97 protein-coding genes and 2 pseudogenes (2 of these 99 only partly in view) are annotated in these 115,343 nt (G+C 51.5%); 54 read left to right on the forward strand and 45 right to left on the reverse strand.

Translation table 11 applies throughout. From position 1 onward, the window contains the following. Together CJA_RS03835 and CJA_RS03840 are read right to left on the reverse strand one after the other, a co-directional pair. Positions 1-28, reverse strand: the beginning of a protein-coding gene (locus CJA_RS03835) for a PepSY domain-containing protein (RefSeq protein WP_148208796.1). Its footprint begins 263 nt before the window's first position; 28 of the gene's 291 nt are visible here — the first part of the coding sequence; its start codon is at positions 26-28; its stop codon lies beyond the left edge, outside the window. A 199-nt stretch (positions 29-227) separates the two neighbouring features. Further along, positions 228-812, reverse strand: a complete 585-nt coding sequence (locus CJA_RS03840; RefSeq protein ID WP_012486445.1) for a glycine zipper 2TM domain-containing protein — start codon at positions 810-812, stop codon at positions 228-230. Between the two features lie 270 nt (positions 813-1,082). Here CJA_RS03840 and CJA_RS03845 point away from each other — a divergent pair, with 270 nt between their 5' ends. From CJA_RS03845 to CJA_RS03885, 9 genes are all read left to right on the forward strand, one after another. Next, on the forward strand, positions 1,083-2,354 hold the full coding sequence (locus tag CJA_RS03845; RefSeq protein ID WP_012486446.1) for a glutamate-5-semialdehyde dehydrogenase: 1,272 nt from the start codon (positions 1,083-1,085) through the stop codon (positions 2,352-2,354). 18 nt (positions 2,355-2,372) lie between these two features. Continuing rightward, positions 2,373-3,008, forward strand: a complete 636-nt coding sequence (gene nadD / locus CJA_RS03850) for a nicotinate-nucleotide adenylyltransferase (protein ID WP_012486447.1) — start codon at positions 2,373-2,375, stop codon at positions 3,006-3,008. 63 nt (positions 3,009-3,071) lie between these two features. Further along, on the forward strand, positions 3,072-3,404 hold the full coding sequence (rsfS, locus tag CJA_RS03855) for a ribosome silencing factor (RefSeq protein ID WP_041551031.1): 333 nt from the start codon (positions 3,072-3,074) through the stop codon (positions 3,402-3,404). Positions 3,405-3,542: 138 nt separating this feature from the next. Beyond that, a complete protein-coding gene (rlmH, locus tag CJA_RS03860; RefSeq protein WP_041551033.1) occupies positions 3,543-4,010 on the forward strand; it encodes a 23S rRNA (pseudouridine(1915)-N(3))-methyltransferase RlmH in 468 nt (155 codons plus the stop codon). 35 nt (positions 4,011-4,045) lie between these two features. Next, positions 4,046-6,049 carry a penicillin-binding protein 2 gene (gene mrdA / locus CJA_RS03865; RefSeq protein WP_012486450.1) on the forward strand — a complete coding sequence of 668 codons (2,004 nt, stop codon included), beginning with the start codon at positions 4,046-4,048 and terminating at the stop codon, positions 6,047-6,049. Next, positions 6,046-7,200, forward strand: a complete 1,155-nt coding sequence (gene rodA / locus CJA_RS03870; protein ID WP_012486451.1) for a rod shape-determining protein RodA — start codon at positions 6,046-6,048, stop codon at positions 7,198-7,200. The genes mrdA and rodA overlap by 4 nt, the downstream gene beginning before the upstream one ends. Before the next feature lie 22 nt (positions 7,201-7,222). Beyond that, on the forward strand, positions 7,223-8,221 hold the full coding sequence (gene mltB, locus CJA_RS03875; protein ID WP_012486452.1) for a lytic murein transglycosylase B: 999 nt from the start codon (positions 7,223-7,225) through the stop codon (positions 8,219-8,221). A gap of 37 nt (positions 8,222-8,258) precedes the next feature. Next, the gene (locus CJA_RS19840; RefSeq protein ID WP_012486453.1) at positions 8,259-9,140 is read left to right on the forward strand and encodes a septal ring lytic transglycosylase RlpA family protein; all 882 of its coding nucleotides are present in this window, start codon (positions 8,259-8,261) and stop codon (positions 9,138-9,140) included. A gap of 103 nt (positions 9,141-9,243) precedes the next feature. Then, a complete protein-coding gene (locus CJA_RS03885) occupies positions 9,244-10,461 on the forward strand; it encodes a D-alanyl-D-alanine carboxypeptidase family protein (protein WP_012486454.1) in 1,218 nt (405 codons plus the stop codon). Between the two features lie 68 nt (positions 10,462-10,529). Here the strand turns inward: CJA_RS03885 and CJA_RS03890 are convergent, their stop codons facing one another. Beyond that, entirely contained in the window at positions 10,530-11,045 is a 516-nt protein-coding gene (locus tag CJA_RS03890; RefSeq protein ID WP_041551035.1) for a TlpA family protein disulfide reductase, read from the reverse strand. Positions 11,046-11,207: 162 nt separating this feature from the next. On the opposite strand from CJA_RS03890, the gene CJA_RS03895 reads away from it, so the two are divergent. The 9 genes from CJA_RS03895 (at position 11,208) to CJA_RS03935 (ending at position 25,762) form a co-directional block, all read left to right on the forward strand. Next, positions 11,208-11,480, forward strand: a complete 273-nt coding sequence (locus CJA_RS03895) for a YbeD family protein (RefSeq protein ID WP_012486456.1) — start codon at positions 11,208-11,210, stop codon at positions 11,478-11,480. Then, the gene (gene lipB, locus CJA_RS03900) at positions 11,481-12,128 is read left to right on the forward strand and encodes a lipoyl(octanoyl) transferase LipB (RefSeq protein WP_012486457.1); all 648 of its coding nucleotides are present in this window, start codon (positions 11,481-11,483) and stop codon (positions 12,126-12,128) included. A 60-nt stretch (positions 12,129-12,188) separates the two neighbouring features. Continuing rightward, positions 12,189-13,223 carry a lipoyl synthase gene (lipA, locus tag CJA_RS03905; protein WP_012486458.1) on the forward strand — a complete coding sequence of 345 codons (1,035 nt, stop codon included), beginning with the start codon at positions 12,189-12,191 and terminating at the stop codon, positions 13,221-13,223. Between the two features lie 141 nt (positions 13,224-13,364). Further along, positions 13,365-13,877, forward strand: coding sequence for a GNAT family N-acetyltransferase (locus tag CJA_RS03910; RefSeq protein ID WP_012486459.1), 513 nt, complete (start codon positions 13,365-13,367; stop codon positions 13,875-13,877). Positions 13,878-14,262: 385 nt separating this feature from the next. After that, positions 14,263-17,688: a LamG-like jellyroll fold domain-containing protein gene (locus CJA_RS03915; RefSeq protein ID WP_012486460.1), complete on the forward strand. Its 3,426-nt coding sequence runs from the start codon at positions 14,263-14,265 to the stop codon at positions 17,686-17,688. A 132-nt stretch (positions 17,689-17,820) separates the two neighbouring features. After that, entirely contained in the window at positions 17,821-20,646 is a 2,826-nt protein-coding gene (locus CJA_RS03920; protein WP_012486461.1) for a TonB-dependent receptor, read from the forward strand. A 503-nt stretch (positions 20,647-21,149) separates the two neighbouring features. Beyond that, positions 21,150-22,688 carry a methyl-accepting chemotaxis protein gene (locus CJA_RS03925; RefSeq protein WP_041551037.1) on the forward strand — a complete coding sequence of 513 codons (1,539 nt, stop codon included), beginning with the start codon at positions 21,150-21,152 and terminating at the stop codon, positions 22,686-22,688. A gap of 18 nt (positions 22,689-22,706) precedes the next feature. Continuing rightward, positions 22,707-23,000, forward strand: a complete 294-nt coding sequence (locus CJA_RS03930) for a hypothetical protein (RefSeq protein ID WP_012486463.1) — start codon at positions 22,707-22,709, stop codon at positions 22,998-23,000. Between the two features lie 359 nt (positions 23,001-23,359). After that, complete coding sequence (locus CJA_RS03935; protein ID WP_148208798.1) at positions 23,360-25,762, forward strand: glycoside hydrolase family 127 protein; 2,403 nt, start codon at positions 23,360-23,362, stop codon at positions 25,760-25,762. Positions 25,763-25,865: 103 nt separating this feature from the next. On the opposite strand, the gene CJA_RS03940 is transcribed toward CJA_RS03935, so the two are convergent. Beyond that, positions 25,866-26,123, reverse strand: coding sequence for a hypothetical protein (locus CJA_RS03940; RefSeq protein ID WP_012486465.1), 258 nt, complete (start codon positions 26,121-26,123; stop codon positions 25,866-25,868). A gap of 105 nt (positions 26,124-26,228) precedes the next feature. Continuing rightward, complete coding sequence (locus tag CJA_RS03945) at positions 26,229-27,272, reverse strand: arabinan endo-1,5-alpha-L-arabinosidase (RefSeq protein ID WP_012486466.1); 1,044 nt, start codon at positions 27,270-27,272, stop codon at positions 26,229-26,231. 209 nt (positions 27,273-27,481) lie between these two features. On the opposite strand from CJA_RS03945, the gene CJA_RS03950 reads away from it, so the two are divergent. Together CJA_RS03950 and CJA_RS03955 are read left to right on the forward strand one after the other, a co-directional pair. Continuing rightward, entirely contained in the window at positions 27,482-28,555 is a 1,074-nt protein-coding gene (locus CJA_RS03950) for a glycoside hydrolase family 43 protein (RefSeq protein WP_012486467.1), read from the forward strand. Next, positions 28,552-29,616: an aldose epimerase family protein gene (locus tag CJA_RS03955; RefSeq protein ID WP_012486468.1), complete on the forward strand. Its 1,065-nt coding sequence runs from the start codon at positions 28,552-28,554 to the stop codon at positions 29,614-29,616. Before CJA_RS03950 ends, CJA_RS03955 begins: the two co-directional genes overlap by 4 nt. A 111-nt stretch (positions 29,617-29,727) precedes the next feature. Here CJA_RS03955 and CJA_RS03960 read toward each other — a convergent pair whose 3' ends face one another. The 14 genes from CJA_RS03960 to CJA_RS04025 form a co-directional block, all read right to left on the reverse strand. Further along, positions 29,728-30,183, reverse strand: coding sequence for a cysteine peptidase family C39 domain-containing protein (locus CJA_RS03960; protein ID WP_012486469.1), 456 nt, complete (start codon positions 30,181-30,183; stop codon positions 29,728-29,730). Positions 30,184-30,249: 66 nt separating this feature from the next. Beyond that, positions 30,250-30,648, reverse strand: a complete 399-nt coding sequence (locus CJA_RS03965) for a hypothetical protein (protein ID WP_041551041.1) — start codon at positions 30,646-30,648, stop codon at positions 30,250-30,252. A gap of 133 nt (positions 30,649-30,781) precedes the next feature. Further along, entirely contained in the window at positions 30,782-31,177 is a 396-nt protein-coding gene (locus CJA_RS03970; RefSeq protein ID WP_041551043.1) for a hypothetical protein, read from the reverse strand. Positions 31,178-31,235: 58 nt separating this feature from the next. Beyond that, positions 31,236-31,736 carry a hypothetical protein gene (locus tag CJA_RS03975; RefSeq protein WP_041551045.1) on the reverse strand — a complete coding sequence of 167 codons (501 nt, stop codon included), beginning with the start codon at positions 31,734-31,736 and terminating at the stop codon, positions 31,236-31,238. Between the two features lie 87 nt (positions 31,737-31,823). After that, positions 31,824-32,204: a hypothetical protein gene (locus CJA_RS03980; protein ID WP_049765396.1), complete on the reverse strand. Its 381-nt coding sequence runs from the start codon at positions 32,202-32,204 to the stop codon at positions 31,824-31,826. 140 nt (positions 32,205-32,344) lie between these two features. Continuing rightward, on the reverse strand, positions 32,345-32,602 hold the full coding sequence (locus CJA_RS03985) for a SymE family type I addiction module toxin (protein WP_012486470.1): 258 nt from the start codon (positions 32,600-32,602) through the stop codon (positions 32,345-32,347). A gap of 236 nt (positions 32,603-32,838) precedes the next feature. Further along, positions 32,839-33,549, reverse strand: coding sequence for a hypothetical protein (locus CJA_RS03990; protein ID WP_041551047.1), 711 nt, complete (start codon positions 33,547-33,549; stop codon positions 32,839-32,841). A 105-nt stretch (positions 33,550-33,654) separates the two neighbouring features. Beyond that, on the reverse strand, positions 33,655-34,485 hold the full coding sequence (locus CJA_RS03995; protein WP_012486471.1) for a hypothetical protein: 831 nt from the start codon (positions 34,483-34,485) through the stop codon (positions 33,655-33,657). Positions 34,486-34,763: 278 nt separating this feature from the next. Beyond that, complete coding sequence (locus CJA_RS04000) at positions 34,764-35,195, reverse strand: hypothetical protein (protein WP_041551049.1); 432 nt, start codon at positions 35,193-35,195, stop codon at positions 34,764-34,766. A gap of 117 nt (positions 35,196-35,312) precedes the next feature. Next, entirely contained in the window at positions 35,313-35,645 is a 333-nt protein-coding gene (locus CJA_RS04005) for a hypothetical protein (RefSeq protein WP_012486473.1), read from the reverse strand. Positions 35,646-35,791: 146 nt separating this feature from the next. Then, complete coding sequence (locus tag CJA_RS04010) at positions 35,792-36,340, reverse strand: hypothetical protein (protein WP_041551051.1); 549 nt, start codon at positions 36,338-36,340, stop codon at positions 35,792-35,794. Between the two features lie 142 nt (positions 36,341-36,482). Continuing rightward, positions 36,483-37,061: a hypothetical protein gene (locus tag CJA_RS04015; RefSeq protein WP_041551053.1), complete on the reverse strand. Its 579-nt coding sequence runs from the start codon at positions 37,059-37,061 to the stop codon at positions 36,483-36,485. A gap of 116 nt (positions 37,062-37,177) precedes the next feature. Next, on the reverse strand, positions 37,178-38,071 hold the full coding sequence (locus CJA_RS04020; RefSeq protein WP_041551055.1) for a hypothetical protein: 894 nt from the start codon (positions 38,069-38,071) through the stop codon (positions 37,178-37,180). A 154-nt stretch (positions 38,072-38,225) separates the two neighbouring features. Continuing rightward, positions 38,226-39,029, reverse strand: coding sequence for a hypothetical protein (locus CJA_RS04025; protein WP_012486476.1), 804 nt, complete (start codon positions 39,027-39,029; stop codon positions 38,226-38,228). Between the two features lie 429 nt (positions 39,030-39,458). Between CJA_RS04025 and CJA_RS04030 the strand changes: the two genes are divergently transcribed. The 6 genes from CJA_RS04030 (at position 39,459) to CJA_RS04055 (ending at position 47,774) form a co-directional block, all read left to right on the forward strand. Further along, positions 39,459-40,823, forward strand: a complete 1,365-nt coding sequence (locus CJA_RS04030; protein ID WP_012486477.1) for a family 43 glycosylhydrolase — start codon at positions 39,459-39,461, stop codon at positions 40,821-40,823. Positions 40,824-40,927: 104 nt separating this feature from the next. Further along, positions 40,928-42,868 (forward strand): glycoside hydrolase family 97 protein, encoded by a 1,941-nt coding sequence (locus CJA_RS04035; RefSeq protein WP_012486478.1) that lies wholly within the window; start codon positions 40,928-40,930, stop codon positions 42,866-42,868. Between the two features lie 62 nt (positions 42,869-42,930). After that, entirely contained in the window at positions 42,931-44,853 is a 1,923-nt protein-coding gene (locus CJA_RS04040; RefSeq protein ID WP_012486479.1) for a family 43 glycosylhydrolase, read from the forward strand. Positions 44,854-45,016: 163 nt separating this feature from the next. Continuing rightward, entirely contained in the window at positions 45,017-46,924 is a 1,908-nt protein-coding gene (locus tag CJA_RS04045) for an RICIN domain-containing protein (protein ID WP_148208799.1), read from the forward strand. 146 nt (positions 46,925-47,070) lie between these two features. Beyond that, positions 47,071-47,373, forward strand: a complete 303-nt coding sequence (locus CJA_RS04050; RefSeq protein ID WP_041551057.1) for a type II toxin-antitoxin system HigB family toxin — start codon at positions 47,071-47,073, stop codon at positions 47,371-47,373. A gap of 17 nt (positions 47,374-47,390) precedes the next feature. Beyond that, the gene (locus CJA_RS04055) at positions 47,391-47,774 is read left to right on the forward strand and encodes a helix-turn-helix domain-containing protein (protein ID WP_012486482.1); all 384 of its coding nucleotides are present in this window, start codon (positions 47,391-47,393) and stop codon (positions 47,772-47,774) included. Positions 47,775-47,980: 206 nt separating this feature from the next. Here the strand turns inward: CJA_RS04055 and CJA_RS04060 are convergent. The 8 genes and pseudogenes from CJA_RS04060 to CJA_RS18545 all read right to left on the reverse strand — a co-directional run bounded on the left by CJA_RS04060 (position 47,981) and on the right by CJA_RS18545 (position 58,081). Further along, positions 47,981-49,089 (reverse strand): IS3 family transposase gene (locus CJA_RS04060; RefSeq protein WP_085953150.1). Its coding sequence is split into 2 segments (ribosomal slippage): positions 47,981-48,837 and positions 48,837-49,089, totalling 1,110 coding nucleotides; the frame shifts between segments, so codons are not numbered across the junction. Between the two features lie 512 nt (positions 49,090-49,601). Next, positions 49,602-50,243 carry a hypothetical protein gene (locus CJA_RS04075; protein WP_012486485.1) on the reverse strand — a complete coding sequence of 214 codons (642 nt, stop codon included), beginning with the start codon at positions 50,241-50,243 and terminating at the stop codon, positions 49,602-49,604. After that, positions 50,243-50,533, reverse strand: a pseudogene (locus CJA_RS18970) (hypothetical protein); the annotation flags it as partial. The pseudogene CJA_RS18970 and the gene CJA_RS04075, both read right to left, overlap by 1 nt. 986 nt (positions 50,534-51,519) lie before the next feature. Next, positions 51,520-52,503 carry an RHS repeat-associated core domain-containing protein gene (locus CJA_RS04085; RefSeq protein WP_083766825.1) on the reverse strand — a complete coding sequence of 328 codons (984 nt, stop codon included), beginning with the start codon at positions 52,501-52,503 and terminating at the stop codon, positions 51,520-51,522. A 24-nt stretch (positions 52,504-52,527) separates the two neighbouring features. Beyond that, positions 52,528-53,169 (reverse strand): hypothetical protein, encoded by a 642-nt coding sequence (locus CJA_RS04090; protein WP_041551063.1) that lies wholly within the window; start codon positions 53,167-53,169, stop codon positions 52,528-52,530. Beyond that, complete coding sequence (locus CJA_RS04095; RefSeq protein WP_012486489.1) at positions 53,169-55,727, reverse strand: RHS repeat-associated core domain-containing protein; 2,559 nt, start codon at positions 55,725-55,727, stop codon at positions 53,169-53,171. Before CJA_RS04095 ends, CJA_RS04090 begins: the two co-directional genes overlap by 1 nt. 13 nt (positions 55,728-55,740) lie before the next feature. Next, on the reverse strand, positions 55,741-57,549 hold the full coding sequence (locus CJA_RS04100; RefSeq protein ID WP_012486490.1) for a hypothetical protein: 1,809 nt from the start codon (positions 57,547-57,549) through the stop codon (positions 55,741-55,743). A 58-nt stretch (positions 57,550-57,607) separates the two neighbouring features. Beyond that, on the reverse strand, positions 57,608-58,081 hold the full coding sequence (locus tag CJA_RS18545; protein ID WP_012486491.1) for an Ig-like domain-containing protein: 474 nt from the start codon (positions 58,079-58,081) through the stop codon (positions 57,608-57,610). A 393-nt stretch (positions 58,082-58,474) separates the two neighbouring features. Here CJA_RS18545 and CJA_RS18975 point away from each other — a divergent pair, with 393 nt between their 5' ends. Continuing rightward, a complete protein-coding gene (locus tag CJA_RS18975; protein ID WP_012486492.1) occupies positions 58,475-60,391 on the forward strand; it encodes a glucuronyl esterase domain-containing protein in 1,917 nt (638 codons plus the stop codon). Positions 60,392-60,644: 253 nt separating this feature from the next. Beyond that, a complete protein-coding gene (locus tag CJA_RS04110; RefSeq protein ID WP_012486493.1) occupies positions 60,645-62,078 on the forward strand; it encodes a glucuronyl esterase domain-containing protein in 1,434 nt (477 codons plus the stop codon). Positions 62,079-62,137: 59 nt separating this feature from the next. Here the strand turns inward: CJA_RS04110 and CJA_RS04115 are convergent, their stop codons facing one another. From CJA_RS04115 to CJA_RS04155, 9 genes are all read right to left on the reverse strand, one after another. After that, on the reverse strand, positions 62,138-62,848 hold the full coding sequence (locus tag CJA_RS04115; RefSeq protein WP_012486494.1) for a FadR/GntR family transcriptional regulator: 711 nt from the start codon (positions 62,846-62,848) through the stop codon (positions 62,138-62,140). Between the two features lie 181 nt (positions 62,849-63,029). Next, the gene (locus CJA_RS04120; protein WP_012486495.1) at positions 63,030-65,852 is read right to left on the reverse strand and encodes a sensor domain-containing protein; all 2,823 of its coding nucleotides are present in this window, start codon (positions 65,850-65,852) and stop codon (positions 63,030-63,032) included. 308 nt (positions 65,853-66,160) lie between these two features. Continuing rightward, positions 66,161-67,501 (reverse strand): NAD(P)/FAD-dependent oxidoreductase, encoded by a 1,341-nt coding sequence (locus tag CJA_RS04125; RefSeq protein WP_012486496.1) that lies wholly within the window; start codon positions 67,499-67,501, stop codon positions 66,161-66,163. 63 nt (positions 67,502-67,564) lie between these two features. Beyond that, complete coding sequence (locus tag CJA_RS04130; protein ID WP_012486497.1) at positions 67,565-69,058, reverse strand: tetratricopeptide repeat protein; 1,494 nt, start codon at positions 69,056-69,058, stop codon at positions 67,565-67,567. Between the two features lie 26 nt (positions 69,059-69,084). Continuing rightward, positions 69,085-71,322, reverse strand: a complete 2,238-nt coding sequence (locus CJA_RS04135) for a DUF3857 domain-containing protein (protein WP_012486498.1) — start codon at positions 71,320-71,322, stop codon at positions 69,085-69,087. A gap of 61 nt (positions 71,323-71,383) precedes the next feature. Then, positions 71,384-72,373 carry a Gfo/Idh/MocA family protein gene (locus CJA_RS04140; RefSeq protein ID WP_012486499.1) on the reverse strand — a complete coding sequence of 330 codons (990 nt, stop codon included), beginning with the start codon at positions 72,371-72,373 and terminating at the stop codon, positions 71,384-71,386. Between the two features lie 99 nt (positions 72,374-72,472). Beyond that, the gene (locus tag CJA_RS04145; RefSeq protein WP_012486500.1) at positions 72,473-73,135 is read right to left on the reverse strand and encodes an SDR family oxidoreductase; all 663 of its coding nucleotides are present in this window, start codon (positions 73,133-73,135) and stop codon (positions 72,473-72,475) included. 170 nt (positions 73,136-73,305) lie between these two features. After that, the gene (locus CJA_RS04150; protein WP_012486501.1) at positions 73,306-74,421 is read right to left on the reverse strand and encodes an AraC family transcriptional regulator; all 1,116 of its coding nucleotides are present in this window, start codon (positions 74,419-74,421) and stop codon (positions 73,306-73,308) included. Between the two features lie 13 nt (positions 74,422-74,434). Beyond that, positions 74,435-75,400, reverse strand: coding sequence for a diguanylate cyclase domain-containing protein (locus CJA_RS04155; protein WP_202944177.1), 966 nt, complete (start codon positions 75,398-75,400; stop codon positions 74,435-74,437). A gap of 482 nt (positions 75,401-75,882) precedes the next feature. Between CJA_RS04155 and CJA_RS04160 the strand changes: the two genes are divergently transcribed. The 3 genes from CJA_RS04160 (at position 75,883) to CJA_RS04170 (ending at position 82,687) form a co-directional block, all read left to right on the forward strand. Next, the gene (locus tag CJA_RS04160) at positions 75,883-78,615 is read left to right on the forward strand and encodes a TonB-dependent receptor (protein ID WP_041551067.1); all 2,733 of its coding nucleotides are present in this window, start codon (positions 75,883-75,885) and stop codon (positions 78,613-78,615) included. 32 nt (positions 78,616-78,647) lie between these two features. Further along, entirely contained in the window at positions 78,648-80,591 is a 1,944-nt protein-coding gene (locus tag CJA_RS04165; RefSeq protein WP_158304049.1) for a phytase, read from the forward strand. Between the two features lie 119 nt (positions 80,592-80,710). Continuing rightward, entirely contained in the window at positions 80,711-82,687 is a 1,977-nt protein-coding gene (locus tag CJA_RS04170) for a PhoX family protein (RefSeq protein WP_012486505.1), read from the forward strand. A 48-nt stretch (positions 82,688-82,735) separates the two neighbouring features. Here CJA_RS04170 and CJA_RS04175 read toward each other — a convergent pair whose 3' ends face one another. Together CJA_RS04175 and CJA_RS04180 are read right to left on the reverse strand one after the other, a co-directional pair. Continuing rightward, complete coding sequence (locus CJA_RS04175) at positions 82,736-83,029, reverse strand: hypothetical protein (RefSeq protein ID WP_012486506.1); 294 nt, start codon at positions 83,027-83,029, stop codon at positions 82,736-82,738. An 88-nt stretch (positions 83,030-83,117) separates the two neighbouring features. Continuing rightward, entirely contained in the window at positions 83,118-83,708 is a 591-nt protein-coding gene (locus tag CJA_RS04180; protein ID WP_012486507.1) for a gluconokinase, read from the reverse strand. 204 nt (positions 83,709-83,912) lie between these two features. Here CJA_RS04180 and CJA_RS04185 point away from each other — a divergent pair, with 204 nt between their 5' ends. From CJA_RS04185 to CJA_RS04195, 3 genes are all read left to right on the forward strand, one after another. Next, the gene (locus CJA_RS04185) at positions 83,913-84,950 is read left to right on the forward strand and encodes a LacI family DNA-binding transcriptional regulator (protein WP_012486508.1); all 1,038 of its coding nucleotides are present in this window, start codon (positions 83,913-83,915) and stop codon (positions 84,948-84,950) included. Between the two features lie 27 nt (positions 84,951-84,977). Then, positions 84,978-86,627 carry an MFS transporter gene (locus CJA_RS04190; RefSeq protein ID WP_012486509.1) on the forward strand — a complete coding sequence of 550 codons (1,650 nt, stop codon included), beginning with the start codon at positions 84,978-84,980 and terminating at the stop codon, positions 86,625-86,627. A 140-nt stretch (positions 86,628-86,767) separates the two neighbouring features. Then, positions 86,768-89,140: a GH36-type glycosyl hydrolase domain-containing protein gene (locus tag CJA_RS04195; RefSeq protein ID WP_012486510.1), complete on the forward strand. Its 2,373-nt coding sequence runs from the start codon at positions 86,768-86,770 to the stop codon at positions 89,138-89,140. A 71-nt stretch (positions 89,141-89,211) separates the two neighbouring features. Here the strand turns inward: CJA_RS04195 and CJA_RS04200 are convergent, their stop codons facing one another. The 3 genes and pseudogenes from CJA_RS04200 to rpsT all read right to left on the reverse strand — a co-directional run bounded on the left by CJA_RS04200 (position 89,212) and on the right by rpsT (position 90,888). Further along, on the reverse strand, positions 89,212-89,553 hold the full coding sequence (locus CJA_RS04200) for a TFIIB-type zinc ribbon-containing protein (RefSeq protein WP_012486511.1): 342 nt from the start codon (positions 89,551-89,553) through the stop codon (positions 89,212-89,214). Between the two features lie 453 nt (positions 89,554-90,006). Continuing rightward, a pseudogene (gene maoP, locus CJA_RS19965) lies at positions 90,007-90,261 on the reverse strand (DUF413 domain-containing protein); the annotation flags it as partial. Between the two features lie 360 nt (positions 90,262-90,621). Beyond that, entirely contained in the window at positions 90,622-90,888 is a 267-nt protein-coding gene (gene rpsT / locus CJA_RS04210) for a 30S ribosomal protein S20 (RefSeq protein WP_012486513.1), read from the reverse strand. A gap of 273 nt (positions 90,889-91,161) precedes the next feature. On the opposite strand from rpsT, the gene CJA_RS18550 reads away from it, so the two are divergent. Then, the gene (locus tag CJA_RS18550; RefSeq protein WP_012486515.1) at positions 91,162-93,264 is read left to right on the forward strand and encodes a serine/threonine-protein kinase; all 2,103 of its coding nucleotides are present in this window, start codon (positions 91,162-91,164) and stop codon (positions 93,262-93,264) included. Positions 93,265-93,303: 39 nt separating this feature from the next. Next, entirely contained in the window at positions 93,304-93,984 is a 681-nt protein-coding gene (locus tag CJA_RS04220; protein ID WP_012486516.1) for a hypothetical protein, read from the forward strand. Between the two features lie 85 nt (positions 93,985-94,069). Here the strand turns inward: CJA_RS04220 and murU are convergent, their stop codons facing one another. Together murU and CJA_RS04230 are read right to left on the reverse strand one after the other, a co-directional pair. Beyond that, positions 94,070-94,774, reverse strand: a complete 705-nt coding sequence (murU, locus tag CJA_RS04225) for an N-acetylmuramate alpha-1-phosphate uridylyltransferase MurU (RefSeq protein WP_012486517.1) — start codon at positions 94,772-94,774, stop codon at positions 94,070-94,072. Further along, complete coding sequence (locus CJA_RS04230; RefSeq protein ID WP_012486518.1) at positions 94,771-95,835, reverse strand: aminoglycoside phosphotransferase family protein; 1,065 nt, start codon at positions 95,833-95,835, stop codon at positions 94,771-94,773. Before CJA_RS04230 ends, murU begins: the two co-directional genes overlap by 4 nt. Before the next feature lie 176 nt (positions 95,836-96,011). Between CJA_RS04230 and CJA_RS04235 the strand changes: the two genes are divergently transcribed. The 6 genes from CJA_RS04235 (at position 96,012) to CJA_RS04260 (ending at position 103,066) form a co-directional block, all read left to right on the forward strand. Continuing rightward, positions 96,012-98,591 (forward strand): LPS-assembly protein LptD, encoded by a 2,580-nt coding sequence (locus tag CJA_RS04235; protein ID WP_012486519.1) that lies wholly within the window; start codon positions 96,012-96,014, stop codon positions 98,589-98,591. Between the two features lie 25 nt (positions 98,592-98,616). Beyond that, entirely contained in the window at positions 98,617-99,918 is a 1,302-nt protein-coding gene (locus tag CJA_RS04240; RefSeq protein ID WP_049765399.1) for a peptidylprolyl isomerase, read from the forward strand. A gap of 87 nt (positions 99,919-100,005) precedes the next feature. Beyond that, positions 100,006-101,010 carry a 4-hydroxythreonine-4-phosphate dehydrogenase PdxA gene (gene pdxA, locus CJA_RS04245; protein ID WP_012486521.1) on the forward strand — a complete coding sequence of 335 codons (1,005 nt, stop codon included), beginning with the start codon at positions 100,006-100,008 and terminating at the stop codon, positions 101,008-101,010. Positions 101,011-101,028: 18 nt separating this feature from the next. Continuing rightward, the gene (gene rsmA / locus CJA_RS04250) at positions 101,029-101,874 is read left to right on the forward strand and encodes a 16S rRNA (adenine(1518)-N(6)/adenine(1519)-N(6))-dimethyltransferase RsmA (protein WP_041551069.1); all 846 of its coding nucleotides are present in this window, start codon (positions 101,029-101,031) and stop codon (positions 101,872-101,874) included. Continuing rightward, entirely contained in the window at positions 101,871-102,245 is a 375-nt protein-coding gene (gene apaG / locus CJA_RS04255) for a Co2+/Mg2+ efflux protein ApaG (protein WP_012486523.1), read from the forward strand. The genes rsmA and apaG overlap by 4 nt, the downstream gene beginning before the upstream one ends. An 8-nt stretch (positions 102,246-102,253) precedes the next feature. Then, positions 102,254-103,066, forward strand: a complete 813-nt coding sequence (locus tag CJA_RS04260; protein ID WP_012486524.1) for a symmetrical bis(5'-nucleosyl)-tetraphosphatase — start codon at positions 102,254-102,256, stop codon at positions 103,064-103,066. 5 nt (positions 103,067-103,071) lie between these two features. On the opposite strand, the gene CJA_RS04265 is transcribed toward CJA_RS04260, so the two are convergent. Next, positions 103,072-104,004: a DUF4114 domain-containing protein gene (locus CJA_RS04265; RefSeq protein ID WP_049765400.1), complete on the reverse strand. Its 933-nt coding sequence runs from the start codon at positions 104,002-104,004 to the stop codon at positions 103,072-103,074. A 649-nt stretch (positions 104,005-104,653) separates the two neighbouring features. On the opposite strand from CJA_RS04265, the gene coxB reads away from it, so the two are divergent. The 4 genes from coxB to CJA_RS04285 are packed head-to-tail and all read left to right on the forward strand — an operon-like array spanning position 104,654 to position 108,848. Further along, on the forward strand, positions 104,654-105,799 hold the full coding sequence (coxB, locus tag CJA_RS04270; protein WP_012486526.1) for a cytochrome c oxidase subunit II: 1,146 nt from the start codon (positions 104,654-104,656) through the stop codon (positions 105,797-105,799). Between the two features lie 41 nt (positions 105,800-105,840). Next, positions 105,841-107,397: a cytochrome c oxidase subunit I gene (gene ctaD, locus CJA_RS04275; protein ID WP_392397695.1), complete on the forward strand. Its 1,557-nt coding sequence runs from the start codon at positions 105,841-105,843 to the stop codon at positions 107,395-107,397. A gap of 19 nt (positions 107,398-107,416) precedes the next feature. Then, complete coding sequence (locus CJA_RS04280) at positions 107,417-107,944, forward strand: cytochrome c oxidase assembly protein (RefSeq protein ID WP_012486528.1); 528 nt, start codon at positions 107,417-107,419, stop codon at positions 107,942-107,944. 22 nt (positions 107,945-107,966) lie between these two features. Beyond that, positions 107,967-108,848: a cytochrome c oxidase subunit 3 gene (locus tag CJA_RS04285; RefSeq protein ID WP_012486529.1), complete on the forward strand. Its 882-nt coding sequence runs from the start codon at positions 107,967-107,969 to the stop codon at positions 108,846-108,848. Between the two features lie 7 nt (positions 108,849-108,855). Here the strand turns inward: CJA_RS04285 and CJA_RS04290 are convergent, their stop codons facing one another. Further along, the gene (locus tag CJA_RS04290; protein WP_041551071.1) at positions 108,856-109,065 is read right to left on the reverse strand and encodes a DUF2909 domain-containing protein; all 210 of its coding nucleotides are present in this window, start codon (positions 109,063-109,065) and stop codon (positions 108,856-108,858) included. A gap of 25 nt (positions 109,066-109,090) precedes the next feature. Here CJA_RS04290 and CJA_RS04295 point away from each other — a divergent pair, with 25 nt between their 5' ends. The 8 genes from CJA_RS04295 to CJA_RS04330 all read left to right on the forward strand — a co-directional run. Then, positions 109,091-109,852 (forward strand): SURF1 family protein, encoded by a 762-nt coding sequence (locus CJA_RS04295; protein WP_012486531.1) that lies wholly within the window; start codon positions 109,091-109,093, stop codon positions 109,850-109,852. Between the two features lie 85 nt (positions 109,853-109,937). Further along, positions 109,938-110,507 carry a hypothetical protein gene (locus CJA_RS04300; RefSeq protein ID WP_012486532.1) on the forward strand — a complete coding sequence of 190 codons (570 nt, stop codon included), beginning with the start codon at positions 109,938-109,940 and terminating at the stop codon, positions 110,505-110,507. Between the two features lie 2 nt (positions 110,508-110,509). Further along, entirely contained in the window at positions 110,510-111,577 is a 1,068-nt protein-coding gene (locus tag CJA_RS04305; protein ID WP_012486533.1) for a COX15/CtaA family protein, read from the forward strand. Further along, positions 111,567-112,517: a heme o synthase gene (gene cyoE, locus CJA_RS04310; RefSeq protein ID WP_012486534.1), complete on the forward strand. Its 951-nt coding sequence runs from the start codon at positions 111,567-111,569 to the stop codon at positions 112,515-112,517. Before CJA_RS04305 ends, cyoE begins: the two co-directional genes overlap by 11 nt. Beyond that, positions 112,480-112,983, forward strand: coding sequence for a copper chaperone PCu(A)C (locus tag CJA_RS04315; RefSeq protein WP_012486535.1), 504 nt, complete (start codon positions 112,480-112,482; stop codon positions 112,981-112,983). The genes cyoE and CJA_RS04315 overlap by 38 nt, the downstream gene beginning before the upstream one ends. Positions 112,984-113,117: 134 nt before the next feature. Beyond that, on the forward strand, positions 113,118-113,654 hold the full coding sequence (locus tag CJA_RS04320; RefSeq protein WP_238526820.1) for an SCO family protein: 537 nt from the start codon (positions 113,118-113,120) through the stop codon (positions 113,652-113,654). Between the two features lie 237 nt (positions 113,655-113,891). Beyond that, positions 113,892-114,491, forward strand: coding sequence for a Yip1 family protein (locus tag CJA_RS04325; protein ID WP_012486537.1), 600 nt, complete (start codon positions 113,892-113,894; stop codon positions 114,489-114,491). A 160-nt stretch (positions 114,492-114,651) separates the two neighbouring features. Beyond that, on the forward strand, positions 114,652-115,343 hold the 5' portion of the coding sequence (locus CJA_RS04330) for a putative porin (protein WP_041551075.1). It continues 61 nt past the right edge of the window; 692 of the gene's 753 nt are visible here — the first part of the coding sequence; it begins with the start codon at positions 114,652-114,654; its stop codon lies off the right edge, out of view.

Genomic DNA, 115,343 nt, shown 5'->3' on the forward strand with positions numbered 1-115,343 from the left:
CACCCTCCAGGAAATCATCGGCACTCACTGCACAGGCTCCAACAGCGAGCAGGAGATAGATGGCAACTGACCTGGACAGAGAGTGTAAACAGCAGAGTTTCATGGGCGTGTCATTCGCGGTGTTCATGGGTACAACAGCAACTTGCTGGCGCTCCACATCCGGTGTGGGTCACAAAGACGATAACTATCGCCCCTGAACTCCTAAAGGTCAACGCCAACGGACTTTTCTAGCGGCCGTAGGATACATCGACACGAATCCGGTCGCCGGGATGTTGGGTTGTCTCGGTGTAATAAATGCGGCCATTGTGGCTGTAGCTCACATCGTAGCCCACCAGCCGACGTTCATATTCGGTGCGGTAACGGGTTTGGCAGACTTCGCGATCTTCATAGCGGGTGACCGTGCGGCCGCCACCGGAAGCACTGTTGCCAATCGCTGCACCTATAACGCCGCCGGCAGCGGCTGCATGGCCACTGCTGTGGCCCAATTCATAGCCAATCGCGGCGCCAATCAGACCGCCGACAACTGTGCCGCCGAAGGAGTCGCCGCCGCGCCGCTCGCGGTAGGCGACGGTTTCAACACGGCAGGTGTCGACCGGGACTTCCACGGCGACCGTGCGGTAAATCGGGCGAGCGGCAACTACCGGGGCATAGGCGATGGGCCGCTCATAAACCACGACGCGCTCGCGATAGTGATGCGAGTGTTTTTGCTTGTGGTATCCCCGGTCATGATCGGCCAGGGCCACCCTGGAAAAGGCAGTGCCAAGGCTGGCAAGCGCAATAATCAGCAGGGATGTGCGTATACCTTTGTTCATGGAAGAGCCCTCGGTCTGGTTGGCTTTGATGGTATCGTCAGGGGGATAACCTGATGGCTAACAGACTAGGCGCAGGTAACTGAACTCATACTGAAAAAGCCGGGTGCAGGCCGCACAGTTTTGCGTGTGAAATAAAGCGCGCAAATCACCCCAAATGCATCCATAACTCAGGCTATAATTGCGCCTATTTTTTCTCTGCTGATCCGGAGTGCTTTTTTGAGGTCGGCAAGGTTATTGATTGACAGCTTTTCAAGTGGAGCAGTTGTTGCTATGACGGATATGAAAGTGGACAGCGTAAAAGACTATATGGCGCACATCGGTATCAAGGCACGTGCAGCATCGCGCCTGATTGCCGCTGCTCCCACTGCCACTAAAAACAATGCACTCCTGGCGATCGCCCAGGAATTGGATAAGTCACGTATTACCCTGGTGGCGGAGAACCAGAAAGACCTGGCGGCAGGTAAAGCCAATGGCCTGGACTCCGCCATGCTGGATCGCCTGACCCTGAAACCTGCCACTATCGATGCCATGATCGAAGGCCTGCGCCAGGTGGCGGCATTGCCGGATCCCTGCGGTGAAATCACCGATATGAGCTATCGCCCCACGGGTATCCAGGTGGGCAAGATGCGTGTGCCCCTTGGTGTCGTGGGTATCATCTATGAATCCCGTCCCAATGTGACTATTGATGCCGCCAGCCTGTGCCTGAAATCGGGCAATGCCGCAATCTTGCGCGGTGGCAGTGAAGCGATTCACTCCAACCGAGCCATTGCCCATTGCCTGCAGGCCGGCCTAAAGGCGGTGGGTTTGCCGCGCGAGGTGGTACAGGTGATTGAAACAACTGATCGCGCGGCGGTAGGTGAGCTGATTACCATGCCCCAGTATGTGGATGTGATTGTTCCCCGCGGTGGCAAGGGGTTGATCGAGCGCATCAGCAGCGAGGCCAAGGTGCCGGTTATCAAGCACCTGGACGGCATTTGCCATGTGTATATCGACGCAACGGCTGACCTCGAAAAGGCCCTTGTGATCGCCATCAATGCCAAAACCCATCGCTATGGTGTGTGCAATGCAATGGAAACCCTGTTGGTACAGGAGCAGGTAGCACCTGCCATACTGCCGCGCCTGGCGGCGGCCTATGCCGAGAAGGAGGTGGAATTGCGCGGCTGCGCTAAAACCTGTGCCCTGATCGATGCCAAGCCGGCTACGGAAGAAGATTGGTCTACCGAGTACCTGGCGCCGATCCTGTCGATCAAGCTGGTGGCCGGCCTGGATGAGGCTATTGAGCACATCAATCGCTACAGCTCCCAGCACACAGATGCCATAGTGACCGAGAACTACACCCTTGCCCGCCGCTTTATTACCGAGGTGGATTCCAGTTCGGTAATGGTCAATGCCTCTACCCGTTTCGCCGATGGTTTTGAGTATGGCCTGGGGGCGGAGATTGGTATTTCCACGGACAAGATCCATGCGCGTGGCCCGGTAGGCCTGGAGGGGCTTACCTCCCAGAAATGGGTGGTCTTTGGCGATGGCCATGTGCGCAAGTAAGCCGGGCGCCTGCGGCTGATGCGTCCGACCCTGGGATTGTTTGGCGGCACCTTTGACCCGATCCACATCGGTCACTTGCGCCTGGCCCTGGAGTTGAAGCAGCAGCTGCAATTGGATGGCATGCGCCTGATGCCCTGCCATCTACCGGCCCATCGCGACCAGCCCGGAGCCAGCAGTACCCAGCGTGCGACCATGTTGCAGCTGGCGCTGGCAGCCTGTCCCGAGTTAAGCATCGACCTGCGCGAAGTGGCGCGCGCGCGCGCGTCTTACACCGTCGATAGCCTGAGTGAATTGCGCGCTGAGCTGGGCGCCGAAACCAGTCTGGTGTTTTGTCTGGGCACAGACAGCTTTGCCGGGCTGGATCGCTGGCATCGCTGGCAGGAGTTGCTGCAGCTGGCGCATCTGGTGGTGGTTGAACGTCCGGGATGGGATATCCCGAGCACTGGCCCTGTCAGGACTTTACTGGCGCAACACCAGGGGGCTCCCGGGCAGCTCAGGCTTGCGGCTTGCGGGAGTATTGTGCGTTTGGCGCCGCGCCTGCTGCCCATATCGGCCACGGAAATCCGCCAGTTAATCGGCGCGGGACAATCGCCCCAGTTTTTAGTGCCGGATTCCGTCTGGCAATACATTGGCCAGGAGCGGTTATACCGCTGATGCTGTCAGGGTGGTGTCGCCGCCTTGTTGAATTTTTACGTTTTATTGTTTACAGGTAACTGCATGTCAGATTTAAACCAAGCCATCATCAATGCCCTCGAAGACCTTAAGGGTAAAAACATTGTCACCCTGGATGTCCGCGAGCTGTCCGATGTGATGGATACCCTGATCATCGCCAGCGGTACCTCCAGCCGCCATGCCCGCGCCCTGGCGGAAAACCTGGTGGAAGATACCAAGAAGCAGGGGTTCCGTGCGCTGGGTATCGAGGGACTTGAGGTGGGGGACTGGGTGCTGGTGGATTACGGTGATACCGTGGTGCATGTGATGCAGCAGGAGACCCGCGATTTCTACGAGCTGGAAAAACTCTGGTCGATGAAGCCGGCCAATCGCAGTTAGTGCCAGGCATCGTCCGGTATCAGGGTACAAGACACGCCGTAAACCCCTCCATGGGGGCTCGACGTCGACATCCTGTCTCCGACGGTCTTGTACCCTGATACCGGACGATGCTTTCCGGATCTTGCCAAATTAAAGCCGATGCGTATTCGAATTATTGCCGTGGGCACCAAAATGCCCGAGTGGGTTGAACAGGGTTATGCCGAGTATGCCAAGCGCATGCCGCGTGATCTCGCCGTGGAAATGGTGGAGTTGCCGCTCGCCCAGCGCAGTAAAAACAGCGATGTTGCCAAAGCCATGGAGAAAGAGGGCGAAGCCATGCTCGCCGCTATCGGCAAGGGGGAACAGGTGATAGCCCTGGATGTCAAAGGCAAGCCCTGGAGTACGGAACAACTCGCGGAGCAGCTGGCCAGCTGGAAAATGAGCGGCAGTAATTTCTGCTTGTTGATTGGCGGCCCCGATGGCCTGGCGCCGGCCGCGCTGGCGCAGGCAACGATCAAGTGGTCATTGTCGCCCCTGACCTTGCCCCATCCGCTGGTGCGCATCCTGTTGATTGAGCAGCTCTACCGCGCCTGCACGATTTTGCAGAACCATCCTTATCACAAATAACCCATAACCTGTGTCGACCCGAGTTTTCCCGAGCGATGGAAGAAACCCAACAGTTTAAAGATCACCAGCGTGAGCAGCGGTTGTTTCGCAACCGGGTGGTGGTGATGCTGCTGTTCATGCTCATGCTGCTCGGCTCACTGGGGTACCGCTATTACGATTTACAAATCGTCAACTACGAAGACTACGCCACCCAGTCTGATCGCAACCGCATCCACGTTCAGCCTATTCCCCCCACGCGCGGCATGATCTTTGATCGCCAGGGCGAGCTGCTGGCGGACAACAAACCCAGTTATACCCTCACCATTGTCAGCTCCAACCAGGCCCAGTTGAATGACATGATTGAGCGGTTGAAAACGATTATTCCCATCAGCGCGGCTGACCTGGGTAAGTTCTACCGCCTCAAAAAACAACAGCGCCACCACCTTGACCCTGTTCCACTGCGCTACAACCTCACGGAAGCGGAGATTGCGCGTTTGGCGGTGAACCAGCATCTGTTGGACGGTATTGAAGTTGAAGCGGAACTGGTGCGCAATTATCCCAAAGCGGACTTGTTTGCCCATGTGATTGGTTATACCAGCCGTATCAACGAGCGCGAAATGTCATCCTTCACGCCCGAGCAAAAGCGGGCCTATTCGGGCACTCACTCGATTGGCAAATTGGGTATCGAGCGCAACTATGAAGATGTCTTGCTCGGCCAGGTCGGCAGCCAAAACGTGGAAACCAATGCGCGCGGTCGCGTTATGCGCGTATTGGATCGTATCGATCCGGTGCAGGGGCAAGACCTGCAACTGCATTTGGACACCCGTTTGCAAGAAACTGTCGTTGCTGTCATGCAGGGGCGCCGTGGTGCCGTAGTGGCCATTGATGTAAAGACAGGCGGTGTGCTGGCGGCGGTCAGCAATCCCGGTTTTGATCCCAACCTGTTTGTGACCGGGATTAGTTACCGCGATTACAAGAACCTGAATGAAGATATAGACACGCCGCTGTTTAACCGCTTCCTGCAGGCGCAATACCCGCCCGGCTCGACCATTAAACCCATGATGGGCTTGGCGGGGTTGCATTACGGGTTTACCGATGTGCACCGCACGATTAATGACCCGGGGATCTACCGCTTGCCCAATGTGTCGCGCCCTTTCCGCGACTGGAACTGGGACAAGGGTGGACATGGCCGGGTGGATCTAAAGCGGGCGATCTCGGAATCGTGCGATACCTATTTCTATGACTTGGGTTTCCGCATGGGGATCGACCGCATGAGCGAGTTTGGCAACCAGTTTGGTTTGGGGGTGCAAACCGGTATCGATATTCCCCATGAGCGCCGGGGTGTCTGGCCGTCGCGCGAGTGGAAACGCGCCGCCAAAGGCCAGGCCTGGTATCCCGGCGATTCAGTGAATATGTCCATCGGCCAGGGCTATACCCTGACAACACCACTGCAACTGGCGGTGATGACCGCTACCATCGCCAATCGCGGGGTGCGTTATCGCCCGCAATTTATTCGCAAGCTTGGCAACAAAGTGTTCGAGCCGATCGTGGAAGAGGTTATCGACACCAAAGCCGAATATTGGGATGCCATCTTTGAGGGTATGGAAGAAGTCATGACCGGTGCCAGGGGCACGGCCCGCCGTCATGTGAGCCAAATGGCGGAATACCGCATGGCAGGTAAATCGGGGACTGCCCAGGTGATTGGTATTGCCCAGAATGTGAAATACAAATCCGAATTGTTGCAGGAGCGCCATCGCGACCATGCGCTGTTTGTGGCTTTCGCCCCGGTCGATGATCCGCAGATCGCTGTCGCCGTGATGGTGGAAAATGCGGAAAGTGGATCGGGCAAGGCGGCGCCTGTTGCGCGCTGGGTTATGGACGCCTATTTATTGGGTTATTACCTCAAACCGGGGGATGAAGTGCCGCCCTTTGGCTATCACTCAACGGCCATTATTAAGCGCGCCAATGCCTATATCGCCCAGCGCCAGGCGGCTCGGGAGACCAGGGCAACGGGTGCCTCTGCCCAATCATCCAGTACCCCGGCGGGAGCCAGTCGATGACCAGACAGGATTTTTTACGGCGCATGCCGGATGCTGCCAGTGCTTTCAGTCGCCGCGCGCGCCTGGAAGAGCGGCTCCATATCGATTTTGTCCTGCTGGGGATTTTGCTGGTGCTGACGACGATTGGCCTGACGGTACTCTACAGTGCCAGTGGCCATCACCTTCCCAGTGTTGAAAAACAGGCGACCTTCTTTGCCCTGGCCTATATCACCATGTTTGTGGTGGCCCAGATTCCGGTCGACTTCATGCGCCGTATGGCACCGGTCGCCTATACCGGTGGTGTACTGCTGCTGCTGGCGGTGACTGTCTTTGGCGATATTTCCATGGGGGCCCAGCGCTGGCTGCAGATTGGCAGTTTCCGTTTCCAGCCCTCGGAAATCATGAAGCTGGCAATGCCCATCACCCTGGCAGCCTACTTGTCCCAGCGCTTTTTGCCGCCGCGATTCAAACACGTGGTGGTCTCTTTGGTGTTAATTGGTATCCCCACCGCCCTGATTATCGAGCAGCCGGATCTGGGCACCTCGATCCTGGTGGCGACATCGGGGTTAATGGTGTTGTTTTACGCGGGTCTGCTCTGGCGTTATATCGCGGTAGCCGTGGTGGTGTTCCTCGCCAGCCTTTGGCCTATTTGGCACTTTATGTTGCATGATTACCAGCGTCGCCGGGTGTTGACCATGCTTGACCCGACATCCGATCCCCTGGGGGCCGGATGGAACATTATCCAGTCCAAGACAGCCATAGGCTCCGGTGGCTTGTCGGGCAAAGGCTGGATGGAGGGCACCCAATCGCGCCTGGACTTCCTGCCTGAGGGGCATACGGATTTTATTATCGCGGTAATGTCCGAGGAGTTTGGCCTGTTAGGGGTTGTCGTACTGCTCAGCCTTTATGCTTTGCTGATCGGGCGCGGCCTGACCATTGCCCTGCGTTCGCAGAATGCATTCGGGCGCATGCTGGCGGCCAGCATCAGCACCACTTTTTTTGTGTATGTCTTCGTCAATATGGGTATGGTGTCAGGTATGTTGCCGGTGGTGGGGGTGCCCCTGCCGCTGATCAGCCAGGGCGGGACGGCCATCGTGGCCCTATTTGCCGGCTTTGGTATTTTGATGGCCATTGCTACAGAGAAAAAACGGGTCATGACGCCCCAGTCGTAATCGTTGATCACAGGATTTTGTTATGAAGTTATTGTTGCGTATGGGTAGGTTGATGGGATTTAACCTGGGGCTGCTGGCTGCAACGACAGCCTGGGCAGACTACAGCAAGCACGAGCTTGCCGAAGGTTTTGTACAGGATATGGTGGCCAAACACAGTTTCAAGGCCGATGAAGTCCGCGAAATACTCAAACGCGCCAACAAGCGTCAACCGATCCTTGACGCGATTTCCCGCCCCGCCGAAAAAACCAAGCCCTGGCGCGACTATCGCCCTATTTTTATCCAACCCCTGCGTATTACCAATGGCGTCGCCTTCTGGAAAGAAAACCAGCAGGCATTGAATCGTGCTGAACAGGTATATGGTGTTCCCGCCGAGGTGATCGTGGCCATTATTGGCGTGGAGACCAATTACGGCCGCAATATGGGCAGTCATTACGTGCTGGATGCGCTTTCGACCCTGGCATTTGACTATCCACCCCGTGCACCTTTTTTCCGCTCCGAACTGGAGAACTACCTGGTATTAACCCGCGAACACCAGCAGAGCCCGACGTTGTTTAAAGGCTCCTATGCGGGTGCCATGGGATTTGGCCAGTTCATGCCGTCCAGTTATCGCAACTTTGCCGTGGATTTTAGCGGCGATGGTTTTGCCGATATCTGGAATAATCCCACCGATGCGATTGGCAGTGTGGCGAATTATTTTGTTAAACATGGCTGGCAATCGGGTAAGGCGGTGGTCATTCCAGCAAAATTTGATGGCGAACGAGAGCTGGCCGGGTTCAACAATATTGTGCCTCCGGCGGTCAGTGTTTCTGCGTGGAAAAAGAAAGGGGTGGCGCCTACTGGCAGGGTGAATAGTAAAACACCCGCCATTGCTATTGAGTTTGATGGGGCTAATGGGCTGGAATACTGGTTGGGCCTGCAGAATTTTTACACGATCACCCGCTACAACCGCAGTCCCATGTATGCCATGGCCGTGCATCAGTTGAGCCAGGAAATTAAAGCCGCAAAAGAAAAATCCCGATAACAGCTCGCAACGGGTCTTTGGTGAGAGGGTATATCCAATGCTGATGATGCTCCCCCGCAACAGGTTTGCACTGAGCGGATTTCATCTGCTGTGTGCACTGTTGGTGTTGATGGTTGGCTGCAGTCAGCAGCCAGCGCAAAAAACACCGCCGACCACCGGCAATGAGGGGCGCTATAAACACGATAAGGATTTCGGCCCCGATGAAGATGTTGATCTCTCCCATGTGCCCGATGCGGTGCCACGCCATGAACAGCGCACGCGCGCGGGCAATAAAAACCCGTATACCGTGCTGGGGAAAACCTATTACCTGATGGAGGATGAAACCGCCTATCGCGAGCGGGGCCATGCCTCCTGGTATGGTAAGAAATTCAACGGCTACCACACCTCCAATGGCGAACTGTACGACATGTATGCCATGACGGCGGCGCACAAAACCTTGCCCATTCCCTCTTATGTGCGCGTTACTAACCTCCAGAATGGAAAAAGCGTGGTAGTGCGGGTGAATGATCGCGGGCCTTTTCATGATGGGCGCATCATTGATTTGAGTTATGCCGCTGCCCAGCGTATTGGTATTCACAAAACCGGTACTGGCTATGTAGAGGTGGAAATTGCATTGCCTAACGATGCCACTCCGATTCCGCGCCGTCCGCAAACGCAACAGGGACAGGTGGAATCTGTCTTGCCACCGGGGACTTTCTTGCAAGTGGGGGCATTTGGAAGCCGCCAGGCTGCCCAGGATTTTGCCAATCGTTTGCGCGCCCAATTGACGATCCCCGTTGTGGTGACATCGGCTTCACAACCCAGGGAAATCCATCGCGTCCGTGTTGGTCCCTTTAAGGATGCGGCCAGTTTGCAACAGGGCCGAAATCAATTGGCGCGCCTTAAAATTTTTGATGCCCATGTTGTTTACCAACAGTAAAGTTCAGCCTGTGTTTGGCTTGTGTTAATTCATTACTGGTACAATTTGCGCGTATTTTTTCACTCGTTTTATTTAGCGAACTGACAAGGTGTTAAACAATCCCATGGTTAGAAAAATTCTGTTGGCAGCTGCGCTGCTCGCCACCACATCCGCCTTTGCACAGGTTCCTTCCAATACCCTGCCAACGTCAACGCTGCCGACGCCCAATCCAACGGCTGCTCCCGTTCCGGCGCAACCCGTGGCGATTCCCCAGGCACCGCAATTAGCGGCCACTGGTTATATTCTGGTGGATGCGACGACAGGCAGTATCATTGCCGAATTCAATGCAGAGCAAAAATTGCCACCGGCCAGCCTCACCAAAATGATGTCCAGCTATTTGATTGTCGATGAGCTGGAAAAAGGTCGCTACCAGGAGCAAACCCTGGTCCCTATCAGTGTGAAGGCGTGGCAGATGGGTGGTTCACGCATGTTTGTGAAAGAGGGCACCCAGGTTCCGCTGATCGACTTGTTGCGCGGCGTGATTATCCAATCCGGTAACGATGCCACTGTCGCCCTGGCTGAATATCACTCCGGTAATGAGGATGCGTTTGTTGATCGCATGAATCAAAAAGCCGCTGAGTTGGGGATGGTGAACACCCATTTTGAAAACTCGTCCGGATGGCCGGCCGAAGGGCACCTCACTACTGCCAAAGACCTGGCAATTTTGGCCCGTGCGATAATCAATGATCATCCCATTTACTATCCGCTCCATGCGGAAAAATATTTTGTCTACAACGATATTCGCCAGCGCAACCGCAATGAGCTGTTATTCCGCGATGAGACTGTGGATGGCTTAAAAACGGGCCATACCGAAGAGGCGGGCTATTGCCTGGTTGCCTCATCCAAACGCGAAAACACACGTTTGATTGCTGTCGTTATGGGCACCGCCAACGAAAAGGCGCGCGCTGCCGAAACACAAAAGCTCCTGGCCTATGGTTTCCGCTATTTCCAAACAACTACCTTGTATCAAGCTGGTCAGGAGTTAAGCAAACAGCGTGTCTGGGCGGGTAAAACCGATGAAGTGACGCTCGGGTTGGCCAATGCGATTACCCTGACTCTGCCAAAAGGTCGTGAGCAGGGGCTGCAAGCCAAGATGCACGTCAATGAAACGATCAAGGCGCCGCTCCAGGTTGGACAGGAGTTGGGCAATTTGACGATAGAGCTGGATGGCCAATTGATCGTCAACAGTCCGATCGTAGCCCTCAATCCTGTAGAGCAAGCAGGTTTCTTCGCCCGTGTCTGGGACAGTATCAAGCTGTTCTTCCGCGGGTTATTTAGTTAGCTAACCTCTGGTGTAATCCATAAAAAAGGCCCGCAAAGCGGGCCTTTTTTATGAGGATAAACGCGCTGTCAACTCTCTGTAGGTTCTGCGGCAGGGCGGCGGGCAATTTCATTAATCTGGTCAACCAGCGCTGGCAGCATGGCCTCACTGTAACCAATGTGAACATCCGCCACCTTGCCATCCCGGCCGATGATCACCATATGGGGAATCCCCTCTACGCCGAACTTCTTGCCGATCTTTCCCTGGGCATCGGAAATCAACACCATGTCGGTATTGGACAAGGCCTTGGCGATTTTGCGGAATTGTCGGCGGTCTTCCCGGTAATTGATGGAAATGACTTGTAGTTGTTCCGTGGTTGCCGATTTCTGGATTCCGCCCAGTACGGGCAGCTCTTTCATACAGGGGCCACACCAAGTTGCCCAAAAGGAAACAATCACCACCTTACCGTAGTAATCGGAAATCCTGACCTCCTCTCCCAATGAGGATTTTCCCAGGGCGTCGAGTGGCGTATCGCCCGTTTTATAGGGTGCCGAAGTGCTGGTATTCGCGAAGAGTGCCAGGAGCAGGATCATCAAATATTTCATAGCAGGGGTCCCTGTCATTATTAGGTGGGTAGTCCGGGGTCGCAGGATTGCGAATTCGCTGGCTAAAAGCAAGCGGGATATGCGGCATCTTTCTTTTGGCCTGCGTCTTTGGGAACGCGCATCTCGCCCTTATAATAGCGGCATTCTGCTGGAGCTTATGTCATGTCCGAACAACAACCCCCCAAGATTGAATTCCCCTGCGAAAACTACCCCATCAAGGTACTGGGCGATGCCGGACAGGAGCTGCACAGCCTGGTCATCGATGTTATGGAGCGCCATGCCCCCGGTTTTGACCAGACCCGCATCACCATCAACGAGAGCAGTAAAGGTCGCTTTCAGTCGCTGACGGTGTGGATTACGGCAACCGGGGAGCCGCAATTGCGCGCAATCCACGAGGATTTGCGTATCAGCCAGCGTGTAAAGATGGTGATCTAGGTGGCTTTATTGCCCTTGCTTGACGTCATCAACCTGGGCCGGCAGCCCTATGAGCAAAGCTGGCAGGCGATGACCGCATTTACCAATCAGCGCACGCCGGACACGCCTGACCAATTATGGCTGGTGGAGCATCCCCCGGTATTTACGCAAGGGCAGGCCGGTAAGGCGGAACACCTGCTATTCCCCGGCGATATTCCCGTGGTACAGACAGACAGGGGCGGGCAGGTGACTTACCACGGCCCCGGCCAACTGGTGGCCTACCCGCTGCTGGATTTGCGTCGCCTCAAAATGGGGGTGCGCGACCTGGTAACGGCGATTGAGCAGACTATAGTGGCCACTCTGGCTGAATATGGCATTGAGTCCTACCCAAAACCGGATGCCCCCGGTGTTTATGTAGAAAACCACAAAATCGCCTCCCTGGGGCTGAGGGTGCGCCGCGGCTGCAGCTTTCACGGTTTGGCACTCAATGTGGACATGGACTTATCACCTTTTTTACGGATTAATCCCTGTGGTTATCAGGGCCTGGCCATGACCCAAATGCGCGATCTTATGCCTGAAACGCCCAGCCTGGTGCAGGTACAAGAACAACTGGTTTGCCAATTCGCGCGGAAATTGGGTTACGAAACCTGTACAATGCGCGCCAATTGACTCCCGAAATGCACATCAACGGGCTAGTGGCACTCTCGCTGCCAATACAAAGAGCTTTTTATGTCTGATCTACCTCCTGTATCCACCTTCGCTCCTGAATTGCAACCGGTCAAACGCACCGAGCGTTACAAACAGGGTGAAAAGTTGCGCGATGCCGACAAGGTAGAGCGTATCCCGGTAAAGGTGATCGCCTCCGACCGCGACGACCTGCCGCGCAAGCCTGACTGGATTCGCGTGCGCATCCCCGCCTCGCCGGAAGTAGAACGCATCAAATCCATCCTGCGTAAAAACAAGCTATCGTCTGTCTGCGAAGAGGCCAACTGCCCCAACCTGGGCGAATGTTTTAGCGGCGGTACAGCCACCTTTATGATCATGGGAGACATCTGTACCCGCCGTTGCCCCTTTTGCGATGTGGGCCATGGTAAACCCAATCCGTTGGACGAAAATGAGCCGCGCCAATTGGCTGAAGCCATTGCCGAGATGCGCCTCAAATACGTGGTCATCACCTCGGTAGACCGCGATGACTTGCGCGATGGCGGCGCCCAGCATTTTGCCGATTGTATTCGTGAGGCTCGTGCGTTGAGCCCCAAACTGCAAGTGGAAGTGCTGGTGCCTGATTTCCGCGGCCGGATGGACATCGCCCTGGATATCCTGGAGCAAGAAGCGCCGGATGTGTTTAACCACAATATGGAAACCATCAAGCGCCTCTATCGCCAATCGCGCCCCGGCGCTAACTATGAATGGTCATTGGAACTGCTCAGGCAATACAAGGCGCGCCGCCCTGATGTGTTGACCAAATCCGGGCTGATGGTTGGTTTGGGTGAAACCAAAGACGAAATCATCGAAACCATGCAGCATCTGCGTGATCACGATGTGGATATGCTCACCATTGGCCAGTATCTGCAACCCTCCAGGGATCACCTGCCGGTAGATCGTTATGTGCATCCGGACGAATTTGCCGAATACACGCAACTGGCAGAGCAAATGGGCTTTAAACATGCAGCTTGTGGTCCATTGGTTCGCTCCAGCTATCACGCTGACAAGCAGGCCCATGGTGAGTCAGTACAATGGTTTGGCGACGCTAAAAAAGCCTGATGATATTCCCGGTCTGTTCCAGGCCGGGTAATCGCCTGTTTTCAGGCGGGATTCATCTCCCTGTTGTTATACCTCTCCCTCATCTCTTCTATAGTTAATTAATTCCAGCGTCTCCCATACTGGTTATTTTGGCGTTTTATCGTGATCACAACGGCTCGTTGTCAATCCCCTGCGTTCGCAGTCATTCCCCTGCAAGATGCGCCACAGCATTTTTCCCAGGTCGCCTCCTGGCACCATCAGGAGTGCGAGCGCCAGGGATTAAAGTCCACTCTGGTCTTACGCCAGCAGCGTTTAATGCTGCACATGCAAACAGCGTCTATACCCACGACATTGGTCGCCTTGGTGAACCAGCAATTAGTGGGTTGTGTCAGCCTGGTTGATTACACCTATCGCACCAGTCAGCGTATGCCCAAGGTAAATAGTCCCAGCCCTTTATGGCTGAGCAATCTGTATGTCGACGAAGTCCATCGCCGCTGTGGTATCGGCAACCAATTGATCGATGCTGCCAAGCAATATGCCAGGCTGCTAAACGCTGATGAGCTGTGGTTATCGGCGAGTGACTTTACGGATTACTACCAAAAGCGGGGCTGGAGCATTGAACGCCGCACCCGGCTGGCGGGTAGGCCGGTCAATGTTATGCGGGTATTACTGTGAGTGTGGCTGACCTGTAAAAAGGCAGGCAACCTTCTCAAGGTCGCCTGCCTTTTTTATGGGGGATTTTTACTTCTTCGGATATTTCCATACAAAACAACATCTTAGCTTTTGGCCTTTGAACGTTTAGGGGCGACCCCTTTTATTCATATCCTTTCTTTGTACATATTGTAATATAATATATTGAAATTTTTATGAGGTTAGGCTATTTAGCCCATAACAATAGCGTCATTCCTGAAAAATAGCGTGACATTATATTTTGATAGTATTATTGTATGACATATGTGGCATTGCAATAATGCTATCCATTGGCTGGAGAGGCTAGCTACCGGTCAGTGAAAAACGAGGTTAATTAATAAGTAATAACAACGTGAGAGGGTAAACCTACATGAAATTGACAAGCCTGGCGCTTGCCATGAGCGGCCTGCTGATATTGGGCGGTTGTGGTGGCAGCGGTGACAATAAAACCTACCCATCGACTCCGGCATCTGAAGAGCCTTCCTATAGTAAGCCAAGCGTATCAACCTCTATCCCACTGACTGTGGAGGGTTCAATTGATTGGCAGGATATTGGTGTCCACGATCCATCTGTCGTGAAAGCCGGTAGTACTTACTATATTTTTGGTTCGCATCTGGCTGCCGCGAAATCAACCGATTTGATTAATTGGGAATACATTTCCGTTTTATCTGCTAATGACAGGGTAGATGAGAGCCCACTGTTTAATACCTACTCAACCGAAATAGCTGAAGGTATTACCTGGTCTGATGGCTATAAAGGTAACTGGGCTGCCGATGTTATTCAGGCGCCTAATGGCAAGTATTGGTTTTATTACAATCATTGTGCGCAAACGGAAGCTGATGGTGGATGCTGGAACCGTTCATATCTGGGGCTGGCAGAAGCTGAATCGATTGAAGGCCCTTATGTTGATAAGGGTGTGTTTTTGCGTAGCGGTTACCGCGAGGCCGGTGAGTTTTCTTCCTATCCACTGGATAACGGCCAAACAACCTGGAATGGTGCTGTAGATCCAAACGTGATTGACCCTGCTGCCTTCTACGATAAAAGTGGTGGCTTATGGATGGTTTATGGCTCCTACTCGGGTGGTATTTTCGTGCTGGCTATGGATGAAAATACTGGCAAACCCAAAGCTGGCCAAGGGTTTGGTAAACGTTTGGTTGGCGGTGATTTCCGAGCTATCGAAGGTGCATTTGTCATGTATAGCCCGGTAGCCGATTATTACTACCTGTTCTATTCTGTGGCCGGGTTTGCAGCGAATGATGGCTACAACATTCGTATTGCCCGATCTAAAACACCCGATGGCCCCTATCTGGACCCCGCTGGAAACGATATTAAAGATGCTGCTGGCCTGGAGATTGGCGGTAAGTTATTGGGCGGGTTTGAGTTCGTCCAGACATTGGGCGAAGAGGGTAAATCCTGGGGGTATCAATCACCGGGTCACAACTCTGCATATTATGATGCAGCCACCGGACGTCATATCCTGGTCACACATACACGTTTCCCTGCAACATCAACTGACTATCCCAACAACGAAGAAGCTCATGCTGTTCGTGTTCATGAAATGTTTGTGAATAAAGCGGGATGGTTGGTTGCCTCACCACAGCGCTATGCTCCACTTGAGGGGCAAAATGTTGTTGATGTCAATGAAATTCCCGGTTACTACAAATTTGTTAATCAGGGTAAAGCTGTCAATACGGCTGCGATTAAATCAACGTATATTGCATTGAACACGGATCGCAGTGTGACTGGTTCTGAATCGGGTAACTGGGCTGCACAAGGTGGCGATGCTATCAAGCTGGAATTAACGTCAGGTGTTTATTTTGGTGTTGTCAAATGGCAATGGGATGACAACCTGAAAGAGCTGGTTCCAGTGTTTTCTGCAATGGCTGCTGGTGGTGAAACGGTGTTTGGAACGCGAGTTGACCCCATTACGGCAACCAGTGAAGCGCTGGCAACAGTGGCTGATGCCCTGGATGTTAAAACCGAATTAACAATTTCCGATGAAGGTTATTCTTTACCTACTGCGGGTAAAAACGGCGCGGCCATTAACTGGGAAAGCAGTAATGAATATTACATTGGCAACAATGGTAATGTCTTTATCCCGACACCGGATCTTGGTAATCAAACAGTAACCCTGACGGCCAATATTACGCTCAATGGTCAGAGCACTACGAAAGAATTTACGGTTACCCTCTATGCACGCCCCGTCTTTAGAAATGCTGTTGCCCATTACAAGTTTGAAGATGTATTAACGGATGCAATGGGTAATTATGCATCGGCGAGTGCCACAGATAATAATTTATTAAATCTGGGGGCAACCAGTCCGGCGTATTCAGCAGGTTATGCTGGCCAGGCTTTCCAATTCAATGGCAATAATGGCGTACGCTTGCCTGATGACATCATTAAAACCAGTGAATATACCGTATCTTTCTGGATGAAGGCGGAAGCATTGACTGCCTATACGCCCGCATTCTTTGCGGCAACAGCTGACAACCAGTGGATCAGCTTTATCCCGGATAGTGCAGCGCACTTTACGACGACATCCCTTGTCTGGAGCTATATCTTCCAGGACGGCACAGTAGAAACTGATGATTGGAACCAGATCGTACACACAGCTAAAGCACCGTTAAATCAGTGGCAGCATGTGGCAATTACTTATGCTGATGCCACTATGAAGCTTTACATTAATGGTAGTTATGCAGGTTCAATGCCCCGTCAGGATATTTTCAGTGCTGCCGGTGGTGGTTTGTTTGCACTCGGTGTTAATTATGGCTGGGATATACCATTCAAGGGTCAAATTGATGAGTTTATTGTCTATGACTATGCACTGAACAGCCTTGATATTAATGGTGCCGCTATTAATAACCTGACAGATCCCTCCTTATTTGCCGGCTTTGTGAAAGATGCGCTGGTACTGGGTGATATGTCGGCAGTGCGCGAAAACTTTGAGCTTCCTCGTGTAGGTCCTTTTGTGTCCGGCATTAGTTGGGCTTCCAGTAATGAGACATTCCTGAAGCCTGTTAATGGGGTGGCGGAAGTGACTCAACCCAGTGCCTTACAAGGCGATCAGGTCGTAACTCTAACGGCGACCATTACGTTTGAGGGACAAGTACAAACCAAGACATTTGACGTTACTGTCAAGTCACTCGCACCGGCAGAGTACAGTTTTGAAAATGATCTGCTGGAAGCCAAAGGTGCCTATGGTGCTGGAAAAATTACCGGTGATCGTATTCTGGGGGCAGGTGGTAGTGTCACTTACGTTGAGGGTGTGAAAGGTTCAGCGCTGAGCCTGGATGGCACATCAGGTGTGAGGTTGCCAGATAACCTGATTACTGGAAACAGCTATTCTATCGCCATGTGGTTGAAGCCCGCTGCATTCACCAACTTCACGACGGCGTTTTTCGGCGGTGCCTCGGGTACTTCCTGGCTTAGCCTGGTGCCATCCATGAATGGCAGCAATAAAACCCGCCTATGGGCAGACAAGGGGGGGTATTTCGATAAGGGTGAGCTGGACATGCGCATACCCCAAAACGCATGGACCCACATTGCCATCACTGTCGATGGTGACAATAGTGACACGGTGAAAATATACATTAATGGTGTACTTAAACTGGAATCCACCGGCTTCCCGCGCGTATTCACTGTACCGGGTGAAACCAATGAATTCGCCATTGGTGTGAATTATTGGGATACCCCCTACAACGGTGCAGTTGATGAGCTGAAGATTTTTAGTGGTGCCATCACAGCTGAATCGATTGGTGAACTATATCAAGAGGGGTCAGCTTCTGTAGCTCAATAACGTGAACAGGGGGAGTTCGCTCCCCTTATCTGACCTGTTGAGATGGCGAGAAGTCGGTCGTTCAGAACTGATTTTCAGTTACACATAAAGAACGGCCAGAACCGATATTAATAAAAATTCTGGAGTCACATCATGTACTCAAAAAAAGCTTTGTCTAGTGCAATACTGGCGGTGATATTGGCGCAGTCTGCTATTGCCCAGGAAGAACCGCAGGAACAAATCGAGGAAATTGTTGTTCAGGGGATTAGAGGAAGTTTGAGCAAAGCGCTTGATATCAAGCGTAATAACATTCAAATTGTTGATTCGATTGTTGCTGAAGATATTGGTAAGTTTCCTGACAACAACGTTGTGGAGGCTTTACAGCGCGTAACCGGTGTCCAGACTACCGGTCGTGGCTCGGGAGAAGTTAGTACGGTGTCTATTCGTGGTTTGACCGATGTGCACACTACGGTTAATGGTCGCGATATTTTCACCGGTGCCGGTCGGTCGGTAGCCCTGCAAGATATTCCTGCGAGTTTATTATCCAATGTAATGGTCTACAAAACTCGTTCAGCAGATCAGGTTGAGCGAGGCATTGCGGGTTCAATTGATATTAAAACCCACCGCCCGTTTAATTTTGACGGGGAAAAAATTGTATTAGCCGGTCGCGCCATTTATGGCGATCAGGATGGAAAAACGGATCCGAATATCAGTGCATTATTTAGCAACCGTTGGGAAACATCCGCCGGTGAGTTCGGTGCACTCTTAAACCTATCGTATGTTAAGACCAATTATCGTGACGATACGATGACTGCGGGTGCTGTATTTCCCTATTTCTCTGCTAATCCGCACTTTGCCTACTCACCTTATGAAATGATTCCAAATAACTACAATGCGGAAGGTGTAGGTGATGGCAGCTTAATCTGGCAGGCAGGTCTTGAGAACGGACTTCCCTATGCACCGGGTTCGACCCTGAACATAGGTGGTGAGGCGGTTGATTATTTGCTGATGCGTGACGCGGTGTTTGGTACATCTTTTACCGGTAAGCGTGAGCGCCCCGCGGCCAGTGTTTCCTTCCAATGGGCTCCTAACGATGAGCTGGAAATCCTTGCGGAAGGTTTTTATACCGGATACAAAAACTCATCACAAAATGCCATGTGGTTCTCTAATACCCTGGAGCATGGCGATGGCAATATCGATATCCCCGTGATTTATGATGGTACCGTCGTCGTTAAAGAACACCAGGGACGGAACAATGGTGGTTTCCAAAGTGGTGATTACTCCTATGGTGAAACAGATAGTTATTTGTATGCCTTGGGCGCCAAGTGGGAACCATCGGATAAATTAACCATTAATTCAGAGCTGGTATATCAGGACAGTAAATACACTACGGACTTCTTCGCCATGCGCTTTGCAAGAACAGCCTATGGCCTCGATGTGGACTATAACAATAAGGACGGTTTGCCATCACTGCATTTTTGGGATAACCCTGCTACTCCATCTCTTGATGAGTCTGATATGGCTGCTATTGGCAATTGGACTGCTTCAACGATATGGGACAATGGCGGCGGTAACTCCGGTGACTCAACGGCATTCACACTGGATGTGGAATGGCATGTCGATAACGGGTTTATCAATTCAGTTAAAGCCGGTGGACGCTATGAAGTTAGAGGGGCGCAAGAGTTTACCCGTGGACAAGACTCTTCCTCTGTTGCAGGTATTAGCCTGACTGACTTAATGGATCAGCTGGTTGCCAATGGCGCCAAAGGTGATGGCTCCGGTTTGATTTTTACGGTTAATGATTATTTTGATGGCCGGGCAGATATCTTTGACAGTTTTATCACCGCTGATGGTTCCTATTTATTAGACAACGCAGACGCTGTCCGCGCCGTCTACGGCTTGGAAAAAGAAAACGTTTACAAGACTTTTGATATTGAAGAAACCTCGGCTGCACTTTACCTCACCAGCAAGTTTAGTCTTGGTGACGATATCAGTGGTGAACTGGGCGTGCGTTATGTTTCCTATGAGCAGGACATGCAGTTCTGGTCAGAAACGTCAGCACAATCTAACCAATACAACTATAGCGAAGGTAAAGGCGACGCAAGCAAAGTCCTGCCAAGCCTGGTTGTGAACTGGAATGTTACGGATGATGTCGTTGCTCGTGCATCCTATACCCAGACATTGCGTATGCCCAACTTCGCGGATTTGAATGCACTGCAATATTGGTTTGATCCTGTGACCAGTATCCCCTATGGAACCGGTAATGGTGGCAACCCGGATTTACAGCCTACGGAATCAACTAACTATGATTTATCACTGGAGTGGTATTTTGCAGAAGGCAGCTCACTTTATGGCGCCTGGTTCAAGCGAGAAATTGATGGTTTGGTGATTGCGGGGCGCAAAACCGTGACCAGAACGGGGGACGATGGTGTCACTCGTCCCTATGTACTGAGCGCCCCCGTCAATGCGGCTAATGGTGAGTTGTCTGGTTTGGAGATTGGCTTTGTTCACTTTCCAGATTATCTGCCCAATGCTTTGGATGGTTTAGGTATTCAGGCAAGTTTCACACTATTGGATTCTTCACAATCAACACCGGAGTTCGATACGGACGGTAATATCAGTCGCTATGTTGACTCAAAAATGGCGGGTGTTTCTGATTCTTCCTACAGCGTTGTACTGGCATATGATAAGGATGCATTTGAAGCTCGCTTGTCTTATGTGTGGCGTGAAGAATTCTACACGGGTAATGAGGCGGCTATTTTTGCTAACCCAATCCAATTCTGGAGCCGTCCGGAGCGTAGTCTGGACTTTCAGTTAAGTTATGATGTGTTGGATAACCTCACCTTGACCTTCGATGCAACTAACTTACTGGATGATGTCTATCAAAGTTATTACGGTAAGGGAAATCAAAACCTGTTTAACTTTGGTAATGCCGTTTACTCAAAAACCTATGCCTTGGGTGCGCGCTATTCGTTCTAGGGTTATTAGCGTTTAAAAAAGCCCCGCTCGCGGGGCTTTTTATTGTCGGCGATATTGTCAATCAATCTTTTTCAGCCTGGATCTGGCTTTTTGATTTTTATTGTATATAATAATACAAAATGGGCGACGAATTTCATCCCCCCGAAATCTATCGCATCGTTTTTGAGTTATCCGCTTTGTCGTTGGATGGTGTAACAAGCCCTTGTTAACACCAGATTTTATGCCGCTGCAGTTGCCTGTAGCGGCTTTTTTGTTTTTGCGGTCATCGCTCGTTGTTTGATGATAAATCTGTGCCTGCAGCAGTTTTTGTGCAATGAATATTGCGTCACTTACGTCATATCTATCCCATTCTTTGCTTTTTGATTTTTTATCTTATTAGAAGATTTTGCTGGTCTATACTCTGCCAGGTCGGTGTATTTAGCCGCCAAAAATTACCTGCTCTGTCGAGTAGCAGGCTTAACCACTCCAAAACAAGCACATGCTTTCTATCGGCGGAGATTCTAGTGGGAAGTTTATCGCTCAGGCTAAAAATCCTGTTTAGTGTGACGGCCAGTTGTCTGGCTGCAGTGATTACAACGGCCATCTTTATGGCGCAATCCGGTATTCAAACGACGCGCGATACCATTATTAAAGATTCTCAAATCCTGGCCCAGGTGTTGGGTGAGGCAAGTACTGGTGCGATTACCTTTGAAGATACTGCTACGGTCAGTGCATCGCTGGCGGCACTCAAGCTCAGTCCCAGGGTGATTTCGGCGGCGGTCTATGCCGACAACAAAGCATTTGCCTGGTATGTGCAAGGCCGCGACGCGGAAAGTGCCGGTACAGAAATCCCCTCACAGCCGCCCGCGCCCGGTATTGTAGAGCGCGATGGTTTGGTGGAAATTACCGAAGCGATCTATAGCGATTCACAGTTGGTTGGTGTTATCACGTTACACATTAGTATGAGCGAACTGAGCGCTATTGTTGCCGAGGCGATTAAATATTCGCTGTTAGTGATCCTGGTGTTGGGGCTATTGGCACTCCTGGTGTCTTATCTGGTGCAGCGCAGCATTGTGCGCCCCATCAATCATATTGTTGATGCCTTGCATAACATTTCGGAAGGTGAAGGTGACTTAACCCAGCGCTTGCCGATATCCGGCCGCGATGAGGTTGCGGAATTAGCCAGTTGCTTTAACCGTTTTGTCGAGCGCTTGCAGACAATCATTGCCCAGGTGGTAAAAACGGCAGACAGTTTGCGTGAGGATGCCGAACGCTTATCGCAGCTCTCTTCCGACAATGAAAAAGCCATCCTGCAACAGCAAAATGAAATCCAGCAGGTTGCCCAGGCGATCCGCGAAATGGCGATTGTGGTCGATAACGTGAGCCAGCGTGTTACCGAAACAGCCACTGAGTCACGCCAGGCTGATCTGGTCGCCGTTGCCGGCAAAGAGCGGGTGATGGCAACCATGATGCAGATTAAAAACCTGTCGGAAGAATTGAACGCGGCTACTGGTGTGATTGACCGTTTGCAGCAGGAAACGCAGAGCATCGGCGGTGTACTGGATGTTATTAAAGGTGTTGCAGAGCAAACCAATTTATTGGCGTTAAATGCGGCGATAGAGGCGGCCCGGGCCGGCGAGCAAGGTCGCGGTTTTGCGGTAGTGGCCGATGAAGTACGCACCCTGGCGTCGCGCACACAAAGTTCTACCAGTGAAATCCGTGAAATGATCGAAGGCCTGCAATCCGGTTCGCATCAAGCCGTGACCATGATGTCGGAGGGCAATAACCAGGCGGGAGCCTCTGTCGCGCGCGCCAACCAGGCCAGTGAGTCACTGGAGGAAATCACTGCAATTGTCGGTGTCATTCGCGACCGCACTAACCAGATTGCCACCGCTGCCGAGCAGCAAAGTGCATCGACTCGCCAGATGGAGCGGAATATCCATCATATTTCCAATGTCGCGGTGGATGCTGCCCAAAGTTCAAGCCATATCAGTACCAATACCCGCCTTCTGGCCGATAGTGCCAGCCATTTGGCAGAGCTGGTGGGCCGTTTTCGTGTTTAGTTGTTAAAGGTAGATAGTATGAAAAATGTGATGACTCTTTTTATCCTTGGCCTGGGAGCTGTCGGTGCCCAGGTACAGGCCTGTAGCAAGCCATCGGATAAACCCTCTTTCCCTGATCCCCAGACGGCAGTCAGTGCGCAGATGGTAAAAGCGCATAACGATGTCAAAGCCTATGTGAAAGCCATTGAGACCTATTTGGGCTGTGCCGGGCTGTCCCGGTCGGCAGAGAGAAAAGAAATGGACGAATTGAAAAAGTTTGCCGAAAGTTTTAACGAAATCGTTCGTGCCTACAAACAGCGTTCAGCAGGTTAATCGACGTGTAGTATCAGCGGTTCCATCGTTAACTTGATCGTGTGATTGGTTAGCGATGGAACCGGGCTGACAGAAACCTCCGCACCATCCTATTTATATTCTCCCGCTTGCTCCCATTTGCGTGGCGTCAACACTTGCCGCAACCTGCCCGATACAAAACACATATCGCACCAATGCCGTCACCTGAGTTGTCATGGGAAATGATATTGCTCACTCGTGTTTAAAGATATGCAATGGATGTTTTATTTTGTATTACAATATGCCATATTTTGAGGCTATAAAATAATCATTCACGGGATTGCGGACGGGAAACGGATGATCGTTTCCGGTGAAAATCCCCCAGGGAAATTGCTATGCACATGCGCAACATCATAAAACAAAGTACTTTCTGGCTTGGCAGTTGGCTGTTAATCGGATCTGCTTCCCTGCAGGCAGAGCCTGCCCTGGAGCTGTTTCCCCTTGAGCAGGTGAGGTTGCTGGAGAGCCCATTTTTAGCGGCGCAAAACACCAATAAACAATACCTGATGGCGCTGGACGTGGAGAAATTGCTGGCGCCGTTTCGGCGCGAAGCCGGGTTGCCCTATAAAGAGACTTATGGCAACTGGGAATCTACCGGATTGGATGGCCATATTGGCGGCCATTATATTTCTGCCCTGGCGCTAACCTATGCGTCAACAGGCGACCCTGCCGTTCTGGCGCGCTTGGAGTATGTGATTACAGAGTTAAAAAAATGCCAGGATAAAAACGGCAATGGTTATCTCGCCGGCCTGCCCGAGGGGGCAGGGATATGGCAGGAAATCGCGCGCGGTGATATCCGCGCGGATAACTTCTCCACCAATGAACGCTGGGTGCCCTGGTATAACCTCCATAAAACCTTTGCCGGTTTACGCGATGCCTATCGCTACACCGGTAATGAAACCGCTAAGGCCATGCTGGTCGCCTTTTCGGAATGGACATGGGCGCTGACCAAAGACTTGAGTGATGAGCAGATGCAAACGCTGTTGCACACCGAGCATGGCGGTATGAACGACGTGTTTGTCGATGTGGCCGATATCACAGGCGATAAGCGTTATCTTCACCTGGCAGAGCGCTTTTCGCACCGGGCGATTTTGCAACCCTTGCTTGAAAAGCGCGATGCGTTGACAGGCTTGCATGCCAATACCCAGATTCCCAAGGTGATTGGTTTTAAACGGGTGGGCGATGCAGAACAGTTAGCCGAATGGCAATCGGCGGCGGAGTTTTTTTGGGAGACCGTCGTCAACAAGCGCAGTGTGGCCATTGGCGGCAACAGTGTTCGGGAGCATTTCCACCCGCAGGATAATTTCCATTCGATGATCGAAGACGTGGAAGGCCCGGAAACCTGCAACACGTACAACATGCTCAAACTGACCGAGCAATTATTTTTGGATAATCCTCTGGGCAAATACGGGGATTATTATGAGCGTGCGCTCTATAACCATATTCTCGGCTCCCAGCATCCGCAAACCGGTGGATTTGTGTATTTCACGCCCATGCGTCCCAACCACTATCGTGTCTATTCCCAGGTGCACGATGGTATGTGGTGCTGTGTGGGCTCCGGTTTGGAAAGCCACAGCAAATATGCAGAGTTTATCTATGCGCGCGGTATGAAAAAAAGCGCCGGCTGGTTTGCCAGGAATATTCCCCAGGTCTATGTCAATCTGTTTATTCCCTCGCAATTGAATTGGAAAGAAACCGGTATCCGGTTGCGCCAGGAAAACCAATTTCCGGATGTGCCGGAAACGTCTATCGTGCTTGAATCCAGTGGCCGTTTTACCCTGCATCTGCGCTATCCTCAATGGGTGGAAGCCGATACATTGCAACTGCGCATTAATGGCAAGGTGGAAAAAATCAGCAGCCAGCCCGGCAATTACCTGGCGATTGAGCGGCGCTGGAAAAAGGGCGATAAGCTCGACATTCGTTTACCCATGAAACCGCACCTGGAATCCCTGCCAGATGGCTCATCTTATTATGCCGTGCTCTATGGACCGATTGTATTGGCTGCAAAAACCCAACCCTTTGCCCATGAACAATTGCGCTATTTTGCCGATGATTCACGCATGGGGCACATCGCCCAGGGACAGCAATGTCCATTGGAGGCCGCGCCTTTTTTATTAGGCAACAGCCAGGCATTTATCGAACAGCTTAAACCGGTAGCGGGTAAACCACTGACCTTCAGCGCAAAAGGTTTAATCAATGGCGCTAATCTGGATCAACTGGAACTCATTCCATTCTTCCGTTTGCACGAATCGCGCTACACCTTGTATTGGCCTTACACCTCCGCTGAGGGATTAGCTGGCGCGCGCAAGGCCGCGGCAGATGCCGAAGCAGAGCGCCTGGCGTTGTTGCAGCAAACCATTGACCAGGTATCACCGGGTGAGCAGCAACCGGAATCCGATCATTTTTATCAAGGTGAGCAGAGTGAGGCGGGCATACACGCGGGACGCCATTGGCGTCATACCCGCGCCTGGTTCAGCTATGTGTTAAATGATCCCAAGGTCGAGGCTAAAACCCTGCGCATTACCTATGCCGGTGTTGATGCCGGGAGAGCATTTGAAATCCGGATCAATGACCAGCGTATTGCCGAAATTGAATCCACTGGCGATGCGCGCGAATTTTTCACTGTGGATTATGCCTTGCCAGCAGCGCTGGTAAAAAATGCCCAAGGCAAATTAGTGGTGAAATTTATTGCTAAACCCGGATCGATTGCCGGTGGAATTTATGGGGTGCGATTGTTGCGTTAGGCGACATGGATAAACAACAGGATAGACTGCCCGGTTGCAGGATAAACCTGGATAGGCAGAAGAAAACAGGCGGGCGTATACCAGGGTATACGCCCGTTTATTTTTAATGGTGGGATTGCAAACGCTGCATCACTTCCATCGGTGAATTGCTGTTCAGTTTGGCGTCAATCACATCGGCTTGCGCGCGTGTCTGGTGCAATAACGACACCAGCAAGCGCACATCGTCATACATCTCACCGTGGGTTTCATTGGCCAAACGCCTGCCCATTTCCTGCGCCAGGCGTAACAATTCGGCCAGCTCCCTGGCGGTTTCGCGTTGCTCTTCCAGTAATATCTCGTGTTTCATGACATTGTTTTCCATCACTGGTACCTCGCCCGCAAAAAAGTACTGATTACCAGCATAAGACTTTCAACAGCACATCGACAGATTATTTACTGATAACCGCGCGAGTTTATTAACCAACAGTTATTTCAAACGTTGGCTGATGTAACTATCCAATTCCTTTTCATCGACTTGTGGCCAACCTTCGCCATCCCAATGCAGGTTGAGGATTTTCAGTTTTTGCAGGTAATTATCAGCGGCTTCATAGGCATGTAACACCAGGTAATCCTTGCCGTCCCAGGTATAGGCACTGTTATGGCCGAGTCCGACCCAGCGTTTGTTGCCTTTGATCAACAGGCTACCGCCGCCCTGGTTCATATCCCGGCCCGTTTTATCCAGATAAGGCCCCGTCACCTGTTTACTGCGGCCCACAACCAGGTGGTAAGTGGAATCACCTTTGCGGCAGCAGAGTCCCCAACTGGCAAACAAATAATAATAATCGCCCTTGCGCAATATAAACGGCGCTTCAATCTGCGCGCTGCCCGCCTGGCTGTCATCCATCAGTACCGAGCGTTCGAGTTTGGCGATGCTATGCCACTCCTGGGGCTCCGCAGGGCGGGTCAGGTCATCATTGAGTTTGAAGAGTTTTAATCCGCCCCAGAAGGAACCAAAACTCATCCACACCTGGCCATGGTCATCGGCAATGATCGCCGGATCAATCGCATTCCACAGGTCGCGCTGGGGAACGGATTCAATCACGATACCCTTGTCTTCCCAGCGGTAATCGGGGGAGGCCGGATTAAGCGTTTTATTCACCGTTACGCCAATCGCCGAGGTATTTTTGCCAAAGGCCGAAACGGAGTAATAGAGGTAAAACAGGCCTTTGTGCTGGTAAATATCCGGGGCCCACAAATGCCCGTCAAAGGAGGGCGAAACACGTTTGGCCCAGGTGGGCTCGGTGGCAAAGGCGCGGTCGGAGTAGCGCCAGTTAACGCGGTCTTTGGAGCTGTATATGGTGATGCCGGGGCCGGTACTGAACAAATACCAGGTATCGCCTTCGCGGGTCATGACCGGATCGTGCACATCGACCTGTTTGGCACCACAGGCAAGGCTTGCACAGAGCAGTGCAAGTGCGGACAACCAAGAGTGGTGCCAGTGCTGGCGGGTGATCGGGTGGTGGGTGGGCATGGGAACTCTCCTCTCATAAAACCGCTGCAGTGTCTTGGCAGGGTTAAGCTTTGTTGTTTATATTGTCTGACAATATTGCAATATAATAGTATTTGCTCATCCAGCTCAAGCCTGAATTATCCCGCCTTGCCCTGAAGCGGCGGATAGTGCGGTGTCAATTGCCAATGATGGGCCTGGATAAACGATAAAAACCGAAGAGGGAGCCCCCCATGCCAAACCTGATCAACCCGATAAGCCTGCTACTACTTAGCCTGTGCCTGCTCAGCGCCTGTACAAAGCCCACCATACCGGCAACAAAGACAGTGCAGGGCACAGATACCACAGCGCTGCCGCAAGCCCTGGTTCTCCAGCGTGCAGACCCGCAAATATATCGCACGCAGGAAGGGCGCTATTACTTTATTGCCACTGCGCCCGAATTTGATCGCATTGAATTGCGCGCTGCTGATCGCCTCGCGGATTTGACGCAGGCACCGGCACAGGTTATCTGGCGCAAACATGCGTCCGGCCCCATGAGCGCCAATATCTGGGCCCCGGAGCTGCATCGCTGGGACAACACCTGGTATATCTATTTCGCCGCGGGTGAGACCGAGCGCCCCGGCCATATCCGTATGTATGTACTGGCCAATGACCATGTCGATCCCCTGCAAGGCCAATGGCGTGAACTGGGGCGCGTCAACACCGCGCGCGACTCTTTCTCCCTGGACGCCACGGTATTTGAGCATCGCGGTGTGCGTTATTTACTCTGGGCACAAAAAGATCCGCAGAACCTGTTCAATTCCGCGCTCTACCTGGCCACCTTGGAAACACCGACACAGGTAGGCAGCCGTGAAGTGGAAATTTCCCGGCCTGACCTGGGGTGGGAAATCCAGGGCTACAAAGTGAACGAAGGCGCTGCGGTGATCAAACACAACGGCAGGATTTTTGTCAGCTACTCTGCCAGTGCCACCGACCATCGCTACGCCATGGGATTACTCTGGATTGATGAAACAGCAGATATTTTGAACCCGGCCGCCTGGAATAAAGCCCCTGAGCCGGTTTTTTTTACCCATGAAAAGTTGCAGCGCTACGGCCCCGGGCACAACAGTTTTACGCTTGCCGAGGATGGTAAAACCCCGGTGCTGGTATATCATGCGCGCGACTATCTCGAATTGCAGGGAGCTCCGCTCACCGATCCCAATCGCCACACCTACATTCGTCGCCTGCAATGGACAACGCAAGGTTTTCCTGACTTTGGTCAGGAGCGCGCCGACGACTTAGTGACACACAAACAGAGTACAAAATGACATCAACTGCGGCCATTACCCAACGCTTGTTCGGCACCACACCAGCGGGTGACCAGATCACGGAATACACGCTCACCAATGCCAAAGGCAGCATTGCCAAAATCATCAACTTTGGTGGCGTGATCACCGAACTCCATGTGCCGGACAGCCGTGGCCAACTGGCTGACGTTGCGCTGGGTTTTGAAACCCTGGAGCCTTATCTGGAAACCTCGCCTTTTTTCGGTGCCTTGATTGGCCGCGTCGGCAACCGCATCGCCAAGGGCAAATTTACCCTGGAGGGCGTGGATTACACACTCGCAGTGAACAACGGTGTCAACCATTTGCACGGTGGTGTGCAGGGCTTTGATAAAAAAGTCTGGCATGCCGAGCCATTTGACGATGCGCAGGGACCAGGCGTAAAACTCAGCCTGCTCAGCAGCGATGGCGACCAGGGTTACCCCGGCAATTTGCAGGTAGAAGTCACTTACCAATTCACACACGAGGATGCGCTGGTGGTGGACTACCGGGCAACTACTGACAAAGCCACGCCGGTCAATTTAACCCAGCACAGTTATTTCAACCTGACCGGGCAGGGCGATATCCTCAATCATCGCATGCAGATTTTTGCCGATCATATTACCGCTGTGGACGACACCCAAATCCCCACGGGTGAATTGATGCCGGTTGCCGGAACCCCGTTTGATTTCCGCACACCGCACCGCATCGGCGAGCGTATCAACGCCGATCACGAACAACTGCGCTTCGGCCTGGGCTACGACCACAACTATGTGATCAACCAAGCACAATACAAAGCCTTAACCCTGGCCGCTCGCGTAGAAGAAGACAGCAGCGGTCGCGTGCTGGAAGTGTATACCCAGGAGCCCGGTGTGCAGTTTTACTCCGGTAACTTCCTCGATGGCAGCCATACCGGCAAAGGCAAAACCTACCACCAGCGCACCGGCTTCTGCCTGGAACCGCAACACCACCCGGACTCCGTGAATAAGCCGCAATTCCCCTCCGTTATTCTGCAACCGGGCGAGCAATATAAAACGCGGACAGTGTTTAAGTTTTTGGTGAAGTAGTTGGTTTCAGATGAAAAACACCCGGCACAGATGTAAATGTGTCGGGTGTTTTTTTATGAGCGGTATGTTGTTTTTAGAGAGGGCTTCAGCCAAAGGCGTGACCCTCCTCTACTATTTAGCTACAGGCTTCACTTGATTGATTTTTTTGCGCTTAACAACCAAGTAGTGTGTGATATATAGATCAGCTATTTCAGCTGCTTTTTCATATCTCTTTGGGATTTCAGGATCATAAATATAAACAGATCCATCTCTTTTCCTTTCGAAGACAACCCAGTGCCATTTATTTTTTACGCCCAGATTATCGATAGAGAGTATCGCCAGATCAGGAAGTTCATCTATTTTTGAGAATTTTATACGTCGCAGGGAAACAACTTCAATAGACTGCACCTTATCCGAAATACATCTCAAATGGCTTGAGGATGTATAAAACTCCCCGTTTTTCGACTTAACCAGAAATCCATGCTTTTGAGCAATACTTTTAATGCGGCCATATTCGATTCCTGCCAGCATGGCAACACATGCTAAACCACATCCAGTTTTATCTTGTTGCTTTATGAGACTAATCATGATTTACGTAGTCGCTCCAAAACGGAGCGAAGCAAAAAAACTTCACTATAACCGTCTTGTTATGCATTACTGGACACCAACCTTTTCTTTTACGCTATGATTTAGCTCGATAAAGTCCCTAAGTAGCTGATCACATATATCTTTCTCGGCACCGCACTTGGCACTTGTTTCCATGTAAATAGCACCATCTTTTTCTACTACAGAACGCTTAACATACGAAGGGTGAGCTGGATGATTCTCCGGTGTAAATGAGTAAAGTGTGTGCTCAGATTTTACTACTGCAATATGCCAGCCACGTTCAACTCTAAACTGGACTTCAGGGTTGGATTTTAATTGAAATAGAAGCTCTTCCACTACCAATCTTTCGGAACTTTGCCCTTGATAACCAAGATCCTCTTTTGCTGGGGAACTAGTGTTACAGCTAATTGATACTATTAAGATTACAAAAATTAAAATTTTCTTCATAGATTTCATTTTGTATATAAGGCCATGGTAAGCGACAGAATTTAATTTGTAAGTTTGTGGAGTATTTTTGCGAATCAAAAGCACAAAAAAGAGACTTACAAATTGTTGAGTGTACGGTGTTGGTATAATTTTTTTAGTTTTCTTGAGAAATATTCGTGGAAATGTATTTGCTTGCTATTGTAATGAGGGTTATTCCTGCAAACAAATACAGCACCTTGTCAAGATATGCTTGCACCGGTTCTGTCTGTGATGATAAGGCGAACGAAAGCAATCCTGTGCTGCCCGATACCACGAATAAACCACCCCAGATGTAAATCAAAGGTTTGATTGGCCCCTTGCTAAAAATTAGACTAAATAAAATTGCCAGTCTTAGCGCGACCCCCACAAGCATAATAACCTTTATAGGCATCGTCACCTGAGCTTGTTTCCAAAAAACTATCCAAACTCCATATGCGTCCAAAGCAAGTACTAATATGAGAATTGTCCACAGAACAAGACGGGCAATATTGGATTGAAACGTAAATGGCATCTGTAATTCCTCGAAAATTTTCCAGTAGAGCGAAGTGCAACGGTGCTTAAATTCCTTGTTAGCCTTTTTTGTTTTTTATAAAATCCATCAATTCTATGTATCCATTTAACATATTGGAACACCAGATTCGGCCAATGCCTTTAACCACAATGTAATCTGCCTGAACCAGCCATGAGTAACCTACCTTGGTGAGATTACCCCAAGGCACCACACGATAACCGCACAAGGGGCTTTTATAATAAATATTCTGGTTGTCGTACTTAAACGACACGAAAAATGCTTGATATGGAAAAAATATAGACGCTGCAACAAATCCAGATGCAACTAACAAAGCAGCAATTTCTTGTCCTTTGTAGGACTGACTCACGGCATAAATTATAAATATGGTAAATGGAATTAATACTGCCGAAAATAGTTTGAACGGTTTAGAGTAAGAGACAGTTTTCAGTTCCCCCTCTAATTCCGCAGTAGATTTTGTATACCTAATTATAAGATACACAGCCAGTCCCCCGATGAGACCGCTGACAAGTGGCCTTAGCCAATCAAATATGTCTTCCATAATTCCTCTGGGAGTTAAAGTCCAAAGTAGCGGCGCACTTTGGCGCGTTTAGCCCGTAGGGCGATACTGCCTTTGTTTGTTAGCACTTTATTGCTCATTTAGCTCAGTACGCTTAGATAAAATTTCTTTTTTGACTTGCTCTTGATCAGAGCCAATCTGTATATATTGGTTGCCTTGATTTATGGTGATATTTATATTCATTTTTACACCGCTATCTTTAGCTTTGTTCTTAGCGGAAAATATAGAATCAATCAGCTTGGTTATATAGTAAGTAGATACACCAGTTATAACACCAGCACCAATAGTAACCATTATATTTGTGATCTCTGGCGCTGAAAACCCTTCATCAATACCGAGGTATAGATCATTGTCTTTGAGCTCTTGAGTATGTTCTTGCATGTGCTCATCAAAGAACTCTTTGCCTCGACCTACAACCAAAATGCGAAATGACTTTTCTTCGATATTCATAAACTTCCTGTGAGTGCTAACGTCTGGCTTTGGGGTGGACTTGTAGCTGCGTAGCAGAGCGAGGGCTGTCCCCGCCCGAGGGGGCGACAACAGCCGTTTGTCAGGTGTCGTGCAGCTGATTGCCTGCACTATAGCTCAAGCTACCCACCGGATGAAGCGGAAAGGATGATTTGACCGGGGCTGACAGTCACTTGCAGCTCTGTGCCAATCGGCAGGTTAGCCTGCTCTAGCCAATAACCTTTGAGCAGGATAAACGGCACGAACCGTGGGCGGGATTTTTTGCGGAAGGTCGGGCTGTGGAACTGGTAGTCGTAATAACCTTCGCGGACTTTAAGCTGGCGTTGGTAGGGAAACTTTGCAGTCGAGCGGGACTCTGGCTTATCATTGCGCTTAGCCATGATGGACTCCTAATCAGTCTGTTGTGGTTAGCTGCCTCTGGGTGTTAGCGCACTCAGGGGTAGCGACTTTGAATTTGATTTAAAATGTGATTGCTTGGCTGCTCCTTTCTATTGGGTTACAAGCAAAACAATGAAACACCAAGAGGCTGTATAAATCAACAGTTTCTTGGTGTTTTTTTATGCGTGGGATTTGATGGGTTATTCTGCGGGTATTGATTTTTTGTCGCAGTTGATTGTTATGCGACACCCGCTCCGGGCCTCTTCGCTGAATAGTTTTTTCCGGCATATAAAAGTTCACTGCGGAGAATGTCTAGTCCTTGATAGTAGGGCTTAATGAACTCTGTCCGGAATTTCGATCCCTTGTACTCCCCGAGATAATCTGCAGCTTGCGGGAGATCCTGAAGCGAAAAAGAAGCTGGGCTCCCACTTTGAACAGGCGCTACGTGTTCAAACTCATTGATTATTGAGTTCAGATACTCTTCCATCTTGTCGATATTCGCTTGAAGCTCAATGTAGCGACTAAACAAGCCCTGAAAAGCTTCAACTTCTTTAGCAATTATCTCGATACGCAGTTGAACTTCGTTTACCTCTTCCATTAAAGATTGATAACTGTCAACCTCTACTGCTTCGGGGTACCCTCCGGTTTCAGGAGTGTTCGCAGCGCGGGTAAGTCTCCTCAATCGCTTCACCTCTACAAATGCTTCATTGAGCTTCTCAATGATCTTGCGGCGAAACTCATCCTTTGCTCTTGTTTCTTCTCGTTCGTGATTCAGTTTTGCGACAAGAAATGTAACGACATGCCCCGTAACAGCCACTACAAGTAGCTGTATAGCTGTTTTATATGTTTCCGAATATATATCAGAAACCTTTCCCGATGCAGCAAGAAATATGACCGCAAATAATGTCACGATTAGAAGCGTCGAAAGTGCAACGAACGCTGTTCTCATCTCTATCCTCTCAATTTTTCAAATTCCATATAACACTAAGCTTTGGGGCGACTGGAGCGTAGCGTAAGCCGTCCCAGCCGTGATAGCGGCGCCAAGAGCGCCTTGTTATGCGCTTTCTGCCATTACTTGATGAATTCTATCCATCAATCTTCTGAAGTGCATGTGATCTGACTTTTCTTCACAGCGCATCATAATATCTTCAGCTTCTCTCATAAGAACATGGCACTGCTGCATTCTTTCCTCTACAGGAAGATGCTTATTTGCGGATAGCTTTTCTATAAGATTGGAAATCCGTTCATACTCTATTGCGGAAATGCTTCCTCTGCGGCCAGAGCGACCTTGATTCATGATGGAGAATTCCATCATTTTTCTGAGCTCCCTCATTTCTGCCTGCATAATTTCAAATGCGAGGCCTTCTTTCCCGTCTTTAAGGTCTGGGATTTTTGCCGGCGTGTTCAGGGCAAGAAGTTTAACGATGGAGTTGACATTGCCGGCATCGCCATCTGCCGCAGCAGTTGCCAAAATAGAATCTTTAAGCTCTTGCTGGCTTCTTAATACGTCGTGATATTTCATTTCCTTTGAGTACTCAAGGTAGCGAAGTGGCGCGATATCAAATATTTTCGGAGTTCCTTTTTCTTGTATGAGGACTACCGGTTTATCAAAAGCTTGCCTGATGCCGAGCTCAAAAAGAACATTAGGGTTGCGAGTGCTAAGATCGCAAATTGCTATTGGTGCTTCTATTAGCTTATTTAAAATATCAAGATGAATGAGGTTAGATGCTTTAACCTCATCTGCTCTTTGAGATTTGTAGCCAGCAAGTTCGCAGGCTGGGGCAATGATGTTGTCATAGACGTGCTTGAAGTGGCCTTGAGGATAACCATCCTGATCGGCTATTGGCATAATGATGAAGCAATTCTTTTCTTTTTGTTCGGTCATGATTTAGTCTTCATTTAAGCGCATAACGAGGCTGTAGAAAAACAATATTACAAAATTGCCATTCTTAGCCCTTATTGAATTTAAGATTTTCCCACTATTTAAGCAACACTATTTACCACAATCACTCAATACTTAAAATTGAGCAATATCTTTTCCGGACAAGCGGTTAATCACGCTACCGTACCGTAATTCATCAACTTCTCGATATTATGTACCATACAATAGAGTCGCCATTGACCTTGTACGTTGGATTTTCCGCGCAAGGATCCGCTTGATTGTTAAGCATTGATTTGGCTTACTCCGAGTGCCAAAGCAATTTTTACAGTCTCTATTGCGGTTTCTGCCCCAAGTTTTTTTACACCTTTACTAAATATTGAACCAAAACTTTCTATTTTCTGTAAGGATGCTGGAATTGAATTCATTACCTCTAAGCCTTTTGGAGTTAGCACCACACCAAAAAAATCAAGATCTCCTGTGCTTGTATTGCACCACAAATAACCAGAGTCAATTAGCCAATTAATGGCATTAAAAACAACCTCTGATTCTCGTGTCAGGAGATCAGTTCTCTCCAATATTTCGCGCTCTTCATATAGCTCGACTATGCGATAGGCTATTTCCAAGCTGTCGATTTCAATTCTTACTGGAAAGTTTTCGAAACACTGCCCAAAAACGTCAGCAACGGTAAGATTAAATATTTCCATGTTGTTCATGTTTACTCCAATTCTTTATTCTGGAAAAGCTTAACGCCGCGATAAACGGTGGCTTTTAAGTTGCACTTTTGCCATAAAATGCAGCTTAAAAACCCTTATGACAGCTTTGTTATACATTTAGCCATTTACCGTTGTTACAGGAGGTATAACCGGAATTGAAAACTGTATTCGGCTTACTCTGCTTGTTTTTGACGTAGCAGTATCCTCACCGCCGACCGAGATACCCACAACTTTAATGCCACCCTTTACACCGGCCTTCTCTTCATCAGCTACGGTGACAGCAATGTCAAAATTGACGTTTTGAATTAGTGAAGCATTGATATTGTTTGTGCCACCCCGGCTCGGGTTGATAACGCCATTTACACCATTCTTGATTGTTTCATTAATTGCCAATTGCACACCTTCTTGGATTTCACCTAACGTGCTAGCAATGAATTCTTTTAGTTCCATTCTTCTCTCCTGGTGGTGTATACCGCCGCGGTAAACGGCAGAATTTAAGTTGCGGTTTTGTGGAATACTTTTGCGCAGCAAAACCACAAAGCCGCGACTTAAATTCTGTCCAGTGGAGCGAAGCGGAAGGAACTTAACCCGCTTTGTTACACGCTGGAATTGGCCACATGTTTAGCTAATTTTTCTTCTATTTGCATAAGCCTAAGAATTGGAGACTTTAGCTCCTTTGTTTCTATGGCTGCATACTTTCGTAACTGCAATAAGCAATTTTGATATGCTTTATTGATAATTGGTTCAAGCTCTACGCCAAATTCAGTGCGAAGATTATTTTGAATTTCTTCAATGTCTCGCATTTGGTTGTTCTTTGCGCCTACCCCTTGGTTTTTGACGATGGGCGACCACAGCATAAAATGCTTTTCATAACCCTCGAAGTACTTATTTGCGTACTGAATGTTTTTGCGAAACTTTTTAGTGAAACGTTCAACGTTGTCAGGTTGACGTTCTTTTACATATTGAAGTCCAGTTACAAGGTGCGTAGCAACTTCGCATATGTAAACTATCCTATTTTTAGGATTTATACCAACAACGTCAATTTCCCCCTGAACATCCGGAGTGTACAAGTTGTACTCAACGAAGTCACAGCCCAGAAAGTATTTTAAATATTCCCCTACAATTTCTTCACCTGGGTTTTGCACGGACTCTCCTCAAAACGTGTAACGTTGTGCTCAACGGCAGTTTGTAAGTTGTGGTTTTGTGGGTTACTTTTGCGCAGCAAAACCACAAAGCCGCGACTTACAAACTGTCCAGCGCACGAAGTGTGCGGGTTGCAACACTTTGTTAGCTTATTTTTCTTAAAACTAAGTCTTCAGAGTTAAGCTGTATATTTTGCAGATTAACTTCTACTTGGGTCAAGAAGTCTAGTGAGGCCTGGCACCATTCAAGAATATTAAAAAAGAAACACCAGGCTTTACCTGCCTTTCCTTGTTCAGTTCCAGACAATGTTAAAGTTCCTGCCCACCATAATAAACTCTCATGTTTTTCATATGAGCCAATAGCGTCGATTTGAAACGATTTTGCATGAATAATTTTATGGAAAATATACTTTATGTCCTTTTTCTCTTTAGTTCCGTCGGCTTTTATTCCTGAGTTATAAATATGAACGGAGCTGTTTAGAGTAAAACTAATGCCGTTAGATTCCAAAAGCTCTATGGCATTTCGCAGCTTGACTGCTATTTCGAGAGAATAATTGCTTACAGTAGATTTTGTATGCCGCCAGTATTGCTCTTTAGAAATGAACCGTTCCGCATTTTCCACTCCAATTCCATAACGTGAAGTAAAGCTTTCCGCTGCAAGTGCCATTTGGATTAGCAGATAAAGCTTTTCTCTGATTCCGTCGATTTCAATAAAGTGAGCCATATACTTCTAATATCCCTACAGTGTGCAGATTAAGCTAACGACGTGCGCATGAGCGCGAGTTTACGAGCGTCTGGCCGCCGCTCGCGGCGGCGTAATGCCGCACCTTGTTAAATGCACTAGGGGGTAATGATATTTATTGGATAACCTATATCATTTCTGGTTTCAATTTCTGATCCACTGTGTTTGTTGAAGCCCTTCAAACCATCTAATATTTTACGAGCATCACTATCATTACTATCCCAATCGTTAAATATGTGTATTTCATTAACCACTCTAATAGCATGAGTAAATTTTACTTTCTTATCGACAAGCTCACATAAATAGGCGGATTGAATTTCCAGCTTATCTTTGGATGATAATTTTAAGCAAAGATTCTCTCCTCCTTCATGAGCCACGGAGGGGTATACCCAACCATCGTAGTCAAATTTGCATATCTCTTGGCCAATAACATTGCTAAGAATATATGCCGTATCACTATTTTTTAGAAAATTCCTTTTTATAAAGTCAGAAATTATATCCAATTTCTTTTCTGTTTCAGGTGTGAATCCACCTTCAAAATTCCCGCCGACACCTACACCAAACACGTTTATAGGAGATATGGCCTTATATGCAATAAGAAGAAATGGATCACCTTCTTTGATATGAGTTTCATTTATCGGAGTGCAATATTCTTTAGGAGATATGTAAAGAAGCTGCTCCATCGGCCTATTTAATCTTCCGCGTTTAATCACTTCCTTTGGTGCTTCCCAAAAGTCACTGTATTTCAAAACTAAGATCTCTCGTTTTAACTTCCTGACACGATAAAAGATTCCACCTTCCTTGTACTCCCGAGCTTCACTTTTAAATGCCGATACTTTAAGTTCACCGACTTCAAAAAGGATGACATTCATTATTTTCTCGAGAGCATCTTCGTACTGTAAATGAGGATCCAAGCTCTCAAAATCGGATATTTTATCTTTGATCTCTTGAATAGAGAGAGCTGATAATGCAGTTTCTATGATATCGTTCATTCGTTTCTTCGCGTCTGTATGGTTGAACATTTAACGCTAAGCACAACGGCAGTTTGCAAGGCGCGCGTTGCGGGATAATTTTGCGCAGCAAAACCGCAAAAAGCGCGGCTTGCAAACTGTCCAGCACGCGAAGCGTGCGAGTTGCTGCGCCTTGTTAGCCGCCGCGATTGTATATAGTCATAAAACTAAAAGAATCAGGCTTAATTTCTTCCTTAAGAAGCTGTTTCTTTTCTATAACATACTTTTTTAACCATTCAAGTTTTTCAACAACTCTAAGGTCTGTTGAAAATTTCTCCAAATCAGCTTCGATTTTTCCTATTACCGTGTTCTTTACAGCATCAATTGTAAGAGTCTCAGTTCCAGCAACGAATTGCCCACTTCTTTGTAAAACGTTGAAAGGGTTAACAAAGTATGCATCTCTTTCAATCTCTGACACAAAAGGAACTTCAGTATACATTGAGATTAAATCAGGATCTTTCGTTGAAAGGTCATGCTCCCATTCAAATACATTCTTTCCTAAATCCTGATCGAACTGAAGCCTTGGAAAAATAACTTCCTTAGATTCAATTTCATGGGCGCGCTCTACAGCGGGACCGAAGAAACCTAATTCATCAATAAATACATCACCAAATGAAACGCCACCTCTTGCAAGAAATCCTTTACTCATTAATCTAAGAATGGTTAGCGAAACATTGTACGCAGCAATATACGAAAGGTTTATATCATTTTTTCTTTCATTTGGAATGCCATCTTTATAGTAGAAGAAGAAATATGCACAATCTGAAAATCCGAATACCTTTCTATCATATATAACATGAGATATTTCCTTCTGGCGCTGTTCATGAATAGCTACCTCTTCATGAAAAAGCCGATGAAGCTCATGCTTCGTCGAGAAGTCGGTGATATTTTTATATCCAATCACATCGACAAAAATGGCAACCATTTTTTTATAAGACATAAATACTCCATATTGCTGGCTAACAATATTATTAGACGGAAAATTTCTATGTTTCACACCCGCAAAGCTTCCGTCTAAGTTTAGGGCGTAACTTTATAGCATTTCCACAAAATCCATACATTACAATTATTTAGAAACACTGAACCCTTTTGGTTCAGGCATGAAAGCCGGAAAGTTTCCAGCCTAATCTGACGCCTTAACGTGCTCCGTTGATTTGTAGCCGAAAAGTCGTTTCGATTGCCATTACACCCGATTACCACCCTACACACCCCATCCTGCCGGGCCGTGAGCAGGATACGGGTGGCGTCTGATTCCCTTATCACCTTGGCATCCCCGCATTTTCCCGGTACACTCTAATTGTCTTATAATATTAAGACAAAAGTCATTCATCGAACCTTCCTGCTAACAATAACGAACAGGTAAAACACTATGTATAAGCGTATTTTGGCCGGTATCGGCCTGTGGTTTTGCAGTGTGGCGGCCTCGGCTATTACCCTTAATGGTCTGATAAATTCCCATGATCCGGGGACGATTACCAAAGACGGTAGTACCTATTTCCACTTCACCACGGGTACCGGGATCTGGTATTCCACCTCGACTAACCTGACGACCTGGACCGGCGGCCCCGGCCCGGTATTCAGTTCCTATCCCTCGTGGATTTATAGCAAGGTGCCCAATTTCAGCGGGTCTTTCTGGGCGCCGGATATCATCCACATGAACGGCTATTTCTACCTCTACTATTCGGTATCTACCTTCGGCTCCTCGGTGTCGGCGATTGGTGTAGCGCGCAGTGCGTCGCTGACCAGCCCCAGCTGGCAGGACCTGGGTATCGTGGTGGAATCATTTGGTGGCGGCTCGGAGATCAACGCGATTGATCCGGCGCTGTACCGCGACCATGATGGCAAGGTGTATATGAGCTATGGCTCTTTCTTTGGCGGCATCGGCCTGGCAGAGATTAACCAGTCCACCGGTAAGTTGAATGGCAGTGTGACCAAGATTTACGGCGGTAATCACGCCGATATCGAAGCGCCCTATATCACACGCAACGGCGATTATTACTACCTGTTTATCAACCGCGGCGCCTGTTGCCAGGGGGCCAGCAGTACCTATTACGTGCAGGTGGCGCGCTCCACGTCTATCTATGGGCCTTACACTGATGTGCGCACCATCCTCCCCAATGTGGACGGCAAGTATAAAGGGCCGGGCCATATTGGCGTGTTGAAGCAGGATGGCTGTAACTATGTATCCACCCATTACTACGATCTTAATGACAACGGTGCAGCCAAGCTGGATTTGTTGAAGATGACCTACAGCAATGGCTGGCCGACCTTGACGCGCAGTTTCTCGGTGGCCAGTTGCGGCGGGGTTAGCGATGGCTTGTACCGCATTACCTCGCGTCACAGCAATAAAGATTTAATGCCTGCGGACAAGTCCACCGCCAATGGTGCCATGGTCCAGCAGGTGGCCTGGAATAACTACCGCGCACAGCAGTGGTACCTGATCAACCAGGGCACGGGTTATTACAGCCTGATCAATGCCAATAGCTTGAAAAGTATGGATGTCTACGGGGTTTCCACCGCCGCAGGTGCCAATATCGCCCAGTGGGATTACTGGGGCGGCACCGGGCAAAAGTGGAGCCTGACCAGCAGCAGCGGCTATTACACCATTCGTTCGCAGCTGAGTAATTTACCGCTCGATGTACTGAATTTCAGTACCGCCGACGGTGCCCAGATTATCCAGTGGACCGCGACCGGGGCAAACAACCAGCAGTGGACGCTGACACGCTTGAAATAGGTTGACCCATCACAGCAGCGCCTGCGAGAGCAGGGCGCTGCTGTTCTATAAAAACAATGTCATTGCCAACGACAACTGATCTACGACAAAAAAGGAGTAAAACCATGATGCAGAGAATCCATCGCCTGTGGGGGCTGGTCGGCGTGCTGATGTTATTGCCAGTGCTGGCAGCCTGTAGTGTAAATCTGCCTGCACCGCTCACCAGTCCCGACCGGCAGTTGCAGGTGCGGGTTTATCTCACCCCGGACAACCGCCTGGCCTACGATATTCATCGCCAGGGGCAAGCGGTGATCCTGGCATCGGATTTGGGGTTGCAATTGCAGGAGGCGGACTTCTCCCGCGATCTTAGTATCGTCGACGTCTCGGCGGTTACGCCGGTGAGCGATCGCTATGAAATGCTGGTGGGCAAACAGCGCTGGATCGATTACCAGGCCAATGAGCAAACCCTGACCCTGGTCAATGCACAGCAGCAGCGATTAGCGGTGACCTTTCGCGTGTCTGACGATGGCGTGGCTTTTCGCTATCGCGTCGATTTTCCCGGCCAAAAACATTTTTTGAAAGAATTGACCAGCTTCCAGTTTGCGCCGGACAGCAAAGCCTGGTTGCAGCCCATGTCGGTAGCGCAAACCGGCTGGAGCAATACCAATCCCTCCTATGAAGAACATTACCAAATGGGGATTCCGGTAGGCACCGCATCGACCCTGGGGGCTGGCTGGGTATTTCCCGGTTTATTCCAGACCGGAAAACACTGGGTACTGATTTCCGAAGTGGGTATGGACGGCAGCTGGCATGGCTCGCGCCTGCACGATCAATCGCCCGGTGGTAAATACACATTGGATATTCCGCAAGCCGCAGAAGTTTTTACCGATGGCGCACTGCTGGCACACACCCAGGATGCCTTGGTATCGCCCTGGCGCCTGCTCGCCATTGGCGATTTGGCACAGGTGATCGATTCAACCCTGGGTACCGACCTGGCGGCACCGGCCGTCAATTTCCCGCGCGACCTGCTCAAACCCGGTCACGCGTCCTGGAGCTGGGCGCTGTTGAAAGATGACTTCACGGTATTTGAGGTACAGAAAACCTTTATCGATTATGCCGCTGACATGCATTGGGATTACACCCTGGTGGATGCCGATTGGGATCGCAAAATCGGCTACGAAAAATTGCAGCAGCTGGTGGATTACGCCGCGACCAAAAATATTGGCATCCTGGTGTGGTACAACTCGGCGGGCGCTTGGAACCAAACACCTTACACACCCAAGAGCCAACTGCTAACCCACGCCCAGCGCGAGAAAGAATTTGCGCGCTTGCGCCAGATAGGCGTTAAGGGCGTGAAGATTGATTTCTTCGGTGGCGATGGCCAATCCATGATGGCCTACTACGTGGATATTTTAAACGATGCTGCTGCCCATGGCCTGCTGGTGAATTTCCACGGCGCCACCTTGCCGCGTGGATGGCAGCGCACCTATCCCAACCTGATGACGGTAGAAGCGATTCGCGGTTTTGAATTCACCACCTTTACCCAGGCCGATGAAGATGCAGTCGTTACCCAGGTCGCTATAGCGCCTTTTGTGCGCAATGTATTCGACCCTATGGATTTTACCCCGATGGTGTTCGGCGATATTCCCAATATCCAGCGCCGCACCCACAACTCGTTTGAATTGGCGCAGTCGGTGTTGTTCCTCTCCGGCATCCAGCACTTTGCCGAAATTCCCGAGGGTATGGCCAGTGTGCCGGCTTATGTAAAACACTTTTTACAAACCCTTCCTGTTCAATGGGATCGCAGCCGCTTTGTGGACGGTTTTCCCGGCAAATATGTGGTGATTGCCCGCCAGGCGGGTGATACCTGGTATATCGCAGGCGTCAACGCCGAAGCGGAGAGCAAAACCCTGACCTTGGACTTGTCGTTTGCCGATGGCAAACAGGGCGTGTTGATCGGCAGTGGCGACAGCGAGCGCCGTTTTGTGCAATCCGCTGTGGATAGCCGCAAGCCCTTGACGATCACCCTCAAGCCGGCAGCCGGTTTTGTCATTCGATTGCAATAACCATTCGAGACCCAAAAAAACAGAATATTCAAAAACGAAGAGAGTATGTGGGAGAGAGACCAATGAAAAAATACCTATGGCTTTGCTTGCTACCCGGCCTATTGCTGGGTTGTGGCAAGGAAAAAAGTTCGGCGGCCGCCGATGCGGCGGTTGCATCCGCCGATAATGCATCGCCTGCTGCCGCAAACGCCGGCATGCCAGCGGAGACATTTACCAACCCGATTTATCCCAACGGCGCCGACCCCTGGCTGGAATATTTTGAGGGCAATTATTATCTGACAACGACGACCTGGACTTCGCAACTGGTGATGCGCAAATCGCCGACACTCGCCGGTTTGGCGAATGCGACACCGGTGTATATCTGGTCCGAAAGTGAGTTGGAGCGCTGCTGTAATTTTTGGGCGTTTGAATTCCATCGCCTGAAAACCGAAAAAGGTTATCGCTGGTATGTGATGTATACCTCCGGTATTGCCGAAAACTTTGATCGCCAGCATTTGAGTGTGATTGAGAGTGAAGGCGATGACCCCATGGGGCCCTATACCTATAAAGGGTCGCCTATGCCGGACAGCTGGAATATCGATGGCAATTACCTGGAGCACAACGGCCAGTTGTATTTGCTCTGGTCTGAATGGGTGGGCGATGAGCAATCCATCTTTATCGCCAGGATGGTGAATCCCTGGACCATCACCGGCGAGCGGGTGTTGATTGCAAAACCGGAGTACGAGTGGGAAAAATCCGGTATGAAAGTCAACGAAGGGCCGGAGATAATCAAGCGCAATAACCGCACCTTTATGGTGTATTCCGCCAGTTTTTGTAATACACCGGATTACAAACTGGGCGTGATTGAATTGGTCGGCGACGATCCGTTAAAACCGGATTCCTGGCATAAATTTGACCAGCCCTTCTTCAGTCGCGCCAACGGTGTGTATGGGCCTGGCCATAATGGTTTTTTCAAATCGCCGGATGGTACGGAAGACTGGTTGATTTATCACGGCAATGCCAGCGAGCAAGAGGGCTGTACCTCTACCCGTTCACTGCGCGCGCAACAATTTACCTGGACAGACGATGACTTGCCCTTCTTTGGCGAGCCAGTTGCCAGCGGTGTTCCGGTGCAAGCACCTTCGGGCGAGAATGGCCCGCTGGTGACAAAGGTGCAGGGCACCCAGGTACAACTGGTCAATAAAGCCGATGGACAATGCCTGGTGGTGGATGCCGAGGGCGCACGCCAGGCCGATTGTGCACAGGCGCAGCCCTGGACATTGGATTACACCACTGCAGGCCGCTATCGCCTGGTGACGTCCCAGGGTGAATTTTTAAGCGGTGCTTGCGATGCGGATAAAGGCTTGCAGCTATCACCCTGGTTAAACCAGCAGTGCCAGCAGTGGCACATTGCCCAGGAGCGCGATGGCTGGATCAGCCTTGCCAATGCACAATCGCAAGCACTGTTGCAACTGGCGGCCTGTGTCGAGCCGGCACCTGTCGAAAAAATCAAGGATATTGAAGATATTCCGCAGCTCGATCCGGTAAAGGCGAGCTGTGCGCAGTGGCGTATCCAGCCGGTGGGCGATGTTGCACTGTTAAGTGCGCAGAGCGGTAAAGCGCTGACTGCGGCGGATTGCAGTGCAGTGGCTGGTGCCAATGTGGAACAGGATGAATGGCATAAGCGCGCCTGCCAGCGCTGGCAATTTGTATCGACCCAGGACGGCTTTTATCAACTGCAATCCAGCGCCAATACCAACACCTGTATGACCGTGAACAGGGCGTCGATTGTGCCCGGTATGAATGTGGAGATGGGTAACTGCGAGGGTAATCACAGCCAGTGGAGTATTGATTACCTGAACGACGGCACCACAGCTATTCGCAACCGCAAAAGCCAGTTGGTGCTCGACCTTGCCAATTGTGGTGTTGCCAACCATACCAATATTGCACAAAGCCAGTGGTTCAATATTCACTGCCAAAAATTCCAATTAAAAACCATTCCCTGATTTCCCCGTTTTGTGTCCCCCAGTTGAGTGAGCTTCGGCTCACTCCTTTTTTAATAACGCTATTTTAATAACAACAATAACCATCCACGACAGAAGTATTCATCGGGTACCTTGCCCGGTGTTTGAGGTGTAGCAACAGGATGTTGTGCGTGTGGCTTCGGCCATGTCGTTCATTAACAATAAACAGGAATTCACTATGGACGCTGTCTTTTTTTCGGCCCTGCGCAGGGCTTTGGTGTTGTTGTGTGTGTTATTTCCGCTCTTGGGGCATGCACAGACAACCTTTAATAATCCACTCTTTGCCAATGGCGCCGATCCCTGGGTGCAGTTTTACCAGGGCAATTACTACGCGCTGACGACCACCTGGACATCGCAAATTGCCATGCGCAAATCGCCCACCCTGGCGGGGCTTGCCAGTGCAACACCGACCTATATCTGGTCGGATACCACAGCCTCGCGCTGCTGTAATTTCTGGGCATTTGAAATGCATCGCTTAAATGGCCCCAGTGGTTGGCGCTGGTACATTATCTACACGGCGGGAATCAGCGGTGACCTGGGCGGCCAGCGCAACCATGTATTGGAAAGTGAAGGGGATGATCCCATGGGGCCTTATCGCTATCGCGGTACGCCCATGAGTTCTACCTGGAATATTGATGGCACCTACCTGGAGCACAACGGCAGTTTGTATTTGCTCTGGTCGGAATGGCAGGGGGCTTACCAAACCTTGTTTATCCAGGCGATGAGTAATCCCTGGACGGTAACGGGCTCCAGGGTGGCCATTGCTTCACCAGCCTATTCCTGGGAATTGGTGGGGGCTAATGTCAACGAAGCGCCTGTGGTGTTAAAGCGCAACGGTCGTACCTTTGTGATCTATTCAGCCAGTTCGTGCAGCACGGCGGATTACAAGTTGGGACAGTTGGAATTAACTGGCACCAATCCACTCCTGGCATCCTCCTGGGCTAAAACCACTGCACCGGTATTCCAGCAAGCCAATGGTGTCTATGGCCCCGGCCATAATGGTTTCTTTACCTCGCCAGACGGTACAGAGAATTGGATTGCCTATCATGCCAACGCATCGGCCTCGCAAGGTTGTGGCGATACCCGCTCTTTACGCGCACAAAAATTTACCTGGAATAGCAATGGCACGCCTAATTTCGGCAGTCCGGTTGCGACCTCGACAGCCATAGCCGTGCCCTCGGGCGATAATGGGCCACTCACCACTGTGGTGCGCGGTGCGACTGTACAATTGGTCAATCGCAACAGTGGCTTATGCCTGGGTATTAATAGCAATTCCACCTCGGGTGGTGCAGCGGCGGTATTGCGCAATTGTTCCGCCAGTTCCAGCCAATGGGTGTTGGATTATGCCGCCAGTGGTTTTTATCGTTTATCCAATAGCAATTCCGGGCAGTTTTTGGAAATCGGTAATTGCAGCGGCAGTGATGGCGCGGCCAGTAACCAGTGGCCCTGGTTGAATAATACCTGCCAGCAGTGGTCACTTGATACGACCAGTGATGGCTGGTTGCGCCTGACCAATCGCAACAGCAATAAAGTCCTGGATGCGGCCTATTGTGGTGTTAGTGAAAACACTGCCGTGCAGCAGTGGAGTTGGTTAAGCAACGCCTGCCAGGAGTGGCGTATACAACCGGTAGGCACGGTAGCTATTGTGAGCGCGCAAAGTGGCAAGGCAGTAGAAGTGCCCAACTGTTCCAGTGCGAGTAATCTGGTATTAAACCAGTACGAGTGGCTGGACACCAATTGCCAGAAGTGGACGTTTACGCACACGGATAATGGTTATTATCAGGTGAAACCCTTGCACAACAGCAGCGCCTGTATGCAGGTAAGCGGCTCATCAACCAGCGCAGGCACGAGCCTGGTACAAGGCAGTTGCAGCGGCAACGCCGCACAATGGCGACTCTTGCCGCAAGCGGATGGCACCCTGCGCTTTACCGCACGCCACTCGGGGTTATCGCTGGATATTATGAATTGCTCCATCGCCAATGGCGCAACCCTAAACCAATACACCTGGCTCAATAACCTGTGCCAGAAATTCAGTTTGCGTGCGGCTAATTAAGTAAACGCTTTTTATGTGTTCAAAGCCACCGGGGCTGTGTGTCCGGTGGCTTTGAATCTGTCTGTTTAGGTGTTACTGGAACTTCTCACCTGTCTCCAGGTTTGTGGTGTGTTGCAATAGTCCCAAAATGGGACTGCCCTGAAGCTATGAGAATAATTGCTTTATCCACATTAACGTCATTTTGGGAAACCAATCCTGCCTTTGCTGACTCGACAGAACCGTGCCTGGTGTGGTATCGCCATGTGTTAAAAGCAGATTGGACATCACCTGCCGATGTTAAACAGGATTTTAGGAGTGCCAGTATCCTCAAGGATGGGCGGGTCGTATTTAACATTGCAGGCAACAAATATCGATTAGTTGTGTGGACTAACTATCCATACCGTGTGATTTATATACGCTTTATTAGTACTCACGCTGAATATGACAAAATTGATGTGCAAACCATTTAATGTTGAGGTAGCCCACTATGGACATTAAGCCAATTAGGACTGATGCCGATTATCGTGCGGCGTTGAAAGAAATAGAAAATCTGATGATGGTGGAGTTCGATTCGCCGGAAGGCGAAAAACTGGACGTATTGGTTACGTTGGTGGAAGCCTATGAGACAAAACACTTTCCAATGGATTTACCTGACCCGGTCGAAGCAATTAAATTTGAAATGGAGCGCAAGGGATTAACGGTTAAAGACCTTGAGCCCATGATCGGAAAAAGCAATCGGGTCTATGAAGTGCTTACTCATAAGCGTTCATTAACATTGAAAATGATTTGGAAACTAAATAGAGAGTTAGGTATTCCTGCTGAATCGCTCATAAAGCCGCCGGCAACACTACGAAATCAGGCCTTGAATTAGATGCGAAATCATTTTTCTACTTAGTTTCATAATGTCCTCAGGGAAGAAAGATTATTCAGAACTAAAGCTATTTTTGGCTATTCCTTAAATCGCTTATTACACAAAATAAGATGAAAATTACATGGATTTTGACACAACAATAAAATCATTCTTTGACAATATATTATCTCCCTATTTCCTCATATGTGGCTATGTCCACTCCCCCATTAATGAGACATCTCTAAACTGGAGTTTTCCAGTTTTGCTCGGTACGCGGCTGGCGGTAAATGACCAAGACTTTCGTGAGTTCGCTCTTCGTTGTAATCCATTCGCCAGAACCACGCCATTTCCCGCACTTGCGTTAATGATTCAAATAAATAAGCATTTAAAAACTCTCGCCGGAAAGAACCGTTGAATCGCTCAACAAAACCATTCTGTTGCGGCTTGCCCGGTTCGATATAAACAAGCCTAATACCGTTTTCCTCACACCAATCAGTCAGCCTCGCTGATATCAGTTCAGGTCCATTATCAACACGTAACTGTGTGGGTAGTCCACGCTCAACCTTGATCTGCTCCAGCGCTCGAACCACCCGCTCAGCGGGCAAGGAGGTATCCACTTCAATGGCTAAACACTCACGAGTTCCTTCATCCAATACATTCAATGTGCGAAAGCGTTTGCCGCAATACAAACTATCGTGCATAAAATCCAACGCCCATTGATGATTAGCTTGTGCAACAACAGCCAACGGTTGAACAATCCGCCTGGGTAAAACGCGCTTGACCCGACGTTTCAAGTTCAGACCCATCTGGCAATACACACGATATACGCGCTTGTGATTGAACGGATAACCTTTGTGGCGAATTCTCCCGTAACATTTCCAAAAACCCGCTTGCGGTGAACGTTTCAATTCGTTGTTAATCGCATCAATGACAGCAGCATCGCATTTACGCCAGTCGCGTTCAGGGCGGTAGTAACTGGCTCGACTGAGATCAGCCAGCTTGCACGCACTGGCAATATCAATGCCGTGCTCAACCAAAGCCTGTGCGCAGGTTTTCTTTTCTGCTGTCACCAACCCTTTTTTGCAAACAACTCCTTCATGGCCTGGTTTTGAAGGCTGACGTCAGCAAACATCTTTTTCAGTTTGGCGTTTTCCTCTTCAAGCTCGCGCATGCGTTTAAGCTCTGAGGTGTCCATACCGCCATATTTTGACTTCCAGTTGTAGTAGGTCGCGTTGCTAATGCCATGCTTACGGCACACGGTTTCTACTTTCATGCCAGCATCCACTTCTTTGAGAATGCTGAATATTTGGGTTTCGGTGAATCGTGATTTTTTCATAGTGGCCTCCTGAGGTAATATTCTCAGAAAACTCCAGTTATGTCTGTCTCAGGATAGGGGAAGTGGACAGCTATATCTTAATAACTGGCCCTTTGAGCAGGGTGTATATGGTTATAATAAGACCACTAGCACCAATATAAATAAAGAAAAACAGGGTGTATTTTGCATCCTCGGTTGTTGACCCGGGTTTTAAAATGTAGTTTTTAACTGCGTCGATATGGAAAGCGGAAATCCCAGTGATAAGAAGAAAACACGAAAGTAAAAGGAAAAAAATTAAATAAAATACTTGAGAAATGAAGATTGATAAAAATACTGCTATCAAGGCAAGCACAGAGCTGTATAAGAGGTAATTTTGTATAGCATCCCTGTTAATGTGCTGCCATACAAAATTTCCGCCAGTTGTTGATATAAAGTAATTAATTATTTTTTTCATGGATTATTTTTATTTGCAATAAAGCCTGTCTAGGTTATAAATGCGTGGTGTTTCATTGGGGATCCGTAATTTCATTTAATTAGGTCTCACGAATTACCTCTATTTTTCTGTTGCCAATCATATTTAGTACTAATTTTTCCTGGCTTACCCAATCGATACGGCCAAAGTAAATTTGAATATGGAACTCATCAGGCGCACATCGATCTATAAGATACTTTTCTAAGGATTTTCCTCTTCCAATTTGCATATAGATTCGTGCCTCCTGCATTTCCTGCTCACAAACGATTCTGGCTTTGGTGTTTTCAAAAGGGCTTGCCTGTAGCTTTCCTTCAAATACATTCAGGAAATTATGATTTTCCACATATTTTCGTGCGGTTTCTATGAATGAGACATCCATGCCCCGTGCAATAAAGGCATGATGAACTGCGCTGGAAACAAAATCCAGCATAAAGTGCTGTTGCTTTTCATTTGGCCACGACAAAAAGTCATCTGCTGGAAAATTATGATTAACAACTAAAACGCCTAATAGAATTTTATTATTTCCTGAATTGTCTGAATCATTAAATCTAATAGATAGTTTCCAAAATTCTTCGGTTTTAGTTTTGGGCATTCCTTTTACAAAAAGGGCACAAACTACTCTGGACATATATTCAATTTTTTTATCATTTCCAGCTAGAGGTCTTTTTGCACATAAATCTATTTCTTTAAAAATACGTGACATCAGCAACCTCCGGATTGTTCTGGTTTAGGGCGACATTGCAACCGCAATGAGTGTCCATCTGCTTTTAATTGATTGGTTGCCGCCTGCTCACTATTAAGTGCTGCTTCACGACCAGGAATATTTGTCTCTTTCACCGAGGCCTCATATTTGTCTGTGTTTTCTGTTTTATTCTGAGCATTCACTTGAGAGTTTGCTCTTGGAGAGCTGCCATCTTTATTCAGCTTTTGTCCACTAATACCTTTTTTCTTCACGTCACCTGTCGTTTTATCACGAATTTCGTAACGGTGCTGGGGCTTCTTGCTAAGCTTACTGTTTCCGTGCGTTTTTGTGTAAGCTGCTTTTGCAGCTGCCTCAGTTGATGTACTAACTGTGGAGTAATAAACTCGCTCGGCCGTTCATAAAAAAGCCACAGGCAACATGGTTGATCGGGGCTTTTTCAATCTTAGAAAAAGATGCTTACTCCGGTGATTAATAGGTAGGTCATCCATATCCAGATGGCCACATATAAAAATGAAATTAAATAAAAGCCAATTGCTCCTTCACTCTTTCGCATAGTCATTGTTTCACCATAAGCAGAGTGAAGAACTCCTGTTTTAAATACAATGAAAATAGTCCTTCCAAAAAATCAATACCATAAAAATGATACTATTAACATTCTGAATTTTCTTGCCAATTTATCTTGGCTGATACAGATTCTCCTATGACGTCTTGTTCTCCTTGTCTTAATTTCGCTGATGACCGGGTTGATATTCCGTAAGTGTCGTAAGTATTGGCTTTGATTACGCTGTTGGCCGGATTGCTCACGGCAATAATGGAACCCTGATGGTCATTGTGCAGATAGCGGCGGTTGGTGCTGGACGCGCTGCTGCCTTCATACCAGACAACCGGGTTGTCTACCCGCGAGCCGTGCAGGTAGGACCTGAGCAGTGAGTCTGTTGAGGAATATTCCGTAATCAATGTATCTGGGTGATAACACCCTTGGCATTTAGCTTATAGTGCTTCTCCAGAAGAGCCCTGTTGCATTTGCAATATCAGGGCTTAATAAAAAGATAACTAGGAAATTTATCTTTTATCTTTTATCTTTGGAAATAATACATCTTTAATGACTTTTCGGTTTATCCAAAAAATCACAAATTGTAAAAATATAAAGCAGTAAATAGTTGCTTTTAGACCACTATCGTAACCGTGCAAAACCCACATTGATACACCAAATATCGCAGTTAAAATTCCGTAGTAAAACTCTTGTAATATTAGAAATAATATGAGCGATTTCATTTTAATTTGATAACCTTTCGTTTAATTCTTTTTGAATTGTTGTAGAGGCTGCATCTATAGCAGTAGTCCCTATGTTCTGTCCAATAGTAGTACCAGCTTCGCCAGCACCACCACCATATGAAGCTCTTGTAGTATCCGAAATGTGTTGACCAAGACCACTGGACTTACCAAGGTTATCTAATTTGGAAGCAACCTGATTGGCAATCTTTGCTCCCGCCCCAGCACCTGCTGCACCACCAGCCACGACAACTGCTGCCTCTGTTGCAGTAGTCGCTTTACCATCTATTGCATTCGATGCAACAGTACCAACACCATTGGCTGTGCCGCCTACCGCTGCCGTGGTTGCCACTGCTTTTGAAGCTGATATGGTTCCTTGCAGTGCCTGGGTCGCTAAACGACCACCAATCCCCCCAGTAACAGCACCCACGGCACCTGCTATTGCAATTTTGCTCATACTGTTAGCGTTAAAGCCCAGATCACCTTTACTTGCTTGAGAAATAATTTCAAATCCAATTCCAATAGCCGCACCAAATATCCCAAATTCACCTGTGGGATCAGTGTAATTAACAGGGTCGTTATGAACGTAGGCATACAGATTGATCTGATCCTCATACCCGATGGGGTCGGTTTGCAAGAATCTCCCTAACTGCGCCGAATAAATCCGCGCCTTATAGTAATGCAATCCTATCTCCGATAAATAGAGTTGCCCGGTGTAAGAGAACCTGCCCAGATTATTGGCGTGTGGTATTCCGTAAGTGTCGTAAGTATTGGCTTTGATTACGCTGTTGGCCGGATTGCTGACGGCAATAATGGAACCCTGATGGTCATTGTGCAGATAGCGGCGGTTGGTGCTGGACGCGCTGCTGCCTTCATACCACACCACCGGGTTGTCCACCCGCGAGCCGTGCAGGTAGGACCTGAGCAGTGAACCTGTTGATGAGTATTCGGCAATCAGTGCATCGCCATCGTATAAAAATTGGGTGATAACCCCATTGGCAGTTAACTTATATTAGTGCTCGCGAATTACCTCTATTTTTCTGCCACCAATCATATTCAATACCAAATTATTCTGGCTTATCCAATCGATACGGCCAAAGTAAATTTGAATTTGAAATTCACTAGGGTTAATCCTATCTATTAAGTATCTTTCCCATTTCTTTCCTTTCCCTATTTCCATGTAGATTCGTGCCTCCAGCATTTCTTGCTCACAAAAAATTCGTGCCTTGATGTTTTCGTGTGGGCTTTTCTGACCTTTTCCTTCAAATATGTTAATAAAATTATTTATGCGTACATATTCGCATGCCGCCTCTATGAATGAGGTATCTATACCCTGCGCACTAAAAGCCTGGTGAACTGTATTGGAAACAAAATTCAACATAAATTCCTGTTGTTTTTCGGTTTCCCATAATAAAAATTCATCTACTGGAAAATTACAATAAAATTCATATAGACCAATCACAACTCTATTTTTTTCTGATTGATCTCCATGATTAAAATTTATGCTTAGTTTCCAAAAATCATCTGTTTTTATTTTCGGCATACCTTTAATAAAAAGAGCACAAATAACTCTAGACATATATTCAATTTTTGAGTCATTTCCTGCTAAAGGTCTTTTTCCATATAAGCTGATATCTTTAAATATTTTTGGCATTAGCAACCTCCTTCAGGTTTTGGCTTGCATTGTCTCGCTAACGAATGCCCCTCTGCATCTAGTCGATTTGTTGCAGCCTGTTCACTGTTAAGCGCGGCTTGGCGACCAGGAATATTTGTTTCTTTGACAGATGCTTCGTACTTATCTGTGTTTTCTGTTTTATTTAACGAGTTCACTTGAGAATTTGCTCTTGGAGAGCTGCCATCTTTATTCAGTTTCTGTCCACTAATACCTGTTTTCTTCACATCACCTGTCGTTTTATCACGAATTTCGTAACGATGCTGAGGCTTCTTGCTAAGCTTACTGTTTCCGTGTGTTTTTGTGTAAGCTGCTTTTGCAGCTGCCTCAGTTGAGGTACTAACCTTGGAAAAATCACCAGAATTAATAGCTTCCCTGACAGCTTTTGATAATTCCTTAATAGCTGTTTTTGTGGCCGGATCCCTGAATGCCATATGCATATCGGCCATAGCTTGAGGGTTATATCCCATCATGCCAGTAGGGTCGGACATATTAACCGGATCATTCCCCACATAAGCATACAGATTCATCTGATCCTCATACCCGATGGGGTCGGTTTGCAAAAACCTCCCCAACGGCGCCGAATAAATCCGCGCCTTATAGTAATGCAATCCTATCTCCGATAAATAGAGTTGCCCGGTGTAAGAGAATCTGCCCAGGTTAGTGGCGTGTGGTATTCCGTAAGTGTCGTAAGTATTGGCTTTGATTACGCTGTTGGCCGGATTGCTCACGGCAATAATGGAACCCTGATGGTCATTGTGCAGATAGCGGCGGTTGGTGCTGGACGCGCTGCTGCCTTCATACCAGACAACCGGGTTGTCCACCCGCGAGCCGTGGAGGTAGGACCTGAGCAGTGAACCTGTTGATGAGTATTCGGCAATCAATGCATCGCCATCGTATAAAAACTGGGTGATAACCCCACTGGCATTTAACTCATAGAGCCTGCCCAGCGGGTCGTATTTGAGCGTTGCGGTTTTGGCGCCGCTGACCTGGGTGAGGCGGTTTTCGACATCGTAGGTGTAGGTGGATGTCCCATCCGAAGTCAGGTTGCCGCGTGCGTCGTAGGAGAAGGCTTTGCCGTTGACGCTGGTGTATTGGTTGAGGCCATTGACGACATAGGCGCCTTTTTGGTTTTGATCACCGGTGTAGGCGTAAAGGCTGTTGGAGAGGTCGCGCGCAGTCATTTGGTTGGCGGGGTTGTAACGGAAGCTGTTGACCACATCCGAGGCGGTGCCGCTGAAATTGTGTTCCAGGCGGGCGAGGCGGCCAATGCCATCATAACCGTAGCTGCTGAGCGCGCCGCCACCGTAAGCAACGCCTGCCAGGGTTAAATCCTGGTGGTAGGTTGCCGTGAGGATAGGCGTTGCGGTGGTGGAGCTTTCCCGGATACCGGTCAGCAGATCGACACCGTCGTAGTCATACTGGAAGTAAATGCCTGAGGGGTGGGTGATCCGGGTTCGGTTACCGTTTTTGTCGTATTGGTAGTGAAGGGTCCTGGCGGTTGCCAGCAGGTTATTGGTGGAGGATTTAATCTCACCAAAGCCGGTGTATTGGGTGGTGATGCCCTGGCCACTTAGCGAGCCGAACGTGACCTGGGTTTGCAGCCCGGCATTGTTGTAGGCGTAGTGCACATCGCTGGCGGGAGCGGGCAGGTCTTTTATGGTGACCCGGTTTAAGGGATCGAAGCTGTAGTGGATGATGTGGCCATCGCGTTTGCGATGTGATGTGCGATTGTCATTATTGTCGTAGCCGTATTCTTCGTAATCGCTGTGATCCACGCTGCCGGTGTTGGTTTTGGAGGGAAATACCCAGCGGCTGAGGCGACCGAAGTGATCGTAATACAACATCGCACGATTGCCGTTGGCATCGGTAATGCCTTCCTTTTCCCAAAAACTGTTGTAGCTATAGCGCGCGTAGTACTGCGCCAGGGGTGTCAGGTACGCTTTGCGGATGGCGGTCATCCGGTCTTTGCTGTCGTATTCATACCGGGTGATGCGGTCGTGGCCGTGGGCACCTTTGCCGATATTGCTGCAGGGATCGGTGGCCAGGGTTTGGTGCGGTGACGAGATATTCATACGCACCGTGTCGCACTTCAACCGGCTCCGCTCGTCATAGGAAAATTGACGGATTTTTTCCGTGATACCCAGATGATTGTGCGTGCTTTCCGAGGTCTTGCGGCCCCAGTCATCGTAGGTAAACCGGCTGGTGGATCGGATATCGTAGCGATAGCCGCTGGATTCCCAGTCTTTGGGCGCAATGGTGTGGGCTGGCCAGGCGTAGAGGAAACCGGTTTCAATTTTTTCCAGCAGGCCCTGTGCGTTGTAGGTATTGCGGGTGGCGTTAAAGAGACGTCCGCCGGTGCCATCGGGATCGGGCAATATCACGCCGGTTAACTGGCCGCCGAGGTCATAGCGTTTGCCGGTTTTGTAATTAGCGGCGTTGTCCTGTGCGCTGGCTCCCGACGACAACACAATACAGGCCAGCAGGAATAACGGGAGTGCAACAGCATTAACGAGGCGTTTCGCAAAAAAATACGTCATGGCAATGATCCTTTTAGAGGCACTCCGTTAGATTGGATTTGGGGGAAAACTCGGAGACCTGGTTTCCATAGTGGTCATATTCGTAACAGGTGCGGCGGGTTGTGCCGTCGGCAATCTGGTCTATACCGCGCAGCCACAAGTTGTTGGCAACCCCGGAGCGACCATAGTGATAGCGTGTAATCACCAGGTTGGCGGGCGTTGCGCAGGTATCGGCGGACAGGTTGGCAGCGCCTTCGGTGCAGGAGCGCTCTTCATAGGGAAGCCATACCGGTGTGTCGGCCCTGACCAGTGAGCCGGAAGTGTTTTTATACCAGGCGTAGTATTGCTGGTATTTGTACCAGGTCGTCGCTCGAATACCTTGCGCGTTGGGCGGGCTGGTAACAGTTTTGATACCGCCGTGTTCCGGGTAATAGCTGTAATCCGTAATTGCGCCATTGGCATCTTTTTCCCAGAGCGGCTTGTTGCAGGTTTTCAGGTTATCGCAGGTACTTGGATAACCGGTTTGCGTCGCGCGCGATTCACCGCTAGCGGTTTGCGTGATTTTGGTGAGGTTGCCCCGGGTATCGTATTCATAGGCGTAGTGGCGGCCTTTTACACTGGCGGTGGCCATTTTATTCAGGTCGTTATTGAAAAACGTCGCCTGCACATCATCGGCTCTTTTAACATTATTGATCCGTGGAAACAGCATTCCCGTTGACATGAGTGCCTGGGTTAATCCCATGGGCCCCCGGCTGTTGCCGGCTTCTATATACAGTACATGGGCCCCTGGGTATTCGTAGCTCCAACTGCCTTTGTTATTGGTCAGGCTGCGTACAACATTGGTTTTTTTAATAGGGCATTGATGCGACATTGATTCTTCCAGTAAACAGATCCTCACATGGGCATAATCGTAAACATGGACAGTATTCCCTTTACTGGTGGCTTCTTTTATTTGGGTAATGCGCGGCTCAAAAGGAGCTCCAAAGTTATCCATGGTGTAATTACTGTGTAGGTAAGAGGTTGTTCTACCACCCGCGTCTGTCACCTTGAACATACCGGTCACACCTGCATTGCCAGAAAACATAATGGAATGGGATGGCCATAGATAACTCGCCTGTGGCCAGGCCTGGGTTAGGGGGCAGCTATCGGCCACAGGAGAGCAGGACTCAACGGCATTATTGAGCGCAATGATTTTTTCCGGGAATTCAAACCTGGCCCGCTCTTCTCCACTCGGATTGGATGGCAGGCTGTTTGAGCGATAGACATATTTTAATTGCAGGCCGGTATTGCTGGTGACCGATTGTATCCGGCCGGATTTTTTATGGACTTTGATCTGGTATCCGTTGGGATAGGTGACTTCATCCAGGTTTGTGCCCGGCAATACAACTGTGCCGTCATTCATGGTGTAACGAAAGCTGTCCGGGCCAAGCTGCTCCAATAACGCCCCATCATTATTTTGGGCTTTAAAGGTCGCATGCGAAAATATATCGCCAGTGACTTTAAGAAAACTCTGGCTTTTGTGACCGACGGTAGCCGTGCGCCAGTAATTAGGGCCGCTGTTGCCGATGCCGACATGGATATTGTAGTCATCGCGAAAACCCCAAAAGTAATTGCGATAGGTAGCGATGGTATGGGGCAGTGCACTCACACCATTACCAATATTCACATCATTCAGTTTTACCGGCGCATGGCCGGACATTAAATCGACACCGGCGTCGTCGCTGAGGGTGACTTCCGGTGGTGGTGGCAAAGTAGAACTGTGAGCTGCGATAGAAACCAGCGATCCTATTGCCAGTGTTATAAGGACGGTGACGGGTAGCGGAAAAAATCCGTGACGATACATTATAAAATTCTCCATGAATGTTGGCGGATAAGGACAGGCGTCCTCTGTGTCCCAATGATTACCGTGTCGTGACGTACACCGTGGCGGTGGCCTGGCCGCCTTTGCCGTCTGCAATGGTGTAGGTGAAGGTGCCTGAGGCGGGGCCAAAGGTGCCGACGATATTGAACGTGTTGCCGTTGCGGGTGACATGGCCGATGGACAGGCTGGTAAAGGAAACGATGGTGAGTGGATCGCCATCGGCATCGCTGTCGTTGGCCAATGGATTTAACGTAAAGGTGCGATAGAGCGGGCTGAGGGTGATGTAATCCGGGTTGGCAATAGGCGCTGAATTGCCGGAGCCGCCGGCGGTCATGGTGGTTCGGTTACCGGCGGGGTCGTACTGATAGGCGCGGGTGCCGTTTTGCGGATCGCTGGCATCCGTTAATCGCCCTAATTCATCGTAGGTGTATTCGTATGTTATCGCCTGGGCAAGCGCCGCTATGGGTGTGGCGATAAGCAAAATGCTAAAGAGTAATTGCCTGGTGTTATTCACAGTTCCCTCCGGAGGATTCGATATTTGCATGAAAGGCTATCAAAGAAAAAACAGGTAGGTAAGCCTTGTTTAAGCCTTTAAGCGGTGAATACGTATGCAGGGGGTTGGGGGAGGGCTATCAGTTATCAATATGATTTTTCTGTATAAACAGATTTTCCTGATTTTTTATACCTGAGTTTTTTTTCGCTGGTTGTTATTCCTGTCCTATTAATTTCCCTTCCTCCCAATGTCGGTTTAGCCATGCGCCAAAATTCGTGGCCCTGGTAGGTTTTTGTTTGCCATTGGGGTTTATTTATTTCATTATTTTTTTGTTGTATTCATGTATACAAGATGCGCATGGATGCAGCCTTATCACCAACGACCTTCGCAATAACAATAATTCAGGAGTCTTCCATGTTAATTCGGCAATTCATCAACAACCTGTTTTTCCATCTACGGCTACCGATAGTGTGGTGTTTGTTCGCTTTAGTGAGCATCGATACTTACGCACAGAACCGTATTGATATACGCATGCAAGGGGTCGCAGGTACCGAGTCGGTTGCGCTGCAAGTCGGCGGGACAACCGTCAGTACCTGGACCCTGGGCACGGCGATGAGTACCTATACGGCCACTACCCAACTGGCGGGTGAAATTCGTGTGGCTTTTACTAATGATGCCAGCGGACGCGATGTGCGGGTGGATTATATTGTGGTAAATGGAGAGACACGCCAGGCGGAAAACCAGCAGGTCAATACCGGCGCGTATAACGGTGGTTGTGGCCTGGGCAGTTACAGTGAATGGTTGCATTGCAATGGCTATATTGCGTTTGGCAGTGTGGGCGCACCGGCGGTGAGTTCCAGCTCTTCCAGTAGTCTTGTGTCTTCGGCAAATAATTCCACCTGTACCACTAGCGGCCAGCAATGCAATTGGTACGGCACGCTTTATCCTCTGTGCGTAACCACCACCAGCGGTTGGGGTTGGGAAAACCAGCGCAGTTGTATTGCGCGCGCTACATGTAGTGGCCAGCCTTCCCCCTTTGGTATCGTCGGTGGTGCAAGTTGTCCTTCATCGAGTGCCGGGTCAGTTAGCTCATCGTCTTCCAGTGTGGTGAGTTCTACACCGTCTTCGGCCAGTTCATCATCCAGCTCCCAACTTTCTGATCCCCTGTTGCCGGCCGGTGTGGAAAACTCCGGTGCGGGATGTTATGTCCCGGCATTGCCGGCTTATGCGAACCTGACCGCGGTGGCAGCCTTGCCTGACCCTTTCCGCGCGTTAAATGGCAATCGCATTACCAGCAAATACGATTGGACCTGCCGCCGCGCCGAAGTGAATAAGCAGGCGCAATTTTACGAATTGGGCGAGAAGCCAGAGCCGGGCAGCAATGCGGTAACGGCTTCTGCATCGGGCAATAGTATTACGGTGACCGTGCAGGATGCGGGTCGCTCTATTTCCTTCAGTGCCAGCATTCAGTTGCCCTCGTCGGGGACGGCACCTTACCCGGCGGTGATTGGCATGGGTGGCTCTTCATTGAATAACAATGGTTTGCTCAGTCGCGGTGTGGCAGTGATTAATTTTAATAACAATGATATTGCTGAGCAGACGAACGGCAGTTCCCGCGGTCTTGGCAAGTTTTATACGCTCTATGGCAATAACCACAGTGCCGGTGCTATGACTGCCTGGGCCTGGGGGGTGAGCCGTTTGATCGATGCCCTGGAAAAAACACCGGCAGCGCGCATTGATGCAAAACGCCTGGGTGTGACCGGCTGTTCGCGCAATGGCAAGGGTGCCTTAATTGCCGGCGCGTTGGATGAGCGCATTCTATTGACGATTCCACAGGAGAGCGGCTCCGGTGGTTCGGCGGCCTGGCGCGTATCCGATGCGCAGCGCAGTGCGGGGCAGAATGTGCAGACCCTGAGCCAGATCGTGACCGAGAACGTGTGGTTCCGCAGTAATTTTTCACAGTTTGCCAACACGGCAACACGCTTGCCCTTTGACCATCACCAGGTGATGGGGCTGGTGGCGCCGCGCGCACTGCTGGTATTGGAAAATACCTCCATGGAGTGGCTGGGTAATGTGAGCACATATACCGCGTCGGTCGCGGCGCGTGAAATCTGGACGGCGCTGGGGATTACCGATCGTATGGGCGTATCGCAACTCGGTGGCTACCAGCATTGTGTGTTCCCCTCATCCCAACAGGCGGTACTGGATGCGTTTGTCGATAAATTCCTGCGCGGTGTGAGTTCTGCCAATACCAATGTGATGCGCACGGATGGCAATTACAGCGTGGATCGCGCGCGTTGGATTAACTGGACTACCCCCACTCTCCAATAGTTGCCATTGTGTCAATGGGCCGTCAAAACAACTTGCTATGGCAGGTTGTTTTGATGGGTAGATAAGTGAAAAATTTTACAGGGAATGTATTTTTTATGGTTAGAAATTTTCGATAGCGCTTGATTTTTCTATACAGAGTATTGTTTGCCTTTGCTGAAAACTTGCCGCAAGATGAATTTATGTGCACATGTATACAAGTTGTGTGCGTGCGACGGCAAAACCCACAGGGTAATAACAATAATTTGGAGTTTGTATGAAAAATCAACCATTGAGATTTGTGTGTTACACCCAGGTGCTTGTACGGGTTCCCCTGGTATTTTTGTGTGGCGTGCTGGCCCTGACCGGCTGTAAATCTTCCGGCAGTGGTGGGAGCCAGGCGAGTGCGGGAAGCTCTTTATCCAGTGCGGCATCATCCAGTGCATTATCGTTAACATCTTCTTCCGCGGGTGATTTATCGTCATCCAGTGCTGCCTCGGTATCGTCCGCACAGCAGGCTTCGTCCAGCAGCCAGGTGTCTGTTCCTCTTTCCGGTGTGGAGAACTCCGGGCGCGATTGTTTTGTGCCGGCATTGCCCGCCTATGCCAATTTGGCGTCGAGCATAGCTGCCTTGCCTGATCCATTTCGGGGGTTGGATGGTGAATCGATTAGCAGCAAACATGATTGGACTTGTCGCCGCGCTGAGGTGAGCAAACAGGCGCAGTATTATGAGCTGGGTGAAAAACCGGAACCTGATACCGATGCAGTGACCGCCGCTGTGGTCGATAACACGATCACGGTAACGGTCGAGGATAATGGCAGTGCTATTGCGTTTAGCGCGACTATCCAATTACCGACAACAGGCGTTGCACCTTATCCGGCGATGATCGGTATGGGTGGATCATCGCTCAATAATACTGAACTGTTAAATCGCGGTATCGCGGTGATTAACTTTAATAATAATGATATTGCCGAGCAGACTAACGGTAGTTCCCGCGGTCGTGGCAAGTTTTACACACTCTATGGCAGCAACCACGGCGCGGGCGCCATGACGGCCTGGGCCTGGGGTGTCAGCCGTTTGATTGACGCGCTGGAAAAAACACCGGATAGCCAGATAGATACCCGCTACCTGGGTGTCACCGGATGTTCGCGCAATGGTAAGGGGGCGCTGATTGCCGGGGCCCTGGATGAGCGTATTGCGCTCACCATTCCACAGGAAAGCGGCTCTGGCGGCTCGGCTGCCTGGCGTGTGTCCGATGCGCAAAAAGCGGCGGGGCAAAACGTACAGACCCTGAGCCAGATAGTGACGGAGAATGTGTGGTTTCGCAGTAGTTTCGCGCAGTTTTCTAGCACTGCAACGCGTTTGCCTTTCGATCACCATCAGGTGATGGGATTGGTTGCGCCACGCGCGCTGTTGGTGTTGGAAAATACCTCTATGGAGTGGTTGGGTAATGTGAGCACCTATACCGCCGCCGTGGTCGCGCGCGAAATCTGGATCGCTTTGGGCGTTACCGACCATATGGCGGTTTCCCAGCTTGGCGGCTATTGGCATTGCACATTACCGGAATCCCAACAGCCCTTGGTGGATGCCTTTGTGGATAAATTTTTAAAAGGCATCACGACTGCGGATACCGATGTGGTGCGCACTGACGGTGAGTATACGGTTGACCGGGCACGCTGGATTGATTGGGAAACTCCCGGTTTACATTGAATGGATAGCAAAACGGCCTGCAATAGCAGGCCGTTTTGGGAAGGCATGGCCCGTATGGGCTATTTACCGGCGGCAATCGAGTCTTCAATAAAGTTCAGTGCTTCATCGATCAACAGCAGCATCGAATGCTTGGCGCGTTCGGCGTTGCGGTTTTTGATGGCGTTGAGCACCTTGGCGTGATCCTCGACTATGCCTTCATGGTTGCCTTTGATCGGGCTGGTGTGGCTGATACTGACGCGCAGCGCGGTGGAAATAAAATCGCGCAGGCGAATGTAAAAGCGGTTGTTACTGGCATAGAGGATACTGACGTGGAAGGCAATATCGGCCTCCAGGTCTTCCGGGCTGTTATCCGGTGCCTTGCGCATACGCTCCAGGGCTTTTTCGATCTGGTCGACTTTCCCCGGGTCGGCATAGCGTGCGGCAAGGGCTGCGGCTTCCGGTTCTATGGCGATACGCACTTGCAAAAATTCTTTCAGCACACTGAGTGTGGGTTTACTTTCCAGCATCCAGCGCAGCAGGTCCGGATCGAAAATATTCCACTGGTCTTCGGGCAGGACACGAATGCCCTGGCGCGGTTTGCTGGATACCAGGCCCTTGGCCGAGAGCATTTTGACGGCCTCGCGCACCGCGCTGCGGCTCACTCCAAATTTTTCGCAGAGCTCGGCTTCGGTGGGCAAACCGTTATCGGTAAATTCACCACAGATAATGGTGCGGCCCAATTCCTGCACCATGCGTTGAGAGAGGTTGAAATTGCGATCTAATAGCGCCATGGGGTCCTGTCCGGGTTTTTATTGGCTGGTATACGTTGCCAAAACCTGTTGTATGTTTTGCAAGTTGATTGAGCCGAAGATTAACGATTTATCGTTAATAATACAATCTGAGAATTGGCGGGGTCGGGGGTGAATGTGATGGCCTGTGCAGGGATTCACTGTGCCATGGTCTTGACCGGCGCTAGCATTCAGGTGCGTCGGCGCGGGCGAAATAGGTCCAGCGCGGGTCGGGCGTCCAGCGTTGGATCCAGGACGATATTTCCCCGGCCAACATGGGCCGGGCGATGCCGTAGCCCTGTGCCAGCTCGCAGCCGAGGGGGATGAGCATTTCACCGTGGGCAACGCTTTCCACGCCTTCGGCAATGACCTGGCGATGGAAGGCCTGGGCCAGGCTGATGACCCCTTTGACAATCGCAAAATCATCCGGGTCGTCGAGCATGTCGCGGATAAAACTCTGGTCAATTTTGAGGGTTTCTGCCGGCAGGCGCTTGAGGTAGGTGAGCGAGGAATAGCCTGTTCCAAAATCATCAACGGCAAAGCGCACCCCCAGGGCATTGCAGGCGCGCATGGTGTTGGCAACATCCGTCATGTCGGCCAGGGCACTGGTTTCGACGATTTCCAATTCCAGCTGGCCCGGCGCTACATCCGGGTGGGCTTGCAGGAGTTCGCTCAGGCGCTGGGCAAAACGGCCCTGCTGGAGTTGCAGCGCGCAGAGATTGACGCTGACCGGCAGCGCTAATCCTTCGCGTTGCCAGTGTTCGATTTGGCTCAGGGCCGTGTCTATGACCCATTCGCCGACATCGAGGCCGATAGGATGTTCTTCAATAAGCGGAAGGAACTCCCCGGGGCTGATCATGCCGCGGGTGGGATGCTGCCAGCGGATCAGGGCTTCTGCACCGACCAGTGCACCGGTTTTCATATTTACCTTGGGTTGGTAGTGCAGTATGAATTCCCGTTGCTCCAGGGCCAGGCGAATGCGCTCCAGGCTTTCGTATTGGTGTTTGGTGGCGACATCGCGATCCACATCAAACAGGTGCCAGCCGTTTTTGCCGCGCTGTTTGGCCAGGTACATGGCCTGGTCGGCGTGGCGAATTAATTGTTCGGCATCGGCGGTATCGCTGGGATAGAGCGTAATGCCGATGCTGGCCGTGATCCGCAGTGCCTGGTCGCGCAGTATCAGGGGGTCGGCGGCCGTGGCCAGTAGCCGATCCAGTACCGGCTGGTAAGCGGCAGGCTGCTCAAGTTCATTCAGCACAACCACAAATTCGTCGCCGCCAATACGCGCCAGGGTATCGCTTTCGCGCAGTACGCTTTTAAAGCGACTGCTGATCGCCACCAGCAGTTGGTCGCCGAGGTCGTGGCCGTATTGGTCGTTAATGGCTTTGAAGCCATCGAGGTCGATGTACATGACTGCCAGTGACAGGCCACTGCGCTGGCTGTGTAGCAGCGCCTGTTTCATGCGGTCGGCGAGCAATACCCGGTTGGGCAGGTGAGTGAGCGCATCGTAGTGGGCAATATGCTCCAACTGGCGCTGGTGTTCCTTGATGTGGGTGATGTCGTTAAACAGGTCAACGAAGTGGGTGATTTGTCCGCGGCTGTCTTTGACGGCGCTGATGGTCATGCTGGCAACATACAGGTCGCCGTTTTTGCGTTTGTTCCAGATTTCACCACACCAGGCACCCTCATTCACCAGGGAGTGCCACAGGCGTTCAAAAAATACGGCATCGTGTTTGTTCGACTGCAACAGGCGTGGGTTTTTACCGATGACGTCGTCGCGGGTATAACCGGTGATATCGGTGAAGGTGGTGTTGACCTCAATGATATTGCCCTGGGCATCGGTGATCAGGATGCCTTCGCGTGCGTGACTGAAAACACAGGCGGTGAGTTGCAGGCGATTTTCGGCGCGCGTGGTTTCAATGGCCAGGGCGGCAAGTCGCGCTTCATTGTCGATCAGTTGCAGATCATGGGGTTCCGGTTGGCTGGGGTGGTTGTGGTAAATGGCAAAGGTGCCCAGGACTTTGCCTGTAGCCGACAATATCGGTTGCGACCAGCAGGATTGCAGCCCGGCGCGCAGGGCCAGCTGTTTGTAATCAGCCCAAAAGGGATGGGTATTGATATCTTCAACCACCACGCGTTTGCCGGTGAAAGCGGCTGTGCCGCAGGAGCCGGCGCGCGGGCCTATAGCGCCGCCATTGATTGCCTGGATGTAAAACACTGGCAGGCTGGGCGCCGCGCCGTGGATCAGGTGTTTGCCTTCGCTATCGAGTAACAGGATGGTGCAGAGCATGTGCGGATTGGTTCGCTCTACATCCAGGGCAATGGCCTCCAGTACCTGCTGCAGGGGCGCGTGCTGCAACAGCAATTCGAGGATATGGCTGTGGTGCAGTTGGTAGCGCTCGGCCTGTTTGCGCGCGCTGATGTCCTGGAAAATACCGGTGAGCCGTATCAATCGACCCAGTTGGTCAAAGGTGGCTGTGCAGGTGGTGCGCACATCGATCTTGCGGCCTTTAAAGGTGTATTTTTCCAATTCGAGATCAAATACCTCGCCGGTTTCCAGGGCTTTTTGCAGCGCCGCCTGGAGCTTTTGGCGCGAGTCCGGCAGGTAGTGGTCGAGGCTCAAGTCGAATGTCGGCGTGTATTCCTCGGGCGAGGTGTCGTGGATGCGATAGGTTTCTGCGCTCCAGTAAAGGCGGCGACTGGGAAATTCCATCTCTACTGAACCCACATTGGCAATGGCCTGGGATGCCTCCAGCAGGCGCGCACTGGTGCGCAGTTGTTCCTCGGCGACGCGCTGTTGCGCAATGGTGGTTTGCAATTGGGTTTGCGCCTGGCGCCATTCTTCGCGCTGCATTTCCAGGGCAAGTTGGTAGATTTGCACATCGCGTTTGAGTTGTTGTGTTTCGGTGAGCGGCGGTGCGAAGAGGCTGCGCTCCCCCTGGTCCATCAGGCGTTTTTGCGCACGGCGATAGAGGTCGGGCGGGATGATCGATGAAGGGTTTTTCATTGCCCGCTCCCCGGCGCCGCTGGGGGGCGAGCTGCCGGCGCGATAAATATATAGGGTGAGCGGATGGAATTCGCCAGAGGTCTGCGTAGTGGCATGGCACCAGAGTCCTTGAGTTAGGTGAAGATTCCCGAGTGAAAAAATATAGCAGCGCTTGGCAGATCTGTCGAAAAACCCCGGATCAATCCCCGCAGCCTGGCGCGCGAATGCGGGTGTGAAATGGCGGGGAAAGTGCGACAAGGTTTCGTGTGACAGGTGGACGGGATATTGGGCCTGTGCAGCTCGCGTCCCTGCAGGCGATTGGTATTGGTTTAGTGCAATTTCAAGCGCGGCCTTACCCAGCGGTTGATACGGCCGGCCAGCATGACCAATCCGGTTTTAAAAAAACCGTGGATCGCCATCTGGTGCATGCGGTAAAGGGAGATATACACCATACGCGCCAGGCGCCCCTCAATAAATAGACTGCCCTTGCTCAAATTGCCCATCAGGTTGCCGACGGTGGAATAGCTGGCGAGTGAAATCAATGAGCCGTGATCGGAGTATTTGTAAACCTTGAGTGGTTTGTTTTCCAACAGGGCGACCAGGTTGGTGAAACAGGTGCTGGCCATCTGGTGTGCCGATTGCGCACGGGGTGGGACGCGTGAGCCATCGGGGTTGGTGAATTGCGCGCAATCGCCAATGGCCAAAATGCGTGGGTCGCGCGTGGTTTGCAAAAACGCATTCACGTGTAGTTGATTAATACGGTTGGTTTCGAGCCCCGCAATATTGGCCATGAAGTCGGGCACTTTAATACCGGCAGCCCACACAATCAGATCGGCACTGATCAATTGGCCATCTTTGGTGTGCAAGCCGTCGCTGGAGGATGACGTAATCATGGTGTTGAGGCGCACATCCACGCCCAGCTTGGCCAGCTCGCTGTGTGCCGCTGCCGAAATGCGCTCGGGCAGGGCGGGCAATATGCGCGGCCCGGCCTCAATCAGGGTGACGTTGAGGTGTTCATTGGTGACCGCGTTAAAACCGTAGTTGTGGATTTCGTGTACGGCGTGATGCAATTCCGCCGACAGTTCCACACCGGTGGCGCCAGCGCCCACGATGGCGACACGCACATGGTCATCTTCACCGAGGACACGCTGGATGCGCAGGCATTTGTTGAGCAGGCGTGAGCGGAATTTGTAGGCCTGGTTGGGGCTGTCGAGAAAGATAGCGTGTTCCTTGACCCCGGGAGTGTTGAAGTCGTTGGAAATAGAGCCAATGGCTAATACCAGGTAATCGTAGGGGATGCGCGTTGAGGGAATTACCTCTATCCCCTCTTCGTCGTTGATCGGGGCCAGGATAACTTCGCGCGTGTTGCGATCTATGTCGGTCATGGTGCCCACGCGAAAGGCAAAATGGTGGGTATTGGCGTGGCCGCGATAACTGACCGCATCTATACCCTCGTCCATAGTGCCCACGGCAATTTCGTGCAGCAGTGGCTTCCACAGGTGCGTGGTATTGCGGTCGATCAGGGTGATCTCCGCGCGTTTTTTCTTGCCGAGCTTATTGCCCAGCTTGGTTGCCAGTTCAAGGCCGCCAGCCCCGCCACCGACAATCACAATGCGCGGTGGCGTGTGCTGGTCGGTCGCCTGGGTTATTGCAGTGGTTGATGTTTGCATAGTGCTTTCCAGATTGGGTTGCGAATGGGTGATCTGGTGTCGGCGTATGGTTGCGGTGAGGCGCTAGTGGCTGGTTAGCCTGCCGAGAAAATAGGTTGCCAGTGGTCGCTCGATAAAACGCCAGGTGTTTTGTTGCAGGGCGGCACTGAAGTCTTGCCGGGCCTGCTGCCATTGCCCGCGTGCAAATTCGCGATAGCCCGCGTAAAAAAATAATTCGGTTCGCTCGCAGCGATTGCCGGCGTAATCGGCCAATTGCTGGCGGTTCACCTTGCCGGTCCAGTAAGCATAGACGGCCGCTTCCCAACGGCTACCCAATTGCAGGGGTTTGTCGCGCACCTGTGCACTCAAGTCCTTGTTTGACTGTTGGCCGATAATGTCGGCTTTGATGACATCGTAGCCGCTGAGCGCTTTTTTGCCCTGTAGATATTGCGTAAAGGCTTGTGCCGCTTGCTGCCATTGGCCGCTGTTCATGTAAATTTCGTGCTGTGCGGCGTCGCCCTGGCCCAGTCCTTTCGCCTGGGCTTGGGCGAGGATTTGCAGGGCTTTGGGCTGCTGGTTGCGCATGGAATATTGCTGCGCAATAAACGCCTGGTTTTCTGCCTTGGGGGCCAGCTCGAACAGGATCTGCGCTTCGTTCATCGCCAACTGCGGGCGGTTTTGATCCAGGTAGACCTGCGCCAGGCGGAAATGCCATTCGCCTTCATCCGGTTCAAGGGCGATGGCGTGCTGGTAGTGGCGTATCGCCCGATCAAGGTAGGCCGGGTACTCATAGGTACAGCCCTGGCTGAACGCGCGCTCCTCGTAAAGTTCGCCGAGCGTGCCCTGGATATCCGCCGATGGGTCCAGGTTGTCACTGGCCAGCTTGAGGCTGGCAATCGCCATGGGGTAATACCCCTGGCGGCGGTAGAGGTTGGCCAGTTGGAGATGGGCCAGGGCACTTTGCGGTTGTTCGGCGATGGCGTTGTACAGGGTTTGTTGCAGGCCGGGATAGTCCTTTTGCGCATCGCCCGCTTGTTGCACGTAAGTATTCAGGAACAGCGCGAGTGAGGGCGGATGCAGGCCTTTGCGCGCTTCGCTGCCAATCTGGGCATAGAGCGCCCTGGCTTCGCTCAGGTTTTCCGGGCGGCGTTCGCGCAGGAGTTTTTGGTAGAGCAGCCGGTAGATGGCTTCCTGGGTTGGGGCGTTGCCGGGTGCCAGGGCCAGGGTTTTGCGAAAGTAGGCCAGGGCCCGCTCGCGGCTGGATGTGGCATTGTGTTCCTCCGCCTCGCGGTAGTGGTAATAACCCAGTTCATACCAGGCTTCGGGGTTATCGGGCTCGGTCTCTACCCAGGTTTGCAGGCTGCGCAGGTCGCGGGTGTTGCCGGTGGCCTCGGCGTGCGTTTTGGTATTAGCCGCGGGTGACTGGCCTGCTTGCTGGGCACAACCGGCGATGGCCAGTGCCAGGGCTCCCGCCAGCAGCGGATGCCTGAGCCTGTGCACCAGGCCGACCAGTTGGCGGGAGTGTGCGGCGGTGGTAGTTTTCACCGCGGTTATGGCTTTCACAGCGGCTTGTTTCACAGTACCTTTCCTCACAGTGTCTTTTTTCACAGTGAGAATCCCATAGCTTCGGCTTTTTTGAAGGCGGCATCCGACTCTTCCAGGCGATTGTTATAGCCCTGGGCCAGGCCGAGTACATAGTAGGCTTCGGCCTGGTGGTTTTTCTGCCCTCCCGCTTGTTTAACCGCCCGCTCGGCGGCATCCAGCGCCTCGCGGTATTGGCCTTGCTTCATGTGGTGTTTGGCCAGCGCTATATAGTGCCCGCTGTCTTTATTGCCGGTTTGTTGCAGGGTGTGCAGTTCCGTGGCGGCAGTATCCAACTGGTAGCTGATTGTCCAGTCTCGGTTGCCCAATAATTCCTGGGTCTTGTGGTAGAAATCCGCATAGTCCGCCAGGGCGACGCGCACCGGTTTAAGGGTCAGGGATTGCTCCACCTGGTAGTGGGTGCCTTTGTCGGTGCCACTCTGGTTCACTTGGTAATAGGCATTGTCGATATTTTGGCCCTGGCTTTTTACCCGCGCCTGGTGGGTTTGGTCCGGGCGCAGGAAGTCGATCTGTGCCTGCAGGCTGTAGCCGGGTTCATTCACATAGGGTTGCTTGCGGTCGGCCGGCTTATGCAGGTTGCGCAGGTCGCTGAACAGGTAGATCAATTGGGTCAGGTTAAAGCCGTAATTGAGTGGGGCATCGCCGCCGCCCCAGGCCTGCTCGAACACCAGGCGCCCCTGGATTTCAAATCCCTGCCACAGGCTGTCGGCATGGCGCGTGCTCAGCTCGCTGATATCGGCACTGCTGTAAATATGGCTGAACAGCTCGCGGAAATACTTGTCGCGCTCGGGTGTCAGTTGCCACAGCGAGCGCAGGCGATCCTCAAACATACCGCCGAGCTCGACGTGAAAGCGGGCTTCGACGCGCTGCCCTTCCAGCTTGTCGAACACCAGGTTCAGGCGCGCATAGTGTTCGCTGGCCGGGCGCAGGGGCAGGGTGGTAATGGCGCGGGTCTGCTCATCCACAACCAGTGCCGGTTGCCCCTCAATACCCAGGGAAAAACCGGGGAAGAGGGTGGAGTCGCCGGTGGTGTCCATCCACATGTCGGTCAGGCCCGGTTGCGCGGGGATATGGACAATCATGTGGTCGAAGGTGACGGCGGGCACACTCATGTCCGGCAGCCCCATGGAGCGGGTGGCGATCAGGGCGGTATTGGCCTGGATACCCAACTGGCGCAGCAGGGTAACCGCCAGTACCGATTGATCCTTGCAATCGCCATAGCCGTTGGTGAAGACCTCGTGGGCGTCGTGGGGCTCGTAACCGCCGCGGCCCACGTGGGCAAACACGTAGCGCACCTTATCTTGCAGGAGTTGGTACACCGCCTTGACCTTGTCCGCGGGGGTTTTGGCGGTTTTGCGGATATCGGCAATCACCTTGTCCAGCTTGCTGTCGGTGACCAGGTGGGGCTCGACCAGTTGATCGGCCCAGCGCGCAATGGTGTGCCAGTCGGCGATGGTGCCTACGCGCAGGCCGGGGGTGTAGCTGTGTTCGCGCGGCATGCCACTTTGCAAATCCACCGCCGCCAACTGGTTGCCGGACCAGCGCCACAGGCGATAACCGGGGCGCTGGTCGGCGCGTACCTGGTGGCGGATGCCAAAGCGGCCCAGGTCGTTAAACACCAGTTGGACAGACTCGGGGGCGCTGATACTGATTTCGGCGGTATGTACGGTGTCGGCACGGCTGCCCTGGCCGGCAGCGCGGCCCTCCCACCAGTGGAAGCCAAAGCTGTCGAACCACTGGCCGTCGATGATTTTGCGCGTATCCGTGTAGCGGTACTGGAATTCAATGATCGAGCCCTTGCGCACATTGGGCAGGGAAAAGAGCAGTTCCTTGCGGTCGTGGTAGAAGTTTTCGTCGTTGGGACTCTGGATCTGGGTGGCGTCGGCCTTGATGCTGTCGATCTTGCCATCGGGGGTGCGCACGTTGGCAAACTCCAGGGTAATGTCCTCGTAGAAGCTGTTGAAGGACACACTGATCTGGCTGTAATCGCGCGCGGCTTCATCGCTGTTGATGTACACCGCCACATAGGAATGCGAGGTACCCATAAGCGCTTCGTCCAACTGGATATGGGTGCGGCGCACTATCACCTCGGCCCCGGCGCCGGCGTCCGGTTTGAAGGCCTTGGCCAGGGCGGGCAAGGGCTCTGCCAGGCGTTGCGGCGCGGTATTCGCAAGGGCTTGCAGGCCCAGCCCCAGGCATAACAGGCCCAGTGGCAGGGCGAGGAAACGATAAACAGACACAGCGTACTCCTGGCAGGGGAGCCCACCGGCACAGCACCGGTGGGGGCGATAGCGAGAGGGTTTAGAGGGCAATCCAGCGGCCGGTGGCGGCGCTGGTAAAAATTGCATCGATAATGCGCATATTGGCGATGGCGTCACTCAAGGGGGTGGGTACCGGTGTGTCATCGAGGACGCTGCACGCAAAGGCATCACCCATCACGCGATACTGGTCTGTAGCGGCTATCGATAGTACGTCGGCCTCGCCGTTGTGCTTGAGCGTGATTTCCGCCGGGCGATCGCCGGGTGGGTTAAAGGGCACGGCGATGGCCAGGCTGCCGGCTTCGCCACTGGCCTCGATGTATTGGCGGGGTTCAATTTTGGTGGCGGCGGTAAAGGTGGCATTGCCCTCGGCAAATTGCAGGATGCCGGATACCTGGCAATCCACCTCCTGGCCGGGGAAGGGGGTTATCTGCCCCATCACCTGCAGGGGCTCGCTGTTGTACAGCCAGCGCGACAGCGAGATGCAATAGCAACCGATATCCAGCAGCGCACCGCCACCCATGGCGCGCTTGTTGCGGATATTGCCCGCTTCGCGGTTGTTGTAGGAAAACTGTGAGTGGATGGTGCGCAGCTGGCCAAGCTTGCCGCTGTCCACCAGTTGCTTCGCCGTTTGCCACTGGGGGTGGAAGCGGTACATAAAGGCTTCCATGGTTTTCAGGTGCGGGTAGCCGGCGGCGGCCTCCACCAGGCGCTGGGCGTCGGCGGTGTCCATTCCCAGGGGTTTTTCGCAGAGTACATGCTTGCCGGCTTGCAGGGCCTTGATTGACCAGTCCACATGCAGGTGGTTGGGCAGCGGGTTGTAGATGGCGTCGATATCCGGGTCAGCGAGCAGGGCTTCATAGCTGCCGTAGGCTTTTTCTATGCCCAGGTCCGCCGCGCACTGGCGTGCGCCGGCCAGGTCGCGTGAGCCTATGGCAACGACCTGGTTGAGGTCGGAGGCTTGCAGGGCGGGGATAACTTTGGTGCGGCCGATTTTGGCGGTGCTCAGCACCCCCCAGCGGACTTTTCTCATGGGCTTCACTCTCGAAAATAGTGGTCGTGGTCGCGGTTGATCCGCTTCTCATGAGCGGTAAATGGCGCCCAGTATAGCAATCCTTGCAGCGGATGAGACTTACCAGGGCAGGCGCTCGCCATTGGAGTGCCAGAAGCCGCCGCTGTTATCCAGGTTCAGGTCGTCGATGCGCTGGCTCAGGCGCTGGGCGGACTCGTGCGCGGAAATATCCCCGCCAAAATTCACCATCGCCGTCTGCACATAGCCCGGATGCAAGATGGCAACGGCGATGCCGCGCGGCTGCAGGTCGCGCGCGAGTGACATGGCGCCGGCGTTGAGTGCGGCCTTGGACATGCGATAGCCGTAGTAGCCGCCGGAGCTGTTGTCGGCAATAGAGCCCATGCGGCTGGTAATAAACGCGACCTTGGCGCTGGGGGCCAGGTGATCCAGCAGGGCCTCGGTCACCTTAAGCGGTGCCAGGGCATTCACCAGGAACTGCCCGGTGATACTGGCCGCATCCAACTGGCCCAGGGCCTCGCGGCGCAGGATACCGGCATTGTTGATCACCAGGTTGAGCTGGCGTTGGCCCAGGGCCGTTGTTAATTGGGCCAGGGCTTTTGCATCGGTCACATCGATACCGCTGATCACCTCCGCACCCGATTGCGCCAGCTCGGGGGTACTGGTGCGGCACACGCCGATGACATGCCAACCCTTGTTCAAATAGGTCTGGCACAGGGCCAGGCCGATGCCGCGATTGGCGCCGGTAATCAGTACAGTTTGCATAAAGCCTCCTGGGGATGGGGTTCGCACAGCGGTAATCCACTGTCATTCATTGGGTGGCCGAAACCATAAACTAGTTGGACGCTGAATGCATCTGCATTGAGTGGTGTGAAAATCGCCGCGCTTTCGGCAACCCTCTCAGCCCTGGTGAAAAACCCGGATAACGCCGCCGCTTATGAGTCGCTACTGCAAAAAATCGAACCGCGCTGCGTGGGTGTCTGCTCGCTTTCCAGGCGCAATGCCTGGGGCGTTAAGCCCGTCCATTTTTTCAGGGCGCGGCGCAGGTTGGCGCTATCGTGGAAATGCAGGCGTTGGGCCAGTTGCTCCAGGGGGAGTGACTGGTTGCCGAGCCATTCCAGGGCCAGTGCCCGGCGCAGCTCATCGTAAATGGCCTGGAAGTGGGTGTGATGTTTTTGCAGTTTGCGCTTGAGGCTGGCACTGCTCATGCAAAAGGCCGCGGCGGTGGATTCCAGGTTGGGCACCGCGGCCTCCGGTTGTAGCAGGTGATATTCCAGATAGCGGTAGAGTGCCGCAAGAAAACTCTGCTGCTCCGGCAACTGTGCCAATTGCTGCTGGGCTTCGCGCTCGGCGCTGGTGAATGCCTTGGTTGAGGCGTGGGGCCAGGGGGAAAACGCCTGTGAGCGGGCCAGGCTCAGGCGATTCCAGAGCGAGCCAAATTGCACTTGTTCGCCCCAGTGCAATTCATATTGTTCGTAATAGGCTGGGCGCAACCGGCGCAGTTGCAACTGCCAGTCAAATGCCTTGCCACTCAACCAGCGCACACAACTGTGAATGCCGCTCAGCAACATGTCGCTGAGAAAATCGCAGGCCTCGTGGGCGCCGGTGCTGTCGCGCCAATACAAATACACCCGCTCTGGCCCCAACTCCAGGCGCAGCTGCAACAGTGGAAACAGCAGGCGCTGGAGTCGCACCAGCGTCGCCAGCCACTCGTACAAGTGCGCTGCATTGACCAGGGCGTTACTGGCTGCACCATAGTGGCCGGGGAAAATATGGTTGCCCAATAAAAAACGTAACTCTTCATAGCCGCACTGTTCATAACCGCGCTGGCGCTGGCTGTTGTGGATGAGTTGGAACACCTGGATGGGGGTGAGCAGGCGCTCGCTCATCACATCATCGATAAAAATGCCGGTACCGCGCAGCAACCGGTATTCGGGCAGGTTGCGCGCCAGGGCCAATTCGATCAGCAGTGACGGCCACTGCTGCAATGGCACCAGGGGCGTGTCGCACTGGTAATAGGCTGTCGTTGAGGGCGCGCGCGGCCTGGCCATGTTTATCTATTCCCTAGGCGGCGACATGCCGGGGTGCAGCGCGGTTTTTATTGAGCAACAATTGCTGGTGCGCGCGCTTGATCAGGATTTCGGCGGGTGAATCCGCTGCCGTGGTTGGCACTATGGCGTCTTCCCCCCACTGTGCATAGGCAATACCCAGGCTGATGTGGTTGATGTGGGTATGGCCCGCGCGGGTTTTAAACGCAAAATGGGCGACGGCTGCTTGCAGCTCATGGCCCAGGGCCCGGGCGCCGAACTGTTCGGTAAACGGCAGGATAATGGCAAAGCGATCGCCGGCGTAGCGGCACAACAAATCGGTATCGCGCAGGTTAAGCAATAAGAGTTCCCCCAGGGCGAGCAGGTAGCGGTCACCTTCGCGGTGACCCTGTTGGCGATTAAACAGCGCAAACGCATCCACATCCACCAACATGACTGCCAGCGGTGCTTGCTGTTGGCGATGGCGCTCCAGCTCCAGGGTGAGTTGCTGCCGGAAATAATCAGCGCGGCTGAGCAGGGTCGTGTTATCCAGGTTGCGATGTTCGCGAAAAAAACCTTCGCGTTTGCGCAGTTGCCGGTTAATCACCCATTGCTCCTGGTGCCAGAAATAAATACCCACCGTTAGCAACAACATCCCCAGCAGCATACAGCCGGATTCAACCCAGTGATCCCAGCGCGGGCTATCTGGAAAGACCATAAATTCATCCAGCACATCCTGGCATTGCGCCAGCACAATCAATCCCAGGCTCAGGCTTAGCCATTGGGTGACCCTGCCCTGGGGGCGGCTTTGTAAAATCAAGAGCAACCACACCAGCATCAGCAGGGCGAAACCGCCTTCACTGGCGACATCCAGCCAATCGATATCTGCCCAGGCCTTGGGCTCCGACAAACTCAGGCTGATGAGCAAACACAGTTGAAACAGGAGCGCCAATCCGAGCAGTTTCCATTGGTGTAATTTGAGCATGGGGTTAATGTCCGTCATCAAAATGTCATCACAGACATAACAGGTTTTTGTTGCGGTTATGTGACTGCGCAACTCGGGCTGCACAGGGTCAAATCAGCTCAGGCTTTTTTCGCTGCGATTATGTTTCACCACCGCGTGAGTGGAAAAATTCTGTACCAGTATCTATTGAGGGTGTGTCCAGTGAGTAATGGACATGGCGCCTTACTAAATTTCCTGTCGCTAAAAAACAAGAGTCATATCAGCTCAATTTACGCCGTACAACCCAGCGCTTTGCAGGCAATCCGCACTGCACTGCAATGGCTGTCACCCGGTTGTCATCTGTTGCCCCTAGCGTTCGCCCTGCTAACCGCGTCGCACATACACAAGCGATGCCTATTTCCATTCATACAATGGCATTTATTGGCCACAGGCCATCAGGGGAGCTCGGGGTGAAACACACAAACAGAATGACGTCGCTGGAATCTGTACAAAAAAGACGGCAACCCGTCCGTATTCCTTTTATGAAAACCGCATTAGCCGTGGCACTTGCCTGTGCAGGTTTACCGGTACTGGCCGACGCACGCCTGCAAGGCTATGTCAGCGCCGGTGAACCGGCGATTGCATTGCAAGGGGCGCGGGTGCGTATCCTAGAATTGAATCGCGAAGCGGTCAGCCAACGCGATGGTCGTTTTATTTTTCTGGATGTAAAGCCGGGTACCTATACCCTGGTATCCAGTTACCTGGGTGCTGATGATGTGCAGGAACGCATCACCCTGGTTGACCACCAAACCCACCAGGTGAATTTTTCGCTCAAGGGCGTTTCCGGTGTGGTGGAAAATATTATTGTGATCGGCCAGGCTGCCGGTATTAACAAGGCGCTGAACAAACAGCGTAGTGCCGATAACCTGATTACCGTGGTATCTGCCGATGCTATTGGCCAGTTTCCGGATACCAACGTGTCTGAAGCACTGCAGCGCCTGCCCGGATTATCGGTGGAGCGCGACCAGGGTGAGGGTCGCTATGTGCGCGTGCGCGGTATGAGTCCGGATTTTAATGCGGTCACCATTAACGGCGTGGGGGTTCCCGGGCCGGATGCTGATCGTCGCGCGGTGGCATTGGATGTGATTCCCTCCGACCTGCTCGAAAACCTGGTGGTCACCAAAAGTGTGACACCGGATATGGATGCCAACTCACTGGGTGGCAGTATTGATGTGCAGAGTTTATCGGCGTTTGATCGCGATGGTTTTTTCTATCAGTTCACCGCCGAAGGCAGCTACGACGATAACACTGCACAAACCAGCCCCAAATTGGCGCTGACCACCAGCAAACGCTTTAGTGTTGGCAGTGGCAATGACAATCTGGGGATTGCGGCAGGCATCAGCCATTTTAAACGGGAGTTTGGCTCCGATAATGTGGAGACCGGCGGCGCCTGGGATTTTGGCGATGGACAAGATTTGCTGGAAGAAATGGAGCAGCGCGATTATCGCATTACACGCGAGCGCTCCGGTGTGGTCTTTAATCTGGATTATAAACCGGGCAACAGCACCCATCTCTATTGGCGCAACCTTTACAGCGAATACACCGACAAGGAAATTCGCCTGGGTACTGTGATTGAGTTTGATGAGCCGCTCGCGTCCGGTGAGCAGGGCATCGCAGAGGTTGCACGTGAACTGAAAGATCGCGCTGAAACCCAGAAAATTTTCTCCAGCGCCCTCGGCGGTAAAACCGATTTTGAACGCTGGTCAATCAATTATGGACTGGGCTATAGCAAATCCGGTGAAAACGAACCCGAGCATGTTGCCGGTGCGGTGTTTACCCTTGATGAAGGGGTAATTGCGGATGAGGTTTTCGAGCTGGGTTATCAGGGCAAACGCAATATCCGTGTGAATGCCCCGGCGGAATTTTACCAGGCGCAATCCTATCGTTTGGATGAAGTGGAACTGGCATCCAGTGATACCAATGATGAAAGCCTGAGCCTGCACCTGGATTTTACCCGCGAGCTGACCCTGGCTGATCATCCGGCGCAACTCAAGTTGGGCGTCAAGCGCGTGGAGCGCGAAAAAGATAATGATGCCAGTGTCTGGGTGAGCGAAGAGTTTATCGGCGATACCTCCCTAACCCAGTTTGCCGCTGGCCCGGTTGATTACCGGCTGGGTGAGTTTGGCCCACAAATCCGAGCGCGTGCGATAAAAGCAGTCCTCGACAATGTGGAAGAGGATGAACTGGAAAGCCGCATTGGTGATTTCGACATTACCGAGGATACCTCCGCCGCCTATGTCATGGGGCGTATCGATCTGGGCAACCTGCGTTTGCTTTCCGGTGTGCGCTATGAACAGACCGATTTTTCCGCACGGGGTTATGCCTACGATGGTGTAGCGGATGAAATGAATACACAAACCTTCAGCAATGATCACGACTACTGGCTACCTGCGCTGCATGTGCGCTACAGCTTCAGCGATAACACCCAGGTGCGCGCCGCCTGGACCAATACGGTTGTGCGCCCCGGCTTTGGCCAATTATCGCCCGGTCGTGTGCTGGAGGAGGATGACGGCGAGATAGAGGCCTCATTTGGCAATCCGGATTTAAAACCGCTGGAATCCAGTAACCTGGATCTTGGTATAGAACATTATCCCGGTGCGGCCAGTGTGATCTCTGCCTATGTGTTTTATAAGTCCATTGACCATTTTGCCTATCAAACCGATTTGGCCGGTAGCGCCGGTTATGAGGGTTTTGCCGAGGCCATGACCTTCGTGAATGGCAAGCGTGCGGAATTAACAGGAATCGAATTGGCTGCGTCGCGGCAATTCAGCAATTTGCCTGCGCCTTGGAATGGCTTATTAGTGGGGGGGAATGCCACCTGGGTTGATTCCACAGCGCGTATCGGCAGTAACGATGATGGCGAATGGAGCGAGCGCGATATTCCGCTGCCGAGCCAATCCGATGTATCGGCTAACCTGATGCTGGGGTATGAATCGGATCGCTGGAGTGCCAGGCTGTCGGCCAATTACAAGTCTGAATATTTGCTGGAAGTCCTTGACCCGCTGGATGTCGATTACGACACCTATGTGGATGAACAACTGCAACTGGATTTCTCCCTGCGTTATTTCGTCAGCGATAACATCAAGCTGCATGTTGAAGCCTTGAACCTGACCGATGAGGTTTATTACACCTGGGTTAAATCGCCGCGCTATAACGCGCAATACGAGGCCTATGGGCCGACCTATAAACTGGGTATTACGTTCATGAGTTTTTAATGTCACCCGTATTGTGGAGCAATGGTGAACCTATGTTGAAATCTGTTTTATGGGCCAGGTGGCATTACCTTGCCTGGATAGCGTTACTCCCGGTGTTGTTAGGCAGCAACCCGGGTCTGGCTGAAACGCGCCTGGGGCAGCCGTTCAGTGCCCGCCAGGCCTATATCATTCCCGCGCAGGACGGGTGGGGGAAAACACGCCTGGAAACCGGTGATGCACTGGTATGGCGCGATGCACAGGGCCAAATCCTGGCGCGACTCAACCAGGCCACGGAGTTGCTCGATGTGCGCCAGCGCGGTAGCGAGCTGTGGATTGCGGCTATGGCCTTGCCCGAGCAGCAACCGGCCCTTTATGTGCTCGATCGTGTTACGCGTGAACTGCGCGAGCAGGTACGTTTACCCCTGCCATCATTTAAACCGGAAAACCTGTGTTTGAGCCAGGATGCAAACCGGGCCTTGTCGATGTATTTGCTGGACGAGCGCGGTATGGCAGAGCATTGGTTGGTGGCCGATGGGGCAGGGCGCACCAAACCCGCCTTGATTCGCACCTTACCGATTCCGCCCAACAGCAAAGCCTGCAGTGTTGAAGATACGACCGAGCAATTATTTGTCGCTGAAGAAGCGGTGGGCATCTGGCGCTATTCCGCATCGGCAGAAGCGGCGCCTGGCCGCGTGCCGGTTAGCTTGAATAAACCGTTTGGTGAATTGCAGGGTATTGTCGATGCACTGGTTGCTATTCCCGGTGGTTTGCTGGCACTGGATGCAGAAACCTTGCAACTCCTGGTCTATCGTCAACAGGAAAAACACTGGGTACTGCAACAAGTAATTCCCGTGAGCGGTTTGCGTGAAGCGGAATTGTTGAGTGCTAGTTGGGAACCGGCGACACAACAATTACAGATTGTGGTGGGCGATAAAAAAACAGCGCAACAATACCCGTTAAATTTGCCCTGGTCCAGGGTGGAAAAAACAGCGGCTGCTGCCCATGGCCCAACGATTGTCAGCGTGATGCCGGAGGTGCAGACCCAGTCGGTAGCACGCTTTGGCGATGCAGCGGATGATCCTGCGATTTGGATTAATCAACGCAAGCCTCACCACAGTCGTGTACTGGGAACCAACAAGCAGCAGGGCTTACTGGTGTATGACCTGCAGGGGCGGGAACTGCAGCGCTTTGATACCGGACGTTTGAACAATGTGGATGTTCGCCAGGGCCTGCGCAAAGGCAACAAACCGGTGGATATCGCCATAGCAACCAACCGCGATGACAACAGCCTCAGCCTGTATGAAATCGATCCGCGCTCAGGCAAGTTGCACTTTGCGGCCAGCATTCCAACCAGCCTCAAGGAGATCTATGGGTTTTGCCTGTATCACTCGCCTGTCACAGGTGCGCTTTATGCTATCCCGAATGACAAGAGCGGTGAGTTCCAGCAAATCCGTATCAGCGCCCGGGCGGATGCGGCGCGCCAGTATCAATGGCAGGGGGAATTGGTTCGCCGGTTCTTCGTAAAAACCCAGCCGGAAGGTTGTGTGGCGGATGACCAGCGCCAGCGTTTATTTATCGGTGAGGAGGATGTCGGCATCTGGACCCTGGCTGCCGAGCCCTCTGCTTCGGGAGAATTGACCCGGGTAATGGCGGTGGGCGAACAGTTGGTAGCCGATGTGGAAGGCTTGGCCATTTACCAGCATGCAACCCATCCCTACCTGGTGGTATCCAGCCAGGGCAATAACAGCTATCTGGTGCTGGATGCCGTGGCTCCCTATACCTTGCGCGGTATTTTCCGTATCGCTATGGATATCGATAAAGGCATTGATGGTGTATCGGAAACCGATGGGCTTGAGGTCTTGTCGGTTAATGTTGGCAAGCCCTTCGAACAGGGAATTTTGGTGGTACAGGACGGCCATAATGTGATGCCCGAATCACCCCAAAACTTTAAATATGTCAGTTGGGAAAAAATTCGTGCGCAATTGATGTTGCCATGATGCAGTGGCTTGGATAGCCGTTAAAAACATTGATGCACGCAAGGCAGTAAGTTTGACGCGAGCCTGTCTCCGGATTGGGCTCGCGTATTTTTTATTGATCCCCGGACGAGAGGTAATCCATGTTCCATTCACCAACGCCTGCATTGACGCCCGATCCTGATGATATTCCGGTCAATCCCTCTACACAGCCCTGGCTGGATCGGGTTGCGGCCAATCGTCGCCAATTGTTAAAGGGCAGCCTTGGACTGGCGCTGGGCAGTTTTTTAGGCAGTTCCCTGGGGGGATGCAGCGGTGGAGGATTACCATCAAACCCTGGCAGGCGGGCATCACCGGTCATTGGTTTTCAATCGGTGCCATTACAACTGGCGGAGGATTTTGATCGCGTGGTAGTGGCGGAAGGCTATGAGGCAAAACCGTTTTTTTCCTGGGGCGACCCGGTGGTTGACGGTGCGGTGGCCTGGCGGGCGGATGGACAGAACACCTGGCAGGAGCAGCAATTGCAAGCCGGGCAAAACCATGACGGTATGGCGTTTTTCCCCTTTGCTGATGCACCCAATGATCACGGCTTATTGGTGATTAACCACGAATACACCAACGATACCCTTCATCCACAGGGGCCAACCCTGACTCGCTCAGCCGATGGCCGCTTGCTGCGTCCGGCTGATGAAGTGCGCAAGGAGCAAATGGCCCATGGTGTCAGTGTGATTGAAATCCGCCGCGATGCCCGCGGCGAATGGCAGCGCATTTTTCCATCGCGCTATAACCGTCGCCTGACCATGCATACCCCCATGCAACTGACCGGGCCGGTAGCGGGTACGGAATGGGTCAAGACGCGCGATGATCCAACGGGATTGCAGGTATTAGGTACCCTGAACAATTGCTCCATGGGCAAAACCCCCTGGGGGACTTATCTGGTGTGCGAGGAAAACTGGCATAACTATTTTGTGAATCGCAACACGCAGGATTGGCAGGCACGCACAAGCCACCGGCGCCATGGCATAGCGACAGGTGCCCACTCCAGTAAATATTGTTGGGAATCCGTTGATCCGCGCTTTGATGCAACCCCCCACCCCGATGAGCCACACCAGGGTTATGTGAACGAGCCGCACCGCTTTGGCTGGGTGGTAGAGTTTGACCCTTTCGATCCACTCGCCATTCCGCAAAAACGTACTGCACTGGGGCGCTATGCGCGTGAGTGCGCGACCCTGTCGCTGGCGCAAGATGGGCGTGTCGCCATCTACTCGGGCGACGATACGCGCGGTGAGTATATTTATAAATTTGTCACCGAAGCCGCATATCAACCGGCACAGCCACTAACGAATCGCCAGCTGCTGGATAATGGTACGCTCTATGTCGCGCGCTTTAACGAGGATGGCAGTGGCGATTGGTTGCCACTGGTACAAGGGCAGGGCGGATTAACTGTGCGCAATGGCTTTTTTACCCAGGCCGATGTGCTGGTCAACACCCGCGCCGCCGCCGATATCCTGGGGGCTACACCTATGGATCGCCCCGAGTGGGTTGCGGTGGATCCCCATTCGCGCGAAGTCTATGTCACCCTGACTAACAATATCGAGCGCGGCATCAAAACAGATCAACCGCTTAATGCGGCAAATCCACGCTGCGAAAACCACCATGGGCAAATCCTGCGCTGGCGTGAACAGGGCGATAATCCCACCGCTATCCAATTTACCTGGGAGATTTTTTTACTGGCCGGAAAAACCGATAGTCCCGAGGTGCCGCACAATGAGCGTGGCACTATTATTGGCGATGTATTTTCCAGTCCGGATGGGCTGTGGTTTGATGCCGATGGGCGACTGTGGATTGAAACGGATTTTGACGATGGCGAGGAACCTTACACCCGCATGGGCACCAATCAGTTGCTGTGTGCCAATACCGATACGCGTGAGGTAAAGCGTTTTCTGGTGGGGCCGAGGGGATGTGAAATTACCGGATTAACCGCTACGCCGGATGGCAAAACCCTGTGGTTGAATATCCAGCATCCGGGGCTAAGTTATCCCGCCAGCGATGGTAAAACCCGCCCGCGTTCAACCACCGTCGTTGTGACCAAGCGCGATGGCGGTGTTATTGGTTCATAAGCAAAAACCGCCGGCCGTCATTGACGGCCGGCGGCGAGGTGGAATGGATTATTGACCCTTGCGCGATTCGCGAATGTAAAAGCGCGCCTGCTTGGCCTGGTTAAAACAATTATCAAAATTTTCTACTGTCTGCATGGTGCGCGCGCCGGTAATCAGGCTAAGTGCTTTGGTATAGCTGACGGTGCCGCTAAAACCTTCTGCCTCGGCAATGGATAATTCGCTCCAGGCGGCGTCTACTTCCTGGGCGCAGGCTTCACGGAATTGGGTTTTGCCGGCGCAACCGGCCATGCCGGCGGCAAGGGCAGTGATCAATCCCAGACGAATAATAGTATTGCGGTTCATAACAGCCTCCGTAGCAATCCTGGTAAATGAATCCTGATAAATAATGCGGCGAGTTTGGCAGATGCCCTGACGCGGGACAATAGCGCCGTCAGGCTGAACAGGGCTTTAATTCTTCGTGCGGATATAGTTGGGTGATGATCCAGTCAATCGCTTGCGTCAGGATGGCTTCCGGCGATTGGCGCACATCAATCCGGTAGACATCTTTTTCATTGAGGGGGCACTCAAGGGATTCAAACTGGCTGCGCACCAGCCGTGGGTTGGCAAAGTGGCCGGTGCGATTGTTGACCCTATCCTGGATCGTTGCCTCATCCCCGTCGAGAAAAACCACCAGGGTTTTCAAACCCACATCGCGCAGTGCCTGGCGATGGGCCCGGCGCAATCCCGAAAACGCCAATACCGAGTGTTCGCCAGCACTGAGTGCCTGTTGCAGGTGGTGGCAAATATTGGAAACCCAGGGTAAACGCATCTCATCCGTTAGCGGTTCGCCCCTGGCCATACGCGCCTTGGCATCTTCGCTGTGGAAATCATCACCATCCAGGCAGCGATAGCCAAAATGGGCGGCAAGGCGTTGGGCAAGGGTAGTTTTACCACTGCCGGAAACGCCCATCACGATGAGCAGATGGGTATCGGCATCCGGGTTGGAGGCATGAGACGCAGGGGACGTGGCTTGAGTGTACATCGATAGATTCTTGGCAATGCCGTGTTTTGGCTATAAAAGCAGGCTAATAGCATAACGATTGATCAATGATAGCGCAATCATTTTGCCTGTGTTATGGTAAGAAAACAGGCTTTTATGGCCTCCAGGATGGAACAAGGCCCGCGACCACCGGGTTTTCCAGGAGCGAAACAGCAAACAAAAACCAATAACAACAGTGACATAACGATGAAAATGGCAAAAAAAGGTGTCGATAAGAAAGTCACCCTGGTCGATGTCGCCGCCATCGCAGGGGTTAGCGCTATTACCGTATCCCGGGTGATAAACCAGCCGGAAAAGGTGTCTGAAATCCTGCGCCAGCAGGTGCAAAAGGCGATTGACTCCCTGGGCTATATCCCTAACCAGTTCGCCAGTTCCCTGGCATCGGCCAAATCGCGGGTGGTCGGGGTTGCCATCCCCTCGCTGACCAACATCGTGTTTACCGATGTGCTGCGCGGTATCTATGACGTACTCGGCGCAACAGGTTACAAAGTGCTGATGGTGGATACCCATTACTCCGCACTCGAAGAAGAGAAAATGGTGCGCACCCTGCTGAGCCAGGCGCCGGAAGCGATGATTATTACCGGCGGCGGCCAAACCAAGGCCTGCCAGCAGCTACTGCAAAAAGCCCATATCCCCATTGTGCAGATCATGGAGCTGCTGGAAGAGCCCCTGGATATGAATATCGGCTTTTCCCATTGGCAGGCAGGCTACGACGTTGCCAAATACCTGTTAAGCCAGGGCTATAACCGCCCCGGCTTTATCGGCGCGCGTATGGACACCCGTGTGCAGCAGCGTCTGCGTGGTTATCGGGCGGGTTTGGAAGAAGCCGGTGTTTATCAGGATGCCTATATTGCTACCAGTCTCGATCCCTCTTCCATCGGCTTGGGGGGCCAGTTGTTCCGCCGCTTGATGAGTGCCAGTGGCGGCCATCTGGACGCTGTTTTTTGTGCGAACGACGACCTGGCATTAGGTGCGCTGTTCGAGTCTCAGCGCATGCATATTACGGTTCCGCACTCCCTCGCCATCTGCGGCTTTAACGATATTGAAGCGGCCACTTACGTGAATCCCTCGCTCACCAGTGTGTGGGTTGGACGTTATGAAATGGGCGTAAAAGCGGCCGAGATGATTCTCGACTGTATCAGCCATGGCAAAAAGCCGGCACAGAAAATGGTTGATATGGGCTACCAGATCAAAGAGCGGGATTCCACGCGCCAGCGTCGATAAACCATAACAATACGCAGAGGACACACCGTGACAGCGCAACAGACAACAACACCTGCCCGCAGCGATGATCGCCTTGCCCGACTCAGTTGGCGCGAACGTATCGGCTATGGTTTGGGGGATGCCGGGTTTAATTTTTATTGGGCAATCATCGGTTCCTACCTGGTGTTCTTTTACACCGATGTGTTTGGCATAGGCGCTGCCGCTGCCGCGACCATGGTCACTATCACCAAAATTATTGACGCAATTACAGACCCGATCATTGGCGGTATTGCCGATCGCACCAATACCCGCTGGGGAAAGTTTCGCCCCTACCTGATTTGGTGGGCCCTGCCCATGATGGGTGCGGGTATCCTCACCATGAGCACGCCCGACCTGGACGAGACGGGCAAGTTGATCTGGGCCTATGCGACCTACAGTTTGCTGATGCTGTGTTACACCCTGCTCAATATGCCCTACAACTCGCTGTCGGCCGTCCTGACTGCCAATACCCAGGAGCGCAATACCCTCAACAGCACCCGTTTCTTTTTCGCGTACTTCAGCAGCATTATCGTTGGTGCAGCCACCCCGGAACTGGCGGAATATTTTGGTGACGGCGATCGTTACAGTGCCAAGGGTTGGCAAATGACCATGGTGGTCTATGCGGTTATTGCGTCCTGTTTATTCGTGGTAACGTTTTTTTCCACGCGCGAGCGCATCCAACCGGCAGCTACCCAGGAAAAAAATAATCCGCTGCAGGATTTGAAAGATCTTTTTACCTGCCGTCCCTGGCTGGTGCTCTTTGTCCTGGCGATGGTGTTCATGGTAACCATGACCCTGCGCGGCAGTTCAGCGGCGTATTATTTTCGCTATTTTGTTGAGCGCCCCGATCTGCTGGGCAATTACATAGGTTTGCAAATGGCGGGTTTGATGGTGGGCGCCATGCTCGCCGCTACCGTGACCCAATATATTGATAAGCGCAAGCTGATGATGTTGTTAATGTGTGTTGTCGCTGTCTTATCTATTGTGTTTACGTTTGTCCCCAAACCGGATCGGCACGGCGTGGTGGATATTATCCACAATGATGCAGTGCAGCTGGATGCGCAAACATTATTGGGCAGTGAACCTGCGGAAGGTGATCGCTACCAGTGGCTGCGCCATGACAAGATTTTCTGGATTATCAAGGAGCGTGTGCCCCTGGCGGAAACCGGCCAGGTATTAACACTTGAAAATGCCAAAGGCCAGGTCATCAGTGTCGTGCGCACCCGTGCAGATGGTGCAACCTCGGACAGTGCAGAACTACCGAAGGAAATCCTGTGGATGTTTGCGCTGAATATCCTGATCAGCATTGCCCTGGGATTTAAACCGCCCATTACCTGGGCCATGTACGCCGATGTGGCAGATTACAACGAGTGGAAGAACGGCCGTCGCGCAACCGGGATGACGTTCGCCGCAACGACTTTTTCGCAAAAACTGGGCAGTGCGGGAGGTTCGGCGTTAATGCTCTCCGTATTGGCAGTGATGGGCTACCAGGCAGGACAAATGCAAGCGGGTGCATCACTGGATAGCATTGTGTATATGCAGACCCTGGTTCCCGGTATATTTGCATTACTGACGGCATTGTCGCTGATATTTTATAACCTGAGTGACGACAAACTTGAACAGTTGCAACAGGAGTTACAAACGCGCTATTCCTCGTAGCGCCCATGTGGTTCTCAAGGGCGTCACTGTGTCTATCCATAAACCCATATAGTTTTTATCCCTGATCCCGATGAGTTGGCGCCGCACTGCGGCGCTTTTGCTGTGTGTAATCAATAGAGTTGAACTGACAGGAAATCCCCATGGCCACTGCGTTATTGAATCCCGCTTTACAGGGTGAGCGTTATGAATTGCATAGTCCCACCGCTATGCCGCGCGCTGCCGGTTTTTTGTGGAACCAGCGGATGATGATCCAATCGACCTGTCGCGGCTACGCGGTTGCACAATTTATGCAGCCGGAGCCGGCCAAATATGCTTACGCGCCCAACCTGGAAGCTAAAACCTTTATGCAGCCGGAGCAGCCCTACTATGCGCATCATCCGGGGCGTTTTATTTACATCAAAGACGAAGACACCGGTGAAATTTTCTCGGCACCCTATGAGCCAGTGCGCGCACCCTACGAAAAATTCCTGTTTTCTGTTGGCAAGAGCGATCTGCGTTGGAGTCTGCAAGCACTGGGTATAGAAATTGAAATGACCCTGTTACTGCCTGTCGCGGATGTGGTGGAACTCTGGCAGGTGCGCATTACCAATCGCTCGGGCCGCGACCGTCGCTTGAGTGTCTATCCCTATTTTCCGGTGGGCTACATGTCCTGGATGAATCAGTCCGCAGAATACCGGGCTGACTTGGGCGGGGTGATAGCGAATTGTGTAACGCCTTATCAAAAAGTGGCTGACTATTTCAAACATAAGAATTTCAAGGATAAAACCTTCTTCCTCCACGAACAGCCCCCCGTTGCCTGGGAAACCAAACAGGAAACCTTTGAGGGGGAGGGCGGGTTGCACAACCCCTCAGCGCTGCAACAGGACATGCTGGCCAATGGCGATGCCCGCTATGAAACACCGGCTGCTATTGTGCAATACCGGCTGGAGCTGGCCGATCAGGCAGGGCAGGATTACCGGTTTATTTTTGGCCCTGCCTTTGATGAGGCAGAAATCCGGCACTTACGTAAAACCTATTTGCATGCTGATGGCTTTGCCAGGGCGTGCGCAGATTATGCCGCCTATATTGCCAGCGGCAGTGGTTGCCTGAAAATTGAAACCCCGGATGCGGAGTTGGATAACTTTGTAAACCATTGGCTGCCGCGCCAGGTGTTTTACCACGGTGATGTCAATCGCCTGACGACCGATCCGCAGACACGCAATTACCTGCAAGACAATATGGGAATGAGTTTTATTAAACCGGCGGTCACGCGCGCAGCCTTTATTCATGCGCTCAGCCAGCAGGAAAGTTCAGGGGCCATGCCCGATGGTGTTTTGCTGGTGGAAGGTGCAGAGCTGAAATACATCAACCAGATCCCCCATACGGATCATTGTGTCTGGCTGCCCGTATGCCTGAAAGCGTATCTGGATGAAACCAATGATTATGCGCTGTTGCAGGAAGTCGTACCCGGCCATGATGGAAAATCACTCAGTGTCTTTGCGCGGATTACGCTGGCGATGCGCTGGTTGTTACAGGCGCGCGATCATCGCGGACTGAGTTTTATCGCCCAGGGGGATTGGTGTGACCCCATGAATATGGTCGGTTACAAAGGCAAGGGCGTATCCGGTTGGCTCTCAGTCGCAACAGCCTATGCACTTAATCTCTGGGCGGAAGTGTGTGGCACCACAACACAAACAGAGTTACAGCAGGAATTTCTTGCCGGTGCCAGGGAAATAAATGCGGCGGTCAATCAATACCTGTGGGATGGCAACTGGTTTGGGCGCGGCATTACCGACGATGATGTGGTGTTTGGTATTAGCAAGGACAAGGAGGGGCGGATTTTCTTGAATCCGCAAAGCTGGGCAATTCTCGGCGGTGCTGCCGACGAGGGGCAGCGGCAAAAAATGATAGCGGCTATTGAGCAGCAATTGGAAACCCCCTATGGCGTTGCCATGCTCGCACCCGCTTATACGGCGATGCGCGATGATGTTGGACGTGTAACGCAAAAGCATCCGGGCTCGGCGGAAAATGGTTCGGTGTATAACCATGCGGCGGTATTTTATATTTACAGCCTGTTCTCTATTGCTGAGAAGGAGCGCGCGTATCGCCTGTTGCGACAAATGATTCCCGGTCCGGAGGAAGCGGATTATTTGCAGCGTGGACAATTGCCGGTGTATATCCCCAATTATTATCGCGGTGCCTATTACCAATATCCGCGTACCGCCGGCCGGTCCTCACAGTTGTTTAATACGGGTACAGTGTCCTGGGTCTATCGCTGTCTGGTCGAGGGGGTTTTCGGTTTGCAGGGATGTCATGAGGGGTTGCGTATTAATCCGCAACTGCCCTCGACATGGAATACTGCCAAAGCGGTGCGCGAATTTCGCGGCGCACGCTTTTTGGTAAATATAACGCGTGGTTTAGCCGATACTGTCCAGGTGTATTGCGACGGGATGTTGCTGCCGGATAATTGCGTGCGCCAGATTCAGGCTGGATGTGAATACTCGTTGGATGTATTACTGGCGCGGGATGATTAAGGATTTTGATTGGTAAATATAAAAAAGGCGTGCTTTAAGCACGCCTTTTTTATGGCGCTTATGCCATCTGTTTAAAAATCGAAAATTTCACTGAAGATCGATTTTTTGCGCGGCTTGCCATAGTGGCCATAGTCATGGTTCTTGTGATGGTAATCCGGGCGGCGCTCCTTGTAGTGGGGTTCGCGATATTCTCGCTCCCGGTATTGCTCCTGTTGGGGTTGATGTACAGCTTGTGGTGATGCCGCTGGAGCAGCTTCCGCCTGGGCGCGCTCAAGCAGCTTGTCGAGCTCTCCACGATCCAGCCACACCCCCCGACAGCGTGGGCAATAATCGATTTCAATACCGGATCGCTCACTGATGAGCAGGTGCGGGCGCTCGGGAGAGTCCTGGCAAGTTGGGTTGGGACAGTACATGGTGTCGATCTCCTGTGTCATGCGTTAATGGATGTTGCGAACATTTGTGATACGCAACGACCGGGCATGCGGAACCTTTGTCGTTGCGACAAAGGTCTCGTTCACAGAATCGTGTTGACTCTGCCTGCGGTGCCGGGGCTATTCAGCCCGTGATGACGACATCCACAGCGGGAACTACTCCCCTTCGATTAAAACGAATAATCGGGATACTGCTTAGTTAGCTTCAGTTTTCACTGTTTTTTTCGCCGGTGCTTTCTTGGCGGCTTCTTTTTTTACCTCGGTTTTAGCAGCAGCCGTTTTTTTGGCTGGCGCTACCTTCGGCTCTGCATTGGCCTTTGCCTTGGCTGCTCCAGTGGATGCTTTGGCCGTGTCTTCCTCGGTATTGGCTGGTTTGGCTGCTTTACTGGTTTTGGCCTTGCTGGTTTTTGCCGGAGCATTGGCTTGGTTAGCTTTAACGATATTCAGGTATTTAACCCAGGCTTGCTCGATGGGGCTTTTCGGTGCGCTTTGACTGGCGATTACCTTGAGGATGTGCTGGTCTTCCGGCGTTGGATCCGAAACTTCATCCATGCTCAGGGCATTGATCAGTACACCGTGCTTGCGTATCAGGCGCGCCTGTACATCGGATAAACCACCCTTTTCAAAGCCATTGGGGAAGTTGACACCGTCCTGGAACGTCTGCTTCAGATAATGCTCACGTGGCAACATAAAGAGTCTCCATTATTAGTATGCGCACTACCGATACTGCTCCTGCCATGGGGGAGGGGAATACCTCTATCCTGTGGCTGGCCAGTAACTGCCTTATATAAGAGTTTATTGTTCTAGGGCTGAAGGCCTGTTATTCAGGCTGCCCCAGCGCAAAATTGTTGCCGAAGATAATCGGTTTTCATGACAGTGTATAGCCTGGCTCGATCCCTGGTGGAATTTTTATACGCGACGGTCAAAATTTGGTCATTAAAAATGGCTGGGAGCCATGTTCAACGTCGTGCAGCAACGGCGCGAAGGGTGGCGACCGCCCATAAAAAAACCGGCAATTGCCGGTTTTTAGGAATCACGTGAGAGCAGTTATCAAGCGGCCATCGCTTTCAGCTTGGCGTTCAGGCGGCTCTTGTGACGGGCAGCCTTGTTCTTGTGGATCAGGCCTTTGTCAGCAATACGGTCGATAACAGCAACCGCGGAAACATAAGCCGCTTGGGCAGCAGCCTGGTCGCCAGTCTGGATAGCGCTCAGCACTTTCTTGAGGTAAGTACGCCCCATAGAGCGCATGCTGGCGTTGTGCTTGCGAGCTTTTTCATTTTGACGCGCGCGTTTTTTAGCTTGGGGTGTATTAGCCACCTTGGTGCTCCTGTATTTGAATCTGATAAGTAATAAAACGGTAAACCACGGGCAGCTTTGCCGCCAAAATCGGGTCTGGAATCAAGGACGCGACATTATGCCGCTTTAAAGTCGATTGTCAACCGTAACCTGGTCAGGCCTTATCCAGTTTTTAGTGGGGCAAAACCTTGGTATCTGTGCCGAATTGGACGCAAGCTGGTAGTATCCGTGCTTAAAACTTCCGCCCTTGAAACATTGAGTCTCTAATACGATCCGCCAATGGGGAGCCAGAGAGTGCCTGCGTCTGACGACAACGATAAAACCAACGACCGTCGCCTGAAGGATGTAGCTGCTGAAAGGCAGGTTGATAAGGCATTCCCGGCTTCCTCACAGGAGAAAAGCCCTGCTGTTGGCGATAGCGACTTTGGTGCCCCTACCCGGATTGCGCCGGGTGGCAGCGAGGCAAGCCGATCTGTACCTGCGGTTACACCGCCGGTTAAATCCCCGGGTGCGGCCGGGGACGGCCAGTTAACCCAATACAGTGTCCACCATAGCCATTCCGCCGGTTTTGCCCAGGCGCGGGAACTGGTCGCCCAATCCATGAGTAGCGGCATGCTGCTGAAAAAGCGTTTTTTGCTGGAAGAGGTTCTGGGTGAGGGGGGGATGGGGACAGTCTATAAGACCAAGGACCTGCGTAAGGTCGAGGCCGAAGACCCGAATCCCTATATTGCGACCAAGGTGCTGAACTCGGCTTTCAAGGATCACCCCGATGCCTTTGTGACCCTGCAGCAGGAGGCGGCAAAATCCCAGACCCTGGCCCACCCCAATATTGTTACCGTGCATGATTTTGACCGCGATGGTGACACCTTATATATGACGATGGAGCTGCTGGAGGGCGAACCCCTCGACAAGCTGCTCAAGGCGCGGCGTAACAAGGGCTTGCCCAAGCCGCAGGTATTAACCATCACCCGCGACCTGTGTGCGGCCTTGTCTTATGCCCACCAGCGTCAATTAATCCATGCCGATTTCAAGCCCGGCAATATCTATGTAACGCGTGATGGCCATGCCAAGGTACTGGATTTCGGCATCGCTCGCGCCGCTTCCAAGGAGTCGCAAAAGCACAAATTTGATGCGGGCCAACTGGGCGCCCTGACACCCGCCTATGCCACTATCGAAATGGTTAAGGATGAACCTATCAGTTATAGCGACGATGTGTATGCACTGGCCTGCGTGGTCTACGAAATGCTGACGGGGCGCCATCCCTACAATAATCGCTCGGCCCTGGAGGCCTGCCAGCAGAAACAGAAGCCGGCGCGTCCGGAGGTGCTGACTGCCCGTGAGTGGAAAGCCCTGAGCCATGCCCTGGCCTTGGAAAAGGCGGCGCGTACACCTGACATTCAGGCATTTGTGCGAGAGTTGTTCCCGCGCCGTGGCGCCATGCTGATGCGCGCTGCGTTGGGCGTTGCGGCTGTATCGCTGCTGGGAGCAGGTTGGTTTGGTTTCCAGCAGTACCAGGAGCAGCTTGATAATGCCCGGCTGGTAGCAGAAAAGCTGACGGCAGCGCAGCAGTGCTTTGCCCGTAGCGATTTTACCTGTGCGATTGAGCAGAGCCTGGTGGCGGTGAGCCTGGATCCGGAAAATACCGCGGCTGCGCAATTGCTCGATGCTGCCCAGCAGGCCAAACAGTATCGCGCCGACGAGGAAAAAGTCATTTCGCTCCTGGCAGAAGCTAACCGCTGCCTGAGTGAAGGGGATGCGACCTGTGTCCAGGTTAAGGCGCGCGATGTCCTGGCGCTGAGTGAAGACAACCTGGCCGCACGCACGTTATTGGATACGGCAACCCGGCAGTTGCAGCATCAGGCCATCGAGCAGCTGGTATTGCAGGCCGATAATTGCCTGGCGCAGGACGACCTGTCATGTGCCGAACTTTTTTCCGCTAAGGCCAAGGATATAGACGGGTCAAATCCTGCCAGTCTGGCGTTGACGCAGCGTGTCCAGGCGCGCCAGGAGGCATTGCGTGCGCAACAGGAGACGCGCGCGCAGCAGGTGCAGCGCGGTTTGGGGGAGGCCAATCAATGCTTTATGCGCAAGGATTACTTATGCACCCTGGCGGCGAGCGAAAAAGTGCTGGCCATAGAGCCTGCCAATACCCAGGCGATTGAGTTAAGGCAGTCCGCCAGCTTGGCCCGGCAACAGGCGCGTGAACTGGCGCAAAAAGTTGACAAGCTCCTGGTTGATGCCAATGCCTGTATGGAGAAAAAGAATTATTCTTGCGCCATTGCCAAGGCGGAGTCGGCGTTGGACCTGGCACCGGGGCATCGCCAGGCCCTGGCGCTAAAACAAAGCGCCCAGGAGACGCAGCGCAAGCTCAAGGAATCGGGATTTAACATTCAATAAGCCGCGACCACGCGGACCACACGTCAGGGTAGGTGTTTTATGCGCAAGTTATTGTTGGTCTTTACACTTTTCGCATTCGCAGCGGGACAGGTGCAGGCCTTTGACCTTAAGGATCTGGCCCGTAATATCGACCGCTCCTATAAATGCAAGAGCGGTGACCAATCCTGTAAAAACCGCGAGCGGCTCAAGGCGGTAGCGCGCGTTGCGGCGATTGCCGGCGCGGTGGCGCTGATTACCAAAATGGTTATTGACTATCGCTCCCAGCGCACATCGGGCGCGGACGAGGTGGCTGCCGAATACAAGGCACAAAATGCCCAGTTACCCCTGGAGCCGGTGGCAACCGAATACACCACCAAAACCCTGCCTGGCCCAGTGGTAGAGCCTGGAAAACCGGTGGTAATCCAGTCGGACATCGTGGTGGTTCCGGGTACCAAAAAGCAAAAAACGCTGATTGAAGAGCGTATTACCATCTATGACAACGAGGACAATACCAAGGCATTAAACAACCTGACCAAAGCGGTGAATGCCAAAACCAAAACCGGTGGCCGCTACCAGAATGAGTTTTCCTTTACCCTGCCGGAAGGTTTGCCCCAGGGGGTGTATCCCATCAAAACCCAGTTATTGCTGGATGGTAAGGTCGTCAGCGATGCCAGCAACGATATCCAACTGGTGATGCATGTGAATGAGCGCGGTGCCATGCAGGTGGTCGCTATGCGTTGATGGGGGTGGACACTATCAATACGACCAATAAACAGGCACTGGCATAGCGCTGGTATAAAAAGGCACCTTCGGGTGCCTTTTTACATTATCGCGATGTTGCTGTTGCCTGGAGCTGTTGTTCCAGTGCATGCAAACGCTCCGGTGTGCCTATATCACTCCATTGGCCTGTGTGGACCTCAGCGCTCAGTTGTCCGCGATCGATCGCATGGCGCAACACTTCGACCAGCGGGAATTTGTGGCGCCGATGTGGATAAGTGGCGATGAGTTCCGGACGTAGCAGACTGATCCCTGCAAAGGTGTAGCGCCATGGATGCTGCTGTTGCGGATCGGGCAGCAGGTATTGCTGTGCTCCCAGGGCAAAGTCTCCCCGGGGGTGAAAGTCCGGATTGGGGATCAGCAGCAAATGCCCCATCTGCGTTTCGCGCAGCCGGTGTTGGCTGAACTGGCGCAAATCCAGGTCGCACCAGACATCCCCGTTGATCAGGAGAAAAGGCGATTCGCCCAGCAGGGGTAATGCCTTGAGCAGGGCGCCGCCGGTTTCCAGGGGTTCGGGCTCTTCCGAGTAAATCACTTCCAGTCCATAGCGCTGTCCATCGCCGACATAGGCGCGGATTTTATCGCCCAGGTACGCCAGGTTGATAATGACCTGGGTGATGCCGGCGGCAGGTAGTTTTTCGAGGTGATAGTCGAGTAGCGGCTTGCCGCCCAGGGGCAGCATGGGTTTGGGCAGGTGGTTTGTCAGCGGGCGCATGCGCTGCCCCAGTCCCGCTGCCAGGATCATGGCCTTCATGCGGGTAGCCCGTTCGCCATTGGCACATCATCCCCGGCGGTTTGGTAATCGCTGTACCAGGGTTGCTGCCGGGCCAGGGGAAGTAGCTGGGTGTTAAACCAATCGGCAAAAGGATGCAGCTCCTGGTATTGCCCGGCGGTTTCCAGGGTGTAGCGAATCACCAGTGGCAAGTCCTGCAGGTAGCCCGGTTTGCCATCGCGCAGTTGCAGGCGGGCAAAAATGCCCAGCACCTTGATATGGCGCTGTAGGCCCATCCAGTCAAACCAGCGCAGGAATTGACGGCTATCAACCCCCACCAGCTTGTCGGCTTGGCTCAGCTCCAGGTAGTAGGCCAGGGCCCAGCGCTTTACCGTCTCCTGTGGCCAGCGCTTGTAGCAGTCCTTCAACAGGGATGCCAGGTCATAGGTCAAGGCACCCCAAAGCGCCCCCTGGAAGTCGATGATGCCCAGGCTGCCGTTATCGCGCAGGATCAGGTTGCGCGAGTGGTAGTCGCGATGTACTAGCACCTGTGGTTGTTCCAGGGCATTTTCCTCCAGGCGATTAAAGAGCTGGTTGAGCAACTGGCGTTCGGCGGCATCGGGGGAATAGCCAAGCAGGGCAGTGGCAAACCAATCGATAAAGATTTCCAGTTCGCGCCGCAACAGGGCGCGATCATAGCGGGGGATAAGCCCTGGCTGATCCGGACTGTCCTGCAATTGCTGCAGGTTACTCATGGCCAGGGCATAGAGCCAATCGGCATTGTCGGGGGTGAGTGCCCTGGAGAGCAGTTGATCGCCAAAGTCTTCTACCAGCAGGAATCCCTGGCTGGCATCTACCGCAACAATCTGCGGTGTTACCAGGCCCTGCTGGCGTAAATACTCAGCCAGGGCAACAAATTGGTGGGTATCTTCTGTCGCGGGCGGCGCATCTACCGCCAGCAGGGGTTGTTTGGCGGTATAGCGGAAATAGCGCCTGAAGCCTGCATCACTTCCCAACGGGTGCAATAGCGGCGGTTGGGGATGCCCGGGTTCTACCTGGGTAATCCAGTTTGCAAGTGCTAACTTTCGGTTGTCGCCGCTCATACCGGGTCCAGTCTATCGGGGAGAAGGCGGATTCTACTCCAGCGCGGGTGATGAATTCATTCCCTGAGTGCGCCGATTGCAGTAGAATCGCGGCAATTTTTTCGGTGAAATACCTGGCGCCGCCTGCTCGTCGCCCCGTCCGCCAGCGCGGACCCGCCCATGAGAGATAGCTGTTAATGGCCCCAACCCGACATTCCCGCGCGCGCAATCCGACGGCTTTACACCTTTTATCGCGCTTTCCGCTGTCGCGCCTGGCACATGCCCTGGCGCTGCACTCCCTGTATTTATCGCTGGGGATGGCTGCCGGTATGTCCGCTATGCAGGGCGCCTGGGCTGACAGTGTCGATGAAGGCGTGGCGCGTCGCCTGGACTGGGTGCCTTTGGAGGAACTGACGGAAGAGCAGCGCAAAACGGTACCTACTGCCTGCTGTGGTGCCTATATTGCTCCCGCCCGTACCGATCCCGAGGCAGATATGGACCCGGAGAAGGCGAGTTTGCTGGGGTCTGCCAATATGTCCGAGCTGGAACAGCAGTCCACGGTGGTGCTGCGCGAGGATGTACGCCTGACCCAGGGGCGGCGCTCTATTTCTACCGATTTGTTCAAGCTGGATAAGGAGTCCTCCGAGGCGGAGTTGCGCGGCAATATCATGATGCGTGAGCCGGGCTTGCTGGTGCGGGCGGAAAGTGCGCGGATGAATATCCAGAGCGGCGACGGTCGCCTTGATAATGCCGAGTTCGTGCTCTACGAAACCCGCATCCATGGCCGTGCCGACAGCCTGGAGAAGTTTGGCGATAACGTCATAGTGCTTGAAGGCGGCAGCCTTACCAGTTGTGAGCCGGGAGATAACACCTGGTCTATTGAAGGCTCCAATATCACCATCCACAACGACAAACGCTACGGTACCGCCAAGCATATGCGCCTTGAGGTGCTGGATGTGCCTGTGGCCTATGCTCCCTACTTCCGGTTTCCGGTGGGGCCCGACCGACTGACAGGGTTTTTATTTCCCTCCATTGGTGTGGGAACGGACGGTATCACTGAACTCAGTGTTCCCTTTTACTGGAATATCGCCCCCAACCTGGATGCCACCCTGACGCCCCGCTACCTGGATGATCACGGTTATCTTTTCTATAGCGAAGTGCGCCATATGTCGCCGCACTTTGATACAGAGTTCAGTGGCAGTTTTCTGCACAATGATCGCGACGGACTGAGCAAGCGCCAGCGCTCACAGCTGGAGCAGGGCCTGATCAGCGAGGATGAGGTATACCTGTATCGCGGTGAAGACCGCTGGCAGTACAACCTGTTTCAGGAAGGCGGCCGCAACCAGCGCTGGCATACCGAAATTGATTACACCGAAGTCAGTGATACCGACTACATTCGCGACATTGATCGCGGCGCTGTGGATTTGAATCGCGAAGCCTATGTGCGGCAAAAATTCCTGATGAGCTATGTGGGTCGCAACTGGCAGCTGAGCGCAAAAGCGGAAGAGCTGCAGTTGCTGACGGAAACCCAGCTACCTTACCGCGAGCTACCGCGTATCAATGCCAATGGTCGCTACCGGTTCAATGACTGGGTACTGGAGCTGCGCAACGAATTTACCCATTTCTCGCAGAATACCCATTACGAATTGCCCACCGATAACCTGATCTTCGGTGATCGTATGCGCGCGGACTATGGTTTCGGATGGGACAAAGAATTTACCGCCGGTTTTATCAAACCGCGCGTCGGTGTCAAGATGCTGGGCTACCAGTTGGAGGAAGACAGCCTGGTCGCGGGCGCTGATGCCGAGCCAGGCTTTATCACGCCCCAGGGCTCGCTCGACATGGGCTTGTATTTTGAGCGCGATAAAACCCTGTTCAACAAGGGCTTTACCCAAACACTGGAGCCGCGGGTTTTTTATCTTTACCGCGATTATGAAAACCAGGACTCGCTCTTTGGCCTGACCGCCAACAACCGCTACCTGAATTTTGATAGTTCGATACTGCCGCTGACGTACCAGCAGTTATTCCGCGATTCGCGCTTTTCGGGCGGGGACCGCCTGGATGATACCAACCAGATTACCTTTGGCCTGACCTCGCGTTTTATCGACAATCGCGATGGTGTAGAGCGGCTGCGCCTGGGGATTGGCCAGATTACCTACCTGGAAGATCGCAATATCAGCCTGACTGCCCAGGCAGACGAGTTGGCGCGCAACCGCGAGACCAGCTCGATGATTGCCGGCCTGGTATCCGGGCAAATAGGCGATAACCTGCGTTTTACTAACGATATTACCTACGATCAATACAATGACCAGCTCTATGCCTTGAGCAGCAGTGTCCGCTATATGGATGATAAGTACCGTATCGTGAATTTTGGCTACAGGTTCAGCCGTGATCGCCAATCGTTAAGCCCTATAAACCCGATTCCTGTGCGCGGCGAGGATCTGAGCCAGCTGGATATCTCGACCCTGTGGCCTGTGGCCAACCAGTGGTCTGTGATTGCACGGGCCAATTACGATTTTAACTACAATGCGGAACTCGATGCCTTTGTGGGGCTCGAATACGACGATTGTTGCTATCGTGTCCGCCTGCTGGCACGTCGGTGGGTGGATTTTGACCTTACGTCCAACTTCCTGGAGTCGCTCGACAGAGATGATTTCGACCAGGGGATCTTTGTAGAAATCCAGCTCAAGGGTATTGGCAGCCTGAGTCGCCGCATCAGTACCCTGCTGGACAAGGCAATTATCGGCTTCACCGAGCGTGAGCAGGCTTTACAATAAAAGAGTGAATAGAGTGATCAATGTAATGAAAAGTGGTTTGGTGAAACTGGGTAAGGGCATGTTGTTGGGCAGCCTGCTGGTCTATGCCGGTTGGCTACAAGCGCAACCGCGTACGGTGGAGCTGGATCGTGTCGTTGCTATTGTGGACGATGACGTTGTGTTGGAGTCCGAGTTAAACGAGCGCAAGGCGTCTATCATGGAGCGTCTGCAGGGCCAGTATCAGCAACTGCCACCGGAAGATGTACTCAATAAGCAAATCCTTGAACAATTAATCGTCGAGCGCATTGAACTGGGCCTGGCCAAACGCTATGACATCAGTATTGATGAAGCGGAAATCGACCAGGCAATTGCCCGTATTGCCCAGAAAAACCAGGTTTCGGCGGCGGCTTTGGAAGCAGACCTTAAACGCCAGGGGCTGGATATGAGTGGCTTGCGTGAGCAATTGCGCAAGGATTTAACCATCAACCAGCTGCAGCAGGGTGTGGTTAACAGCCGCATAAAAATCAGCGAACAGGATATTGATAACTTCCTGGCCTCCAGTGACGGTAAATATGCGACCTCACCGGACTACCATATAGGCCATATCCTGATTTCCGTTTCCAGCTCGGCGGATGCAGAAATGGTCGAGCAAGCGGAAAACCAGGCCAATGATATCTACAAAAAATTGCAGGGCGGGGCAGACTTTGCCCAGATGGCTATCAGCTATTCGAAAGACCAGGCTGCATTGCAAGGCGGTGATATAGGTTGGCGCAAGCTGGCGCAATTGCCGGAGCTCTTTGGTAACGAAATGATGAAGCTGTCACCCGGCCAGGTTTCCAAACCTTTCCGCAGTGGTGCCGGGTTCCATATCCTGAAAAATATTGAACAGCGCGGTGGTGGTGCACAGATGGTGGAGCAAACCCATGCGCGCCATATCCTGGTGAAAACCTCTGAGATTATGGATGACCGCCAGGCGCGTGAAAAATTGTTGGGCCTGCGCGAACGCATCCTCAAGGGCGAAGACTTTGCCAAGCTGGCGCGTGAAAATTCCGAGGATACCGGCTCTATGCTCAGCGGCGGTGACCTGGGTTGGTCGACGCCCGGCATGTTTGTTCCGGCATTTGAAGAAGCTATGGCACAAACCGGCATTGGCGATATCAGCCGTCCCTTCAAAAGCCAGTTTGGCTGGCATATCCTGCAAGTCCTCGAACGTCGCCAAACCGACATGAGCGACCGTATGAAGCGCAACCAGGCTGCCAATGTGCTGCGTTCGCGCCGCTTTGATGAAGAGTTCCAGTTGTGGTTGACCCAAATCCGCGAAGAAGCCTACGTCGAAATTAAACTCTGATCGACTTTAGGTCCCAGACGGCTAAGACAATCCGCTAGAATGGCGGACTTGTTTTAGCCGTTTTCTTTTGGTGCCCAGGATGTTGTCATGACCCCATCGCCCTGTTATCGAATTGCCATCACGCCCGGTGAGCCCGCGGGTATAGGTCCGGATTTGGTGGTGAGCCTGGCGCAGGAAGTGCAACCCCATCAACTGGTCGCCATTGCGGATCCGGCAATGCTTAACGAGCGTGCTACAGCCTTGGGGTTGCCATTAATGATCAAGCCCTTCGACCCCGGATTACCGGTACAGCCGTCGCAGCCGGGAGAGCTGGTTGTGCTGCCGGTAACCCTGGCGGAAGCGGCAGTTCCCGGACAGCTCAATGTCAAAAATGCGCCCTATATCCTGCGCACACTGGATGCCGCCATTGAGGGGTGCCTGGAGGGTATTTTTGCAGCCCTGGTAACCGGGCCGGTACACAAAAGCATTATTAACGATGCCGGTATCGCCTTTAGCGGACACACGGAATACCTGGCGGAAAAAACCGGCACAGACAAGGTTGTGATGATGCTGGCAACGGAAGGGCTGCGGGTTGCATTGGCTACGACCCATCTACCGCTTAAGGATGTGCCCGCGGCGATTACAGCGGCAGAGCTCACGCGCGTTACCGACATCCTGTATCGAGACCTGCAAACCCAATTTGGTATTGCTGTGCCGCGTATCCTGGTTTGCGGCCTTAATCCGCATGCCGGTGAAGGCGGACATTTGGGCCGTGAAGAAATTGAGGTGATTGAACCCGTACTGGCGCAGTTGCGTGCAAAGGGAATGACACTCATTGGCCCCTTGCCTGCGGATACCCTATTTACCCCCAAATACCTCAAGGACGCCGATGCCGTGTTGGCCATGTACCACGACCAGGGATTGCCGGTACTCAAGTACAAAGGCTTTGGCCAGGCAGTCAACATTACCCTCGGATTACCTATTATCCGAACCTCGGTGGATCACGGTACCGCCCTGGACCTGGCCGCGACCGGTAAGGCAGATCTCGGCAGTTTACGCACTGCATTGGCCTATGCCCAAACTATGGTGTCCGCCAAATATGCCCGCCGCTAATTGGAACAATACCTTGCTATGAAGAAACTGCTCAACAGTGAGAATACACACAAGGCGCGCAAGCGCTTTGGCCAAAACTTTCTGGTAGACCATGGAATCATTCGCGACATAGTGCGCGCGGTACATCCACAAAAGACCGATGTTGTGGTAGAGATTGGCCCCGGTAAGGGGGCTATTACCGAATTGCTGGCAGATGCATGCGATAACCTGAGTGTGATCGAACTGGATCGCGACCTGGTGCCCTGGCTAAAGGTAAAGTTTGAAAAACACCCCAACTTCCAACTGTTCCAGGCCGATGCCTTGCGTTTTGATTTTCGCCAGCTGATCAAGCCTGGTCAGCCGTTGCGTATTGTCGGTAATCTTCCCTATAACATTTCCACGCCGCTGATTTTTCATCTGCTGGGCTATGCCAACCAGGTGAAAGACATGCACTTTATGTTGCAGAAAGAAGTGGTCAAGCGAATGGCCGCCGAGCCCGGTTCCGGGGCCTATGGTCGCCTGGGGATCATGGTGCAGTATTTCTGTGCAGTAGAAAATTTATTTGAGGTGCCGCCAACATCGTTTGATCCACCGCCGAAAGTGGATTCAGCGATTGTCCGTCTGGTTCCCCATCAGCAATTGCCTTATCTCGCCAACAATTTGAAGACGTTGGAAACACTGGTGAATGTGGCTTTCCAACAGCGTCGGAAAACCCTGCGCAATTCCTTAAAGTCCCTGCTGAGTATGGCGCAACTGGATAGCCTGCCGGTGGATCTGAACTTGCGCCCTGAAAATATTAGCCTGGCCGAATATGTGCAGATCAGTAACTTGCTGGGCGATGTAACCCCGGTGACCACTGTTGGCCCGGAAGAGGATATTGAATGACCACTAACCTGATTCATGTCAGCGTAAAAACCAGCTATATCACTGCACAATCGCAACCGGTCGAGCAGCGTTATGTATATTCCTACACGATCACCATTGCCAATCAGGGCGATGAGCCGGCACAACTGATCAGCCGCCACTGGCGCATCACCGATGCCAATGAAAAACTGCAGGAAGTGCGCGGTACAGGGGTTGTTGGTGAACAACCGGTGATTGCACCCGGAAAAAGTTACACCTATACCAGCGGTGTTATCCTGGAAACAGAAACCGGCATTATGGAGGGGAGTTACCAGATGCGCAGTGAAAGCGGTATTGAGTTTGATGCGCCTATTCCAGCCTTTGCGCTGGTTCCCCCTCATGCTGTTCACTGAGGGTTGAGATGGCCACCTATGCAATTGGCGATATTCAGGGCTGCTATGAACCGCTGCAATGCCTGTTGGAAAAAATCGATTTCGATACTGCAAAAGACAAACTCTGGCTCGTGGGAGATTTAATTAATCGCGGCCCGGATAGCCTTGCCACCTTGCGCTTTCTCTATTCTATTCGCTCATCGCTTGAAGTGGTGTTGGGAAATCACGATTTGCATTTGCTGGCGGTGTATTTTGGCCTGCGCAAACAAAATAAAAGCGATACGTTAACACCGATATTGGAGGCGCCGGATGCGCCGGAATTAATTCACTGGCTGCGCCAGCAAAAGCTTATGCACCATGACGCGACCTTGGGCTATGCATTGGTTCATGCCGGTATCCCCCCTATATGGTCTCTGGACAAGGCATTGGCTTGCGCGCGTGAAGTGGAAGATTATTTGCGTGGCCCGGATTTTAAAACCTTTCTTGCCCATATGTATGGCAACCAACCGTCCGTGTGGGATGACAGCCTGCAGGGCCAGGAGCGCCTGCGGTTAATAACCAACTATTTCACACGGATGCGCTTTTGTAGCGCAGACGGGGAGTTGGAATTAACCACCAAGGAAAACGCGGCTGCAGCACCGCCCGGCTTTGCGCCCTGGTTCAGTTTTATGCAGCGCAAGACCCGCCAGGATCGCATTTTGTTCGGCCACTGGGCTGCATTGGAAGGGCAGGTGAGTACCGCCAATGTCTATGCCCTGGATACCGGTTGTGTGTGGGGTGGGTATTTAACCGCTATGTGTCTGGAAACAGGCGCATTGGTGCAATGCGCCTGTGAAGCATGAGGCAATCAGTTGGCTGCGAGGCGGCGGCGCCATGCCATACCGCCCAGCATCAACAGTAACAGGCCAAGGCTGGCTGGTTCGTTAACGAGGATAGGGGGAATCTCGATATCGACAGTGACACCTTCAAACAGGAAAATATTGTCGTTGTAGTCGCGATCGCCACCGCCCCAGATATCTTCAAATCCTACCAGGTATTTGTTATTACCAAGGTTAAGCACTTTGGTATGGATTTGTTTGTCATTCCATCCCAGTGCATCCTGGTTATTACTGGCCGCCCCGCTAAAGAAATAATTGGTATTGGGGTAGTGAATATTATCGGCGTTATAGTGTAAAACCAGCGCTTGCAGGCCAAACACCAGATTATCACCGATGGTCAGGCCGGAGATTTCCCGCGACTGCCCCAGGTTCGAGGGTACACAGGTGTTCCCGGCCTTGGCTTGTGCATACAGGCAATCGCCGCGTGTCTCAAACAGGGTATTACTGGCACTGACTGGATTGTAAGTATTCAGGTTATTGGTGCCACCGGCCGTGTATATCGGGTTCCAGAACGCCTGGGTATCAAATTCACCACTGCCTGCGTAGGCCAGGAACAAAAACGAATCGCGCGCAGCACCGGTCCCCAAATAAGTCACCCGCACTTTATCTGAAGCCGCTATTAGTCCTGCCCCATTGTTATCCTGTAGGGGGGCATTACGAAATTCCCCCAGGATGGATTCATCAATATTAAACAGATCATCACCATTATTAACGGTATAGCGTGAAAACCACTCATTCGTTCCCGGTGTCGCACCCGGTGTGGCAATAATCTGATGGGGGGCGGTAGCTCCCGTCCAGCCACTGCCATTGGTGCTGGCATCAAACAGGTTACTAATAGTAAACGCCTGGGTGGCTGCGCTGACCAATGACAGGCCGCTGGCGATAAGCAGTGAATAACGCATGGCTGTTCCGTAGTAAGTAAGTGGTATTGACCGAGGTATATAGTTATGAATAAAAAAGCTGCTAAAAAACTATCATGCGCCATTTTGTGATGCCATCGGCATTTTTATGAATACGAATGCAAACCTATGTGCCAAGGTGAGCTGAGGATTATTTAGATCCGCTGGCAGCTCAACCCTGGGTTGAAACGGGTTTCATTGAATTTTTTTGTTATATGCAAAAACACACTTAGCTTAATTGTTTTCAAGGCGTGGCTTTGCTTGCGTTTTATTAAGTGATAGTTATATTTAAAACGTCGTTTAGTCGTTAATCGGCTGTTAACGAGGCATTTTGTATCTGGTAGATACGTTGTTGGAATTGAGGTGACCGGTTTTTCTGGTACGTCCTGTATTCTGGCCCCATGTCATTTTATGCCGCCAGTGGCTGTTCTTGTTGTCAGGTCGCACCTTTTACATGCTACCCGCTGTGAATCGGGATTCGCCGCGCGTGAGGTAGCAAGCATCACCTGATTCCTTTTGGTTAAAGCCCTGCTTTAATCCGCATTTTTTGTTGCTGCTGTGAGTGTCAATTCCTATTCGTGCTGCGGAAGGTATGCTCACACCTGTGCATCTGCGATTTCCAACATTAACGTTTATAAGAAGGAGTCGTACCGTGGAATGCCATTCGTTTGCACAACGGGTTAGCTATGTCATCACGTTTGTGCTGTTACCCTCTTTGGCATATGCCGATACCCCGCGTTACAACATGACCCGCGGGGTAACGGATATCAGCCAGCAGGTGTATCAGCTGCATATGATTATTTTTTATATCTGCTGTGCGATAGCGGTTGTTGTATTCGGATTGATGTTCTGGTCTATCGTGCGCCATCGCAAGTCCAAGGGGAATGAGCCTGCTAAATTTCACGGCAGCCTGAAAATGGAGGTTTTATGGACGGCGATTCCCGTTGTTATCCTGGTGGTGATGGCGATTCCAGCTACCAAAACGCTGATTGCGATGGAGGATACATCCAAAGCGGATATCACCGTGTTGGTTACCGGCTCCCAATGGAAATGGCATTACAAATATCTTGAGTACCCCATCGATTTTTATTCGCGCTTATCGACACCGCGCGAGCAAATCGTAAATGAGGCAGAAAAAGATAATAATTATTTGCTGGAAGTTGATAAGCCCTTGGTGATTCCCACCGATAAAAAGGTTCGTTTTCTGGTTACCTCAGATGATGTAATCCACTCATGGTGGGTTCCCGCCTTTGCTGTAAAAAAAGATGCAAATCCGGGGTTTATCAATGAAACCTGGGCCCGTGTTAACAAGCCGGGTGTTTATCGCGGTCAATGTGCTGAACTCTGCGGCAAAGATCACGCCTATATGCCTGTGGTGGTAGAGGCGAAAAGTCCACAGGAGTTTGAGCGTTGGACGCAACAGCAGATAGCAGAAATAGAAGCGGCCAAAGCTGCTGAGGCAGCCAAGGGTACTATGTCCATGGATGAACTTATGGCATTGGGTAAAACCACGTACGACACCCACTGTGCGGCCTGTCACCAGGTGTCGGGTGAAGGGCTGGCAGGTGTTATCCCTGCACTTAAAGGCAGTGTCATGGCGACTCAGGATATGCCTGGCCATATTCATATTGTGCTCCATGGCAAACCGGGAACAGCCATGCAGGCCTATAGCAAGCAGTTAAGTAATAGTGAAATGGCAGCGGTGATTACCTACGAGCGTAATGCCTGGGGTAATAGCACGGGCGATCTGGTTCAACCTGCGGACATTGCTGCCGCCCTCAATGCGGAGAAACCATAATGAGCACCGAGCGCAGCAGTGCACTGTCACCTTCTGTTCATGTGGATCACGATCACAAGCCGCATGGTATAAGCCGTTGGTTATTGACGACCAACCATAAAGATATTGGCACGCTCTACCTGGTATTTTCACTAACCATGTTATTCATTGGCGGTATGCTTGCCATGGTAATCCGGGCGGAGTTATTCCAGCCCGGGCTGCAATTTGTGGAGCCGCATTTCTTCAACCAGATGACCACTATGCATGGTCTTATCATGGTGTTTGGGGCAATTATGCCGGCCTTTGTCGGTTTAGCCAATTGGATGATTCCCTTAATGATTGGCGCACCGGATATGGCATTGCCACGCATGAATAACTGGAGCTTCTGGATATTGCCCTGTGCGTTTTTAATTCTGCTCTCTACCCTGTTTATGGAGGGCGGTGCCCCGGCTGCCGGATGGACCTTCTATGCACCACTGTCGACAACCTATAGCGGCGATAGCACAGCATTTTTCGTATTTTCTGTGCATCTCATGGGTGTTTCTTCGATCATGGGCGCGATCAATGTCATCGTCACCATTGTTAACTTGCGCGCACCGGGAATGACCTGGATGAAACTGCCCTTGTTTGTATGGACCTGGCTTATCACGGCATTTTTACTGATCGCGGTCATGCCGGTTCTTGCCGGTGCAGTCACTATGGTCTTAACGGATAAATATTTTGGAACCAGTTTTTTTAATGCGGCTGGCGGCGGTGATCCGGTTATGTTCCAGCATATCTTCTGGTTCTTTGGCCATCCGGAAGTCTACATCATGATTTTGCCTGCCTTTGGCATTATCTCCGCCATAGTTCCCACCTTTTCACGCAAACCATTGTTTGGTTATGAATCCATGGTAATTGCTACCGCGAGTATTGCATTGCTGTCGTTCCTGGTTTGGGCACACCATATGTTTACCACCGGCATGCCAGTTTTTGCAGAGCTGTTTTTTATGTATGCGACTATGCTGATTGCCGTACCAACCGGGGTAAAAGTATTTAACTGGGTTGCCACTATGTGGCGAGGGGCACTGACGTTTGAAATCCCCATGATGTTTGCAATTGCGTTTATCGTGTTATTTACGATTGGAGGGTTGTCCGGATTAATGCTCGCCATAGTGCCGGCAGATTTCCAATACCACGATACCTACTTTGTTGTGGCACATTTTCATTATGTACTGGTTACCGGTGCGCTCTTTGGCATTATTTCCGGTGTTTATTTCTGGTTGCCCAAGTGGACCGGGGTGATGTATAGCGAAAAACTGGCACAGGCACACTTCTGGTGTTCATTAGTATCAGTAAACCTATTATTTTTCCCCATGCATTTTGTTGGTTTGGCGGGAATGCCTCGCCGTATTCCTGATTATGCCTTGCAGTTTGCAGACATGAATGCCTTGATCAGTATCGGTGGTTTTTTATTTGGATTGTCGCAACTGTTATTTGTTTGGATGGTAGTGCGCTGTATGCGAGGGAAAGGTGAAAAAGCAACTGATCGGGTATGGGAAGGCGCCCATGGGCTTGAGTGGGAAATTCCGTCGCCAGCACCTTATCACACCTTTCAGGAGCCGCCTGATGTGAAGTAAATAGACTGGATTAATTGACATGAGTAAGCACACTGCCCTGGTATATAAATTACTGCTTGCCTGTACGGTTATGTTTGCCTTTGGTTTTGCACTGGTGCCACTTTATGATGTGTTTTGTCGATATACGGGGTTGAATGGAAAGACAGATAACACACCAGCGGTGGCATCAAAACGTATTGATGGATCGCGCAAAATCCATGTGGAGTTTATCGCTAATATAGACTCGGGAATGCCTTGGAACTTTGAGCCTGACATAGCACAGGTGGACGTGAACCCGGGACAGGTTAAAGTGGTTAGCTATCTTGCAGTGAACCATGCTGACGAAGCTATGGTCGGCCGTGCAGTTCCTTCGGTGTCCCCCGGACAAGCCGCCAAGTATTTTAAAAAAATAGAATGTTTTTGTTTTGTTGAACAGCCGTTGGATGCAGGCCAGGAAAAGCACATGCCGGTACAGTTTTATATAGATGCCGATATCCCAGAGGAATTTAACACCATTACCTTATCTTATCGCATGTACCCGGTGAATCCACAAATGGCTAGCCACTAAATCGCACAATAGAGGAAAGTATATGAGTATCGCACATGAAAAGTACTATGTTCCTCATCAAAGTCATTGGCCAATTGTTGGGGCTCTGGCAATGCTTTTTATTGGCTATGGTGCTGCACTCTTGGTCATTCAATCTTCAGCGGGACGGTTCCCATTTGGATCTCTCTTATTGATTGTCGGTTTTTTGATCCTGTTTGCCATGCTTTTTGGTTGGTTCAGTAATGTCATTGAAGAGTCCACCTCCGGGCTTTACAGCGCGCAAATGGACAGATCATTCCGCCAGGGAATGGTTTGGTTTATTTTTTCGGAGATTATGTTCTTTGCGGCTTTCTTTGGTGCGCTGTTTTATACGCGTATGATTTCCGTACCCTGGTTGGGTGGAGCCAGTAATAATGTTATGACGGGTGAAATTCTCTGGCCGCACTTCGATGCTGTCTGGCCACTGGTAAAAACACCGGGGGGGACAGAAACCCAGGCGATGCCTTGGGCAGGCATTCCGTTATACAACACACTGATCTTGCTGGCGTCCTCTATTACACTTCAGTTTGCTCACATCGGTATTGAAAAAGGACGGTACTTGCAGGTCGGCTTTTTTATGATGTTGACGATTGTGTTGGGATTGCTCTTTTTGGGGTTTCAAGGGTATGAGTATATCCATGCCTATGATGATTTGGGGTTGCGTCTGGATTCCGGTGTATACGGCAATACATTTTTCCTGTTAACCGGGTTTCACGGATTGCATGTAACGCTGGGAACGATTTTCATCATAGTGGTTTTTTTGCGTATCCTGGTGAATAACACCTTTACCACTAATCGCCATTTTGCCTTTCAGGCCGCTGCCTGGTATTGGCATTTTGTGGATGTAGTTTGGTTGACCCTGTTTGTATTTGTTTATGTGTTGTAACGCGTGATTAGTAAGGTCTTGAGTTAGGTGTGATAATCCCGGTCATCATCAGCACAATCAGTAACGCCAGCACCAGGGCGGAGAAAAACAGGCGTCGTCCGAGGAACTTACTCATTTTAGGTGCCTGTTCATCATTTTTAAGCATGATATACAGTGCCTGAAAGAGATTAACGATAACCAGCAACAGCAGGCATATAAAAATAATTTTAAGCAGCATAGTCACAGGGTCCGGGGATTGGTTGATGACAATTATAGCCTTCAATCATTATTGGGTTATACGCTGGCACTGGTTGTTGCTGAATTTATTTGCCGTGGGCATTCTAATTGGGTTATCGATATGGCAATGGCAGCGCGGTGAGGAAAAGGAAAAGACTCTGGCGCGTGTTGCAGAATGGCAGGTAAAAGGCTCACTCAACGCTGATGCCTTGAAGGCGATGAATCCAGCGCAATTGGATGGCGTGCATTTGCAGATGCCCGTACGCTGGTTGGCGCCAGTGGTATGGTTGCTGGATAACCGTATCTATCAAGGCCGTATTGGTTATGACGTTGTGATTCCGGTTGCGGTGGAGCATTTTCACCAGCCGGTTATTGTGAACTTGGGGTGGGTTGAGGCGCCAGTACAACGGAGTGATTTACCGGTGGTAAAAGTCCCCGGGGATTTTTATGTGGATGGTATTTTACGCACGCGTACGGGGGGCCTTTTGTTGGGGCAAAACCTGGAGTCATCAAATAGTTGGCCGCAGCGGATACAGCAGGTTGAGTTTGATCAGCTTTATGCGAGTCTACCGACAGATATGCACCAGGAGTATAAAGACCTGTATCCGGGAGTCGTCTACCAGCAGCAAGGGACCCGTTTTATCAGTTACTATCGCCCAGTTGTTATGCCACCGGAAAAGCATCGGGCTTATGCCCTGCAGTGGGCCTTACTCGCGCTGGCTGTGACTATTATTGCATTGGTTGCCAGTGCCCGTCGGCGCGAGACAATGCCTAAGCCGCCTGATTAAAAAATCCAGCAACAACTGGATATTGCGGTGAGAGAGTAAATACTTAATAACGATTAATAACAACACAACGCAAAGGAGTTTCGTAATGACCAGTGGTAAATTCTTTGCGCTTTTTTTGCTGTGTATCGGTGCGCCTCTGGCGCTGGCCAAGTTGTCGCTTGATCAGGGTTGGTTTAGTCAGGTGAATACCAACAACAAAGGTCAGTGGTTATCCCATGAGGTGCGGGCGATATTTCCTGTTTCATCAATGGTGAGTGATACAACCTTAGCGTTGGTTAAAGAATGGCATCTGGTGTATGTATCCACAGAAAAATGCTCTCATCAATGTGAGCAGGCTCTTGTGACCTTGCAACAACTTTATACCGGTTTGGGACGTAAACAGCAAAAATTACAAACCCTGGTTGCTGCACCAGTAGCTCCGCCCGGGCTGGATCACTATCCTGTTGTGGAATGGATGCCCCTGGCTCCTGCATTGGCCGCCTTTGATCAGCAGATCTTATTGTTTAATCAGGAAGGCCTTGCTCTTCTGCAATATCCCTTGTCGCACGATGTTGCGCACAAGGATATGGCAGGTATCCATGATATGGCACTAACTGCCCGGGATATTCGCTCCGATTTGTTGCGCTTGATGAATTATGACCGGGGGGGATTATAACAATGGAAAAAAGGCTCAAGCGTTTTCGTCTGCTGGTCAATGCAACGTTAGTACTGACCTTAATGGTTATTGCCTTGGGGGCCTATACCCGCTTGACGGACGCTGGCCTTGGCTGCCCTGATTGGCCGGGATGCTATGGTTTGTTACATGCGCCAAGCAAAGATCATCACATTGAAAGGGCACAGGCTAATTTCCCTGAGGCAACTATTGAGCCTCATAAAGCGCGCAATGAAATGCTGCATCGTTATATTGCAGGCTTGTTGGGTTTGTGTGTCGCTGCCATATTTTTCTATAGCCTTATGATCAAACACTTCCGCCGCCTGAGTGGAGCCCTGCTGCTGCTGGTAATTTTTCAGGCCGCTCTGGGCATGTGGACAGTGACACTCAATTTATTACCTCTGGTAGTGCTGGGGCATTTACTGGGTGGTTTTTTTCTCCTGTGTCTTCTAATGCTACTGCGGTTGGAAATTGGCAAAGTGCTGTTAGGGGACAAGCCTATCGGTGTAGAGCCAGCACTGCGCTCACTAATGCCATTGGGCTATTTGGCGGTGGTAGTGCTCGTCATGCAAATTGCCTTGGGTGGTTGGACATCGGCAAATTACGCGGCGGTTGTGTGTTATCAGTTGCCTTTTTGCGAGCCTGGCTGGCAGGAGCGTTTCTCACTGGATGCCGCTTTTCATCTACCACTGGGACATGAAACCTACGAATATGGTGTCTTGCCCTACGAAGCACGTATGACCATTCATGTATTGCACCGCATGGGTGCCATTACAACTGCTCTGGTGTTGGGTTGTTTTATTTGGCTGGTGTGGCGCCGGGCGCAGGAACGGATGGTAAAACATCTATCTCTTGCCGTTTTGGGGTTGCTGTTGATCCAGATTCTGCTGGGGCTAATTAATATTCTGGGACATTTGCCATTGCTCAATGCTGTAGCACATAACCTGGTAGCGGCCAATTTGTTGATGTTCCTTGTTGTGTTAGTGCGCCAGTTACAGTGGCGAACATCACTATCGGTTGCCCATCAACCTGTAGCTGCGGTTATGAGCAGAGGAGAATCTTATGGCAATTAAGCAAGAGCCTCTAAAAACATCCGCGGTTGTGCCGGGCGTTTTGCACAATGCCTGCACCCATTGGCGAGATTACTATCAACTTACCAAACCCAAGGTGGTCGCGCTTTTGGTGTTGACCGCCTGGGTGGGGATGATGCTGGCTGTGCCGGGGTTGCCTGATCTGGGGTTGGTGGTGGCCGCCAGTTTGGGCATAGGTTTGGTAGCGGCAGGCGCGGCTGCTTTTAATCATGTATTGGATCAGAAAATTGATGCACAAATGGCTAGAACCTATATGCGTCCTTTGCCAAAAGGCAAGTTGACTCAGGCTCAGGCACTGGGCTTTGCGAGTAGTTTGGCCGTGCTGGGTTTTACGCTACTTATCGTGGCGGTTAATCCGCTAACCGCATTGCTGACATTGTTCAGTCTGTTGGGGTATGCGGTGGTCTATACCCTGTTGTTAAAGCGGGCTACACCGCAAAATATTGTAATTGGCGGATTAGCGGGTGCTATGCCACCCCTGTTGGGTTGGACGGCTATTACCGGTGAAATTCACAGTCATGCCTTGCTGCTGGTGATGATTATTTTTACCTGGACACCCCCTCACTTCTGGGCACTGGCTATTCATCGCTACAAGGATTACGCCAAAGTCAATATTCCTATGTTACCAGTGACTCATGGCATTGAATTTACCAAATGGGTGATCTTGCTTTATGCATTTTTGCTGCTGGTTGTTTGCCTCCTGCCTTATCTGGTGGGAATGTCAGGTATTATTTATTTGTTGGGCAGTCTTTATCTCAATCTGCGTTTTGTCGCTTATGCCTGGCGGTTGAAATATCGCCCAACACCAGAGGTTGCAATGGAGACATTTCGTTTCTCGATCGTACACTTAATGGTGTTGTTTTTGATTTTGCTGGTGGATCACTATGTGCAGTGGCAATTCCTTACTCCTGAACTATGGTAATTGGTTATTTTTATCGGGCTGGTCTATTGGCAGACGCGCTTTATTGTGTTGTGTGTTACTCGCCCATGCGGTGACCGCCTATGCCGATCTGGATATTCAGCGGGCCTGGGTAAAGCTGGCACCGCCTGGCTCCAGTGTTAATGCTGCTTATATGACCCTTGCTAACACGGGAAATACCCGGATGGTAATCACTCAAGTCAAGGCGGATTGCTGTTCCATGACCATGTTGCACAGAACCCGCCAGCAGGCGGGCAGCGTGACCATGGAGCATCTTGATGAACTGGTATTACCTCCGCACTCACGCATAGAGTTGGCGCCCGGCGGTTTACATATTATGTTGATGCGGATGAACGCCCCGCTTTTATTGAATCATCAGGTGAATTTGCAATTAGTGTTAAGTGATGGACAGGAATACTCGTTAAGTATTCCTGTGTTGCGTGAATGGTCTGATGCAGGGGACCATTAATAATGGTTACTCTTTGGCAGCGCCTGGCCATAGTATTGTTGTTGCTTGTCTGTCTCGTGCTGGGAGTGGTGACAGCTATACAGGGAGTTCATTCTGAAGCTGTTGTGCTTGTCGCGGGTAAAAGGCTTCCTGCTGTGCAATCGGTGCCTGAATTATCGCTGGAAACCCACAAGGGTGATTTACTCAGCCACTCCATTTGGGCAGGCCGTTGGAGCCTGGTATTTTTTGGTTTTGGTTCCTGTCCGGATTATTGCCCACTGGAATTGCAAAAGCTGGCGGGTTTAATGCGTCGTGCTGGTGATCCTGAACAGTTGCAAATCCTTTTTGTAACTGTTGATCCAGAGCGGGATACCCGTGACAAATTAGCCGCTTATGTTGGTTTTTTTCATCCGCATATTCTGGGTGTGCGCGGCCCTAATTCGGAGTTGGCCAGGTTGGCAAGTTTCTTCGGGGCGAGTTATGAGCGCTCGGTGATTATCGACAAGCGTTTGCTCAGCGTTCCCGCGGGTATTGATATGCCTGAAAATGCCGGACCTGCGTATCAGGTAAATCATTCCAATCAGCTGTTTATGGTTAATCCCAGGGGGGAATTTGTTGCTTACTTTTCCCCTCCCTATGAGCCGGATTTACTGTGGCAAGACATCCAAAATCTAATGGCACATGCAAGATAAAATGCACTATGGATTGTCCAATGCATGGATAGATTGAGAAGTTATTCTGAGAGTTATTTTGAACTTTATTTGATCTAATAAGTTGTTTATCTATCGCAGATACGAAGGGTACTTGGCGATATACTCAATACAACACCCGCTTCAGCAGTTTATAGCGATTGTTGGTGTAAACGTCTGATCTAGGGTTGTTGCAGGCATATTCGATAATCATAGCCAATAGCCAACTGGAGGCGAGATATGATTTCTCATGTTGCAGGTCTCTTCACACATCCGTTACAAGAGTGGAAAGAAATTCGGGATACACCCGAAACGCTGACCCACTTGTACTTGGCGCATATTTTGTTTCTCGCAGCGATTCCGCCGGTCTGTATGTATATAGGTACAACCCAGGTTGGCTGGCGAGTTGGTACTGGGTCAACGGTAATGTTGACGGAATCCAGCGCATTAATTATGAGTGTACTGATGTATTTGGCCTTGTTGGTCGGCGTTGCTGTTATGGGCGCTTTTATTGATTGGATGTCGCGCACTTACGATTCATCACCGGGGCTAACTCGTTCAATTGTTTTTTGTGCCTATGCTGCAACTCCGCTATTTATCGCCGGCCTTTGTGCACTTTACCCCAATGTTATTCTGTTCATGCTGGTAGGTATCGGGGCAATTTTTTACACGGTATATTTGCTCTATGCCGGTGTACCTATTTTTATGGGGATTTCGGATGAAGAGGGGTTTGTCTACGCCAGTTCTATATTGACCGTTGGTTTGGTCATGCTGGTGTCTTTGCTTGCCATTACGGTATTAATCTGGAGCTTTGGTTTTGGGCCAGTGTACACTTGGTGATAAAACGCTCTATGTGATTTATATATCAACAGATCATTGTTGAACCGTTTTTAACAATTGATGTTCAGTTTCCATTAATGCCTTCCCGCTAGTATGCCCCTGCACCCGGTGAGCCATCTCCACTTGCCGGGATTACAGCAAAACTATCGAGGAATGATTTATGAAACTGAAATTATTATCAGCTGTTATTGGTCTGGCGTCTTTTTCCGTACTGGCCAACGCTCAGTCAAGCACATACCAGGGTGAGGTATTCGCTGGCTATGGCGAAACAGATGACGCACTGGACTCTTCTGCATACGCTGTTGGCGGCGCGTTCTATTTCTCTCCTGTCAACACAAAAAACCACCCTTTGGCCGAAGCGGCTTTCCTGGAAAAAAGCAGCAATATTTATGCGTTGGTTGGCAGCCAGACCAATGACCTGTTTGATGTAGATTTCCAAAGCGTAGGGGCAGAGTTTTATATTCCCAATTCTATTTTCTATGCAGGGCTGGGCGTTACCCGTGCCAAAGCTGATGGTGGAAGTTGGGATTCACAATGGAATGCCAGCCTTGGTGTAACACCAATTGATGGTTTGCTGGTATGGACCAGTTTCTACGAAGACGTTGATTATTCAGACTATATCAACCTGAATGCAAAATATGTTATGTCTTTGGGCGGTGAGCAGGCGTTGAATATCGAAGGTTCATTTGCAGATGCAGACGGTGGTGAAGAGTTTGGTATTGCCGCTGATTACTATATTGATCGCAACCTGAGCATTGGTACTGCGTATAGTTATGTAAATGCCGATGAGGATATTAAAGACTTCACTGTACGTGCCAGGCAATTTTTTACCAACAGCCTGAGCTTTGATTT

It is taken from the genome of Cellvibrio japonicus Ueda107 (genome assembly GCF_000019225.1).
GTDB classification, from domain to species: domain Bacteria; phylum Pseudomonadota; class Gammaproteobacteria; order Pseudomonadales; family Cellvibrionaceae; genus Cellvibrio; species Cellvibrio japonicus.

Bases quoted from the DNA above. Each gene is read 5' to 3' on its own strand.
- CJA_RS03840 (WP_012486445.1), bottom strand. From the start codon at position 812: ATGAACAAAGGTATACGCACATCCCTGCTGATTATTGCGCTTGCCAGC.
- CJA_RS03845 (WP_012486446.1), top strand. From the start codon at position 1,083: ATGACGGATATGAAAGTGGACAGCGTAAAAGACTATATGGCGCACATC.
- nadD (WP_012486447.1), top strand. From the start codon at position 2,373: ATGCGTCCGACCCTGGGATTGTTTGGCGGCACCTTTGACCCGATCCAC.
- rsfS (WP_041551031.1), top strand. From the start codon at position 3,072: ATGTCAGATTTAAACCAAGCCATCATCAATGCCCTCGAAGACCTTAAG.
- rlmH (WP_041551033.1), top strand. From the start codon at position 3,543: ATGCGTATTCGAATTATTGCCGTGGGCACCAAAATGCCCGAGTGGGTT.
- mrdA (WP_012486450.1), top strand. From the start codon at position 4,046: ATGGAAGAAACCCAACAGTTTAAAGATCACCAGCGTGAGCAGCGGTTG.
- rodA (WP_012486451.1), top strand. From the start codon at position 6,046: ATGACCAGACAGGATTTTTTACGGCGCATGCCGGATGCTGCCAGTGCT.
- mltB (WP_012486452.1), top strand. From the start codon at position 7,223: ATGAAGTTATTGTTGCGTATGGGTAGGTTGATGGGATTTAACCTGGGG.
- CJA_RS19840 (WP_012486453.1), top strand. From the start codon at position 8,259: ATGCTGATGATGCTCCCCCGCAACAGGTTTGCACTGAGCGGATTTCAT.
- CJA_RS03885 (WP_012486454.1), top strand. From the start codon at position 9,244: ATGGTTAGAAAAATTCTGTTGGCAGCTGCGCTGCTCGCCACCACATCC.
- CJA_RS03890 (WP_041551035.1), bottom strand. From the start codon at position 11,045: ATGAAATATTTGATGATCCTGCTCCTGGCACTCTTCGCGAATACCAGC.
- CJA_RS03895 (WP_012486456.1), top strand. From the start codon at position 11,208: ATGTCCGAACAACAACCCCCCAAGATTGAATTCCCCTGCGAAAACTAC.
- lipA (WP_012486458.1), top strand. From the start codon at position 12,189: ATGTCTGATCTACCTCCTGTATCCACCTTCGCTCCTGAATTGCAACCG.
- CJA_RS03915 (WP_012486460.1), top strand. From the start codon at position 14,263: ATGAAATTGACAAGCCTGGCGCTTGCCATGAGCGGCCTGCTGATATTG.
- CJA_RS03920 (WP_012486461.1), top strand. From the start codon at position 17,821: ATGTACTCAAAAAAAGCTTTGTCTAGTGCAATACTGGCGGTGATATTG.
- CJA_RS03930 (WP_012486463.1), top strand. From the start codon at position 22,707: ATGAAAAATGTGATGACTCTTTTTATCCTTGGCCTGGGAGCTGTCGGT.
- CJA_RS03935 (WP_148208798.1), top strand. From the start codon at position 23,360: ATGCGCAACATCATAAAACAAAGTACTTTCTGGCTTGGCAGTTGGCTG.
- CJA_RS03940 (WP_012486465.1), bottom strand. From the start codon at position 26,123: ATGGAAAACAATGTCATGAAACACGAGATATTACTGGAAGAGCAACGC.
- CJA_RS03945 (WP_012486466.1), bottom strand. From the start codon at position 27,272: ATGCCCACCCACCACCCGATCACCCGCCAGCACTGGCACCACTCTTGG.
- CJA_RS03950 (WP_012486467.1), top strand. From the start codon at position 27,482: ATGCCAAACCTGATCAACCCGATAAGCCTGCTACTACTTAGCCTGTGC.
- CJA_RS03955 (WP_012486468.1), top strand. From the start codon at position 28,552: ATGACATCAACTGCGGCCATTACCCAACGCTTGTTCGGCACCACACCA.
- CJA_RS03960 (WP_012486469.1), bottom strand. From the start codon at position 30,183: ATGATTAGTCTCATAAAGCAACAAGATAAAACTGGATGTGGTTTAGCA.
- CJA_RS03965 (WP_041551041.1), bottom strand. From the start codon at position 30,648: ATGAAGAAAATTTTAATTTTTGTAATCTTAATAGTATCAATTAGCTGT.
- CJA_RS03970 (WP_041551043.1), bottom strand. From the start codon at position 31,177: ATGCCATTTACGTTTCAATCCAATATTGCCCGTCTTGTTCTGTGGACA.
- CJA_RS03975 (WP_041551045.1), bottom strand. From the start codon at position 31,736: ATGGAAGACATATTTGATTGGCTAAGGCCACTTGTCAGCGGTCTCATC.
- CJA_RS03980 (WP_049765396.1), bottom strand. From the start codon at position 32,204: ATGAATATCGAAGAAAAGTCATTTCGCATTTTGGTTGTAGGTCGAGGC.
- CJA_RS03985 (WP_012486470.1), bottom strand. From the start codon at position 32,602: ATGGCTAAGCGCAATGATAAGCCAGAGTCCCGCTCGACTGCAAAGTTT.
- CJA_RS03990 (WP_041551047.1), bottom strand. From the start codon at position 33,549: ATGAGAACAGCGTTCGTTGCACTTTCGACGCTTCTAATCGTGACATTA.
- CJA_RS03995 (WP_012486471.1), bottom strand. From the start codon at position 34,485: ATGACCGAACAAAAAGAAAAGAATTGCTTCATCATTATGCCAATAGCC.
- CJA_RS04000 (WP_041551049.1), bottom strand. From the start codon at position 35,195: ATGAACAACATGGAAATATTTAATCTTACCGTTGCTGACGTTTTTGGG.
- CJA_RS04005 (WP_012486473.1), bottom strand. From the start codon at position 35,645: ATGGAACTAAAAGAATTCATTGCTAGCACGTTAGGTGAAATCCAAGAA.
- CJA_RS04015 (WP_041551053.1), bottom strand. From the start codon at position 37,061: ATGGCTCACTTTATTGAAATCGACGGAATCAGAGAAAAGCTTTATCTG.
- CJA_RS04020 (WP_041551055.1), bottom strand. From the start codon at position 38,071: ATGAACGATATCATAGAAACTGCATTATCAGCTCTCTCTATTCAAGAG.
- CJA_RS04025 (WP_012486476.1), bottom strand. From the start codon at position 39,029: ATGTCTTATAAAAAAATGGTTGCCATTTTTGTCGATGTGATTGGATAT.
- CJA_RS04030 (WP_012486477.1), top strand. From the start codon at position 39,459: ATGTATAAGCGTATTTTGGCCGGTATCGGCCTGTGGTTTTGCAGTGTG.
- CJA_RS04035 (WP_012486478.1), top strand. From the start codon at position 40,928: ATGATGCAGAGAATCCATCGCCTGTGGGGGCTGGTCGGCGTGCTGATG.
- CJA_RS04040 (WP_012486479.1), top strand. From the start codon at position 42,931: ATGAAAAAATACCTATGGCTTTGCTTGCTACCCGGCCTATTGCTGGGT.
- CJA_RS04045 (WP_148208799.1), top strand. From the start codon at position 45,017: ATGTCGTTCATTAACAATAAACAGGAATTCACTATGGACGCTGTCTTT.
- CJA_RS04050 (WP_041551057.1), top strand. From the start codon at position 47,071: ATGAGAATAATTGCTTTATCCACATTAACGTCATTTTGGGAAACCAAT.
- CJA_RS04055 (WP_012486482.1), top strand. From the start codon at position 47,391: ATGGACATTAAGCCAATTAGGACTGATGCCGATTATCGTGCGGCGTTG.
- CJA_RS04075 (WP_012486485.1), bottom strand. From the start codon at position 50,243: ATGTCACGTATTTTTAAAGAAATAGATTTATGTGCAAAAAGACCTCTA.
- CJA_RS04090 (WP_041551063.1), bottom strand. From the start codon at position 53,169: ATGCCAAAAATATTTAAAGATATCAGCTTATATGGAAAAAGACCTTTA.
- CJA_RS04095 (WP_012486489.1), bottom strand. From the start codon at position 55,727: ATGACGTATTTTTTTGCGAAACGCCTCGTTAATGCTGTTGCACTCCCG.
- CJA_RS04100 (WP_012486490.1), bottom strand. From the start codon at position 57,549: ATGTATCGTCACGGATTTTTTCCGCTACCCGTCACCGTCCTTATAACA.
- CJA_RS18975 (WP_012486492.1), top strand. From the start codon at position 58,475: ATGTTAATTCGGCAATTCATCAACAACCTGTTTTTCCATCTACGGCTA.
- CJA_RS04110 (WP_012486493.1), top strand. From the start codon at position 60,645: ATGAAAAATCAACCATTGAGATTTGTGTGTTACACCCAGGTGCTTGTA.
- CJA_RS04115 (WP_012486494.1), bottom strand. From the start codon at position 62,848: ATGGCGCTATTAGATCGCAATTTCAACCTCTCTCAACGCATGGTGCAG.
- CJA_RS04120 (WP_012486495.1), bottom strand. From the start codon at position 65,852: ATGAAAAACCCTTCATCGATCATCCCGCCCGACCTCTATCGCCGTGCG.
- CJA_RS04125 (WP_012486496.1), bottom strand. From the start codon at position 67,501: ATGCAAACATCAACCACTGCAATAACCCAGGCGACCGACCAGCACACG.
- CJA_RS04140 (WP_012486499.1), bottom strand. From the start codon at position 72,373: ATGAGAAAAGTCCGCTGGGGGGTGCTGAGCACCGCCAAAATCGGCCGC.
- CJA_RS04145 (WP_012486500.1), bottom strand. From the start codon at position 73,135: ATGCAAACTGTACTGATTACCGGCGCCAATCGCGGCATCGGCCTGGCC.
- CJA_RS04150 (WP_012486501.1), bottom strand. From the start codon at position 74,421: ATGGCCAGGCCGCGCGCGCCCTCAACGACAGCCTATTACCAGTGCGAC.
- CJA_RS04155 (WP_202944177.1), bottom strand. From the start codon at position 75,400: ATGACGGACATTAACCCCATGCTCAAATTACACCAATGGAAACTGCTC.
- CJA_RS04160 (WP_041551067.1), top strand. From the start codon at position 75,883: ATGAAAACCGCATTAGCCGTGGCACTTGCCTGTGCAGGTTTACCGGTA.
- CJA_RS04165 (WP_158304049.1), top strand. From the start codon at position 78,648: ATGTTGAAATCTGTTTTATGGGCCAGGTGGCATTACCTTGCCTGGATA.
- CJA_RS04170 (WP_012486505.1), top strand. From the start codon at position 80,711: ATGTTCCATTCACCAACGCCTGCATTGACGCCCGATCCTGATGATATT.
- CJA_RS04175 (WP_012486506.1), bottom strand. From the start codon at position 83,029: ATGAACCGCAATACTATTATTCGTCTGGGATTGATCACTGCCCTTGCC.
- CJA_RS04180 (WP_012486507.1), bottom strand. From the start codon at position 83,708: ATGTACACTCAAGCCACGTCCCCTGCGTCTCATGCCTCCAACCCGGAT.
- CJA_RS04185 (WP_012486508.1), top strand. From the start codon at position 83,913: ATGAAAATGGCAAAAAAAGGTGTCGATAAGAAAGTCACCCTGGTCGAT.
- CJA_RS04195 (WP_012486510.1), top strand. From the start codon at position 86,768: ATGGCCACTGCGTTATTGAATCCCGCTTTACAGGGTGAGCGTTATGAA.
- CJA_RS04200 (WP_012486511.1), bottom strand. From the start codon at position 89,553: ATGTACTGTCCCAACCCAACTTGCCAGGACTCTCCCGAGCGCCCGCAC.
- CJA_RS04220 (WP_012486516.1), top strand. From the start codon at position 93,304: ATGCGCAAGTTATTGTTGGTCTTTACACTTTTCGCATTCGCAGCGGGA.
- murU (WP_012486517.1), bottom strand. From the start codon at position 94,774: ATGAAGGCCATGATCCTGGCAGCGGGACTGGGGCAGCGCATGCGCCCG.
- CJA_RS04230 (WP_012486518.1), bottom strand. From the start codon at position 95,835: ATGAGCGGCGACAACCGAAAGTTAGCACTTGCAAACTGGATTACCCAG.
- CJA_RS04235 (WP_012486519.1), top strand. From the start codon at position 96,012: ATGGCCCCAACCCGACATTCCCGCGCGCGCAATCCGACGGCTTTACAC.
- CJA_RS04240 (WP_049765399.1), top strand. From the start codon at position 98,617: ATGAAAAGTGGTTTGGTGAAACTGGGTAAGGGCATGTTGTTGGGCAGC.
- pdxA (WP_012486521.1), top strand. From the start codon at position 100,006: ATGACCCCATCGCCCTGTTATCGAATTGCCATCACGCCCGGTGAGCCC.
- rsmA (WP_041551069.1), top strand. From the start codon at position 101,029: ATGAAGAAACTGCTCAACAGTGAGAATACACACAAGGCGCGCAAGCGC.
- apaG (WP_012486523.1), top strand. From the start codon at position 101,871: ATGACCACTAACCTGATTCATGTCAGCGTAAAAACCAGCTATATCACT.
- CJA_RS04260 (WP_012486524.1), top strand. From the start codon at position 102,254: ATGGCCACCTATGCAATTGGCGATATTCAGGGCTGCTATGAACCGCTG.
- CJA_RS04265 (WP_049765400.1), bottom strand. From the start codon at position 104,004: ATGCGTTATTCACTGCTTATCGCCAGCGGCCTGTCATTGGTCAGCGCA.
- CJA_RS04280 (WP_012486528.1), top strand. From the start codon at position 107,417: ATGAGTAAGCACACTGCCCTGGTATATAAATTACTGCTTGCCTGTACG.
- CJA_RS04285 (WP_012486529.1), top strand. From the start codon at position 107,967: ATGAGTATCGCACATGAAAAGTACTATGTTCCTCATCAAAGTCATTGG.
- CJA_RS04290 (WP_041551071.1), bottom strand. From the start codon at position 109,065: ATGCTGCTTAAAATTATTTTTATATGCCTGCTGTTGCTGGTTATCGTT.
- CJA_RS04295 (WP_012486531.1), top strand. From the start codon at position 109,091: ATGACAATTATAGCCTTCAATCATTATTGGGTTATACGCTGGCACTGG.
- CJA_RS04300 (WP_012486532.1), top strand. From the start codon at position 109,938: ATGACCAGTGGTAAATTCTTTGCGCTTTTTTTGCTGTGTATCGGTGCG.
- CJA_RS04305 (WP_012486533.1), top strand. From the start codon at position 110,510: ATGGAAAAAAGGCTCAAGCGTTTTCGTCTGCTGGTCAATGCAACGTTA.
- cyoE (WP_012486534.1), top strand. From the start codon at position 111,567: ATGGCAATTAAGCAAGAGCCTCTAAAAACATCCGCGGTTGTGCCGGGC.
- CJA_RS04315 (WP_012486535.1), top strand. From the start codon at position 112,480: ATGTGCAGTGGCAATTCCTTACTCCTGAACTATGGTAATTGGTTATTT.
- CJA_RS04325 (WP_012486537.1), top strand. From the start codon at position 113,892: ATGATTTCTCATGTTGCAGGTCTCTTCACACATCCGTTACAAGAGTGG.